Here is a 115,343-nt window from a genome sequence, read left to right on the forward strand (position 1 = left end):
CTGGTCGACGTAGGCCCGGATGTCGGCCGGGTCGTACCGAAGGTGCTTGCCGATGCGGAAGCCGCGCGGACCGGTGCGCTTCTTGCGCCACTGATAGACGGTCTCAAGGGGCACGTCGAACATCTCGGCGATGTCGTCAGGGGTGAGGTAACGGTCCGGTAGGCCGCCGCGGAGGGTGGCACGAGGGTCGACATCTGTCGGCATTGCCATAGGAACTCCAAGGGGGAGGGCAGGGCCGCGTGTGTCCGAGGTGCGAATTTCTGCGTCACCTGCGTCATCTGCGTCATTCGCTGCTCTGACCTGCGGATTCTCGGTGACGCATCACGGTGGGGGTGCGTCACCGGTGACGCGGGCCTTCGTCATCGGGTGACGCGGGTGACGCGGGGTGACGCAGGGATCGGCCGTCTGCGTCACCGCTGTTTCAGCAGGTCACACGCCGTTTACGGGGCGTGGGTGACGCAGGTGACGCAGCGTCTTCCTCCTTCGGACAAGAAGGGGGTGGTGTCTGTTGTGGTGCGCGGAGAAGGAGCCGCTTCGCGGCGCGACCATCGCAGGGCGGCGTTGCCGCCGAACAGCAAGAGGAGCACGCGTTGCCGGGTGCTCCTCTTGCTTGTCCGGGCCGCCGGGTCCCGGCGGTTAGAAGGCCGCTTCCTGCTCGGCCGGGGCCGGTGCGGTGGACGGCCGCGCGATCTCGATGTAGCGGGCCGTGTTGGTACGTCCCCAGTCAACGAGGACGCCCCGGGCCGCGAGGGTGGGCTGAAGCCGCTTGAGACGGTCTGAGAGCACCTTGCCCGTGGTCGGCCACCCCTTCGGCAGGGGACGGAAGTCCTCGCCCGTGTAGAGGCCGGTGAGGCAGTGCAGCCATTCGGCGGACGTCATCCGCTGCTCGGTGCCCGGCTCGATGCCGGCGGCATGCTTCAGCACGGTCTGCGCCAGCAAGTCGCCCTCGATGACGTCGTCGTTGAGGTCGTCCAGGCTGGCCCGGTAGGCCGCGAGAGCTCCCAGTCCGGTGGCCGCGTCGAGCTGCGCGCACAGGTGGGCGAAGTCGGCCATGCGCAGGTCGGTCGGGGTCTCTGCCTCGGCCGCGCGGACCTTCACCGTGAGGTCCAGGAGCGAGCCGAGGATGACGGGCAGTGCCTCCGCGTACTCCGCCCACAGCTCGTCTTCGGTGCGCCGGACCTTCGGCCGCTCCAGCCGCAGGGGCAGGAGCCGTTCGGCGAGGTCGGGGCGGATGACGCCGACGTCGATGCCGGTCAGGAGCAGGGGGCGGCGGTAGCCGACGCGGAAGACGTCCCCGTCGGTGAACAGGGCGCGTTTGACGTTCTCGGCGCCGGTGACGATGCAGCACATCGCATCGGACAGGTCCGGGGTCATGTGGGACAGGTTGTCCAGGGCGGTGACCCATCCGGCCGCCACCGCGGCGATCAGGTTTTCCTCGTCCTTTGGTGCGCGGCGCAGGTCGCCGGTCATGCCCTCGATGATCCTCACGAGCATCCGGCCGCCGGTGGACTTGCCGGCACCCTGCGGGCCGGTGAGGAACGGTGCCGGGACGGGAACCGACGGGCCGAGGCAGCCGATGAGCCAGGCGATGGCCAGGCACTCGGTCTCGGCGGTGGCGAAGTTGCACAGCCGCATCAGCAGGTCGATGCCCTTGCCGTTGGCGTCCTTGGCGGGCAGGGGCAGTTCCCCGGTGAGCTGGGTACGCCGCCAGCACACCTCACGGGGGTCGGGGGTGCGGATGTCCCAGCCGGTGGGGTGGATACGCACGGACTGCCCGTCGCTGCGCCCGAGGTCCAGCCACGTGGCCCCGTCGTATCCGGGGGCGACGCGGATGTGCACGGGCTGAACGTCCTCGGTCAGCGCCAACGCTTCGATCAAGTCGAGTGCCTCCTTCATGGCGGTGCCGTTGAACACGCCGATGCCGTCGCGGAACAGTCCGACCATGAGTTCCTGCCGGTGGCTTCCGGTCGTGCCCTGCGAGCGGATCGGGCGGGCCACGGGGTGGCCGTTGCGCTGCGCGTACACGGTCCCGTCAGCGGTGCGGAAGTACCGGAAATGGGCCTGTGCGTAGTCGGTGATGATCTGACGGGCGGGGTTCTTCTCGTCGTCGGACATGCTCACAGTCCCAACCGGGTGCGGGCATTGGCCCACGCGTCCGTGCAATGCCGCAGCGTCTCGCCCTTCGCCTGCGCAGCGGTGAACAACCGCGTGACGTGCGCGTCGGTGAGACAGCCGCACCGGCCATGCGTGGACAGCACCGCGAGGAACGTCCGGTACACCGTGGCGTGGACCGCACTACGAGCCTCGGTGATGCGCTGCTCGGCCATGGCGATACCGCGTTCCAGGTAGGCGGGCGTGCGGTGACAGCACTCCCCGCCCCCGGCACCCGCGGGCACGACGACGGCCGCCGACCGGACCGGGGGCGGCTCCTTCACGGCCAGCGCGCGCACGGCGTTGGGCAGGTCGGTCATGCAACCGGTGCCGGGACCGAGATAGCGGGCGTAGGCCATGGTCGACTTGATGTCGACCCCGGGACGCACCCCGTTGGACGACACCATGACGCCCCGGTAGATCCAGTGCTCACCGCGCGTCGTCGCCACGGTCCGCGTCGCGGGCAGTGCGGTACGGGCCCAGGCGATGGCTTGCGCGTCGTCCAGGTCGACCACGGTGAGCCCGGCGCCGCCGGGGTGGTAGGCGAGGGCGACGGCCCGTCGCCATGCGGCCGTCCAGGCCGGGGAGGTGAGGACGGCCGGGTCGGTGGTGGCGGCGGCCCATCCGTGGCACGGCGCCGGGCACCGGCAGGGACCGGCCGCCTTCATGTTGGGCCGGTCCCCACAGCCGCTGCCCTTGCAGGCGGGGCAGTTGCCGAACGGCACTTTGCCCCGCCGAAGGGGCAGTACCGGCACGCCGGAAGCTGCCAGGGACAGAGCGGTGCGCAGGAGCTCTGTTCGCGTGTCGGTCGGTTGCGTCATGCTGGGAGACCTCCACAGGTCAGTTGGATGGCAGGTGGACAAGGGCGGCCCCGGTTCTTTGGCGAGAGAGGGGCCGCCCTTGGCGTCGTTAGAAGGGCGGTTCGTCGCTGTAACCGGGGCCCCACGGGTCGGCGTCGCGACGCCGGCGGCGCAGCCAGCGGGGCAGGCTCGGCAGGGGCAGCAGCAGCCAGCGGCGGGCCTCGTGCCAGCAGGTGCAGGGGTCCCAGTTGCTCCCGGCGTACTCGCCGGTGTCGTAGTCGCCGTAGGGGTACTCGATGGCGCCCACCCCGTCGCAGTCGGGGCAGTCGGGGCGGGGCGTGTCGGTCAGGATCAGCGCGTTGCGCGGAAACGGGGTGCGCTGGGTACGCAGTCGCACGGGTCTGGTCTCCTTGTCAGTGTTTGCCGCGGGCGAGTTTGAGGGTGATGCCGCCGATGCCGATGGGTCCGGCAGCTCCGGCGATGACCGTGGCGGTGTGGGCGGCGGCGTCCAGCAGGAGGCACAGGGCGGCGACCAGTCCCCAGCCGCCCGCGACGGCGGCACCGGCGATCGCGAACGGAATCAGGGCGCGGCGCCAGGGGATGCCGGTCGGGTGGGTGTCGTTGAGGACGATGACGACGGGCTGTCCGGTGGCCTGTGCGCGTTGCCAGTCGGCGGCGGGTATGTGCGGGGCGATGTTCCCCGGCGGGGTGTGGTGGGTCATGTTCAGGCTCCCTCGGGTGAGCCGCGGGCCCGCACCAGTTGTCTGGGTGCGGGCCCGTTCGGCGATGGGTGTACTTGTCGCGTTGCTTGTCGTCTTCCTTGTCGTGTGGCTTGTCGCTTGTCTTGTCTTGTCGCTTGTCGCCTTGCAGGTCACAAGCCGTTCCCGGGCCTCTCAGCGGGTGCTGCGGGCCTGTTTCCCGGCGGGGTGACAAGCGACAGGCGATCAGCTCTCGGGGGCGTGCTGGCGGTGGACGTAGCGGGCCTTGGTGCCCTCCCCGATACGGACGGCGGTGCCGTCCTTCACCCACGCCTTGAGCCAGCCGACAACCGTCTGACGGGTCGTGCCGTGCTCCTTGGCGAGCGCGCGGGCGATCGCGGATGCTCCGGTGCCCTCACGGCCGGCGGCGAGCAGCAGCGCGAGCGCGGCCCGGTGGGCGGGGTTGTCCTGCTCGCCCCGCAGCGCCGACAGGTTCAGCCCGCCCGCCGCGGGCGAGGGGGTGTCGTCGGCGGGGATGCGCGGGTCCGGTGCGGTGGCGAACTGCGCGTCGATCTGCTCGCGGAACATCCGCAGCATCTCGTCCTCCGGCGAGACCTGCGTCGTGGGCTGGTCCTGCAGCGCGGACAGGTTCAGTCCCGTCCCGGCCCGCTCTGCGGCCGTCGTGCCGGTCTCGCCGGTCTCGGGGGCCTGGTCGTGCATCCATGCGATGCGGTCGGCGTCCCAGCGGCGGGCGTAGGCGGGGCCGGCGGCCTTGGCAGAGATGTCGTCCAGCACGGGGTGCCGGTCGGACGTGGCGGCGATGATCTCGCGGATCTGGTTCGGCAGGATCCGCCACGCCTTGAACAGCGCGGCCGGCGACTCCGGGGTGCCCATGAACCCGGCGCCCTTGTAGGGGGCTTGGTCGACGCGCAGCCCGCGGGAGCCGGGGAACATCTTGGACAGGTCCATGCCCTCGGTCTCACCGCCGGTCAGGGCGATACGGACCTTGGCTTCCCGACGGATCATCAGGTTGCTCAACACGCTGCCGGTGGCCCCGAGGGCGGTGAGGACGGTGCGGATGCCCATGGCGCGGGCGATCCGGATCACTTCCAGGATCTTCTCCCCGAGCTTGCGGACCTGCCGGTCGGGGCTGGCCAAGATCTCCGCGCCCTCGTCAATGACCAGCATGATCTGAGGAATCTTGGCGCTGATCGGGAGCAGGTCCGTGTTCGCGCGGGCGAGGACGTCCTGGTAGCCCATCTTGCGCTGCTTGGCCACGCGGACGGCGGTGTCGAGCATGGTCATGGCCTCATCGAACGTGCCCGCGAGCCAGTCGATGCCGGGCCGGACCGGCTTGCCGTCCTCGCCCTTGATCTCGCCGCCCAGGGCGGGCAGCACCCAGGGCAGGCCCGCGCTGCCGGCGTTGAGGTCGATCACCCAGGTCAGGATGTCACCGGCGCGGGCGAACCCGGCGAGGATCGAGTGGACCAGGTTGGTCTTGCCCGAACCGGTCGGGCCGACGATGAGCGCGCACTGCTCACGCAGGTAGGCCAGGATCTGCTCGGCGTTGGTCCGGTATCCCCAGGGGATGCCGGTGTGCAGGGACAGCGGCCCGTAGTCGGCCGGGTAAGTGCGCTCCTGCTCCAGCACGTTGACCGTGGTCACGTCGATGATGACCCGGCCCTGATGGATTCCGGGGGAGGCGGTGGCGGTGCAGCCGTGCGGCAGGCGGGCATCCGCCGACAGCCGCGCCGACTCCGCCGCAATCTTGGCGTAGGTGGCGCCGCCGGGCGGGAGTTCGGCGTCGATGGAGAACCCGGCCCCGGTCTCCCACATCTCCACCCCGACGACGCGAACGGTGATGGAGCACACGCGCTGGATGCGGTCGATCCACTCGGCGGCGATGGCCCGGCGCTCCGCGGACAGTTCGGCGGCGATCTGCCGCTGCTCGGCGGCGATGGTTTCTTCCTCGCGGGCCTCTTCGTAGAGGTTGGTGGAGCGGGTGGCGGCGCCGATGCCGACGCCGATGGTGGCCAGGGATCCCAGGGCGGCCCAGGTGAGCGGTCCGTGGGTCATGGCCCAGGTGGTCCAGCCCGCGCCGACCAGCCAGGACGCGGCGCGGGTGGCCAGGGTGCGGCCCGAGTTGCGGATACGCAGTCCGGCGATGGTGTGGCCGAGGGCGCCGGCGGCTCCGACGGCGAGCGCCCAGCCGGGGGGCGTGCTGGTGGCGGCGCCGGTGGTGGCGACGGCGAAGGCTCCGGTGGTGGCGGACAGGGCGCCGGTCACGGGTCCGTGACCGGCCGCCCAGTCCAGCACCGGGCCACTGCTCGCGTTCTGCTTGGCGGTGGCGGTGGTGGCCATGATCAGACGTTCCAGCCCTTCTCGGCCTGGTGGCCGTTGCGGGGGTCCTCGTGCCGGGCGATGTCCTGTGCGTGGACCTGCCGGAACAGCGGGCCCATGTCCTCGGCGACCGCGACGGCGCTCATCAGGGCGCCGAAGATGTCGTTGAAGCCGTCCGCGACTTCCTTCTCCAGCGGGAACTCGCTGTCGGACCGCTCGGCGAGGATCTTCATCACGTTCGCCACGCTGGTCAGCGCGGCCGGCAGGCCCTCGACCATGGTCAGGATCTCCATGGCGTTCTCGGGCTCGTAGGAGTTGGCGGCCTGCTCCATCTCGGCGGCGGCCTCTTCGAACCGGAAACCGGACACGTGCTCTCCCTCACTCGTTGAGTCGTTCGTGCTGGTGGGAACCTGCGTGGCGGGCCGCTCGACGCGGTCGCCGATGCCCTCGGATCCGTCCTGGGCGGCCTCGGCGTCCGCCGCGGCTTCCTGCTCGGCCAGCTCCTCGCGGATCGCCTGATCCCGGGCGGCGCGCTGCTCGGCGGCGATGCCGGCCAGGTGCCGGTACAGGCGGCGGCCGGGGTGCATCAGCCACGGGATGCCGAGCTTCCGCCCGAGTGGTGTGGTGATGAGCCCGAGCAGGCCGACGGGCAGGGCGAGCAGCGCGGCCAGCAGACGGCGGCCGTGGAAGCGGGCCGCGGACCGGCGCAGGGCCTGCCGGGCGGCCCGCCGGGCGGGCGCCTTGCGGACCGCGGCCCGCTGCGCTGCCACCGTCTCCCCGGTCTTCGCATCCCGCTTGGCCCGGTGCTTGGCGACCGCGGTGTCCCGGGCGGCGCGGGCCTTGCGGAGCGTGCCGCCCAGCAGACGCCCGGCCGCGCTGTTCCCGCCCCCGCCCAAGCGGCTGTTGCCAGCTGCGGCTTTGGCGTTGCGGCGGGCATCGGCGACCGCACGCCGCGCGGCAGTGGTCTGCGCGCGCCGGTCGGCCCGCGACCCGCCCGCCGCGGCCTGCTGGGACCGCAGGGCCTTGATCTGACCGGCCCGGCCCCCAGCCTTGCCCGCACCGCCGGCCAGGTGCTTGGCCGCTCCCTGACCGTCCTTGCCGCGGGTCTTGCCGTTGTTGGTGGCGGTGCTGCTGTGGTGGGAGCCCGGCCCGGCGGAGCGACGACGCTGGCCCGGGACAGGGCCCGACCGGCTCCCGGACCGCCCGCCGCGCGAGCCGAGCGAACGACCACCACCGGACCGGCTTCCGCCTGCTCCTGTGCTGCTACGGCGCATGCCGGTGGTGTGTCCGGCGGTACGGGCTGCGGCGCGTTGGGCGGCGCGGCGGGGGTTGGGGGTGCGGCAGCGGGCGGCGGCGACCGTGCCCAGGACGACCGCGCCGGTCGCGGCGACCATGGCGGCGACCGGCCCGCCGACCAGGGAGGCAGCGGCGACCATGCCCACGGTGGTGTTCGCCCCCGACAGGGCGAGCGGGACAACCGGCCAACCGCCAGGCGTGTGCTCCACCTCGGCCGCGACCGGAGCGGGCGCGAGTGCGGGTGTGGTCTCGGGCGGCGGTGCCGGTGCGGAGGCAGCCTCGACGGCTACCGGTTCGGTGCTGAGTTCCGTCATGCTGTGAGCACTCCTTCACGGAGTCAAAGAGGGCCTGGCCGCGTTCTGTCAGAGGTCCGGCGGCCAGGCCCTGCAAGCGGTTGGGTGGTCTGCGGGGGTTAGGCGGCGCGCTGTTCCTCGTCGGGGTAGGCACAGGTCGCGCACATGCCGAGCGAGGATGGGATGACGTATCCGGCGTCCCGCCCGCACTCCGGGCACGTGCGGCGGGCGGCGTTCGCCTTGGCCAGCGCCGCCCATTTCGCGGAAGTCATCGGCCGCACGGGCTTCGCCGCGTCGACGCGGTACAGGTAGGCGACCAGCGGGCCCCGCCGTCGGCGGGGCCGTTCGAGTTGCGCGGCCACGTCCTGACCGCCGGGCCGCAGCCCGGCGGCGCGGAGCTGGCGGCGGGTGGCCAGTCCGTCCGGGGCGAGCCGCCACCGGTAGACCGGGATGGCGGCCATCAGTTGCCCGCGACGGCCAGCTCAGCCCCGCGGGCACTGGCGTCGCGGTGTTCGGCGTAGCGGGCGGACACCCACCCCACCGACCAGCCGCACAGCTCCGCAGCCGACCGCACCGACAGGCCCGCAGTGAACGCGGCGGCCACGAGCTGCCGGGCCTCACCCTCGGGCAGCTTGTCCTCGGCCGGTCCACGAGCCAGCAGCGCCGCGCGTTCACGCTCGGCCCGCTCCTCGCGCTCCTGACGTTCACGGCGTTCACGCGCCGCCTGCTCGGCGCGCTCGCGTTCACGGCGCGCGGCGGCCTCCCGCTCGGCCCGTTCACGCTCCTGCTCACGCTGTTCACGCTCGCGTTCACGGCGTTCACGCTCGGCCCGCTCTTCGCGCTCCGCCCGCTCCTGGGCCTCCCGCTCCTCGCGCCGACGCCGCTCCTCCCGCTCCGCCTGCTCACGGGCGATGGCGGCTTCGTGTTCACGCTGTTCACGCGCCAGCGCCGCGGCGTGCTCACGCTCCTCACGGGCCCGCCGGCGCGCGGCTTCCTCCCGCTCCTGGGCAGCTTGCTCGGCCCGCTCGCGCTCCTCACGCCGCTTCTGCTCCAACGACGCCTGCGCGGCGGCGATCGCCCGCCGGTAGGCCAGCCCGGTCTCCGCGGTGACGATCAGCAGCAGCGGCGCGACCGCGTGCACAGCCACGCCCACCAGGTCTTTCTTCAACGCGGAGTCGGCCGTGTTGAGAGCGAGGGTCATGAGCCCGGTCATCCAGCGCAGCACGACGGGCCAGCGGCCCCCGTGCCCGCCCAGCCGGGCCAGCACGTCATCGAGCTTGACCACGATGACCACCGCAGCATCCACCACCAGCGGCAGAATCGGCGCGGTCCAGTCCCACTCATCGGCCGTGTGCTTGGCCATCAACGGCGTGACCGTGAGGATCGAGTACAGCATCGCCCCACACACGATCAGCCAGGTGCCGCCCGACAACGCGCGCTCCGCTGAACGGACCTGAACACTGTTCACGCCGCCCCCTCAGAGCCGGTCGGGGAGGGCACCGACACCGAGCGAAAGCCGTTGACCGCCGCATCCCGCGTGAACGGCACGATCCGCCACAGCACCTCAGAGGCAGGGCGTTCGTCGCTCGCCTCCCAGGCGTGAACGGGGATGCCGCGGGTGGCGACGTAGGCCTGCGCGTCAGCCTGACTGCGGTGGATGCTGTGCGGCTCGCCCCGGTGGAGCAGCAGCACCAGCCACCGCCCCGTTTCCTTGGACGCCGCCAGCTCCACCTCCAGCAGCCGCACCCGCTCCCGGAGCACCGCGGCGTCCGCGTCCGCCCGTTCCAGGGCCGCCTCCTGCCGTTCGGCGTCCTCCCAAAACCCTTCGGCCCGCGCCTCCGCCTTCTTCAGCGCCGCCTCGGCCTCCAAGACGTGATCCCACAGGATCGCGGCGTCACTCTCGGCAGTCTCAGCACGCGCTGTCAGGTCCCAGAGCTCCCGCACATGGCGGCTCCAGGCGGCATCCGCCTCCTCCTGTACCTCCCGGGCACGGGCCCGCGCCTGCCCGGCCTCCTGCTCCAGCCGACGCAGCCGGGCCGCGGTGATGAACCGGATCACGCGGCACCCCCGGGCACACTCGCGCCGGCGGTGCGGTTGAGCAGCGCGACGCGGGCGGCCAGCGCGCGGCGGCGGGCCCGGCGGATCCGGCGGGCGTCCAGCTCGGTCGGCGTGCGGTCCAGCGTGGCGATCTGCGCGTCGAGCAGGTCGACGTCCGCCAGGATGACGGGCATCTCCAGCTCGATCGCGTCCATCTCCGCGTCCGTCGGCTCCATGAAGTCGGCGAACGCGGTAACAGCGTCCTGAACAGTGACGATGTGTTCCATGGGTCGTGGTCTCCCTAGCAGGTGAAACGGCCCGAACAGTGCCCCCGGTGTTCCCGCACCGGGGGCACGCGCCGTTGGTGAGGCAGCCGGGGTTCCGGCTGCGGGTTGAACGTTGGGGCGGGTCAGCGCTGGACGACGTCCTTGTCCAGGTCGCGGTGATGCACGGTGACCTGGTGTCCGGCGTCGCGCAGCAGCTCGGCGAGCGCGAGGGCGAAGACCGGCGCGCGGTGGCGGCCCCCCGCGCAGCCGTCGGCGATCCGGATGAGCCCCCAGGAGGGCCCCGACGCGTACGCCTCGACCGCCGCGGCGGTCGCCAGCGCCAGCGCCGCGACCCCGGGCGTGCTCAGCACGGCCGTGCGGACGGGCTCGTCGTGGGCCGTCATGTACCGCAGCTCCGGACTGACGTGCGGGTCACGGAAGTGCTCACGCAGGTCGATGGTCAGGTGCGCGGCGGGCGGCTCATCGTGCAGGTAGCCGAACGAAACGATCTCAACGGCAGCAGCCATCAGGACTCCAAAGAAGCGATGGGGTGTTCCGGCTCCCCGCCCTCCCGCCCGTACACCCCTCGCACAGAGCGCGGAACGGACGGACGGGAGAGGCAGCCGGCCGCAGCGCAGGCGCCGCGATTCCAGGAAGAGAGCGGACCGGGAATGTCGTACGCGCGCTGCCGGCCGGTCCAGCACGGCGGCGCCCATCGATGTCGTCGCTACATCGGGATGCCTCTCAGTCGAGATCAATAGGGATGAAGCACTGCAAGGGGGATCGCGTCCCCACTCTCCGGCCGTTGCTCGCGGTCACCGGGCCACCTCGCCAGTACGGGCCGAAGCCCTGTTCAACCTGGCCTTTAGCGGGATTGCAGCGTCCCCGCCCCGTGCATGTGCGCAGCCCAAAGAAGGCCCCGCTGAGCGCCGCAGTCCTGGGACTGCGAGGTGCTTGAGAAGACCATGACTCACAGTCCCAGGACTGTCAACAGTCCTGGGACTGTGTTTCACTGGTCGAAGTCGACGGGAGGTTCTGATGGCGCCGAAGTGGCGGGAGCTCGCGGACCGGATCGCAGAGAAGATCCGGTCTGGCGAATACGCGCCTGGTGAGCAGTTGCCGCAGATCAGGGACTTGGTGGAGGCCGGTGAGGGCTCCAAGTCCACTGTTCACGCGGCCTACAAGGCGCTGGAAGCCGAGGGACTGGTGACGTCCTCCCGTGGCCATGGCACGGTCGTACGTGACCGCCCGCCGCTCAAGCGGCTCGGAATCGAGAGGTACGACAAGGCCAAGTGGAGGGACGGCGACGAAGTCGCCTTCATCGCGGACCGGGTGGCGTCCGGCCGCGCCTATCGGCGCAACGAACAGACGCAGACGGTCAGCAAGGTCCCTGCGCCACCGGTAGTCGCGGCAGCGCACGGCTTGCCCGAGGGAGCCGACGTCTACGCTCGCGCGCGCTTGGTCAAGGAAGGGGCGCAGCCCACGCACACTCTGACCAGCTACTACCGCCCGGAACACGTCGAGGGCACGCGCATCGTCGACCCGACTCCGGGCCCGGCCGGCAAGGGCGGTGGGTTTCGCGTGCTGTACGACGCGGGGTACGAGATCGACCACATGCGAGAGACGCTGTTCGCCCGAGTGCCTACCGCTGACGAAGCGCAGCTCCTGCAGCTCGCCCCCGGCGAGTGGGTCGTGGAGCTGCACCGGACGACGTTCACGGCCGACGGCACGGTGGTCGAATTCGCGCTCGGCGTGCACGCGGCCACGCGCTTCTCATGGACGTACGACTTCAAGGTGCCCGACTCGGCAGCGGAAGACGGAGACAAGAAGTGATCTCGCAGCAGTCATGGGCGGATGCGCGACGACTCTGGGGCTTCCAGCAGATGGGCCACGAGGTACGCCCGTGCTCGGTCGCCATCGGCCTGGGGAGCCATGACCTCGGGGTCGCCGACACTACGGCGGCCCTGTACCGGGACGGCATGGCTCCCCTGATCGTTTTCACGGGAGCGACCAGTCGGACCACCCGTGACCGGATGCCACGGGGCGAAGCAGAGCACTACCGAGAGCGAGCCCTGGCACTCGGAGTGCCGGCGGACGCCATACTTGTCGAACCGAACGCCCGGAACACCGGAGAGAACATCACGTTCTCGCGTGCGCTGCTTGCTGACCAGGGCATCGCCGTTTCCTCTGTCCTGCTCGTCTGCAAGCCGTACGAAGAGCGTCGCGCCTACGCAACGGCGCGGAAGCTGTGGCCCGAGGTGGAGTGGATCTGCGCTTCCGCGTCGATGAGCTTCGCGGAGTACATCACCACAATCGGCGACGAGCGCCTGGTCATCGACATGTTGGTCGGAGCGCAGCAGCGGCTCATGATCTACCCGGACGAGGGGTTCATGATCCGCCAGGAGATCCCTGCGGACGTTGAGACGGCGTACCGTCGTCTCGTTGCTGACGGCTTCACGAGCCGTCTCGTCCCGACGACCGCGGCACGCGACTGAAAAAGACCTCGCGGCCGCCCCGCAGCCAGGAACCGGCGTGCCGTCCCTAGGATGAGCGGGAGGGCTTAGGCCAGCGACAGTGAAGCCCCAACGTCGTGCTTCAACGGGCAGGTCAACAGACTGCCCGACTCGCCAGAAGCTTACGGGGCCATGATCGCTCGCCGGAAACAGCTGCTACCCAAAATCGTTCCCTTCCGGCCAATCTTGCTTGCGCACAGTTAGGTACAGGTGCCTATCAACACCGAGCCAACCCGGCTGCACACCTAACCAACGCGGACCTCACACCAAGCGCTTCGTTGCTGGAAGTCACCGCTGTCAGTACAGACCAGAACAGCACTCGGCCAGCACGCTGCTACGGTCGGCGACAGGCCAGCTGAGCAATCCGTCAAGCATCCGGAGCCCGGAGCTAGTTGCGGGCACATCCTGCTAGAGTTGGCCAACTAACAAACACCGAAGACCCGTTCGGCGTTGCGCTTGCCTTCCACAACCAGCGCGCCGACGGGTCACTCGATATAGGAGTAGTTCGTGCCGAAGTCCGACCACTCGTCCCCAGAACTCTATGGCGAACGCCATGGAGTATGGGATATCCAGAACAGTACACCAGAGGCAATCAGCGGGCCAACCACCCGCAGCCACCAGGTAGCTCTACTGATCACGGCACTCGCCAGCTTGATCACCGCCCTGACGGGGCTGGCAGCGCTCCTGCTGCAGACCTAGCCAGGGAACCGCCCGTGCCCCTCGCGTGCCCGCCCAGTCGGCGTCAGGCAGGGAGTAACGGGGGCACGGCGAAGAGCACAGGAACGCGCAGGTCAGTGCACTGCCAGATCAGGGCGCATCCGCGTACGCGATCTTCCAAACTGGTACTCCGCGCGAGGGTCGATCACACTCAATTCGGCCCACTGACACTGCCCGTCGCCCCGACAATGGGTGGCGGGGAGTGTCAGTGCCGTGCCGTAGCTTCCACCCCATGGATATGGGAGACGTGCCCGCGTGGGCCGCACTTGTCGTATCGGTTGGGGCCGTTGTAGTCAGCCTGAAGGCCCGCAGTGACGGAAGTCGTGCCGCTGACGCAGCAGAAAAGTCGGTCATAGAAGCAAAGCGCTCGGCTGACGCCTCAGAACAGGCGGTAGTGGAAGCGCGCCGCTCCAGCGACGCTTCGGAACGGTCAGCCGCCGTCGCGGAGGAAACCCTAGAGGACCAACGCCGTGAAGCAGCAGAACGCAGAGCCGCTGAAGCGGAGGCGAACCGCCCACGGGCAGCGCTTTGTATCGAACACGCCAACAAAGCGATGTGGCACCTGGCCAATTACGGCACAGGACCTGCGGAGAACATCGTTTGTGTCGATGAGGTCGAGGCCATGATTGATGACTGGCCCGCAGGACTATCACTTGCGCCGGGAGAGGTTCACGACTTCATGATGGTGGGATCGATGCAAGCATCGATCCCACCGGTACTGCGGGTGAAGTGGGACGGGCAGGATGAGCCGGTGCCGCTACGCGTGCCGCCTCGGATCGGCTGACTTGAGAAGCGATCAGATGGGTCTGACATCAGGCTGACATCAACAGCGGCGAACGGTGAGGTGCCGAGGCAGCCACAGCCGGATCGTCGAGGTGCCACCCAGCCCTTCTATGGCACGTCACTCCGCAGGGCGATCGAACTCTTAAGTCGGTGTTCAACGCTCTGCCCCGCGCCAAAGCCGGGCCGTCTGTGGGCCGTCGAAGGGCGGCCCAGGATGACCAACAACGACCATCAACAGCCCCTCGGCGGACAGCAAGTGCTGCACCGATCCCGATCGCCCGAGGTGGTCCCCGACCCTCATCACTTCCTGCGCAACAAGAAGCAGGAGTGGGAGGAGTACCGCTCCGAGGTCACCGCCTTCGAACTCCGCAAGAACCTCCCGGTGCTGTAACAACCACCGGGCCGGCGCAGCCGACGAAGCCCCCGGAGCGGACGAAGCAGCGCAGCCGACGAAGCGGCGCAGCCGACGAAGCGTCGGAGCAGGCTAAGTATCCGAGCGGACGAAGCAGCGCAGCCGACGAAGCCCCCGGAGCACGCGAAGCAGCGCAGCTGACGGAGTGCCGGAGCAGGCGAAGGATCGGAGCCGGACGACCGCCCGTGCCACGCGGCAGCGGCCGTCCGGCCCGGCCCAGCCCGGCCCTTCATTGGTCAACCACCCCACGCTGACCAGCAATTGGGCGGCGGAGTCGCCCTGTTACGGTGGTTCGATGTCATCGGTCAAGCAGGTTCAGGTCACCTTCGACTGTGCGGAACCCGAGCGCGTCGCTCGCTTCTGGTGCGAGGTGCTCGGGTATGTCGCACCGCCGCCGCCGGAGGGGTTTGCCACGTGGGACGACTTCCATGACTCGTTGCCGCCCGAGGACCGGGGTGCGTGGTTCGCGTGCAGTGATCCCACGGGTGTGGGTCCGCGGCTGTACTTCCAGCGGGTTCCGGAGGGGAAGGTCGCCAAGAACCGGGTGCACCTCGACGTGCGGGCGGGCACAGGGCTCGTGGGCGCGGAGCGCCTGGCCGTGCTGGAGGCCGAGTGCGCACGGCTGGTGGCGCTGGGCGCGGTGCACGTGCGGACGCTGTACGCCGACGAGGACAACGAGTCGTGCATCGTGATGCAGGACGTCGAGGGCAACGAGTTCTGTCTCGACTGAGCGTCCTCTTCCGGTCCGACTGGGAGTCTCCGCGACGGCGCGACCACGGTGAAGTCGTCCGACCCGCGAGGGGAACCGGAGGCTAGCGTTCCGTAACTGCGCGGAACCTTGCCAGCCCCTCGTGGGTCGCCTTACTGTCGCGTCAGCAGAAAGCGCTTTCTCGCCGATGGGTCCGGCTCACCCCGCCGTCCCTCATCGGTTCGACTGACATGCCCATGACACACCCAGCACGTCAGGGCGGAACGCCCCCACATGAGGACGAAAGGCGAGACGAGTCATGAGACGATCCGTCGCAGTGCGACTTTCCGCGTTACTGGCCACGGGGGCCCTCGCGGCAGCGACCGGCGCGGCCCTGTCCACGGCGTCCACGGCCGAGGCGGCCGTCGCCGCGTCCGGCGCCACCGGCTTCGCGACCCAGAACGGCGGCACGACCGGCGGTGCGGGCGGACAGACGGTCCGTGCCACCACGGGCACCGCGATCCACCAGGCCCTGTGCAGCCGGGCCAGCAGCTCCACCCCGATCGTCATCCAGGTCGAGGGCACCATCAACCACGGCAACACCAGCAAGGTGTCGGGTGACAGTTGCAGCACCGCCGACGGCGTGATCGAGCTGAAGCAGATCAGCAACGTCACCATCGTCGGTGTCGGCAACGGTGCCGTCTTCGACCAGCTGGGCATCCACATCCGGCAGTCCAGCAACATCATCATCCAGAACGTGACGATCCGGAACGTCAAGAAGTCGGGCTCGCCCACCTCCAACGGCGGCGACGCCATCGGCATGGAGAGCGACGTCCGCAACGTGTGGGTCGACCACACCACGCTGGAGGCGTCGGGCGGCGAGTCGGAGGGCTTCGACGGCCTCTTCGACATGAAGGACAACACGCAGTACGTCACGCTGTCCTACAGCACCCTGCGCAACTCCGGCCGTGGCGGGCTGATCGGCTCCAGCGAGAGCGACACGTCGAACGGCTACGTGACGTTCCACCACAACCTGTACGAGAACATCGACTCGCGCACACCGCTGCTGCGCGGCGGCATCGCGCACATCTACAACAACCACTACAAGAGCCTGAACGAGTCCGGCATCAACTCCCGTGCCGGCGCCCGCGCGAAGGTGGACAACAACTACTTCGAGGACTCCAAGGACGTCCTCGGCACGTTCTACACCGACGCGGCCGGCTACTGGCAGGTCAGCGGCAACATCTTCGACAACGTGACGTGGTCCGAGCGCAGCGGCGACCACAACCCGGCCGGTCCGAACCCGACGTCGAACACCTCGGTCAGCATTCCGTACGCGTTCACCCCGGACGCGGCCAGTTGCGTGCCGAGCGTCGTGAGCCAGACGGCGGGCGCCAACAAGGGCCTGAAGGTGTCGGACGGCAGTTGCACCCCGCAGACCCCGGACCCGACCGAGCCGGGCCCGACGGACCCCGACCCGGACCCGACGGACCCGGACCCGACCGACCCGCCGACCGGCACCAACCTCAGCCTCACGGCCGGCGCCGACGGCACCAGCAAGGCAAGCGGCACCAGCTACGGCAACGTCCGTGACGGCAACATGAGCACCTACTGGTCGCCGGCCGGATCGACCGGCTCGGTCTCGGTCAAGTGGGGTTCCGCCACCACCGTCTCCAAGGTCAACATCCGTGAGGCGGCGGGCGCCGAGGGCAACATCGGCTCCTGGCGGGTCGTCAACCACGACACCGGCGCCGTCCTGGCCTCCGGCAGCGGAGCGGGCGTCATCGGCTTCGCCCCGACGTCCCTCCAGAAGATCACCTTCCAGATCACCGGCTCGTCCGGGACACCGCGCATCGCGGAGTTCGAAACGTACGCGAGCTAGCACGACGCACGACGCACGACGCACGACGCACGACGCACGACGCACGACGCACGACGCACGACGTACGACGCACGACGTACGACGCACGACCGGGGGCCGTCCGCTGCGGACGGCCTCCGGCCTCAGCCGGCGGCACGCGCGACGAAGCGGGCCCACGCCGCCGCCGTGAGCGGGCGCCGGGGCCGCCGGAGGCCACGTCGGAGTCCTTGGAGGCCAGAGGCCCGTACGCGAACGGAACCGGTGGTTGTCCCGCCCCTGGCCCGGATCGGGGCCGGGGGCGGGGGCGGGTTTCTCTCCGGCGGTCCGGTCAGGGCGCCGCGCTCATGCCGGGCCCGATCCGCGGGCCTCGTCGGTGAGGCTCCGGCCGGAGTCGCGGGCCTGTTCTCCCACCTGGGTGCCCTGGTCGCGCGCCTCCTGCTGGGTGGTGCGGGCGGCCTGCGCCGCCGTCTCCTTCACCTCCGCCGCGCTGTCCTGCGTGACCTCCTTGGCGCCTTCCTTCAGGTGCTGCGCGGACTCGGCGGCGGCCTCCTTCACCGGCTCGAGCGCGTCGCTCTGCATCAGGTCCGAGGCCTTCTCCTGCTCGGTCTGCGTGGCGGGCATCAGCGAGGACGCCAGCAGGCCCACCCCGAAGGCGACCAGACCGGCGGCCAGCGGGTTGCCCTGCGTCTGGCGCCGGGCCATCTCGGGTGCCTGCTGCACGGTCTGTCCGGCCTGGCCGGCCGCCTCGCGTGCCGAGCCGACCGCACGGCCGGTGCCCTCCTGCAGCGAACCGGCCGCCGACTGCGCGCCGTGCGACACCCCGTGCGCGGTCTCCGAGGCGGTGCCCATGACCCGGTCGCGGATGCCCGACACCGTGCCGCGCACCCTCTCCTTGCGACGGGTCACCATGCGCCGGGGGCTGGTCCGGTCGGTGAGTTCGTCCACGTCCGCGGTCAGCTGGTGGCGCGTGGCCTCTATCTCGGCCCTCACTCGGTCGGGTGACGTGCCCATTCCGCGTTCTCCTTCATGGTTTCGACGGTCTGCTCGGGCTTCGGCGAGACGCTGCGCATGTGCGCGCGGCCCTTCTGGTACAGCACGGCCGCGGCCACGGCCCATATCGCCGTGACGATCAGGGCGGCCCAGGCCTCGTCCATGACGTTGGCCAGGCCGAACAGCGCGGCCAGGGACAGGAACAGCAGGACCATGTAGCCGGCGAAGCCGGCGCCGCCGTACATCCCGGCGGCCTTGCCCGCCTTGCCCGCCTCCTCCCTGATCTCGGCCTTGGCCAGCTCGACCTCCTTGCGGAACAGCGTCTGCAGGTCGGAGGTCACGACGGACAGCAGCTCGCCCAGTGACTTGTCCTGCCCCTCCGGCTCGGTCGAGCCGGGCGTGGGTGAGATCGAGGCCATCTCACACCTCCGGGTACGGACGGTCCGGCGTGCCGTACGGCGGGGTGCCGGTGATCGGCGGTTCCTGCGGAGGGGGCGGCGCCTGGGGCGGTGCTCCCGGTGCCGGTGCTCCCGGTGCGGGCGCTCCGGAAACCGGTGCTGCCGGTGCTTCCGGTGCCGACTCCGTCGGAGGGCCGGGAGGAAGTGCCTGCGACGCGGGGTACGCGGGCAGCGCGGCCTCGTCCGGCGGGCCGGTGCCGGTGACCTGCCCCTGTCCGGTTCCGTCGGACCGGGAGGCCGCTCCCGCGGCCTTGGCCACGCGCCCGACGACCAGTCCGGCCAGCAGCGCGCCGCCGAGGAACGCCCCGGGACGACGGCGGGCGAAACCCTGGAGGTCGGAGGCGAGCCCCTCGACGCCCTGATTGCCCAGGTAGTCCGCCGCCCGGTGGCCCCTGTCGGCGGCCTGGGCCACCAGACTGCGGGCCGGGGAGTCGTTCGGCGCGTTCTCGGCCAGTCCGGCGAGGTCGTCCGCCCACTGCCGCAGCGTGTCGGCCGCGCGCCGGGTCTGTCCCTCGGCCTCGTTCGTCGCCCGGACGCGCAGTTCGTCGATGATCGTGCCGGCCTGCTGCCGCGCCTCACCGACCACGGCCTTGGCCTGTTCCGCCGCTGTCCCCGCGACCTGGGCCGCGGCCTGTTTGGCCTGACCGGCCGTCGCGGAGGTCTCTGCCTTGACCTTCTCTCCGGTACTTCCAGTTCCGGTTCCGGTCTGTACGGACTCACTCATCGGCGACTTCTCCTCATCGGATGTCCTTCGTACGGTTCCGTGTCCGGGAAGGCCGGCGCGTGTCGGACCGTGTGTGCCCGGCCTTCCTTGGAACGTCCGTGCCCGAGTCGCCATTCATCCGCTTTTGACACGCTTTATGGAGAACGGTCGACAAGCCGACTTTCGAAGGACGACCGACGGCCGACTTTCGAAGGACGACCGACAGCCGACTTCCGCAGAACAAGCGACAAGTCGACAGCGAGCCGCCGAGCCCGCCCGCCCCGCAAGCGCGCCCGCGAGCCCGCGAGCCCGCGCACCTGCGAGCCCGCGCGCCCGCGAGCAGGCGAGCACGCGCGTACGCACGCAAGCTCGCAAGCGAGCACGCCCGCAAGCACGCACGCCCACAAGCACGCAAGCGAGCAAGTAAGCACGCGCGCACGCCCGCAGACCGATCGGGCCGACCGGTGAACCGGTCGGCCCGTCGGCCTCCGGGCGTACGGAATCCTCCGCCGCTACGCCTGCCGGGTCGCCAGCTCCGCCAGCAGCCTGTGCAGTGGCTCCGTCGCCCGGCGCCGGTACTCCTGGACGGACCAGCCGTTGCCGTCCGGGTCCTTGAAGTACAGGAACGTGGCGCCGTCGGACGGGGCGTAGCGGACCGGTTCGGAGACGTCCAGGCCGCGTGCGACGAGTTCCGCGCGCGCCTGCTCGATGTCGGCGACGCACAGCTGGAGCCCCTGGTAGGAGCCGGGGGCCGGGGTGGGGCCGGGGGTCATCTTCCAGATGCTGTCCCCGAGGGCGATCGAGCATCCGGAGCCGGGCGGGGTCAGCTGGACGATGCGCAGGCCCGGCATCACCTCCTGGTCGATGTCGACGTGGAACCCCACCTTGTCCCGGTAGAAGTCCCTGGCCCGGTCGATGTCGCTCACCGGCAGCGGGATCACTTCGAGGGTCATGTCCATGAACTGCGACTCCTTCGTGGACTCCGGCGTCACGCGAACCGCCACCGCGTCTGGCTGAACGGCTCTCCCTTACCGAAGCCGAAAACGGTGACCGGCGCCACCGCGAACACGACGGCGTGCCCGGGCCCGTGGTGGAAGTGCCCGTCACGCACCTCGAAGTGCCAGAAGGCGCCGTACTTCGCCTCCCACGCCGCCGCCAGGGCGTGCAGCCGGGCGTCGTCGGCGACCCGCACCGCCTCGCCCTCCACCACCAGGTCGTAGCCCCGGTCCCAGGTGTTGGTGCCGGTGGTCAGCACGACGTGCGGGTTTGCCGCGAGGTTGCGGGCCTTGCGCTCGTCGGGGCCGGTGCAGAAGTGCAGCGCGCCGTCCGACCAGACGGCCGGGAGCGGCGTCACGTGGGGGCGGCCGTCCGGGCGGACCGTGGAGATCCAGAACAGCTCCGCCTCCGCGAGCCGCCGCTCCGCCTCGGACCACGGGGGCGCGGTCGCCGCCGGATCGCTGTACCGCGGGTCGAGACGGGTCTCGGGGATGCCGTGCACGGGAAGGACCTCCTCGGTCGGTCTGCCGCAGGTGCGCTCCTCCTTGGGACCCCGCCCGCTCCCGGAACTCATCGCGGGCCGCATCCGGGGCCGCCGGCCCGTGGTCCGGCTAGGCTCATGGCCGTACGACCTGAACCGAGGCACGCACGAGGGAGACCGGGGATGACGTCGGCGCCGGGACGCAGGAGCAGTACCTTCACGCGGCTGCTGCGGCACGGTTTCACCGATCCCTCGGGCGCCGAGCAGTTGCTCGACACCGCGGGGCTGACCGCCGTGCGCAACGACCCCGTGCTGCTGGACGCCCTCGGCGCCACCGCCGACCCCGATCTCGCGCTGCTCGGACTGGTGCGGCTGCTGGAGGCGCAGGACGGCGCCACCGCACGCCAGGAACTGCTGGACACGCTGATAGCGGCCAAACCGCTGCGGGACCGGCTGCTCGGTGTGCTCGGCGCGTCCGCCGCGCTCGGCGAGCACCTGGCCCGGCATCCCGGCGACTGGCGGGCCCTGGTCACCTACGAGCCGCGCGATCTGCACCCCGGCGTCGAGGAGTTCGAACGCGGCCTGGCCGGCGCCACCGACCCGGTCGGGCTGCGCATCGCCTACCGGCGCTGCCTGCTGTCCATCGCCGCCCGCGACGTCTGCGGCACCGTCGACGTCGCCCAGACCGCCGCCGAGCTGGCCGACCTCGCCACCGCCACCCTGCGCGCCGCCCTGCGGATCGCCGGTGCCGCCGCGCCCGAGGACGCCGCGCTGTGCCGGCTGGCGGTGATCGCGATGGGCAAGTGCGGCGGACACGAGCTGAACTACGTCTCCGACGTCGACGTCATCTTCGTCGGCGAGGCGGCCGACGGCGCCGACGAGGACAAGGCGCTGCGTGCCGCGACCCGGCTGGCCTCGCACATGATGCGGATCTGCTCCGAGACCACCGTCGAGGGCTCCATCTGGCCCGTCGACGCCAATCTGCGCCCGGAGGGCCGCAACGGCCCGCTGGTGCGCACCCTCGCCTCCCACCTCGCCTACTACCAGCGCTGGGCCAAGACCTGGGAGTTCCAGGCGCTGCTGAAGGCCCGCCCGGTCGCCGGTGACCTGGCGCTCGGCGAGGAGTACCTGGCCGCGCTCCAGCCGCTGGTGTGGCAGGCCGCCGAGCGGGAGAACTTCGTCGCCGACGTGCAGAAGATGCGCCGCCGGGTGGTGGAGACCATCCCCGCCGCCGAGGTCGACCGGCAGCTCAAGCTGGGCCCGGGCGGGCTGCGGGACGTCGAGTTCGCGGTGCAGCTGCTGCAGCTGGTGCACGGCCGCGCCGACGCCTCGCTGCGCAGCGGCACCACCCTCGACGCCCTCAAGGCCCTCGCCGCCGGCGGCTACGTCGGCCGCTCGGACGCCGCCCAGCTCGACGACGCCTACCGGTTCCTGCGCTCCATGGAGCACCGCATCCAGCTGTACCGGCTGCGCCGCACCCACCTCGTCCCGGAGGACGAGGCCGACCTGCGCCGCCTGGGCCGCTCCCTGGGCCTGCGCACCGACCCGGTCGCCACGCTGCACCGGGAGTGGCGGCGGCACGCCTCCGTCGTACGGCGGCTGCACGAGAAGCTGTTCTACCGGCCGCTGCTCGACGCCGTCGCCGCGCTCGCGCCCGGCGAGGCGCGGCTCAGCGCGGAGGCGGCCCGGGAACGCATGGTCGCGCTCGGCTACGCGGACCCGGCCGCGGCGCTGCGCCACCTGGAGGCACTGGCGTCCGGCGTCAGCCGCAAGGCCGCCATCCAGCGCACGCTGCTGCCGGTGCTGCTGGGCTGGTTCGCGGACTCCGCCGACCCGGACGCCGGACTGCTGAACTTCCGCAAGGTCTCCGACGCGCTCGGCAAGACCCCCTGGTACCTGCGGCTGCTGCGCGACGAGGGCGCCGCCGCCGAGAACCTCGCCCGCGTGCTGTCCGCCGGCCGGCTCGCGCCGGACCTGCTGATGCGCGCCCCCGAGGCGGTCGCGCTGCTCGGCGACGGGGACGGCGGAGGGCTCGCCGTGCGCTCCCGCGCCCACCTCCAGCAGGAGATCCTGGCCGCCGTCGGCCGCGCCGACAACGCCGTGCAGGGCGTCACGGCCGCCCGCGGAGTGCGCCGCCGCGAGCTGTTCCGCACGTGCGCCGCCGACATCGTCGGCTCCTACGGCACCGAGTCCCAGCCGGTCGAGGCCGACCAGGGCGCGCTGGTGGACCTGGTGGGCGGCGCCGTGTCCGACCTGACGGCCGCCACCCTCGCCGGCACGCTGCGCGCCGTGGTCCGCGAGGGCTGGGGCGACACGCTCCCCACCCGGTTCGCGATCATCGGCATGGGCCGGTTCGGCGGTCACGAACTGGGCTACGGCTCCGACGCGGACGTCCTGTTCGTCCACGAACCGCGGGACGGCGTCGACGAGCGGGAGGCGTCCGAGGCGGCCCACAAGGTGGTCGCCGAGATGCGCCGGCTGCTGCAGATCCCGAGCGCCGACCCGCCGCTGCTCGTCGACGCCGACCTGCGCCCGGAAGGCAAGTCGGGCCCGCTGGTGCGCACCCTGAAGTCGTACGAGGCGTACTACCGGCGCTGGTCGCTGGTGTGGGAGCGGCACGCGCTGCTGCGCGCCGAGCACGTCGCCGGCGACGAGGACCTCGGCCGGCGCTTCACCGAGCTGATCGACCCGCTGCGCTACCCGGCCGACGGGCTGGGCGAGGACGCGGTGCGGGAGATCCGCCGGCTGAAGGCCCGCATGGAGTCCGAGCGGCTGCCGCGCGGCGCCGACCCGAAACTCCACGCCAAGCTCGGGCCGGGCGGGCTGTCCGACGTGGAGTGGACCGTGCAGCTGCTCCAGCTGCGGCACGGCGCCGGGGAGCCGGGGCTGCGCACCACCAGGACGCGGGAGGCGCTGGCCGCCGCCCGTGCCGCCGGCCTGATGTCCGAGGAGGACGCCGGCATCCTCGACGAGGCCTGGGTGCTGGCCACCCGGGTGCGCAACGCGGTGATGCTGGTGCGGGGCCGGGCCGGCGACACCTTCCCGACGGTGCCCCGGGAACTGGCCGCCGTCGGCCGCTACCTGGGCTACGGCCCGGGCCACGCGGGCGACATGCTCGACGCGTACCGGCGTACGGCACGCCGGGCGCGGGGCGTGGTGGAGGAACTGTTCTACGGCGGATCCTGACGGCGCCGCGCAGGCGGGACGGGACGCCCGGCGCCCCTGCGCGGCGCCCGGTCGACCCTGCTTGGGCTGCTCCGGGCCCGGTCAGTTCTGTTTCGGCTGCTCCGCGCCCGGTCAGCCCTGTTTCGGCTGCTCCGCGCCCGGTCAGCCCTGTTTCGGCTGCTCCGGGCCCGGTCAGCCCTGCTTCGGCACCGGGATCGACGCGGCCGCGGCCTGCTGCTCCGCGCCGGACACCGGACCGGCCGGTACCGGTTGCCCCGCGTCCGGCATCGGACCGGCCGGGACCGATTGCCCAGCGTCCGGCACCGGACCGGCCGCGGCCGGTTGCTCCGCGTCCGGCACCCGCCTCGGCAGGGCGGACGGGCGGCGGCCGTACCAGAGCAGCGCGACGCCGTAGCCGAAGGCCAGGCAGAGCACGCCGCCGACCGCGTCCAGCCAGAAGTGGTTGGCGGTGGCGACGATGACCACCAGCGTGGCCGCCGGGTACACCAGGGCCAGGACACGTACCCACGGGACCGTGGCCAGCGCGAACAGCGTCAGGCCGCACCACACCGACCAGCCCATGTGCATCGACGGCATCGCCGCGTACTGGTTGGACATGTTCTTCAGATCGCCGGAGGCCATCGACCCCCAGGTCTGGTGGACCACGACGGTGTCGATGAAGTCCTGGCCGTTCATCAGCCGCGGCGGCGCCAGCGGATACAGGTAGTAGCCGACCAGGGCGACACCCGTGGTGGCGAACAGCACCGTCCGCGTCGCCGCGTAACGGCCCGGATGACTGCGGTAGAGCCACACCAGCACACCCAGCGTCACCACGAAGTGGAGGGTGGCGTAGTAGTAGTTCATGCCGACGACCAGCCAAGTCACCGAGTTCACGGCATGGTTGACGGACTCCTCGAAGGCCGTGCCGAGTTGGTTCTCCAGGCGCCAGATCCAGTCGGCGTTGCGCAGCGCCTCGGCCCGCTGTTCCGGCACGGCGTTGCGGACCAGCGAGTACGTCCAGTAACTCACCGCGATCAGCAGGATCTCGAACCACAGGCGGGGCCGGCGGGGGGTGCGCGGGCGGCGCAGGAAGGTCCGCCCCGTCTCGTCCGCGACGGGATGGAGAACGGCCTCCTGCCGGCCATCCAGCGTTGTCACGGTCGTGTCACCCATGGGCACAGAGTCTGCCAGAAAAGACCTCGCCCTCAGATCATCCCCCGGTCCCGTACGACCCGCATGTTCTCCCCCGGGAAGAGGCGCGCGCCCTACTGCCGTGGCAGTGCGCGAAAAGTCGTTTCCTCCACCCTAGGAACGATTCCGGTCCCCAGGGGCCGAAGCGGTCGAACCACGCACCACCAGTTCCGGCATGAACACGAACTCGCTGTGCGGGGCGGGCGTTCCGCCGATCTCCTCCAGCAGGGTGCGCACCGCCGCCTGGCCCATCGCCGGGACCGGCTTGCGGACCGTGGTGAGCGGCGGGTCGGTGAAGGCGATCAGCGGGGAGTCGTCGAAGCCGACCACCGAGATGTCCTTCGGCACGTCCAGCCCCCGCTGCCGGGCCGCCCGTATCGCACCGAGCGCCATCATGTCGCTCGCGCACACCACCGCCGTGCAGTCGCGGTCCATGAGCGCGTTGGCGGCGGCCTGGCCGCCCTCCAGCGTGTACAGGGAGTGCTGGATCAGCTCCGTCTCGATGGTCCCGGCGCTCAGCCCGAACTGCTCCTGCACGGTGCGCACGAAACCCTCGATCTTGCGCTGCACCGGCACGAACCGCTTCGGCCCGAGTGCCAGGCCGATCCGGGTGTGGCCGAGGGAGGCGAGGTGGGTGACCGCGAGCGCCATCGCCGCCCGGTCGTCGGGGGAGATGAACGGCGCCTGCACCTTCGGGGAGAAGCCGTCCACGAGCACGAACGGCACGCCCTGGGCGCGCAGCCGCTCGTAGCGCTGCATGTCGGCGGTGGTGTCCGCGTGCAGGCCGGAGACGTAGATGATGCCGGCGACCCCGCGGTCCACGAGCATTTCCGTCAGCTCGTCCTCCGTCGACCCGCCCGGGGTCTGCGTGGCGAGCACCGGGGTGTAGCCCTGCCGGGTCAGCGCCTGCCCGATGACCTGGGCCAGCGCCGGGAAGATCGGGTTCTCCAGCTCGGGGGTGATCAGACCGACCAGGCCCTCGCTGCGCTGCCGCAGCCGCACCGGGCGTTCGTAGCCCAGCACGTCGAGGGCGGCGAGCACGGACTGACGGGTGGTGGCGGCGACGCCCGGCTTGCCGTTGAGGACCCGGCTGACGGTCGCCTCGCTCACCCCCGCCTGAGCAGCGATATCAGCAAGCCTTGTGGTCACAGCACCGGACTGTAGCGGCCGGGTCCCGCCTTGCACACCGACGGGACGCCTGGTGCGCGCCGTCGAACGGCCCGCTGTGGGCTGCTGGGTCATCGCGGTCCCTCACGTCGTGGTCGGCGTCCGGTCGCAAGGGATGATTCCCCCGGCGGCAACGGATGGCAAGTGCTTGCAGAGTCTTGCACAACTGTCCGAACCCGCGTCGTACGGGCGGAAACCCGGGTCGCGCGGTGGTCGAGAGCAGGTCACGGCGGCATAACTCTCGGGCCTGCTTGCAAAACTTTTCTGCAAGGTCTTTCGGATCGGTTCCATCGCTGTTACGTTCACGTCGCCCGGCGGCCGCAACGGCGCAGTCGGCAAGTCGGCAGGGCGGCAGACGGGGCCGCTCCCTGCACCACTCGGGCTTTCACCCTCAAGGAGAACTCATGCGGCGTGGCATAGCGGCCACCGCGCTGGTGGCGTCCCTCGCCCTCGCGGCGACGGCCTGCGGCGGAGACGGCGACAGCGGAGACGAGGCCGGCGGCCCGGTCACCATCACCTGGTGGGACACCTCCAACGCGACCAACGAGGCACCGACGTACCAGGCGCTGGTCAAGGAGTTCATGGCCGCCAACAAGGACGTCAAGGTCAACTACGTCAACGTCCCCTTCGACCAGGCGCAGAACAAGTTCGACACCGCCGCCGGCTCCAAGGGTGCCCCGGACGTGCTGCGCTCCGAGGTCGGCTGGACGCCCGCCTTCGCCAAGAAGGGCTTCTTCGTGCCGCTGGACGGCACCGAGGCCCTCGCCGAGCAGGACAAGTTCCAGCCCAACCTGATCGAGCAGGCCAAGTACGAGGGCAAGACCTACGGCGTCCCGTTCACCACGGACACCCTGGCCTTCGTCTACAACAAGGAACTGTTCGAGAAGGCCGGCGTCGAGGCCCCCAAGACGTGGGACGACCTGAAGAAGGCCGCCGCCACCATCAAGGACAAGACCGGCGTCGACGGCTACTGGGGCTCCACCGCGGGCTACTACGCCCAGCCGTTCCTCTACGGCGAGGGCACCGACATGGTCGACGCCGACGCCAAGAAGGTCACCGTCAAGTCGCCGGAGGCGAAGAAGGCGTACGGCACCTGGCTGGACCTCTTCGACGGCAAGGGCCTGCACAAGGCCGACGTCACCGCCGACGCCTACGCCCACATCCAGGACGCGTTCGTCAACGGCAAGGTCGCCTCGATCATCCAGGGCCCGTGGGAGATCACCAACTTCTACAAGGGCTCCGCGTTCAAGGACAAGAACAACCTCGGCATCGCCACCGTCCCGGCCGGCTCCGCCGGCAAGGCGGGCGCCCCGACCGGCGGCCACAACCTGTCCGTCTACGCCGGCTCCTCCGAGGAGAAGCAGCAGGCCGCGCTGAAGTTCGTGAAGTTCATGACCTCGGCGAAGGCGCAGGAGACCATCGCGCTGAAGAACTCCACGCTGCCCACGCGTGACGACGCCTACACCGACAAGGTCAAGGCCGACCCGGGCATCGCCGGCTACCAGACGGTCCTCCCGGCCGCCCAGCCGCGTCCCGCCCTGCCCGAGTACAGCTCGCTGTGGACGCCGATGGACGACGAGCTGCCCCAGATCGCCAGCGGCAAGGAGTCCCTGGACAAGGGCCTGAGCGACGCGGAGATCGCGATCGCCAAGCTGGTGCCGGACTTCAGCAAGTAACGCCCGTGCGGCCGCCGGATCCGTTTCCAGGAGGGGAGGATCCGGCGGTCGCCGGCCCGTGTGCCGTACCCCTTGATCATCCAGAAGGTGCCGAACATGACAGTCGCCATCGACCGCGCGACGGGCAAGCGCAGCGGTGACCGCGCGCCCCGGCCCGGCCGGGCCCGCCGCCTGAAGCGCAGCTTCGACAAGCACTGGTACGCCTATGCCATGATCGCGCCGGTGGCCGTCGTGCTCGGCGTCCTCGTGCTGTACCCGCTGGCGTACGGCTTCTACCTCACGCTCACCGACGCCAACAGCCTCAACTCGGCCCGCACCATCGGCGTGAACGAGATCGAGGCCACGTACAAGTTCATCGGCCTGGACAACTACGCCGACATCCTGTGGGGCGAGACCGCCTACGACCGCTTCTGGTCCCACTTCGTCTGGACGATCGTGTGGACGGCCGCCTGCGTCGCCCTGCACTACGGCATCGGCCTGGGCCTGGCCCTGCTGCTCAACCAGAAGCTGCGCGGCCGCACCCTGTACCGGCTGGTGCTGATCCTGCCGTGGGCCGTGCCGACCTTCGTCACCGTCTTCGGCTGGCGCTTCATGCTCGCCGACGCCGGCATCATCAACTCCGGCCTGGACGCGCTCGGCCTGCCGACGCCGCTGTGGCTGGAGGACACCTTCTGGCAGCGGTTCGCCGCGATCATGGTCAACACCTGGTGCGGTGTTCCGTTCATGATGGTCTCCCTGCTCGGCGGCCTGCAGTCCATCGACGCCAGCCTGTACGAGGCGGCCGAGATGGACGGCGCGAGCGCCTGGCAGCGGTTCCGCCACGTCACCCTGCCCGGCCTGCGCTCGGTCAGCTCCACCGTGGTCCTGCTCGGCATCATCTGGACCTTCAACCAGTTCGCCGTGATCTTCCTGCTGTTCGGCAACACCGCCCCGGACGCGCAGATCCTCGTGACCTGGGCCTACCAGCTCGGCTTCGGACAGCAGCCGCGCGACTTCGCGCAGTCCGCCGCCTACGGCATGCTGCTGCTGGCCATCCTGATCGTCTTCACCTCCTTCTACCGCCGCTGGCTGAACCGCAATGAGCAGCAGCTCGCGATCTGAGGCAGGAGTCCCCATGAGCACCACCACCGTCACCACCACTGCTCCGGCGGACCGGCCTGCCGACGACCCGCGCCCGCCCCGTACGGTGCGCCGGCGCGGCGAGAGCAGCCCGCTGGCGAAGCTCACCTCGCACGGCGTGCTGATCGTGGCCAGCCTGATCGCGCTGTTCCCGGTCGCCTGGCTGGTCTTCCTGTCCCTCGGCCCCGACAAGGACGACTATCTGCGTCCCGGCGGCATCTGGGGCAAGATGACGCTCGACAACTACTCGTTCGTGCTGCAGAACACGAACTTCTTCGACTGGCTGAAGAGCTCGCTGATCGTCTCGCTCGGCACCACCGTCATCGGTGTCCTGGTCGCCGCCACCACCGGCTACGCCGTGTCCCGCATGCGGTTCCCCGGGTACAAGAAGTTCATGTGGGTGCTCCTGGTCACCCAGATGTTCCCGGTGGCCGTCCTGATGGTGCCGATGTACCAGATCCTGTCGGAACTGCAGCTCATCGACAGTTACCTTGGACTGATCCTCGTCTACTGCTCGACGGCGGTGCCGTACTGCGCCTGGCTGATGAAGGGCTACTTCGACACCATTCCGTTCGAGATCGACGAGGCCGGACGGGTCGACGGGCTGACCCCCATCGGCACGTTCGCGCGGCTGATCCTGCCGCTCGCCAAGCCGGGTCTGGCGGTCGCCGCGTTCTACAGCTTCATCACCGCGTTCGGCGAGGTCGCCTTCGCCACGACGTTCATGCTCGACGACGAGAAGTACACCCTCGCCGTCGGTCTGCAGAGCTTCGTCAGCGAACACGACGCACAGCGCAACCTCATGGCCGCCACCGCGGTCCTGATCGCGATACCGGTCTCCGCGTTCTTCTACCTGGTGCAGAAGAACCTGGTCACCGGCCTCACCGCCGGCGGCACGAAGGGCTGAGGCCCTTCGTGGAACGACTCCCGCGTGCCTGACTCACGCGGGGAGGCGGCCGCGGTGTCCATCCGACCCCGCTGTCACCGCGGCCGCCTCGTCCCTCCGCCGCCCCCACTCGCCTCCCTGACCGAAACTCGTATCAAGGACGACATGAGCCAGCAGCACTCCGCCGCCCCGGCCCCGACCCCCACCTCCGACGCGGCCGTCGCCACCGTCGCCCGGCGCCGCGACTGGTGGCGGGACGCGGTGATCTACCAGGTGTACCCGCGCAGCTTCGCCGACAGCAACGGCGACGGCATGGGCGACCTGGAGGGCATCCGCTCCCGCCTGCCGTACCTGCGCGACCTCGGCGTGGACGCCGTGTGGCTCAGCCCCTTCTACGCCTCGCCGCAGGCCGACGCCGGTTACGACGTCGCCGACTACCGCGCCGTCGACCCCATGTTCGGCACCCTGCTCGACGCGGACGCGCTGATCCGGGACGCCCACGCACTGGGCCTGAGGATCATCGTCGACCTGGTGCCCAACCACTCCTCCGACCAGCACGAGTGGTTCAAGCGGGCCCTCGCCGAGGGCCCCGGCTCGCCGCTGCGGGAGCGCTACCACTTCCGGCCCGGCAAGGGCGCCGACGGTGAACTGCCGCCCAACGACTGGGAGTCGATCTTCGGCGGCCCGGCCTGGACCCGCGTCACCGAACCCGACGGCACGCCCGGCGAGTGGTACCTGCACCTCTTCGCGCCGGAGCAGCCCGACTTCAACTGGGAGCACCCGGCGGTCGGCGACGAGTTCCGCTCCATCCTGCGCTTCTGGCTGGACATGGGCGTGGACGGCTTCCGCATCGACGTCGCCCACGGCATGGTCAAGGCCGAGGGCCTGCCCGACCTCGGCTCGCACGAGCAGCTGAAACTGCTGGGCAACGATGTCATGCCGTTCTTCGACCAGGACGGCGTGCACGACATCTACCGGCAGTGGCGGCTCATCCTGGACGAGTACTCCGGCGAGCGTATTTTCGTCGCCGAGGCGTGGACGCCGACCGTGGAGCGCACCGCCAACTACGTGCGGCCGGACGAGCTGCACCAGGCGTTCAACTTCCAGTACCTGGGCACCCACTGGGACGCCGCCGAGCTGCGTGAGGTCATCGACCGCACCCTGGACGCCATGCGCCCGGTCGGCGCCCCGGCCACCTGGGTGCTGTCCAACCACGACGTCACCCGGCACGCCACCCGCTTCGCCAACCCGCCCGGCCTCGGCACCCAGATCCGCCTGGCCGGCGACCGCGAACTGGGCCTGCGCCGGGCCCGCGCGGCGACGCTGCTGATGCTGGCGCTGCCCGGTTCGGCGTACGTCTACCAGGGCGAGGAGCTGGGCCTGCCGGACGTCGTGGACCTGCCGGACGAGGTGCGCCAGGACCCGGCGTACTTCCGCGGCGCGGGCCAGGACGGTTTCCGTGACGGCTGCCGGGTGCCGATCCCGTGGACGCGCACCGGTTCCTCGTACGGCTTCGGCGACGGCGGCAGCTGGCTGCCGCAGCCGGCGGGCTGGGGCGAGCTGAGCGTGGAGGCGCAGACCGGCGTGCCCGGTTCGACGCTGGAGCTGTACCGGTCCGCGCTCGCCGTGCGCCGGGAGCAGGCGGACCTGGGTGCGGGCGACGCGGTGGAGTGGCTGCGCGCGCCCGAGGGCGTGCTCGCCTTCCGCCGCGGGGACTTCGTGTGCGTCGCGAACACCACGGGGGAGTCGGTGACGACTCCGTCGTACGGGCGGGTGCTGATCGCCAGTGACGAGGTGGCGGAGACGGGCGGCGAGGCGAAGGTGCCGGCCGACACCACCGTGTGGTGGACGACGGGCTGACCTTCCGACGGTCGTGACCTTCCGGTGGTCGTGACCTTCCGGTGGTCGTGGCCTTCCGGTGGTCGTGGCCTTCGGTCGTCCGGTCCGCAACTTTTTTCATTCAAGTTGGTACGGCCCGCTGCCCTTTCGGGTGGCGGGCCTCTAACATCTGCGTTGCCGCAAGGTTGCTGAAGGTTTCTGCAAGAACCTTCAAGCGACTCGGGCGGTATCCCCACACCCTTCGATGAAGAAGGAACCCCACATGGCACGCAGAACCCTCGCCGGGATCGTCGCGCTCGCGGCCGCCTCGGTTGTCATGGCCCCAACCGGAGCGCAGGCGTCCCCGCCCGGCACCAAGGACGTCACCGCGGTCCTCTTCGAGTGGAACTTCGCCTCGGTGGCCCGCGAGTGCACCACCACCCTCGGCCCCGCCGGCTACGGATACGTCCAGGTCTCCCCGCCCGCCGAGCACATACAGGGCTCCCAGTGGTGGACGTCCTACCAGCCGGTGAGCTACCGGATCGCGGGACGCCTCGGTGACCGCACCGCCTTCCAGAACATGGTGAATACCTGCCACGCGGCCGGTGTGAAGGTCGTCGTCGACGCCGTCGTCAACCACATGTCCGCGGGCAGCGGCACCGGCACCGGCGGCTCGTCGTACACCAAGTACAACTACCCCGGTCTGTACTCCTCGTACGACTTCGACAACTGCACCTCGCAGATCACCAACTACCAGGACCGCGGGAACGTCCAGAACTGCGAGCTGGTCGGACTGGCCGACCTGGACACCGGCGAGGAGTACGTCCGCAAGACCGTCGCCGGATACCTCAACGACCTGCTCTCCCTCGGCGTGGACGGCTTCCGCATCGACGCCGCCAAGCACATGCCGGCCGCCGACCTGGCGAACATCAAGTCCCGGCTGAGCAACCCGGGCGTGTACTGGAAGCAGGAGGTCATATACGGCGCCGGCGAGGCCGTCCAGCCCACCGAGTACACGGGCAACGGCGACGTCCAGGAGTTCCGCTACGCCTACGACCTCAAGCGGGTCTTCAACAACGAGAACCTCGCCTACCTGAAGAACTACGGCGAGGGCTGGGGCTACCTGAACAGCGGTGTCTCGGGCGTCTTCGTCGACAACCACGACACCGAGCGCAACGGCTCCACCCTGAGCTACAAGGACGGCGCGAACTACACCCTGGCCAACGTCTTCATGCTGGCCTGGCCCTACGGCGCGCCCGACATCAACTCCGGCTACGAGTTCACCGACCACGACGCCGGACCGCCGAACGGCGGCCGGGTGGACGCCTGCTGGCAGAGCGGCTGGAAGTGCCAGCACGCCTGGCCGGAGATCAAGTCCATGGTGGCCTTCCGCAACGCCACCCGCGGCCAGGCGGTCACCAACTGGTGGGACAACGGCGGCGACGCGATCGCCTTCGGCCGGGGCAGCAAGGGCTTCGTGGCCATCAACCACGAGTCCGGCTCGCTGACCCGCACCTACCAGACGTCCCTCCCGGCGGGCACGTACTGCAACGTCCAGAACAACACCCCGGTGACGGTGAACGGTTCGGGACAGCTGACCGCCACGCTGGCCCCGAACACGGCCCTCGCGGTGTACACGGGCAAGTCGGGCTGCTGAACCCGCGCGGGCCCCGCCGCCGTTCACGGGGCGGCGGCGCGGCCCGCGTCCGGATGCAATTCCTTACTGTTACTTTCACAACCCTTGCTGTAAAGCTTTCAACGGGGATACGGTCACGCCGGCGCCCCGGTGAAGTGGCCGAAACAGGCCGTACGGCCGTGGCGCGGGGTCGGACCCAATGAGCCGTAAGCGCAAGGAGTTCACGCCTTGATACCCAGATGGCCCGCGCCCCCGGGGCGCCGCACCGCGCGCGGCAGACGCGTCGCCGCCGTCACCGTGGCCGCGCTCGCCGCCGCCCTCGTCCAGCCGCTCGCCGCCCGCGCCGACACCCCGCCCGCGCCGCCCTCGGACGCGCGGCTGGCCGCGTCGCCCGCGCGGCACGACCTGACGCGCGAGCAGTTCTACTTCGTCCTGCCGGACCGTTTCGCCAACGGCGATCCGAAGAACGACCGCGGCCGGCTCACCGGTTCACGCCTCACCACCGGCTACGACCCCACCGACAAGGGCTTCTACCAGGGCGGCGACCTCAAGGGCCTCACCGACAAGCTCGACTACATCAAGGGCCTGGGCACCACCGCCATCTGGATGGCGCCCATCTTCAAGAACCAGCCCGTGCAGGGCACCGGCGACAACGCCTCGGCCGGCTACCACGGCTACTGGATCACCGACTTCACCCAGGTCGACCCGCACTTCGGCACCAACGAGGACCTCGAGAAGCTCATCGACAAGGCCCACGCCAAGGGCATGAAGGTCTTCTTCGACGTCATCACCAACCACACCGCCGACGTCGTCGACTACGAGGAGAAGTCCTACGACTACCTCTCCAAGGGCGCCTTCCCGTACCTGACGAAGGACGGTGAGCCCTTCGACGACGCCGACTACGCCGACGGCTCCCGGCGGTTCCCGCGCGTGGACGCCGGTTCCTTCCCGCGCACCCCGGTCGTGCCCGCCGCGAAGAAGGACCTCAAGGTCCCCTCCTGGCTCAACGACCCGCGGATGTACCACAACCGCGGCGACTCCACCTTCGCCGGCGAGTCCAGCACGCACGGCGACTTCTCCGGCCTCGACGACCTGTGGACCGAGCGTCCCGAGGTCGTCGACGGAATGGAGAGGATCTACCAGCGCTGGGTCAGGGACTTCGACATCGACGGCTTCCGGATCGACACCGTGAAGCACGTCAACATGGAGTTCTGGACCCAGTGGGCCACCGCGCTGGACGCCTACGCGGCCAAGAAGGGCCGCGACGACTTCTTCATGTTCGGCGAGGTCTACTCCGCCGACACCGACGTCACCGCCCCGTACGTCACCGAGGGCCGCCTCGACGCCACGCTCGACTTCCCGTTCCAGGAGGCGGCCCGCCAGTACGCCTCCCAGGGCGGCAGCGCGAAGAAGCTCGCGGCCGTCTTCGGCGACGACCACAAGTACACGACCGGCCGGTCCAACGCCTACGAGCAGGTCACCTTCCTCGGCAACCACGACATGGGCCGCATCGGGACGTTCCTGAAGCAGGACGACCCGAAGGCGTCCGACGCCGAACTGCTGAAGAAGGACATGCTCGCCAACGAGCTGATGTTCCTCAGCCGCGGCAACCCGGTCGTCTACTACGGCGACGAGCAGGGCTTCACCGGCGCCGGCGGCGACAAGGACGCCCGCCAGACGCTGTTCGCCTCGCGTACGGCCGACTACCTCGACGACGACCTGATCGGCAGCGACCGCACCCACGCCGAGGACACCTACGACACCCGCTCGCCGCTCTACCGGCAGATCAGCGCCCTCGCGAAGCTCCGCAAGGCCCACCCCGCCCTCACCGACGGGATCCAGCAGGAGCGTCACGCGGCCGACGGCGCCGGCGTGTACGCCTTCTCCCGCACCGGCACGGGCCGGGACACCACCGAGTACGTGGTCGCCTTCAACAACGCCGGCGAGAAGAAGACCGCGACCTTCGCCACGAACTCCGCCGGCATGACCTTCCGCGGCATCCACGGCACCGACGCCACCGTCACCAGCGACGCCGACCAGAAGATCACCGTCAGCGTCCCGGCCGGTTCGGCGATCGTGCTGAAGGCGTCCGGCCCGCTCGGGAAGCCCGCCACCGAACCCACGATCAGCCTGAACGCCCCGGACGCCGGCGCCACCGGCACCGTCGAGGTCACCGCCGACACCGACGGCGGACAGCTCAACCGCGTCGTCTTCGCCGCCCAGACCGGGAACGGCAAGTGGCAGACGCTCGGCTCCGCCGACCACGCCCCGTACAAGGTCACCCACACCATCGGTGAGGACGTCCCCGCCGGCACCGCCCTGCGCTACAAGGCCGTCGTGATCGACTCGGCCGGCCGCACCGCGAGCGCCCTGGCAGCCTCCACCACCGGCACCCCGCCCGTCGCGGAGCCGCCCACCGCCACCTCCCGCGACTACGCGGTCGTCCACTACAAGCGCGCGGACGGCGACTACGACGACTGGGGCCTGTACGCCTGGGGCGACCTGGCGGACGGCGAGGCCACCGAGTGGCCGGACAGCCACCCGTTCACCGGCCGCGACGCCTACGGCGCCTTCGCCTACGTCAAGCTGAAGCCGGGCGCGTCCGACCTCGGCTTCCTCGTCATCGACAAGGAGGGCAACAAGGACGTCTCCGCCGACCGCACGATCGACCTCACCGGGACCGGTGAGATCTGGATCGAGCAGGGCAAGGAGACCGTCACCACCGAACGGCCCGAGTACCCGGCCCAGGACACCACCAAGGCCGTGCTGCACTACCACCGCGCCGACGGCAGCTACGACGGCTGGGGCCTGCACACCTGGACCGGCGCCGCGAACCCCACCGACTGGTCGAACCCGCTGAAGCCCGTGAGGACGGATGCCTACGGCGCGGTCTTCGAGGTGCCGCTCGCCGAGGGTGCCACCAGCCTCAGCTACATCCTCCACAAGGGCGACGAGAAGGACCTCCCGTCCGACCAGTCCCTGGACCTCAGGGCCAACGGGCACGAGGTGTGGCTGTTGAGCGGCCAGGAGAAGTACCTGCTGCCGCAGCCCGCCGGCTCCGCGGCCGCCCTCGACCTGTCCACCTCCAAGGCGGTCTGGATCGACCGGGACACCGTCGTCTGGAACGGCTCCGACGCCGCCGCCTCCACCCAGCTCCTCGCCTCCCGCACCGGCTCCGTCACGGTGCAGGACGGCACGCTGAAGAGCGACGACGCGCGCTGGCTGCGGCTGGCGAGGACGACCCTCACCGACGCCCAGAAGGCGACGTTCCCGCACCTGAGGAACGGCACCGCCTGGTCCGTCGACCCGCGCGACCGCGACCGGGTGCGCGAGGCGCTGCGCGGCCAGGTCGTCGCCTCCCAACGCGCCGCCAACGGCGCCGTGCTCGCCGCGACCGGCGTGCAGATCGCCGGCGTCCTCGACGACCTGTACGCCGCGCACGCCACGCAGGCGGACCTCGGCCCGGTGTTCCGGCACGGCCGGCCCACGCTCTCCGTGTGGGCGCCGACCGCCCAGCAGGTGACCCTGGAGATCGGCGGCCGCAGTGTCGCGATGCGCCGCGACGGCGACTCCGGCGTCTGGTCCGTCACCGGGCCGCGCTCCTGGAAGGGCGAGGAGTACCGGTACAAGGTCACGGTGTGGGCGCCCAGCACCCAGGAGATCACCACCAACACGGTCACCGATCCCTACTCGGTGGCCCTGACCACCGACTCCGAGCGCAGCCTCGTCGTCGACCTCGCCGACCGGCGCCTCGCCCCCGCGGGCTGGACGTCCCTGGACAAGCCGAAGGCCGTGCCGCTGAAGGACGCCCAGATCCAGGAGCTGCACATCCGCGACTTCTCCGTCGAGGACCGCACGGCCGAACACCGCGGCACCTACCTCGCCTTCACCGACAAGGACAGCGACGGCTCCAAGCACCTGCGGAGGCTCGCGCAGGCCGGCACCTCCTACGTGCACCTGCTGCCCGCCTTCGACATCGCCACCGTCCCGGAGCGGACGTCCGACCAGGCGGGCCCCGACTGCGACCTCGCCTCCTACCCGGCCGACTCCGACAAGCAGCAGGAGTGCGTGGCGAAGGCGGCCGCCAAGGACGCCTACAACTGGGGCTACGACCCGTACCACTACACGGTCCCGGAGGGCTCCTACGCCACCGACCCGGACGGCACCGCCCGCACGGTCGAGTTCCGCGAGATGGTCAAGGCGCTCAACGAGGACGGCCTGCGCGTCGTCATGGACGTCGTCTACAACCACACCGCGGCCAGCGGCCAGGCGAAGACGTCCGTGCTGGACCGGATCGTGCCGGGCTACTACCAGCGGCTGCTGGCCGACGGCTCCGTCGCCAACAGCACCTGCTGCGCCAACACGGCCACCGAGAACGCCATGATGGGCAAGCTGGTCGTCGACTCCGTCGTCACCTGGGCCAAGGAGTACAAGGTCGACGGCTTCCGCTTCGACCTCATGGGCCACCACCCGAAGGCCAACATCCTCGCCGTCCGCGAGGCCCTCGACGCGCTGACCGTCGAGAAGGACGGCGTCGACGGCAAGAGCATCATCCTGTACGGGGAGGGCTGGAACTTCGGCGAGATCGCCGACGACGCCCGCTTCGAACAGGCCACGCAGAAGAACATGGCCGGCACCGGCATCGCCACCTTCTCCGACCGGGCCCGCGACGCCGTGCGCGGCGGCGGCCCCTTCGACGAGGACCCCGGCGTGCAGGGCTTCGCCTCCGGCCTGTACACCGACCCCAACTCCTCGAAGGGCAACGGCACCGAGGCCGAGCAGAGGGCGCGCCTGCTGCACTACCAGGACCTGATCAAGGTCGGTCTGAGCGGCAACCTCGCCGACTACACCTTCACCGACACCAGCGGCAAACAGGTCAAGGGCTCCCAGGTCGACTACAACGGCGCCCCCGCCGGATACGCCGAGGCGCCCGGCGACGCCCTCGCCTACGCCGACGCGCACGACAACGAGACACTGTTCGACGCGCTCGCCTTCAAACTGCCGAAGGACACCTCCGCGGCCGACCGGGCCCGCATGCAGGTCCTCGCCATGGCGACGGCCACCCTCTCGCAGGGCCCGGCGCTCTCCCAGGCGGGCACCGACCTGCTGCGCTCCAAGTCCCTGGACCGCAACTCCTACGACAGCGGCGACTGGTTCAACGCCATCCACTGGAACTGCGCGGACGGCAACGGCTTCGGCCGCGGCCTGCCGCCGGCCGCCGACAACGAGGACAAGTGGCCCTACGCCGCACCGCTGCTCGGCGCGGTGAAGGTCGGCTGCCCGCAGATCGAGGGCGCCTCGGCCGCCTACCGGGACCTGCTGACGATCCGGTCGACGCAGCCCGACTTCTCCCTCGACACGGCCGCGCAGGTGCAGTCCCGGCTCGCCTTCCCGCTGTCCGGGAAGGACGAGACGCCCGGCGTGATCACCATGACCCTCGGTGACCTGGTGATCGTCTTCAACGCCACGCCGCAGCGGCAGGAGCAGCGCGTCACCGCGCTGTCCGGCACCGGCCACCGGCTGCACCCGGTGCAGTCGGCGGGCGGGGACGCGGTGGTGAAGACCGCGTCGTACGAGCGGGCCACCGGCACGTTCGGCGTTCCGGCGCGCACGGTCGCCGTGTTCACCACGGACGGCTGAGCGGGCCCCGCGCGGCTGCGGCTAGGGTGAGCCCTCCTGACCGGAACAGGAGGGCTCATGCCGCAGATCACCGTCGACTACTCCGAGCGACTGGCGGACGGCTTCGACCGGCCCGCCTTCGCGCGGGACCTGCACACCGCCGTCGTGGAGATCGCGGCCGCCAAGCCGCCCGCCTGCAAGACGCGGTTCCGGCGCACCGAGGACGTCGTGGTCGGCCCCGACACCGAGGGCCACGCGCTGGTGCACGTGCACATCGGCCTGCTGGCCGGCCGCACCGAGGAGACCAAGGCCCGGCTCACCGAGGCCGTGCTGGACCTGCTGCGGCAGTACGTCGAGCCGGAGCAGGGCCTGACCCTGCACGCCTCCGCCGAGATCCGCGACCTCGACGCGTCCTACCGGAAGTTCGAGGAGTAACCGTCACGGGGACGCCAGGGCGATCAGCCGGGCGGCGAGGTCGGTGAACGGCCCGTCGCCCGGCTCCTTCTCCAGCAGTCCGCGCAGCAGAGCGGCCAGTTCCTCGTCGCGGGCGGCGGCCACCGCGGCGAGTGCCGCGAAGTCCTGCACCAGCTGCGTCTCCAGGTCCTCGCGCGGGATGCGCCGCCCGTCCAGCCAGATCAGCGCCGTCGACTCGACGAGCGAGATCCAGGACCGCACGACCAGTTCCAGTCGCGGCGGCACCGGCTCCGTCGCGCCCATGTGCGCCAGCATCTGCTCGTAGGCGGCCTGCCGTACGGAGTCGATGAGCGCGTTGGTGGTGGAGGAGCCCACCGCGGGCCCGCCGCGCATCAGGGCGGAGAAACCGGGGCCGTGCTCGTCCACGAAGTCGAAGAACCGGCCCATCACCCGCCGCAGCCGCGACCCCAGCGGACCCTCGTGCGGCTCCACGAAACGGGACGCCAGATCCTCCGAGGCGCGCCGCAACGCCGCCTCGTACAGGCTGAGTTTGCCGGGGAAGTAGTGGTACACCAGCGGGCGGGAGATGCCCGCGCGCGACGCTATCTCGTCGATGGAGACCTCGTCGGGCGAACGCCGGCTGAACAGTTCGAGGGCCACGCCGATCAACTGCTGCCGCCGCTCCTCGACTCCCATCCTGCGACGCACCCCGATAGTCATGCGAACACCTTACCGATCGATTCCGGCCTCGAACGGTCCGGACCGGCCAGTGGTGTTCCGTCGACTAGCGCAGCCCGCTGATCGGCCGTCCGTTCTCCACCGTGCCCTCGAGGTACGCCCGGGCGCCCTTCTCGGCGCGGACGGTCAGCAGCCGGCCCCGGCCCGAGCCCTCGACGCCGCCCGTCGCCCTGACCGACGCGACGTCGTCGCTGCCGGCGGCCAGCAGGTACCAGGAGCCCGCCTCGGACTTCCACAACACCCCGGCCAGCACCCGCGGCTCGCGCGGCCCGCACGCCGGCACGTCCTGCGCCGTCGCCGCCACCGCCCCGAACCGCCCGCCCGGCGTGTGGAACTGCGCCAGCACCCGGGCGCCGGCGCCCCGCCAGGTCTCGGCCCGCGTGCACACCCACGCACCCGACCCGGCCCGGCCGTCCGGGGCGCCGGGCAGCGGCTGCTCGGCGAACGCCCAGGCGTTCACGCTCCGTACGCCCGCCGAGCGGACCGAGCCCAGCGAGCACGCGAACGGCGCCCAGGTGCGCAGCGCCTCCGCGCCGGAGGCCGGACGCGCCGCCCCGGGCCGTCCCGCGGTCAGCCGCGCCGGCACCAGCTCGCCCAGGTCGGTCAGCAGCGCCGTGCCGGTGCCGTCGGTCAGTTGCAGCACGTTCCACGAGGTGCACGGTTCCGGCCGGAGCACGGGACTGGCCAGGGGCGAGGTGACACCGCCGGTGAGGGTGAGGTCCATCGCGCCGGAACCCGGCTCGCGCAGGTCCCGCTCGGCCGCCCCGCGCACCCACGGCGCCGTCAGATAGCGCACGTTGCCGTCCGCGCGGCTCAGCACCACCGCGCCCGCCGCGTCCCGGCCGGCGCCGTCGACCCGGGCGAAGTCGAGGGCCGCGCCGCGCGTGCCGTCCTTCGGCTCGGCGTACCGGGCGATGCGCAGACCGTCGTACAGGATCACCACCCGGGCGGTGTCGACCGTTCCGGCGTACAGCAGGTGGGGCGGTCCCGGTGGGCCGCCGGTGGGGGTGCCGGGGGTCGCCGACACCTGGACGTCGCCGCCGGGCCGCGCCCAGACGGCGAGGGCGCGGCGCAGCAGCTCCCGGTCGCCGGTGCCGTCGCCGCGTGCCGGCCACACGGAGAAGTCGGTGCGTGCGGCGGTCTTCCAGGCGGTGGGGGAGACCCGGGTCAGCCGGCCCGGGTCCAGCGCGGCCTGCGCGGCCGGGTTGCGCGCGTACGGCGGCGCGGCGGGACCGTCGCCGCCCCAGCCGTCGCCCGGCAGTCCGAGCAGCGTCCCGCAGACCGCCAGCGCCGCCCCGGCGACCAGCGCGGCCCGCACCCGCCGGCGGCGGCCCAGCAGGTCGGTCGGCCGGGCCCGCAGCGAGCAGGCGTCGAACTCGGGCGAGTCGAGCAGCCGGTGGGCGACGGGGATCCGGTCGGCCTCGGCGAGCGCCGCGTCCGGGTCGGTAACACCGGCGGCCGTGAGCACCGCGCGCACGTCCCCGTCGGGCAGCCGTTCCAGGCCGCGCAGCGCGTATGCGGCGCGGGCCGGGCCGGACAGCGTGGACAGCCGCTGGTCCAGCGCGAGTTCGTCGGCGCCGCCGGGGCGGGGGAACAGCGTCAGGCCCCACACCTGGGGCAGCAGCGGCGGCAGCTGGGACCGCTTCGGCCAGGCCGCGCGCCACAGCGGGCGGCCCGCCTCCAGCGCCGTACGCACCACCCGGAGGCGGACCAGCGCGTACCCGGCCTCGACGTCCCGGCCGGCCTGCTGGGCGGGGATCACCGGTGCCGGGACGCGGCCCCGCGGCAGGGCACGCTGGACCAGGGAGTGCGCGGTCAGCACCCGCCGGCCGCGGCCGGGGCCGGACGGCAGCACCAGATAGGCGAGCCGGACGAGCCGCGGATAGTGCTCGACGAGCGCGGCCTCGGCCTGCTCGACGTCCACGACCGGGCCGGCCGGGGAGGAGGGTGCGGAGGGCTGGGCGACATCCTGTGGGTGCACGTTGGACTGAACGAGTGGATCAGGCGATGGTCACCCGACCCCGGGGCGTCACCGTCCGGCGGGCTCGACGAGCGCACGGGCGTAGGCGGCCATCGACCGCCGGTAGCGCGGCAGATGGGGAGCGAGCGCGCCGAGGACCAGCGACAGTCCCTCCCGGTCCCGCCCGAGGCTGGACAGGCACAGTGCGAGACAGGCCCGTACCGCGTCGTCCAACTCGTCCGACGGCGCGTCGAGTTCCGGCGTCAGCAGCCGTACGCCCTCCTCCGCCCGGCCGGTGTTCCTGAGGGAACTCGCCAGCTGGATCCGCGCCCGCCGCGCCCGGTAGCCGCTGACCTCGGCCAGGCCGCCGTCCAGGGCCTGCCGGTACAGCGGCACCGCCTGGTCCGAGTGCCCGGTGGAGTCCCAGGCGCAGGCCCGCTCGAAGGGGCCGAGCGGGCTGTCCGGCGGCAGTTCGGCGACGAGCGCGTCGATCACCGCGCGGAAGGCCGGCGCGTCCTGCTCGGGGTTGCTGTCGAAGGAGGCCCAGGCGGCGGTCACGCGGTCTTCCCAGTCGCTGTTCATCGGGCCACTGTCACACGGCCGGGCCCGTCGCCGCACCGGGAATTGAGCGCTGCGGGCGCCGCGGCCGTATCGGAGGCCGAGGGCCCCGCGCCGGGGCTCCGAACGGCATGGCGCCGTCGAGGACCGGAGGAAGACATGAGGGTGACCCGACCGATGCTCGCGCTGACCGGCGTGGCGGCGGCCCTGGCGCTGACGGGCTGCGGATCCGGCGGCGGCGACGCGGACCGGGTGCCGCCGACCGCGACCGGCAGCCTGGAGCGCCTGGCGGCCGAGGCGGAGTGCGAACCGGACCTGCAGACCGACGCCGACACGATCCGCCAGGCCCTGTGCGGGACGGGCGACGGCAAGTACGTCCTCGCCACCTTCGCCACCGACCGGGGCCAGCGCGAGTGGATCGACACGGCCAAGGACTACGGCGGTCACTACCTCGTCGGCCGCAAGTGGGTCGCCGTCGGCCACGAGGACGTGGTCGCCGCGCTGCGCGGCCGTCTCGGCGGCACCCTGGAGGAGGGCGTCGACCACGGCGGCGGGCGGCACGGCGGCGCCTCGCACCCGGCCGGTCACGCGGCCGGTCACACAGCCGGTCACGCGGCCGGTCGCACAGCCGGTCACGCGGCCGGTCGCACCGGTCACTCCGGCTAAGTCCGCGCGGACACGGAGGAGGGCCGGTGGCGGGTTGGTCCCGCCACCGGCCCTCCTCCGTGCCGGCCGGACCGCCTACTGGCAGTCCTCACCGCTGTTGATGCACTCCACCACCTGGTTCATCAGGTCCTCGTCCATGACGTTGATGAAGTCGTTGTGGTCGGTGATCGGCTTGTGCAACTGCTCCGGGAAGCTGTCCACCGCGTACGGGTTGCGCACCTGACCGTTCTCGACGACGGGGGTGGGGATGTCGTACACCAGGCGGATCTGCAGCTGCGGGACGGCCTGGAAGCCGTTCGGGCAGCTGCCGTCCTGCTGGACGAACGCCATGTGGTCGCGGTGGTTGGCGCTGTCGGTGTTCCGGCCGTCCCAGCAGCTCTGGAAGTTGGCCGTCCGCACCACCTGGCTGCCCTGCGGGCACAGCGGGTACTTGTCCGTCACCTGCCGGTCCTCGAAGCCGGTGCAGCTCCAGGAGCTGTTGGCGTTCGCGTTGCCGTTGACGAACGACTTGGCGTCGCCGGTGATGACGCGCAGGAACTTCGGCATGGCGACGACGTCGCCCTGCTGGTTGCCGACGAACCTGATCTCCGCCTGGGCCGGCTTGAGGATCCTGCCGACGTTGCCCTCGGCGCCGCCGCCCTGGTCGTTCGCGTCGAACTCCTGCGAGCCGTCCTGGAGCCGCAGCACCGGCCAGTAGTAGGTGGACTTGTCGCCCTGGTTCCGGCACGAGGTGTCCGCGTCGGCGAGGTCCTCGTCGCTGGAGAAGGCGTCGTTGTCCTGGTTGCCGACGTAGTCGTGCGTGTGGTGCGCGCCGTTGTCGACACCCGGGGCGGCGATCAGGTTGTCGCTGTTGAACAGGTTGTTCTCGTTGACGCCGCAGTCCGTGGTGAAGGAGCCGGTGGAACCGGAATCACCGTTGGCCGCCAGCCCGTTCTGCAGGCCGCGGGAGTTCGGCTGGACGTCGTTGATGTCGATGAAGTCCTCGGCCACCGGGCCGGCGGCCCCGTTGCCGTTGTCGTCCTGGTTCTGGCCGCCGCCGTCCTGACCGTCACCGTTCTGGCCGTCACCGTTCTGGCCGTCGCCGTCCTGGCCGTCACCTTCTTGACCGTCGCCGCTCTGGCCGTCGCCGGGCTGCTGCTGGTCGGCGGGGCGGCCCGTGCAGGCCGCCAGCCGGTCCAGGCCGTCGTCGGCCCGCCCGCCGGCCCGGTCGATCTCCAGCTTGATGCGGTCGATGAGCGCCTTCCGCCGGTCCTCGAGCGGACCCAGGATGGAGTTCTGCACGAACTGCGGGTCCCCGGCCTGCGCCCGGCGCGTGGTGACGAGGCGCTCGTAGGCGTCGGTGATCTGCTGGTCCATCGAGGCCAGTTCACCGTCGACCTCACCACGGGCCCGTTCCGGCACGTCCGAGAGCTGCTGGCCGACGTCCGGACAGTCGATCGTGGCGACCTGCGCCGCCTGCGACGTGGTCCGGTTGTGGCCCCTGTTCTCCTCGTGCGCCGAGGCGTAGAAGTTCGCCCAGATCAGCCCGCCCCCACCGAGCGCCAGGGCCGCCGCCCCGGCTACGGCCTTGGTGGCCAGCGGCGTACGGCGTTTTCTTGTGTTGCGTCCCATGGAACTCCTCTGACTTCCTTGCGGGGCATCCCATTGCGGGGCATCGAGGCGCCCGACAGGAGTGAAGCGGCTCCCTTGAGTACGCGAGCCGCCCCGCGGGTGTTCACCCGTCCCGGAAATCGACGCGAGGTCCGTACGCCCACGCGGGTTTCAACAGCCCCTGGAACACCGGGAGTTGTGGATCACGCACCGGTGGTGAGGAGGAGCGGGGGCGGGTGTCACCGGCCGTGGTCGAGGTAGGCGAGCACCGCCAGCACCCGCCGGTTGTCGTCGTCCGAGACCTCGAGCCCCAGCTTGGCGAAGATGTTCGCGGTGTGCTTCGCGATCGCCCGCTCCGTCACCACCAGCCGGGCCGCGATCGCCGCGTTGGTCCGGCCCTGCGCCATCAGCTCCAGCACCTCCAGCTCGCGGGGCGTCAGCCGCGTGAGCGGCCGGTCCGGGCCCGACTGCCGCGCCAGCAGCTGCTGGATCACCTGCGGATCCATCACCGTGCCTCCGGCCGCGACCCGGCGCACCGCGTCCACGAACTGCTCCGCGTCGAACACCCGGTCCTTCAGCAGATAGCCCACTCCGCCGGCCCCGCTGCCCGCTCCGCCCGGCCGTGAGGTGCCCCCGCCGGTCAGCAACTCCCGCGCGTACAGCTGCTCCACGTGCTGGGAGAGCACCAGCACCGGCAGTCCCGGCCGCCGGCGCCGCGCCTGAAGCGCGCACTGCAGCCCCTCGTCGGTGTGCGTCGGCGGCAGCCGTACGTCGACGACGGCCACGTCCGGCTCCTGCTCGGCCAGCGCCCGCGTCAGCTCCGGCCCGGACTCCACGGCCGCCGCGATCTCGAAGCCGTGCGCCTCGAGGAGCCGGACCAGCCCGTCGCGCAGCAGGAACAGGTCTTCGGCTAGGACAACGCGCAAGGGATCTCCACGGTGACCATGGTGGGGCCGCCCGCGGGACTGCTGACGGCCAGGACGCCGTCGAATGTACCCAGCCGCCGCTCGACCCCGGCCAGCCCCGAGCCGGCCCCGATCACCGCACCGCCCCGGCCGTTGTCGGTGACGGCCGCCCGCAGATGACCGTCGGCGTGGTGCAGGTCGACCCAGATCCGGTCCGCGCCGGAGTGCTTCACCGCGTTGGTGAGCACCTCGCTCACCGCGAAGTACGCGGCCGACTCCACCGGCGCCTGCGCCCGCCCGGGCAGGTCCACGGTCACCTCGGTGGCCACCGGCAGCCGCAGCGCCAGCGCCCGCACCGCGTCGCCGAGACCGCGTTCGGCCAGCACCGGCGGATGGATGCCGCGCACCAGCTCGCGCAGTTCGGACAGCGCCTCCACGGAGGTCCGGCGGGCCTGCGCGATCAGCTCCTTCGCCTTCGCCGGGTCCTTGTCGAGCAGCGCCTCGATGGTGCCCAGGTCCATGCCGACGGCGACCAGCCGCGCCTGCGCACCGTCGTGCAGGTCCCGCTCGATGCGGCGCAGTTCGGCGGCGGAGGTGTCGACGGCGTCGCGCCGCGTCTCGGTCAGCACCCGCACCCGCTCGGCCAGTTCACGGTCGGGCGCGCCGAGGACGGCCCGGGTGAGCAGGAAGTGACCGTGCAGCACGCGCGCGGCGAAGAAGTGCGCGAAGAGCAGCACGACCAGCGCGAGCGCCCCGGCACCGAGCGCGGACGCCTGGTCCGTGACCCGTACGAAGCCGTACCAGTAGCCGTCGGGCAGCACCCGCCACAGCCCGACCGCGATGGCGAGGCCCTCCAGCGGATACAGCAGCAGCGCGGCCGGCAGCAGCGCGGTGACGAAGCCCGCGGTCATGTCGACCGGCAGCCACCGCAGATCCCGCCAGGTCGCCGGGTCGCCCAGCATCCCGAACGTCCGCGCCCACGGGTTGGCGTCCGCCGGCAGCGGCCGGTAGGACGGCGCGATCCGCACCCCGCCCCACTCGGCCGCCAGCACCCGCCGCCCGTTCGCGAACATCCGCACGCCCGTCAGCACGTACGGGGTGGTGACGATGCCGATCCCGATCGGGATCAGCGCGATGGACACGGCGGACAGCACGAAGCACAGCACCGCCCCCGGCAGGGACACCAGCGCCAGCGCCAGCCCCCGTACCGCGGCGAGCCCGACGCCCCGCCCCCTGCCCCGCCCCGTGCGGCTGCCGCCGTCGCTGTCGCTGTCGTTGGTCATGGCGCAAGTCTGGCCGAGCGCGGTCCGCGGGACACTGGGCCCAGCCCCCCGCTTCGGGGGTGGTGCTGCCTACACCCCTGCGGCGCCCGCCAGCACCCTCGCCTCCACTTCCGGGTCGAGTCCCTTGTCCGTCCGGTCCGGGCGCTGGGGCGCGGTGCCGCCGATGTCCCGGAGCCACCGCCAGGTGTCGGTGACGGTCTCGGCGACCGGTCGGCAGCTCAGCCCCGTCGCCACCGCGCGGGAGACGTCCGCCGCGTGCAGCGCGTCGTGCAGGTCGCTGCCCGGCGGCACCCACACCGGCAGCTGCGTCCACGGTTCGATGCCCGCGTCGAGGATCACCTGCGGTGCGGTCCAGCGCAGTTCGGCCGCGCCGCCGGTCACCTCGGCGCACGCCTCCAGCAGCCCGCCCATGGTGGTGTGCCCCTGCGGCGAGATCAGGTTGTACGGCCCGCTCAGCCCCTGTTCGGCCGCGCCGAGGATCCACTCGGCGAGGTCACGGACGTCGATGTACTGCAGCGGCAGGTCACGCGGCCCCGGGGCGAGGACCGGGCCGCCGCGCGCCATCCGGTTCAGCCACCACGGCAGCCGGCCCACGTTCTCGTACGGTCCGAGGATCAGCCCGGCCCGCACCAGCGCCGACCGGTCCGCGCCGAAGGTGTCCACGGCGGCCAGTTCACCGCCCCGCTTGTCCCGCGCGTAGTCCGTCGTCCCCGAGTCCGCCGACGCGCCCGTCACCACGGCGGCCTGCTCGGTGTACCCGGCGGGCGGCGCCCACTCGTACACCGAGCAGCTCGACACGTACACGTACCGTCCGGCGCGGCCGCGCAGCAGCCGTGCCGTGTCCCGCACCGCGCGCGGCGCGGCCGACCAGGTGTCGACGACGACGTCCCACGCGCCGGGGTCCTCGTCGAGCGCGGCCAGCCCGTCGACCGCCGTCCGGTCGCCCAGCAGCGTCCGCACGCCCCGCGGCGCCTCGTGCCGCCCCCGGTGGAAGACGGTCACCTCCCAGCCCCGTCCGAGGGCCGCCTCCACGACGGCCCGGCCCACGAACTCCGTCCCGCCCAGCATCAGAAGTCTCATACCGGCGACTCTGCCCGCCCGGGTCGCCCGGCGGAACGCGAATCTGCTGACGGCAGACCGGCACCCGCGCGGCAACGCCGCGGCGGCCCGGCGTTCTTGCGCCGCCCGGACGGCGTGAGGGGCGCCCACCTCGGCGGTGGGCGCCCCTCACGTCCGGCGGTGGGACGGATCAGACCTGGCCGGCCTTCTCCAGCGCGGTGCAGCAGGTGTCGACCAGCAGACGGGTCACCACGTACGGGTCGACGTTGGCGTTCGGGCGGCGGTCCTCGATGTAGCCCTTGCCGTCCTTCTCGACCTGCCACGGGATACGGACCGAGGCGCCGCGGTCGGAGACGCCGTAGGAGTACTCGTTCCACGGGGCGGTCTCGTGCAGACCGGTCAGGCGGTCGTCGATGCCGGCGCCGTAGTTCTTGACGTGGTCCATCGGCTTGGAGCCCTCACCGAGCGACTCGCAGGCGGTGATGATCGCCTCGTAGCCCTCGCGCATCGCCTTGGTGGAGAAGTTGGTGTGCGCGCCCGCGCCGTTCCAGTCGCCCTTGACCGGCTTGGGGTCGAGGGTGGCGGAGACCTCGAAGTCCTCGGCCGTGCGGTAGAGCAGCCAGCGGGCCACCCACAGCTGGTCGGAGACCTCCAGCGGGGCCAGCGGGCCGACCTGGAACTCCCACTGGCCGGGCATGACCTCGGCGTTGATGCCGGAGATGCCGAGGCCCGCCTTCAGGCAGTTCTCCAGGTGCGCCTCGACGACGTCGCGGCCGAAGATCTCGTCCGAGCCGACACCGCAGTAGTAGCCGCCCTGGGCGGCCGGGAAGCCGCCCTCGGGGAAGCCGAGCGGGCGGGCGCCCTTGAAGAAGGTGTACTCCTGCTCGATGCCGAAGATCGGCTCCTGGGCGGCGAACTTCTCGGCGACCTCGGCCAGCGCGGCACGGGTGTTGGTCTCGTGCGGCGTCATGTCCGTGTTCAGGACCTCGCACAGCACCAGCACGTCGTCGCCGCCGCGGATCGGGTCCGGGCAGACGAAGACCGGCTTGAGCACGCAGTCCGAGGCGTGCCCCTTGGCCTGGTTGGTGGACGACCCGTCGAAGCCCCAGATCGGCAGGTCCGCGCCCTCGGCCGGCTTCTCGGAGTCGGCCAGGATCTTCGTCTTGGACCGCAGCTTGGCGGTCGGCTCGGTGCCGTCGATCCAGATGTACTCGGCCTTGAAGCTCACGGTCCACATCCTTCGGGGGTGGGTCTGGGCGCTGGTGCGGGTGCTGCGGCGCTGCGGCACTGGGGCGCCGCCGTCGATGCCACGCAGCCTGTCAACAGGCGATTTCCCGGCCATTGCCCGTATGTGAACCCCGTGTTACCTCACACTGCCGTGGCCCGCTTCACCCGGTGAGCACACCGGGTACGGGGCGGCTTGTATGCGAAGGGACGGAGGCGCCCGCCGCTCCCGTCCGCTTGCGACGGGCGCCTCCGTCCGGTGACGGTGGGCGCTTCCGTCAGGTTGCGGCGGGCGCTCCCGTCCGGTGACGGCGGGCGCTTCCGTCAGGTGACGACGGACGCCTTCGTCCGGTTACGGCGGACGTTCCCGTCCGGTGACCGCGGGCGCCTCGTCGGCGCGCCCGGGGTGCGTCACCCGACCTTCTCGATCACCGCCCGCCGGATCAGGAACTTCCCGGGTTCCCGCACCTGCTCGAACGCCGCGTCGTTCAGCAGCACACAGCTGCCGGACACCGAGGTCACCTCCACCGTCGTGGACCTGCCGTTGTCCAGGTTGGTGACCTTCAGCCGGGTGCCTGCCGGGAACTGGTTGCTGGACGCGGCCGGCGCGCCGTCCTCACCGGAGAGGGTGACGGTGGACCCGGTGCACACCTGCTCCCCGGCGGCCGCACCGCCGGCCTGCCCGTCCTGGCCCGCCTGCCCGTCCTGTTCGGCCGTCCCGCCCTCGCCCGCCTGCCCGTCCTGCTCGCTCCCGGCGGGCTGCGAGGGGGCGGCGGGCTGTTCCGGCTGCGCGGCCCCGGAGTCCTGAGCCGACTCCCCGGCGACGCACCCGGACGCCTCCTGCTTGCGCTTGATCTCCTCGATGACCGCCTCGCGGTTGGCGATCCGCGCCGCCGACTGCGCGTCGGGCTCGGCCCGCTGGCCGTCGATGAACCGCTGGTTGTTGCCGAGCGCGGTGGCGAGGCCCTGGCAGACGGTGGAGTCCGCCGCCGACCGGGTGGTGGGCGGCGCCGCGGCGTTCGACGTGTTCGCCATGACGAAGGCGCCGCCCCCCGCCACCGTCGCCGCACCGAGCAGCAACGCGAGCTTCTTCTTCGGACCGAGACTTCGCCTGCGCGACATGCGCGCCTCCTGAGGAGAGAGGGGAGTGCGTACGCCGCTAGGTACGAGATACCGAACGCAGGTGCTCAGCGGTCGAGGGAAGTCGCCCAAGTGGCCTGAGTCACAAGAGTGTTGTCCGCGCAGGTCAACGGGACAGGGCGTCCCGTACCGCGTCCTCCGAGCGGGCCACCACCGCCGTGCCGTCGTCCGCGGTGATGATCGGCCGCTGGATCAGCTTGGGGTGCGCGGCCAGCGCCGCGATCCAGCGGTCGCGCGCTCCGGCGTCCCGCGGCCAGTCCTTGAGCCCGAGCTCCTTCGCCGCGGCCTCCTGGGTGCGGGTGATGTCCCACGGCTCCAGGCCGAGCCGCTCCAGCACCGCGCGGATCTCGTCCTCGCTCGGCACGTCCTCCAGGTAGCGGCGGACGGTGTACTCGGCTCCCTCGGCGTCGAGCAGGCTGAGGGCGCTACGGCACTTGGAACAGGCCGGGTTGATCCAGATCTCCATGCCCCCACGCTACGCCCGACGTCCGCACGGCTGCGGCGGTCCCCTTGCGGCAAGGCGCGCCCGCTTCCCGGTGTTCGATTTCCCGAAGCCTCACCCGCCCCCTCCGCACCTGCCGTGACGCACCGTCAACATCCATGCTGGCCTGCGCATTTACCGGCTTCCCGGCTCCTCCGATTGTCAGTGCCGAACGGTAGACTGTAACCAGTGTTCGAGGGAATCGCCGGGGTCGTCGTGGACCTCGGTGAGCGCCCTGACCGCGACAGGAGGATGCCTGTGCCCGCTGCCGCACTCCAGCAGAAGCCCCTGCCCACCCAGTCCACCGCCAAGCGCCTCGTGCCCCTGGAGACGCCCTGCGCCCCGGTGGCCAAGCGCCCGCTGCCGGCGGGCCGCCCGCGCGACTGGTACGTCACCCACAACCGCCGGCTCAAGGCGATGCGGCTCGCCATCGCCCTGCTCGACTCCGGCGTTTACCTGCCCGACCAGGCCCGCAACGAGACCATCCGCGGCACGGCGGCCCGGATCGGCGTCCACCCGCCGTCCGACACCACCTGCCACATGGTCCGCGCCTTCATGCGCTACAACCGCTGACCCGCACCGCGACCCCGGGCGCCCCCGCTCACGAGGGCGCCCGGCCGGCACGGCGACGCCGGCACCGGTACGGGCGGAAGCCTGGAATCAGTACGGTCTCGGCCTCGGTCTCGGCCTCGGGTCCGAGTCGCCGTGTCCCGATCAGTACGGCCGGAAGTTCACGTACCCCAGCAACAGGATCACCGCGACGACGCAGCCGAGGACCACGACCGTCGACACCCAGGAGGAGCGGCCCGCGGAGGCCCTGTGGTCCGGGTCGGCGCGGAAGGGCGCCGGGGCGGGCGGGTTGTCCTTCCAGCGCGCCGCGAGCATCCGGGCCCGGGCCGACGGCTCCTTGTGCTCGGCGTCGTCCGCCCACCTGAGGTCGAACTCCCGCTCCTCGTCGTCCCTGTCGGACATCCCCGTGACCTTCCTCGAACAACAGTGTCACTCCCTATGGTGCCCCCGCCCCGGACACCGGGGGAAGCGTTCCGGACAGCGGGAACGGGCCCCGACCACGGGAAGACGACGGCGCCCCCGCCCCGGGAAGGACCGGGAGCGGGGGCGCCGTACGGGCTCACGCGTCACACGCGCGAGCGCCGATCACACGTCGAAGTACAGCTCGAACTCGTGCGGGTGCGGACGCAGCTGGAGCGGGGCGATCTCGTTCGCGCGCTTGAAGTCGATCCACGTCTCGATCAGGTCCGGCGTGAAGACGTCGCCCTGGAGGAGGAACTCGTGGTCCGACTCGAGGCGGTCGAGGACGGCGCCGAGCGACGTCGGGACCTGCGCCACGTTCGCGTGCTCCTCCGGAGCCAGCTCGTAGAGGTCCTTGTCGATCGGCTCGGCCGGCTCGATCTTGTTCTTGATGCCGTCCAGACCCGCGAGCAGCAGGGCCGAGAAGGCCAGGTACGGGTTGCCGGAGGCGTCCGGGGCGCGGAACTCGACGCGCTTGGCCTTCGGGTTCGAGCCGGTGATCGGGATGCGCATCGCGGCGGAGCGGTTGCGCTGCGAGTACACCAGGTTCACCGGCGCCTCGAAGCCCGGCACCAGGCGGTGGTACGAGTTCACCGTCGGGTTGGTGAAGGCCAGCAGCGACGGGGCGTGCTTGAGGATGCCGCCGATGTAGTAGCGGGCCATGTCCGACAGGCCGGCGTAGCCCTGCTCGTCGTAGAACAGCGGCTCGCCGCCCGCCCACAGCGACTGGTGGACGTGCATGCCGGAGCCGTTGTCACCGAAGATCGGCTTCGGCATGAAGGTCGCGGTCTTGCCGTTGCGCCAGGCGACGTTCTTCACGATGTACTTGAAGAGCTGCAGGTCGTCGGCGGCCGCGAGCAGGGTGTTGAACTTGTAGTTGATCTCGGCCTGGCCGGCGGTGCCCACCTCGTGGTGCTGGCGCTCGACCTTCAGGCCGGCCCGGTCCAGCTCCAGGGAGATCTCGGCGCGCAGGTCGGCGAAGTGGTCGACCGGCGGGACCGGGAAGTAGCCGCCCTTGTAGCGGACCTTGTAACCGCGGTTGTCCTCCAGCGCACCGGTGTTCCAGGCGCCCGCCTCGGAGTCGATGTGGTAGAAGGACTCGTTCTCGGACGTCTTGAAGCGCACGCTGTCGAAGACGTAGAACTCGGCCTCGGGACCGAAGAACGCGGTGTCCGCGATCCCGGTGGAGGCCAGGTACGCCTCGGCCTTCTTGGCCACGTTGCGCGGGTCACGGGAGTACTGCTCGCCCGTGATCGGGTCGTGGATGAAGAAGTTGATGTTCAGCGTCTTGTCGCGGCGGAACGGGTCGACACGGGCGGTGCTCAGGTCCGCGCGCAGCGCCATGTCGGACTCGTGAATGGCCTGGAATCCACGGATCGAGGATCCGTCGAAGGCCAGCTCCTCGTCCGGGTCGAACGCGTCGACAGGCACCGTGAAGTGCTGCATCACACCCGGGAGGTCGCAGAACCGGACGTCGATGAACTTGACGTCCTCGTCCGCGATGAACTTCTTGGCCTCGTCGGCGTTCTGGAACATCCAGCTCCTCCTACTCCCGACCGTCCCGCCGGGGTGGTAGATCGTTCGTGCGGCCAGTGCGGGTGGCACACGCTGCGCTCGACCCTAGGGACGGGTCATTTCTCGGGCGTGACCCATTTGTTTCGCACAAGTTAACCGGGTCCTCTTCCACCGTAGCCCCGACGCACCCCGCCGTCCCCCGGTCATTTACGGGCGCAGTACCGTGGACGGGTGGACAACAGGCAAGCAATCGGATCATGGCTGTCCGGGCCGCGCGCGGCCATGGAGGACGCCGGTGCCGACTTCGGCTACCGCGGCGAGCAGCTGGGACTGCCGGAGGACGGACCGGGCTCCATCGCACGCCCCGGCCGCAGGCTGGGCGCGCTGGCCGTGGACTGGGGCCTCGGCGTCCTGATCGCATACGGCCTGATCACCGACGGCTACGACGGGCAGACGACCGGCAACTGGGCGCTGCTGGTGTTTCTTGTGATGAGCGTCCTCACCGTCGGCACCGTCGGCTTCACCCCCGGCAAGCGCCTGTTCGGGCTGCGCGTGGTGGCCCTCGACACCGGCCGGGTCCAGCCGCTGCGCGGCCTGCTCCGCTCGGTGCTGCTGTGCCTCGCCGTCCCCGCCCTGATCTGGGACCGCGACGGCCGCGGCCTGCACGACCGGCTCGCCCGCACGGTCGAGGTGCGCATCTGACCCGCACCCACCGGGACCGACGGGCCGCGGTACTCCATCGGGACCGACGGGCCGCGGCACGACGCAGTACGACGACGGGGGCGCCGGATGTGGATCCGGCGCCCCCGTCGTCGTAGGAGAACGGGTCTCAGCGGCCCCTGGGGTTGCCGCCCTTCGGCAGCTTCATGCCCTTGGGCATCGGGCCCTTCGGCAGCGGCATGTTGCTCATCAGGTCGCCCAGGGCGCGCAGCCGGTCGTTGGTCGCGGTGACCTGCGGGCCGCTGAGCACGCGGGGCAGCTTCAGCATGGTGGTGCGCAGCTTCTTCAGCTCCGTCTGGCCCTCGCCGGTGCCCACGATCAGGTCGTGCACCGGGACGTCCGCGACGATGCGGTTCATCCGCTTCTTCTCGGCGGCGAGCAGGCTCTTCACCCGGTTCGGGTTGCCCTCGGCGATCAGCACGATGCCGGCCTTGCCGACCGCGCGGTGCACCACGTCCTGGTTGCGGTTCATCGCCACCGCGGGAGTCGTCGTCCAGCCCCGGCCGATGTTGTCCAGCACGGCCGCCGCGGCGCCGGGCTGTCCCTCCATCTGGCCGAAGGCCGCCCGCTCGGCCCGGCGCCCGAACACGATCGCCGTCGCGAGGAAGGCGAGCAGGAAGCCCAGGATGCCGAGATAGATGGGGTGACCGATCAAGAAACCGATCGCGAGGAAGACACCGAAGGTGACGATTCCGACAGCCGCGAGTACAAGACCGATCTTCTTGTCGACCTTGCGGGTCATCTTGTAGGTCAGAGCGATCTGCTTCAGTCGCCCGGGGTTCGCAGCGTCCGCTGCGGGTTCCTTCCTCGCCATGGCATGAAGTCTACGTGTCCCCGCGAGCGCCTTCGACGGCAGTGCCGGTGGGGGAGCGGCACGCGCGCGAAGCGGTCGCCCGGGAGAGGGTTCGGCGTCAGGGGCGGGCGCTCAGCGTCTCGTCGAGGACGCGCTGCGCCTCGACGCGGTCCTTGGCGCGGCGGCGGTCCTCCAGCACGGACGTCCAGGCGTTGCGGCGGGCGGTGCGCTGGCCGCCGCTCATCAGCAGCGACTCGACGGCGCGCAGGGCGGTGGTGAAGGACGGGATGGCGGTGGCGCGGACGGGCGCGGCCTGCATGTGGAGGTCCCCCTCGGTGCTCCGGGTGCGGAATGTACGTGGCGTGATGCCAGGCTCACTGACTGGTGTTACCAGGGCGTGACCGACCGGTCAAACAGGCATGAAGCCTCGGTGGGCGGGCCCCGGAACGTCGACGCGGCCCCGACCTGTGCCCTTATCTGCGAGGACGGTCGGAGCCGCGTTCTCCCGGCCGTTACTGGCGGGTAGTGCCTTGTGCGTGAATTCACACGCGCTGGGTGATGCGGTGTCAGACGGCCTGCGAGGCGACGAACGCGCCGCGCTTCTCGACCGCCATCCGGTAGAGCCGGCCGGCCCGGTAGGAGGAGCGGACCAGCGGACCGGACATCACACCGGAGAAGCCGATCTGCTCGGCCTCCTCCTTCAGCTCCACGAACTCGTGCGGCTTCACCCAGCGCTCGACGGGGTGGTGGCGCACCGACGGGCGCAGGTACTGGGTGATGGTGACCAGCTCGCAGCCGGCGTCGTGCAGCTGCCGCAGCGCCTCGCTGACCTCCTCGCGGGTCTCACCCATGCCGAGGATCAGGTTGGACTTGGTGACCAGGCCGTAGTCGCGGGCCTCGGTGATGACCTTCAGGGAGCGCTCGTAGCGGAAGCCGGGGCGGATGCGCTTGAAGATCCGCGGGACCGTCTCGACGTTGTGCGCGAAGACCTCGGGACGGGAACCGAAGACCTCCGCCAGCTGCTCCGGGACGGCGTTGAAGTCCGGGGCCAGCAGCTCGACCTTGGTGCTGCCGCCCTCGCGGTTCGCGGTCTGCTGGTGGATCTGGCGCACGGTCTCCGCGTACAGCCAGGCGCCGCCGTCCTCCAGGTCGTCGCGGGCGACGCCGGTGATGGTGGCGTAGTTCAGGTCCATGGTGACCACGGACTCGCCCACGCGCCGCGGCTCGTCGCGGTCGAGCGCCTCGGGCTTGCCGGTGTCGATCTGGCAGAAGTCGCAGCGCCGGGTGCACTGGTCGCCGCCGATGAGGAAGGTGGCCTCGCGGTCCTCCCAGCACTCGTAGATGTTCGGACAGCCGGCTTCCTGGCACACCGTGTGCAGGCCCTCGCTCTTCACGAGGTTCTGCATCTTCGAGTACTCGGGGCCCATTTTCGCCCGGGTCTTGATCCACTCGGGCTTGCGCTCGATGGGGGTCTGGCTGTTGCGGACCTCCAGGCGCAGCATCTTGCGTCCGTCGGGTGCGACTGCGGACACGACCGGCTCCCTAGCGATTGATTCTTCGGCGTCCTCAAGGGTACGCCCGTTGATTTGAAACCCGGCGGGGGTGCTCGCGCCGCGGCGGACGCCCGTCCCGGGGCCCTTGGCTCCGGCCTCGACGGCCTTCTCCCCGAACGCCGGACGGGCCGCGCTCATGCCGGTGGCTTCACGGCCTCAGGCCGGCGTCCGCTCGACGACCCGGGGCTTCAGGTCGGCGTTCTCCAGGATGTCCTTCAGGTGCCGCTCCACGACCGGGAGCACCTCGGCGATCGTGATGTCGCGGCCCAGCTCGTTCGCCAGCGAGGCGACGCCCGCGTCCCGGATGCCGCACGGGATGATCCGGTCGAACCACTTGTTGTCGGGGTTCACGTTGAGCGCGAAGCCGTGCATCGTGACGCCCTTGGCCACACGGATGCCGATCGCGGCGATCTTGCGGTCCTCGCGGCGCTGACCGGCGTTGGAGGGCGCGTACTCCGGGCCGTTGAGGCGCGGGTCGAACTCCTCGTCCCGCAGCCGCGGGTCGAAGTCCAGGGACAGCCCGCCGAGCGCGGGACGCCGCTCGACCGGATCGCCCAGCACCCACACGCCGCTGCGGCCCTCGACCCGGGTCGTCTCCAGGCCGAAGTCGGCGCAGGTGCGGATCAGGGCCTCCTCCAGGCGGCGCACGTGCGCCACGACGTCCACCGGGCGCGGCAGCTTCTGGATCGGGTAGCCGACGAGCTGGCCGGGACCGTGCCAGGTGATCTTGCCGCCGCGGTCCACGTCGATGACCGGGGTGCCGTCGAGGGGGCGCTCGCTGTCCTCGGTGCGCCGGCCGGCCGTGTACACCGGGGGGTGCTCCAGGAGGATCACGGTGTCGGGCACCTCGTCGGCGAACCGCGCCGCGTGCACCCGGCGCTGCTCGTCCCAGGCCACTCGGTAGTCGACGGCCTCGGCACCGAAGCCCATCCGGACGAACCGCAACTCACTCACCGCAAGCGCCTCCCTGGAAGGTCGTAAGGCACGTAGCGCGCCCAAGCCACTGTACGACCGCGCCGTCGGCCCCCGACGGGCAGCCGCCCGTCCGGCCGCCCGTCAGCATCCCGGCAATCCTCACACGATCGGATGAATGCGGCCGGAAGCCTGCGATCACGCGCTTACTCTCCGCTACATTCGCGCCGTCCACGAGGCCATAATGGCTGCTCACAGGCAATCCGGGCGCATCGTTAGCCGGAAGGCAGGAGACCGCACCGCAGATGACGGAACGACCCGCGCAGCGCACCCCCAACCGACAGCTCGCCGCGCTCATCGCAGAAGCGGGGTTCTCCAACGCGGGACTCGCCCGGCGCGTGGACCAGCTCGGTCTGGAACACGGGCTCGACCTCAGATACGACAAGACGTCCGTCACCCGATGGCTGCGCGGCCAGCAGCCCCGGGGCACCACACCGGCCCTGATCGCCGAGGTCTTCACCCGCCGCCTCGGCCGCCGCCTCACCGCCCAGGACCTGGGCCTGGACGCCTGCGCCCCGGTCTACGCCGGACTGGAGTTCGCCGCCACCCCCGAGGAGGCCGTCGACATCGTCAGCGGCCTGTGGCGCAAGGACTCCGGCAGCCACGCCGAACTGCGCAAGATCGCCTTCACCTCGGCGGGACTGGTCGTACCGAGCCGGGACTGGCTCATCGGGCGCGCCGACGAGAAGGTCGCCCGCGCGGAGCCGCCGCCGCGGGTCCCGCCCCAGGGCCGCCCCGCGTCCCGCCCGGTCGGCCCGCAGGAACTCGCCGCGCGCCGGCGCCCCACCTCCGAGCGCGTCCCCGGCCACCGCGTCACCGGCGGCGACATCGCCGCGCTCCGCTCGGTCGGCGAGCTCTTCCGCACCCTCGACGACGCCTACGGCGGCGGCCACGCCCGCCAGGCCCTCGTGCGCTACCTGGAGCACGAGTGCGAGCCCATGCTGCGCGGCGCGTACGGCGAACAGACCGGCCGCCGGCTGTTCGCGGCCGCCGCCGAGCTGACCCGGCTGGCCGGCTGGACGTCGTACGACATCGCCGCGCACGGACTCGCCCAGCGCTACTTCGTGCAGGCGCTGCGCCTCTCCCAGGCGGCCGGAGACCGGGCGTACGGCGCGTACGTGCTGGTCACCATGAGCCGGCAGGCCGTCTACCTCGGCCACGGTCGGGAGGCCGTGCAGCTCGCCCGGGTCGCGCAGCAGGGCGCGGGCGGCTCCGCACCGCCGGTCGTCCAGGCGCTGCTGCACGCCGCGGAGGCGCGCGGGCACGGGGTGCTCGGCGAGGTGCGGGCCTGCACGGCCGCGCTGGTGCGCGCCGAACGCGCCCTGGACGCCGCCCGTCCCGGCGACGAGGTGCCGCCCTGGGCGCGCTTCTTCGACGAGGCGCAGCTCGCCGACGAGTTCGGGCACTGCCACCGCGACCTCCAGCAGTTCCGCGCCGCCGCCCAGCACGCCGAGCGCTCCCTGCAACTGCGCGCCCCGGGCTACGCCCGCAGCCGGCTGTTCTGCCGGGTCGTGCTCGCCACCGCCCGCCTCGGCCTCGGCGAACTCGACCAGGCCTGCCAGCTGGCCGCCGAGGCCGCCGCCCAGGCCGCCGAGATGCGCTCGGTACGGGCGGTGGAGTATGTCCGCGATTTCGAACGCCGTCTGGAGCCGTACCGGGACGCGGGCCCCGTCCGCACCTACCGCGACCGGGTCGCCGCCTACGGCTGACCCGAGCGGCCGGTCCGCGGCCCGGGTGCCTGGGCCTGAGCGCCTCCGGCACCGCCGGCGAGCGTCACGTCGGCCTCCAGACCCGTCGCGGTCGTGGGGGCCGACGTCGTGTCCGGGGAGGGCGTCGCCGCACGCCGGGAAGACCGGCGGGAGCGGCCCCACGGCTCTTCGGCCCGGTGCCGCCGTACGAGGGCCTGCCGTTCGGATCGTCCCGGTGCCGTGGGGCCCGAAGGCACGGCACCTCACAGCCGGGCCGGTCCGAACGGCACGACCTAGGTCCCCGGCCCTCGGCCCGGGTCGGACCGGATCATCCGGAAGCCCGATGCCGCCTCGTGGAGGCGGGGGCCACGATGCTCGGGAGACCTGCCAGGAGGAGCGCATCATGTCGTACCCGGAACACCTCGAGTACCCGGAAGACCGCTACCACGGCGACAGGGGCGAAGTGAACGCGGCCTTCCGCCCGGCCGACAGCCCACCGGACATCTCCTCACCCGGCGGCTCCACCCACTACCTCGCCACCAACGCGTCGACCGGCGGCGAATTCGGCCTGTACAAGGTGGAGTTGGGCGCACGGTCCGCTGGGGCCAAGACCCACTTCCACAAGGCGATGTCGGAGTCCTTCTACATCCTCTCCGGCGAACTGGAGCTGTACAACGGCGAGAAGTGGGTCACGGGCCGCGCAGGCGACTTCCTGTACGTACCGGTCGGCGGCCTGCACGCCTTCAAGAACGTGACCGACGAGCCCATGACCATGCTCATGATCTTCTCCCCGGGCGCCCCACGCGAGGAGTACTTCGAGCGGGTGGCGGAGATGACGCAGCGCGGTGGTGAAGAGCTCAAGCAGTTCCGCATCCGCCATGACAGCTACTTCGTGGAGGACTTCGCGCCGGGGGAGGAATAGCCGGCGGCTCGCGCCCGGTGCCCGCGGACCGCGTCGCGGTCCCGGACGCCGGCGGGCCTCTGCGCGGACACGGCCCGGCGACGCCCGTGCCCAAAACAGCCCGCCCGGCCCGTCGCGGAGCCGGATGGCCGGGCTGCCCCGCGGGGAACGCGGCCCGGCGTCGCGCTCGCCACGAGATCCGCCGACGAATGTCCCTTCCGGGGGCGGCAGCGGGTGCCGTGCCCGGCCGTCCTCACCCGGCCGCGGGCATGCGTGCCGCGGGTGGGCGAGGACGGCGGCACCGCGTGGACGCCGGGCGGCGGACCCGCCCCACCGGCCCCTTACCGGTTCCGGTCCGGCCCGCCGACCGCCAGGTCACGCCGCCCGTGCCGTCGGCAGCGGGTCGGCGGAGTGGAGGGGGTGGTCGGCGCCCAGGTCGGTCAAGATCGCGGTGGCGGCGCGGTGGGCCGAGTGGAGGGCACCCTGCACCGTCCCGGTGTCCCGGTGGTCACCGCACACGTACAGGCCCGCGAGCAGCCGCACCGGCCGCCGCAGGTCGTGCGGCGGCCGCATCGCCGGCACCGCGTCGGCGGTGTGGTGCACGGCCAGCGTCTCCCAGCGGGCCGTGGACACCCCGTAGAGCCGGGCCAGGTGCATGCGTACGGCGGTGTCGAGCCCCGGCCCGGGCGGGCCCAGCACCGTCGACGTCACCAGCGTGCGACCGGCCGGTGCGCGCGACGGGTCGACCCCGCTGACGACCGCCGTGTGCGCGACCGGCCCGCCCCGGTCCGCGTCGAGCAGCAGCGAGGCACCGGTCGCCGGGGCCTCGTCGGTCGTGTGGTGCAGCACCGTCACCGGGTGGAAGTCCGGCACGCGCAGCCCCGGCAGCAGCTCACCGGCGGCCCGCCCCCCGGTCGCCACCAGCACCGCGCCGCACCGGAACTCGCCGTGCTCGGCGGTGGTCACCGAGGTCGTCGACACGGAGGTGACCCGCACCCCCGTGCGCACCGTGCCCGGCGGCAGAGCCCGCGCCAGCCGCTGCGGCAGCGCCTCCGCGCCGCCCTGCGGCAGACACAGCCGTCCGCTCGCGAAGGCGCGCAGCGCGAGGTCCGCGCACCGGCTGGAGGTCGTCAGGTCCGGGTCGCACAGCAGGGCGGCGAGCAGCGGACGCAGGAAGCCGTCGATGGTGCGGGCCGGCAGCCCGCGGGCCGTCAGCGCCTCGGCTGCGGGCAGCTCGGGCCGGGCCAGCAGCCGTTCCACGGGCGTGGCCGCGAGCCTGCCGAACGCGGCGCCCAGCCGGGCCTGGTCGACCGCCGTGCCCAGCGGCGCGCCGGTACGGCTGCGGGGCACGGACACCTGCCGGCCCGGCACGGCCACCGGCCTGCGGGGCCCGGAGCCGGGCCGTGGCGCCGTCGCCAGGGCGCGCACCGCGTGGAGGGCACCCCGAGCGCTGCGCGCCCCCCTTGCGCCCCCGGCACCCGCGCGCACGCCCGCACGATGGTGCCGTCCGTCGCTGTGCAGCAGGACGCCGGGCGCGAAGGGACTCAGTTCGAGCCCGTCGAGCCCCGGTGTCAGCCGCAGCTCGGGACAGGCCGTGGACAGCAGCCGCCCGATCCGGTCGAGCCGGAAGCCGTCGACTTTCTCGGTCGCCATCCGGCCGCCCACCTCATGGGCGGCCTCCAGGACCAGGGTGGTGACTCCTGCGCCGGTCAGCCGTCGCGCCGCGGAGAGCCCGGCCACCCCGGCTCCCACGATGACGACGTCCGCCTGGTACGTGGGCTCAAGCACGTGCCCCTCCTCGAGGTTGCGCGGGCGCTGGAGACGTCATGCCCTCAACAGGCCCCAGGGATACCCGAGTTCTGGTCGAGGTTAGGGCCGTGATCGGTCACGTGGTCAGTCGCGCATGGACAGAGCACGGGCGCACGACGGTCGCATACATGCATCGGATGGGCCCCAAGTGGTCGCAGAGGGCTCAGTTCCGTGCGCATCGCGGTCGTACGTGGTCACAGCGCTGCTCTGACCGCCTCCTCGATCCGCGGGAAGGCGAACCGGAACCCCGACTCGAGCAGCCGCGCCGGCACCACCCGGGCACTGCCCAGCACGTCCCCGGCCATCTCCCCGAGCACGGTCCGCAGCACGGGCGCCGGCACCGCGAAGAGGGCCGGCCGGTGCAGCACACGCGCCATCGTCTCGGTGATCTCACGGTTGGTCGCCGGGTACGGGGCGGTCAGATTGAACGGCCCCGACAGCCCTTCGGTGTCCAGGAGATGGCGCAGCGCGGCCACCTCGTCGTGCAGCGCGATGAACGACCAGTACTGGCGCCCGTCCCCGAGCCGGCCGCCCAGCCCGGCCCGGAACAGCGGGAACAGCCGCCCCCACGCACCGCCGCCGCGGGCCACCACCAGCCCGGTCCGCGCGAACACGGTCCGCACCCCCGCCTCCCGCGCCGGCGCCGCCGCGGCCTCCCACTCCACGCACAGCCCGGGCAGGAAGCCCTCGCCCGGCGGGGCGCTCTCGTCCACCGTCCGCCCGCCGGTCTCGCCGTAGTAGCCGATCGCGCTGCCGTTGAGGAGCACCCGGGGCCGCACCTCCTCGGGCAGAGCGGCCACGGCCTCGGCGAGCGCGGCCGTGCCGCGCACCCGGCTCGCCCGGAGCCGCGCCTTGTACGCCGGCGTCCACCGCCGGTCGCCGACCCCGGCCCCCGCCAGATTGACCACGGCCCCGCACCCGGCCAGCCCGTCCGCGTCCACCGACCCCCGTTCCGGGTCCCACCGCACCTCGTCGGCCGCCCGGGCCGCGCCCCGCACCAGCCGGACCACCTCGTGCCCGTCCGCCGTCAGGGCCCGCACCAGGGCGCCGCCGATCAGCCCGGACGCACCGGCCACCGCGATTCGTGAACGTTCCATGACGCCATCCTGCCGCTGCCGGGAGGAAATTCACGGAGGCACCGGGCACCGCGGCCGTACAGTGGCCCACATGCCCGAGCCCCTGATACGCACCGCCCGGCACGGCGACGAGGGGGAACTGGCCCGCCTCGACGCCGCCACCTGGTCGCCCCTGCACGCCGTGACCCCGCCGCCGCAACCGCCGTACGACTCCTTCTTCAGCGAGCGTTCCGGACCCGCGGACCACCGTGTCGCCGAGTACGGGGGCCGGGTCGTCGGCTACGTCCGGCTCGGCTTCCCCACCGAACTCGCCTCCAACGCGCACGTCCGGCAGATCCGCGGCCTCGCCGTCGCCGAGGAGGCACGCGGCCTGGGCGTGGGCCGGGCGCTGGTGCGCGCCGCCGTCGCAGAGGCGCGCGAGCGCGGCGCGCGCCGGATCACCCTGCGCGTGCTCGGCCACAACACCGCCGCCCGGAAGCTGTACGAGTCCGAGGGCTTCGTCGTGGAGGGCGTCCAGCCGGAGGAGTTCTTCCTCGACGGCGCCTACGTCGACGACATCATGATGGGCCGGTCCCTGCTCGGACCGGCCGACTGAGGACGCCGGCCCCGCCCGGAGGCCGTCCGTCCTCCTACGAGGTGGTCGGCTCTCCCGTGTCCACCGGCGCCGTCGCCCGTGCCGCGCGCTCGGCGTCCGGCGTCACCTCGGCCGCCGTCAGCACGTAGCCGGTCCCGGCGTCCGAGGTGGACCGCGCGAACACCACGCCGTACACCCGGCCGTCGGTGGTCAGCAGCGGGCCGCCGGAGTTGCCCGGGCGCACGGTGGAGCGGATCGAGTAGATCTCGCGGACGACCGTCTCGGTGTGGTGGATGTCCTGGCCCCTGGCCTGCACCCGGCTCGCGACCGTCGCCGCCCGCAGGTCCAGGTCGCCGTTCTGCGGATAGCCCGCCACGACCGCCGGGTCCCCGCGGCCGGCGTCGTCGTCGAAGCGCAGCACCGGCGCCCGCAGCTCCGGCACGTACAGCACGGCCACGTCCTTGCGCGGGTCGAACAGCACCACCCGCGCCGCATACGCCCGCCCCACCCCGCCCACGCGCACGGTCGGCTCGTCGATGCCGGCCACCACATGGGCGTTGGTCATCACGCGCTCGGGCGCGAACACGAAGCCGCTGCCCTCACGGCCCTGGGTGCCCGCCACGCCCTCGACCTTCACCGTGCTGCGCTGTGCGGCCCGGGTGGCGGCCGGCGTGACGCTGTCCCCGGTCGGCTCGGCGACCTCGGCCGTCGACTCGTTCTCGAACGGGTTGAACACCTGCGGGAAACCCGCCTCCGTCAGCGCCGACGTGGCCCGCGAGAACCAGCCCGGAGTGGTGTCCGGCATCGTCTCCTGCACCGCGCCCAGCAGCCGTGAGTCCCGGATCGCCGACGTCACCAGCGGCGACGAGGACGCGCCCAGCACGCTCGCCGCCACCCACGCCACGATCAGCACCGCCGCCCCGTTCGCCAGCGCCCCGCCGATGCCGTCCGCGACCCGCAGCGGCCCCCGGTCCAGTTCCCGCCGCAGCCTCAGCGCAAGCCGCCCCGCCAGCTCGTGGCCCGCCACGGCCGGCAGCAGCACCGTGACCACCGCCGTCACCGTCGCCCGCGTCGTCCCCGGCGGCACCAGGTCCATCACCCACGGCAGGAGCCACACGCCGACGGCCGCACCGCCCACGAAACCGGCCAGCGACACACAGCCGGCCAGCAGCCCGCGCCGGTAGCCGGACGCCGCGTAGGCCAGGACGACCAGCAACAGCAGGATGTCGAGCAGGTCCACGCACGCCGCCTTTCTCCCGGACCCCTGCATACGTGGGGGAGGGGCCCGCCGATCAGCCGCGCGCGCGACGGCCGCCCGAATGCGGCCACGCGCGCGTGTACCGGGGGAAACGACGCGGACCGGGACGATGGTTCCACCGGGTGGCACCACGGATCGGTTCCACCGGGTGGCACACCACGGATCGCGGACCGGGCGGATCCGTCCCACAGTGAGACCATGCGTGTCCTCAGGAGACCGCGCGGAGCGCGGAAGCGCCGCTCCCCCCGGATACCCGGCGGGCCCGGCACCCCGGGCCTGCCCAGGGCCGCCGCGGCCCCGCTCGGCTGTCTGCCGGGCCTGGCCGCCGCCGTGGCCCTGGTGCTCTGCGCCCACGGCGTGGAACACGCCGCCGAGTCCGGTGCCGCCGGCAGCGCCCGGAACACCCCCGCCCACCAGGCGCCCCGCCCGGACGTCGTGCCGCGCTCGGCCTGGCTCGGCGACGCCATCCGCGACCAGCCGCCGCCGCGCTACGACGACCGGGTCGTCGCCGTCTTCATCCACCACACCGACTCGCCCAACGACTACGACTGCGCCGAGTCGCCCGGCATCATCCGGGGCCTGTACGAGGGCCAGACCCTCGGCCGCGACTGGGACGACCTCGGCTACAACTTCGTCGTCGACCGCTGCGGCACCATCTACGAGGGCCGTGCGGGCGGCACCGACCGCGCCGTCACCGGCGCCCACACCCAGGGCTTCAACCACCGCACCACCGGCATCGCCGCCCTGGGCACCTTCACCGCGGGCACGTACGTGCCGCCCGAGATGCTGCGCTCCATCGCCGCGCTGGCCGCCTGGAAGCTCGGCACGTCCGGCACCGACCCGCGCGCCCGCGTCCGGCTGGTCTCCAGCAACGGCGGCAGCCGGTACGCGGCCGGCACCACGGCCACGCTGCCCGCGCTCGCCGGGCACAGCGACGGCTACATGACCGACTGCCCCGGCGCCGCCCTGGAGGCCCGCCTCCCGGACGTCAGGAACCTCGCGGCCCGCCTCCAGGGCCGTGACACCGGGGACACCCGGACCGGCACCCGCAAGGACACCGGCAACCTCACCGAGAACGCCGCACGGAGTCCCGTACGGCACAGCGACACACCGAACGAAGAGCAGAACCGATGAACGACACCCCTGACCGAAGTACCACCTGGGCCGAGGCCCTGCGCCGCCCCTGGACCGCCCTGTGCGCCGCCGCGGCCGTCGTCCTGGGCCCGGCGGCCCACACCGCCTCCGCCCTCATGCAGGCCAACGCCGCGCCCCTGCGCCACGCACCCGGCCCGCACCGGCGCACGTGAGCGACCGCCGCGCACCGGGGGAGCGGCCGGGGCTCAGCCCCCGAACCGCTCCCACAGCCGCGGGTAGCGCTCGGCGAGCAGCGCCTCGTTCTCGAGGTCGAACGGCGTGCCCTCCGGCTCCGCCGGGGCCGCGGGCAGCCCGAGGTCGGGCGCCACCGTGCCGGTGAGCTGCTCGTACGCCTCGTCCGCCGCGTAACCGAGGTCCTCGCCGTCGCCGTCGAGCTCCTCGTCGAAGTCCTCCAGCAGGTCGGCGAGCGCGTCCGGGTCGTGCAGCGCCCCCTCGAACACCTCCCGGCCCTGGCCGATCAGCCAGCACCGGAAGTAGTCGAAGGCGTCGTCGCTCGCCCCGCCCAGCAGCAGCCAGGCGGCGCCCCACAGGTCCCAGCGGTAGGCGCGGTGGTAGCGGGCCTCGAAGTGACGGGCGAAGTCCAGGACCGCCTCCGGGTCCAGCCGCACGAGCCGCTCCACGAGCAGGTCCGCCTGCTCCTCCGGGTCGCCCTCGGCGTCCTCCCGGGCGGCGTCCATCAGCTCCCAGAACTCCGTCTCGTCCATCACGCGTCCAGCATCGGCCCTGGGACCGGGCGACGCACCCGGAGTGCGCGCACTATCGCGGCCGGTACAGCTCCGCCAGCCGTGCCGCCTCGGCCGCGAACCGCTCCCGCAGGCTCCGCGGGGCCAGCACCTCCACGTCCGCGCCCAGGGCCGTCAGCTGCGTGTGGGCGACCTCCTCGGACTCCACCGGCAGGGTCACCGTCACCCACCCGTCGCCGTCGGGCCCGCCCGCCTCCGCCAGCGCCTCCCGGGCGGACGCCGGATCCACCGTGTGCGGCAGCCGGCGCACGCCCTGCGCGGTCAGCCGCACCACCACCTCCGCCCGCAGCAGGGACCGCGCGAACTGCTCCGCCCGCTCCTCCCAGAACGCCGGCAGGTCGAACTCCGCCGCCCGTTCGAAGCGTTCCTCGCCCGCCTCCACCGCCGTGAACCGGTCGATCCGGTACACCCGGAAGGCCTCCGTCCCGGCGACCCGCGCGCACAGGTACCAGACGCCCGCCTTCAGCACCAGCCCGTACGGCTCCAACTCCCGCTCCACCTCGGTGTCGTCGCGCCGGTAGCGGGCGGTGATCCGCCGGTCGTCCCACACCGCGTCCGCGACCGCCGGCAGCAACTCGGGCGTCACCGGCTCGCGGAACCAGTTCGGGGCGTCCAGGTGGAAGCGCTGCGCCGCCGTCCGCGAGGCGTCCCGCAGCGACGGCAGCAGCGCCGCCGACACCTTCAGCCGGGCCGCCGACGCCGCGTCCTCCAGCCCCATCTCGCGCAGCGCCCCCGGAACCCCGGACAGGAACAGCGCCTCCGCCTCGCTGCGCGCCAGCCCCGTCAACCGCGTCCGGTAACCGCCGACCAGCCGGTACCCGCCGATCCGTCCCCGGTCGGCGTACACCGGCACCCCGGCCTCCGACAGGGCCTGCGCGTCGCGGGTGACGGTCCGCTCCGACACTTCCAGCTCCCGCGCCAGCTCGGCGGCGGTCATGGCGGGCCGGGACTGCAGCAGCAGCACCATCTTGATCAGCCGGGCAGCACGCATGGGCCCATCATGCAGGAAGGCCCCCGCCGGAGCGGGGGCCTTCCTGCATGATCGGACCGTCACAGGCCGTACTTCTCGCGCGCTTCCTTCACGGCCGTCGCCTGCACCTCGCCGCGCCGGGCGAGCTGGGCGAGGGACGCGACGACGATGGACTCGGCGTCCACACCGAAGTGGCGGCGGGCCGCCTCACGGGTGTCCGACAGACCGAAGCCGTCGGCGCCCAGCGAGGTGTAGTCCTGCTCGACCCACTGCGCGATCTGGTCCGGGACCTGGCGCATGTAGTCGGAGACCGCCAGCACCGGGCCCTCCGCGCCCTGCAGCGCCTGCCGGACGAACGGCACCCGGTCCTCGCCGCGCAGCAGCGCCTCGTCCGCCTCCATGGCGTCCCGGCGCAGCTCCGTCCAGGAGGTGGCGGACCACACGTCGGCGGCCACGCCCCACTCCTCGGCGAGCATCCGCTGCGCCTTCAGCGCCCAGTGGATCGCCGTACCGGAGCCCAGCAGCTGGATGCGCGGCGCGTTCGCCGCCGGGGACAGGCCCGCGGACTCCGCCGTGTTGAAGCGGTACAGGCCCTTGACGATGCCCTCGTCGACGCCGGCGGCCGACGGCTTGGCGGGCTGCGGCAGCGGCTCGTTGTAGACCGTCAGGTAGTAGAAGACGTTCTGGTCCTCGCCGGGCCGGGCCTCGCCGAACATCCGGCGCAGACCCTCCTTGACGATGACGCCGATCTCGTACGCGAACGCCGGGTCGTACGTCAGTGCCGCCGGGTTGGTCGCGGCGATGACCGGCGAGTGGCCGTCGGCGTGCTGCAGGCCCTCGCCCGTCAGCGTGGTCCGGCCGGCCGTGGCGCCGACCAGGAAGCCGCGGCCGAGCTGGTCGCCGAGCTGCCACATCTGGTCGCCGGTGCGCTGCCAGCCGAACATCGAGTAGTAGATGTAGAACGGGATCATCGTCTCGCCGTGCGTCGCGTACGACGTCGAGGCGGCGATGAACTCGGCCATGGCGCCGGCCTCGGTGATCCCCTCGTTGAAGATCTGGCCGTTCTTGGCTTCCTTGTAGTACATCAGCTGGTCGCGGTCGACCGGCTCGTACGTCTGGCCCATCGGCGAGTAGATGCCGAGGGACGGGAAGAGGCTCTCCATGCCGAAGGTGCGCGCCTCGTCGGGGACGATCGGCACCCAGCGCTTGCCGGTCTCCTTGTCGCGGACCAGGTCCTTGACCAGGCGGACGAACGCCATGGTGGTGGCCACGTTCTGCGAGCCGGAGCCCTTGTCGAACGCGGCGAACGCCTTGTCGGCGGGCTGCGGCAGCGGCGCGACCGGGTGGACGCGGCGGGCCGGGGCCGGACCGCCGAGGGCGGCGCGGCGCTCCTGGAGGTAGCGGACCTCGGGGGAGTCGGCGCCCGGGTGCGCGTAGGGCACCACGTCGTCGACGAACTGCGCGTCGGAGATCGGCAGGCCGAGGCGGTCGCGCATCGCCTTGAACTCGTCCACCGTCAGCTTCTTCATCTGGTGGTTGGCGTTCTTCGAGGCGAAGCCCTCACCGAGGGTGTGGCCCTTGACCGTCTGCGCGAGGATCACGGTCGGCGCGCCCTTGTGGGCGAGGGCGGCCTTGTATGCGGCGTAGACCTTGCGGGCCTCGTGGCCGCCGCGCGAGACGTGGAAGCACTCGAGGATCTTGTCGTCGCTCAGCAGCTTCGCCATCTCGACGAGCGCCGGGTCCTTGCCGAAGAAGTCCTCGCGGATGTAGGCGGCGTCGCGCGTCTGGTACGTCTGCACCTGCGCGTCGGGTACCTCGCGCAGCCGGCGTACCAGCGCGCCGGTGGTGTCGAGCTGGAACAGCTCGTCCCAGGCCGTGCCCCACAGGGTCTTGACGACGTTCCAGCCGGCGCCGCGGAACTGGGCCTCCAGCTCCTGCACGATCTTGAAGTTGGCGCGGACCGGGCCGTCGAGGCGCTGCAGGTTGCAGTTGATGACGAAGGTCAGGTTGTCCAGCTGCTCGCGGGCGGCGAGGGTGAGCGCGGTCGTCGACTCGGGCTCGTCCATCTCGCCGTCGCCGAGGAACGCCCACACGTGCGAGTCGGAGACGTCCTTGATGCCGCGGCTGGTCAGGTAGCGGTTGAAGCGCGCCTGGTAGATCGCGGAGATCGGGCCGAGGCCCATGGAGACGGTCGGGAACTCCCACAGCCAGGGCAGGCGCCGCGGGTGCGGGTACGACGGCAGGCCGTTGCCGCCCGCCTCACGGCGGAAGTTGTCCAGGTGCTGCTCGTTGATCCGGCCGTCGAGGAAGGCGCGGGCGTAGATGCCGGGGGAGGCGTGGCCCTGGATGTAGAGCTGGTCGCCGGAGCCGTCGCCCTCCTTCCCGCGGAAGAAGTGGTTGAAGCCGGTCTCGTACAGCCAGGCCGCGGAGGCGAAGGTGGCGATGTGGCCGCCGACGCCGTATTTGCTGCCGCGGGTCACCATGGCCGCCGCGTTCCAGCGGTTCCAGGCGGTGATCCGCTGCTCCATCTCCTCGTCGCCGTCCACGGCCGGCTCGGCGGAGGTGGGGATGGTGTTGACGTAGTCGGTCTCGAGGAGCTTCGGCAGCGCGATGCCGGCTCCCTCGGCGCGCTCCAGCGTGCGGCGCATCAGGTACGCGGCACGGTGCGGCCCGGCCGCCTTGGCGACGGCGTCCAGGGAGGCCTGCCACTCGGCGGTCTCCTCGGGGTCGCGGTCCGGGAGCTGGTCGAGCTCGCTCGGCTGGATGGCGTTGGGGTCGGTCATGTCGCCGCCTTCCTCAGTCGAAGGGGGTTCCCTCATCGGTAAGGGTTCGGGGGTGCCCTTGGTCTTTGGCAGGACAGGGCGGGGGCTCGGGTGCGAGCCCGCTGGCGACTGTAACCCCCTGATCGATGATCGATCAAAGGGTTGAGGGTCAAAATCTCTTGATCACGAGAAAGTCGGCACGCGGTGCCTCCGAAAATGGCACGCGGTGACGCCTGCTCCGGGGGTTTGCGCAGGTGGGAAGGGGTGTCCTCGCCGGCCTCCGAGTCCCGCCGGAAGGTGACGGAAAGCGGCGGCGGAGGCGGCGGAAACGGTTACGCCCGCGGCGCGCAGCCCAGTACATGCGCCTTGACCAGCTCCGCGATCCGCGGATCCCGCCGCCGGAACGCCGCCACCAGCTCCTCGTGCTCCTCGGCGTACGACTGCTGCACGGTGCCCAGCCACCGTATCGACAGCGCCGTGAACACCTCGATCCCGAGCCCCTCCCAGGTGTGCAGCAGCACCGAGTTCCCGGCCGCCCGCACCAGCTCCCGGTGGAACGCCACCGTGTGCCGCACCTGACCCGTCCCGTCGGACAGCCGGTCCGCCTCGTACAACGCCGCCACGTGCGGCTCCAGCGCCGAGCAGTCCTCCGCCAGCCGCGCCGCCGCCAGCTCCGCCGCGATCGCCTCCAGGCCCGCCCGGACCGGGTAGCTCTCCTCCAGGTCGGCGGCGGTCAGGTTCCGCACACGTACGCCCTTGTTCGGCGCCGACTCGATCAGCCGCAGGGACTCCAGCTCGCGCAGCGCCTCCCGCACCGGCGTCTGGCTGACCTCCAGCTCCGTCGCGATGCGCCGCTCCACGATCCGCTCGCCCGGCTGCCAGCGTCCGCTGATGATCCCTTCCAGGATGTGCTCGCGGATCTGTTCGCGCAGCGAGTGGACGACGGGCGCGGTCATGAAAGCTCCTTCGGGAGGGGCCCCACTGGCCCCCGGGGGCGGTGACGCTTAGACAATACGGCCGCGAGCCCGCCCGGGAAGGGCGCACGGGGGCGCTTTCGCCCAGGTGAGACGAGACTTACACGGTCCATACGCGCGCGCCGGGGCCCGACGGACGCCGATGCCCCCGCCCGGGAAGCCTCAGCGGCTTCCGGACGGGGGCACCGTACGACCGTGTCAGTGACCGCGGGTCACAGGCCGAGCTCGACCTCGAACTCGCCCGCTTCCAGGATCGCCTTGACCGCCGTCAGGTAACGGGCCGCGTCGGCGCCGTCCACCAGGCGGTGGTCGTAGGAGAGGGTCAGGTAGGTCATGTCGCGGACGCCGATGACCGTGCCCTCCTCGGTCTCGATGACGGCCGGACGCTTGACCGTGGCACCGATGCCGAGGATCGCGACCTGGCCCGGCGGCACGATGATCGTGTCGAAGAGCGCGCCGCGCGAACCGGTGTTGGAGATGGTGAAGGTCGCACCGGACAGCTCGTCCGGCGTGATCTTGTTGGCGCGGACCTTGCCGGCCAGCTCCGCCGTGGCCTTGGCGATACCGGCGATGTTGAGGTCACCGGCGTTCTTGATGACCGGGGTCATCAGGCCCTTCTCGGAGTCCACCGCGATACCGATGTTCTCGGTGTCGAAGTAGGTGATGGTCCCCTCGGCCTCGTTGATCCTGGCGTTGATCGGCGCGTGGGCCTTCAGCGCCTGGGCCGCGGCCTTGACGAAGAACGGCATCGGCGAGAGCTTCACGCCCTCGCGCGCCGCGAACGCGTCCTTGGCGCGGGCGCGCAGCTTCATCAGGCGGGTGACGTCGACCTCGACGACCGAGGACAGCTGCGCCTGCTCGTGCAGCGCCTTGACCATGTTGTCGCCGATGACCTTGCGGATGCGCGGCATCTTCACGGTCTGGCCGCGCAGCGGGGAGGCCTCCAGGGCGGGGGCCTTCTTCGCGGCGGGCGCGGCCGGGGCGGCCGGAGCCGGGGCAGCGGCGGCGGCCTTCGCGGCCTCGGCGGCGGCGAGGACGTCCTGCTTGCGGATGCGGCCGCCGACGCCGGTGCCCTGGACGGTGGACAGGTCGACGCCGTTCTCGGCGGCGAGCTTGCGCACCAGCGGGGTCACGTAGGCGCCCTCGTCCGTCGGCTGGGCGGCGGCGGGAGCGGCCGGAGCGGCAGCCGGGGCCGGAGCGGCCGGGGCCGGGGCCGGAGCGGCCGGCTGCGGAGCCGGAGCCGGAGCCGCGGGGGCCTGCGGCGCCGGGGCGGCCGGAGCGGGCGCCGGGGCGGCCGGGGCCGGAGCGGCCTGCTGCGGGGCCGGGGCCGCGGGGGCCTGCGGCGCCGGGGTGGGCTCGGGCTGTGCCGGGGCCTCGGGGGCGGCCGGGGCCGGGGCGGCCGCCGGAGCGGCACCGGCCTCGCCGATGACGGCGAGCTTGGCGCCGACCTCGGCGGTCTCGTCCTCGCCGACCACGATCTCCAGCAGGGTGCCGGAGGCGGGGGCGGGGATCTCGGTGTCGACCTTGTCCGTCGACACCTCCAGCAGCGGCTCGTCGGCCTCGACGGTGTCACCGACCGACTTCAGCCAGCGGGTGACGGTGCCCTCGGTGACGGACTCGCCCAGCGCGGGCAGGACCACGTCCGTGCCCTGGGCGGAGCCGCCGCCGGTCGCGGCCTCGGCGGTGGGCGCCGGGGCCGGGGCGGGCTGCTCGGTGGACGGCTGGGCCTGCGGCTGCGGCTCGGGAGCCGGCGGGGCGGCCTGCTCGGCGGGCGCCTGCTCGGCGGCCGGGGCGGCGGCGGGGGCGCCGCTGCCGTCGTCGATCAGCGCCAGCTCGGCGCCGACCTCGACCGTCTCGTCCTCGGCGACCTTGATGGAGGACAGCACGCCGGAGGCGGGAGCGGGGATCTCGGTGTCGACCTTGTCGGTGGAGACCTCGAGCAGCGGCTCGTCGGCCTCGACGCGCTCGCCCTCGGCCTTCAGCCAGCGGGTGACAGTGCCCTCGGTGACGCTCTCGCCGAGCGCCGGAAGGGTTACGGAAACCGCCATGGTTTCGGTTGCTCCTTTAAAAGTGCGGAAGTCTGTGTCGTCGCGCCCGGTGACTGAGGGCGTCAGTCGTGGGAGTGGAGGGGCTTGCCGGCCAGGGCCAGGTGGGCCTCGCCGAGGGCCTCGTTCTGCGTCGGGTGGGCGTGCACGAGCTGGGCCACCTCGGCCGGCAGCGCCTCCCAGTTGTAGATCAGCTGGGCCTCGCCGACCTGCTCGCCCATGCGGTCGCCGACCATGTGGACGCCGACCACGGCACCGTCCTTGACCTGGACGAGCTTGATCTCGCCCGCGGTCTTGAGGATCTTGCTCTTGCCGTTGCCCGCCAGGTTGTACTTCAGAGCGACGACCTTGTCCGCACCGTAGATCTCCTTGGCCTTGGCCTCGGTGATGCCGACGGAGGCGACCTCCGGGTGGCAGTACGTCACCCGCGGGACGCCGTCGTAGTCGATCGGGACGGTCTTGAGACCGGCCAGACGCTCCGCCACCAGGATGCCCTCGGCGAAGCCGACGTGCGCGAGCTGGAGGGTCGGGACGAGGTCACCGACGGCGGAGATGGTCGGAACGTTGGTGCGCATGTACTCGTCGACCAGGACGTAGCCGCGGTCCATGGCGACCCCGGCCTCCTCGTAGCCCAGGCCCTGGGAGACCGGGCCGCGGCCGACGGCCACGAGCAGGACCTCGGCCTCGAACTCCTTGCCGTCCGCCAGGGTGACCTTGACGCCGTCCTGGGTGTACTCGGCCTTCTGGAAGAACGTGCCCAGGTTGAACTTGATGCCGCGCTTGCGGAAGGCGCGCTCCAGCAGCTTGGAGGAGTTCTCGTCCTCGACCGGCACGAGGTGCTTCAGGCCCTCGATGATCGTGACGTCGGAGCCGAACGACTTCCAGGCGGAGGCGAACTCGACGCCGATCACGCCGCCGCCGAGGACGATCGCGGACTTCGGCACGCGGTCCAGGACCAGGGCGTGGTCGGAGGAGATGATCCGGTTGCCGTCGATCTCCAGGCCCGGCAGCGACTTCGGCACGGAGCCGGTCGCCAGCAGGACGTGGCGGCCCTGGATCCGCTGCCCGTTCACGTCGACGGAGGTCGGGGAGGACAGTCGGCCCTCACCCTCGATGTAGGTCACCTTGCGGGAGGCGATGAGCCCCTGCAGGCCCTTGTACAGGCCCGAGATGACCTCGTCCTTGTACTTGTGGACCGCCGGTACGTCGATGCCCTCGAAGGTGGCCTTCACGCCGAACTGCTCGCTCTCGCGGGCCTGGTCGGCGATCTCGCCCGCGTGCAGCAGGGCCTTGGTGGGGATGCAACCCCGGTGCAGGCAGGTACCGCCGACCTTGTCCTTCTCGATCAGGGCGACGTCCAGGCCCAGCTGCGCCCCGCGCAGGGCCGCGGCGTAACCACCGCTGCCACCGCCGAGGATCACTAGGTCGAAAACGGTGCTGGCGTCGTTCGCCACGTCACGTCCTCCATGCATGTGCGCCACGCCGGTCTCCAGTGACCGGTCGGCGGCTGGTGTGCGGCCGCTTCTTGCCTTCGGCCCTTCGGTGGGGGCCCTGTCCTGCCGAGCCCCATCTTCGCACTTGTCGGCACCGGACGAGACGCCGGGCAGGCATGTGAGACACCCCACGTTCTCCCGCCGGGTGCGGTGACGGGGCCCCGCCCTGCCCGCGCGCGAGGCCCCGTCACCCGGAACGGGTCAGGCCAGATCGCCGGCGGCGGCCCGCTCCGCGAGCCGGACCAGCGTCCGCACGGCCGTTCCCGTACCGCCCTTGGGCGTGTAGCCGAAGGGGCCGCCCTCGTTGAAGGCGGGGCCGGCGATGTCCAGGTGGGCCCAGGTGATGCCCTCGCCGACGAACTCCCGCAGGAACAGGCCGGCGACCAGGCCGCCGCCCATCCGCTCGCCCATGTTGGCGATGTCGGCCGTCGCCGAGTCCATGCCCTTGCGCAGGTGCTCCGGCAGCGGCATCGGCCAGGCCGGCTCACCGACCTCCTCGGCGGCCTCGTGCACGGCCGTGCGGAAGGCGTCGTCGTTCGCCATGATGCCGAACGTGCGGCTGCCCAGGGCCAGCATCATCGCGCCGGTCAGGGTGGCCACGTCCACGATCGCGTCCGGCTTCTCCTGGGAGGCGGCCCACAGCGCGTCGGCGAGGACGAGACGGCCCTCGGCGTCGGTGTTGAGCACCTCCACGGTCTTGCCGCTGTACATGCGCAGCACGTCACCCGGACGGGTGGCGGAGCCGGACGGCATGTTCTCGGCCAGGGCCAGCCAGCCGGTGACGTTGACGTCGAGGCCCAGGCGCGCGGCGGCGACGACCGCGGCGAACACGGCGGCGGCACCGCTCATGTCGCACTTCATCGTCTCGTTGTGGCCGGCCGGCTTCAGCGAGATGCCGCCCGAGTCGTAGGTGATGCCCTTGCCGACCAGGGCGAGGTGCTTCTTCGCCTTGGAGGAGGTGTACGACAGCTTCACCAGGCGCGGGCCGGACGCGGAGCCGGCGCCGACGCCGAGGATGCCGCCGTAGCCGCCCTTGGTCAGGGCCTTCTCGTCGAGCACCTGCACCTTGATGCCGTGCTCCTTGGCCGCCGCCTGCGCGATGGCCGCGAACGCCTCGGGGTTGAGGTCGTTCGGCGGGGTGTTGATCAGGTCGCGGGCGCGGTTGAGTTCCTCGGCGACGGCGGTGGCCCGCTCGACGGCGGCCTTGAACGCCTTGTCGCGGGGCTTGCCGCCGAGCAGCGCGGCCTCGCCGAGCGGGGCCTTGCCGTTCTTGGCGTCCTTGCCGCGGTCCTTGTAGGCGTCGAAGGTGTACGCGCCGAGCAGCACGCCCTCGGCGACCGCGCCGGCGTCGGCGGCGTCCGCCACCGGCAGGGCGAACGCGGCCTTCTTGGTGCCGGCGAGGGCACGGGCGGCGACACCGGCTGCCCGGCGCAGGGCGTCGGTGTCGTAACCGGCGTCCTTCTCGGGCTGGGCGCCGAGGCCCACCGCCACCACGAGGGGCGCCTTGAAGCCGGCCGGCGCGGGGAGCTTCGTCACCTCGCCCTCGCCACCCGACGCGCCGAGCGTCTCCAGAACGCCGGCGAGCCTGCCGTCGTACGCCTCGTCCACGGCCTCGGCGCCCGGTGCGACGACCGGGGCCCCGGGCTTCGACGCCGAACCCTTGGCGACACCGATCACGATCGCGTCGGCCCGCAGGCCGGGGACCGCGGCGGTGCTGAGAGTGAGAGCAGTCACGGTGGTGAATTCTCGCTTCCGATGTGAAGTTGCTGTGGCCGAAAGGTGTGGGTCGACCGGGCCCGGCAGCCGACCCTAGTCGCGAGGTGCTGGGGCGGTCCCGTCGGGGCCTTCCCCGGTGCGGCGAACACTCGGGACGAGGGTACGCGCGTCCCCGCGTCCGATCATTCGGGCGGGTGTTCACCTCGCGGTGACGCGGTGGTCATCCCGGGGACCCCGCCGCCGGACCCTCAGGCGGGGACGATCATGCTTGAGGTTCCTGTGTGCCCCGCGCGGTGCCGACCACACCGCCGCCCTTTCTGGAGACCGCCCGGTGAGACGCCCGTTCCCGACCGTCCTGCTCCTCGCCGCGCTGGCGGCCGCCTGCACCACCGCACCCGGCCCCGACGCGCCCGCTGCCGGCGACCGCTGGCAGCCCCGGCCGGGCACCGCCTGGCAGTGGCAGCTCAGCGGACGCCTCGACACCTCCGTCGACGTTCCGGTATACGACATCGACGGCTTCGACCACTCCCGGGAGACCGTCGAGGCGCTGCACCGCGACGGCCGCAAGGTCATCTGCTACCTGTCCACCGGCGCCTGGGAGGACTTCCGCCCCGACGCGGACGACTTCCCGAAGTCGGTGATCGGCCGGGGCAACGGCTGGGAGGGCGAGCGCTGGCTCGACATCCGCCGCACCGACGTACTGGAACCGATCATGGCGGAGCGCATCGAGATGTGCCGCGACAAGGGCTTCGACGCGGTGGAGCCGGACAACATGGACGGCTACCGCAACCGCACCGGGTTCCCGCTCACCGCCGACGACCAGCTCCGCTACAACCGGCTGATCGCAAAGCTCGCCCACGACCGCGGCCTGGCCGTCGGCCTGAAGAACGACCTGGACCAGATCCCGGAGCTGGTCGACGACTTCGACTTCGCGGTCAACGAACAGTGCGCCCAGTACGGCGAGTGCGACGAGCTGACGCCGTTCGTCGAGGCGGACAAGGCCGTCTTCCACGCCGAGTACGAGCTGCCCACCGACCGCTTCTGCGCCGACTCCCGCCGCCTGAAGCTGAGTTCGCTGCTCAAGAAGTACGAACTCGGTGCATGGCGCCGGGCATGCTGAGGCGCACGCCGGTCACCGCCGTGCCCGCCACCCGGTCGGCGAGGGAGCGGCGGGCGGGGCCGAGCACGGGCAGCGCGTTGAACAGGAACAGCACCACCGCGCACGCCCACACCAGCAGCGACAGCACGAACCGTCCCTCGACCAGCAGCACGCAGGCCACCGCGAACACGGCGACGTCCGCCACCGTGGTCACCGCCGCCCGGACCGCCGCCCGGCCGGACGCCCGCGGCGTGACCTTCAGTCCGGTCAGTCCCTTGCCGACGGTGCGCCCGGCCAGGGCCAGGCACGCCCACTGGTAGAGGAAGGCCGCCAGGACCAGCAGCGCGAAGGCCTGCTCGACGTAGAGCACCGACTTGTCCCACAGTGACAGGCCGAACTCCTCCGAGGCGCCGAGCACGTCACCGCGTGAGGTCAGCAGGTCGAATCCGCCCCGGGCGGCGAGCGCGGGCACGTCCGTGACGAGCGCGGAGATCCGCTGGAAGGTGAGCACCGCGAGCCCCGACGCCAGCGCCACCACCAGCGCGAAGTCGACGCACCAGGCCGCGGCACGACGGAATGCCGACATCAACGTCCCCCGTTGTCCGATGAGTTGGGCCGACCACGCTAGCGGCGGAGCCCACCAGGACGCAGGGGTACGAGGAGATCGTTTCAGCCCAGTGACATGACGACGAGCGCGGTCGTCGCCGCGGTCTCCGCGAGCCCGCCGAACACGTCGCCCGTGACCCCGCCGAACCGGCGGACGCAGTGCCGCAGCAGCAGCTCGGCCACCGCGAGGGCCGCCAGGACCGCGAGCCCGGCCCGCACGGCACCGAACGCCCCGAAGAACGCGCCTCCGGCCGCCGCGGCCGCCGTCACCGCGAGCGCGGCGCCCACCGCGCCCGCGACCGGCACCACCCCGGCCACCGCCGCGCCCAGCCCTTCCGGACGCGCGGGCGGCACTCCGGTGCGGGCGGCCAGGGTGAGGGCCAGCCGCGCCACCAGCGCCGAGACGACGGCGGCGAGCGCGCCCCGGGCCCAGGAGTCGCCGTACGCCTGCGCCAGCGCGGCCACCTGGGCCAGCAGCGCGAGGACGAGGGTGAGCACCCCGAACGGCCCGATGTCCGACTGCTTCATGATCCGCAGCGCGTCCTCGGCGGGCTTGGCGCTGCCGAGCCCGTCCGCGGTGTCGGCCAGTCCGTCCAGATGCAGCCCCCGGGTCAGAGCGGCCGGTACGGCGACGGTGGCGACGGCGGCGAGCGGCGCGCCCGCGCCGAGGAGGAGCAGCAGCAGGCCCACGGCGGCCGCCGCGACACCGACCGCCAGCCCGGCCGCCGGGGCGCACAGCATGCCGGCGCGGGCGGCCGGGCGGTCCCAGCGGGTGACCCGGACCGGAAGCGCGGTGAGGGTGCCGAAGGCGAAACGGAGACCATCGGCCGGGGAAGCCGGAGAGGCCGGAGAAGCCGGAGAGGGGGGAGTGGTCGCGGGCACCGGCGCAGACTACCGGGCGGTCGACCGGGCGCCCACGGCCACCGTGGATAAAGTGCTCATATGGGACATTGGTTGGAGCGGAACATCATCGAGCCGGGCAAGCTCCCGCTGCTCCTCGCGCTCGCCGCCTTCGTTCTGACCTTCCTGATCACCCGGGTCATCACCCGTCTGATCCGGGCCGGCAAGGGGCCCTTCGGCAACGTCACGGCCGGCGCCGTGCACATCCACCATGTCGTCCCAGGGGTCGTCCTCACCGTGGCCGGCGGTTTCGGCGCGGTGGCGGGCGGTCGGCACGGCTTCGGATCGGCGCTGAGCGCGGTCCTCTTCGGCATCGGCGCGGGACTCGTCCTGGACGAGTTCGCCCTGATCCTGCACCTGGACGACGTCTACTGGACCGAGGCGGGCCGCAAGAGCGTGGAGATGGTCGTCCTCACCGCCGCCCTGGTCGGCCTCCTGCTGGTCGGGTTCGCGCCGTTCGGCGTCAACGACCTCTCCGAGGACGAACTCCAGAACCGTGCGAGCGTCGCCGCGAACGTCGCCGTGAACTTCCTCTTCTCGCTCATCGCCCTGAGCAAGGGCAAGGCGCGGACCGCCGTCTTCGGCGTGATCGTTCCCGTCGTGGCCCTGATCGGCTCCCTGCGGCTGGCCCGCCCGGACTCCCCGTGGGCCAGACGCTTCTACCGGCGCCGTCCCCGCGCCCGGGCCAGGGCCACCCTGCGCGCCTACCGCCACGACCGCCGCTGGTCCGGCCCCCGGCGTGCCGTCCAGGACTGGCTCGGCGGCAAACCCAACCCTTGACGACACCCCCCGAGCACCACCAGGAGCACGGGGAACTGCGCGAACAAGGGGCGCGGGGAACTGCGCGAACGAGGGGTGCGGGGAACTGTGCGAACGAGGGGTGCGGGGAACTGCGACGCAAGGGGCGCGGGGAACTGCGCGAACGGGGGTCCGGGGGCGGAGCCCCCGGGGACGGGACGGGAAGGGGCGGCGGGGGCGAAAAAAGGACGGGCCCCCACCCCCAGGCCGCTCACTCACTCCGGCTTGGCCGGCTCCTCCGCCTTCGCGAGGCCGCCGGACGTCTCCGGCTCCTCCGCCTTCGCGAGGCCGTCGGACGCGTCCGGCTCCTCCGACTCCTCCGCCCGTTCCGGCAACTCCGCCGCCAACGCCGCGGCCGCCTGCACCAGAGGCAGCGCCAGCAGACCCCCCGTGCCCTCACCGACGGTGACACCGTGGGTGAGCAGGGGCTCCAGCGCCATCCGGTCCAGCGCCTTGGCCTGGGCCGGCTCACCGCTGTCGTGCGCGGCCAGCCACCAGTCCGGCGCCCGGAACGCGACCCGCTGGCCCACCAGCGCACACGCCGCCGTCACCACTCCGTCCAGCACGACGGGCAGCTTCCGCACCGCGGCCTGGAGCAGGAAGCCCGTCATCGCGGTGAGATCGGCCCCGCCGACCGTCGCGAGGAGCTGCAACTGGTCGCCCAGCACAGGCCGGGCCCGGCGCAGCGCGTCACGGATCGCCGCGCACTTGCGCATCCACGCCAGGTCGTCGATCGCGAGCCCGCCGCGTCCCGTCACCACCGACGCGTCCGTCCCGCACAGCGCGGCCACCAGCACGCCCGCCGCGGTCGTCCCGCCGACGCTCACATCACCGAGCACCACCAGGTCCGTACCGGAGTCGGCCTCCTCGTCGGCCACGGCCATCCCGGCCCGGAACGCCGCCTCGGCCTCCTCGGACGTCAGCGCGTCCTCGACGTCGATGCGCCCGCTGCCGCGCCGCACCCGGTGCCGTACGACGTCCTCGGGCAGCGACCCGGGGTCGCAGTCCAGAGCCATGTCGACCACCCGCACCGGCACCCCGAGGCGGCGGGCCAGCACGGCCACCGGACGGCCGCCCTCCAGCACCTCCCGCACCAGGCCGGCGGCGCTGCCCGCGGCCCGCGAGGAGACGCCCAGCTCCGCGATCCCGTGATCACCGGCGAACAGCACGACCCGCGGCCGTTCCACCGGCCGTACCGGCACCGCGGACTGCGCCGCCGCCAGCCATTCACCCAGGTCGTCGAGGCGGCCCAGCGCCCCGGGCGGCACGATCTGCCGCTCCCGGCGCGCCTCCGCGTCGCGGCGTACCCCGCCGTCCGGACGCTCGATCAGATCGGTGAAGTCGTCGAGATTAAGCGAGCTCATTCGCCGAACAGTACCGGCCCCGCTCGAACACGAGGGAGCGCCGGTCAGCACCGCGTGCACCGCCTCACCCGCACCACGCCACCCGGGCGCCGATGCGCCCCGGAACGCCTTCCCCTACGTAACGTTTTACAGGGAAATGCCGGACATCCAGCCGTCCGCCTCACCCCGCCCACCCGCACCACCGAATCCATCCGCCCCACCGCCACTGCACCCGCCCGTCCCCACCCCTCTGCACCACCCGCCTCACCGCACTGCACCCACCCGCCCGACTCCTCTGCACCCACCCGCCCGACTCCTCTGCACCCACCCGCCCGACCCTGTCCCGCCCGTAGCGGCACCCGCGTGCCGTACGCCCTCACGCCGGGAGCCGCCCATGTCCGCGCCCACCCCCGACACCGCGTCCCCCGTTCCCCACGGCTCCGCCCGGGTGCACGAGCCGCGCCGCCAGGACTGCCCCTGGTGCGGTTCCGCGCGGCTGCGCAACCGGCTGCGCACCGGGGACCTGCGCCGCCACCGGCCGGGCCTGTTCACCGTCGACACCTGCCGGGACTGCGGCCACACCTTCCAGAACCCCCGCCTCACCGCCGAGGGCCTCGCCTTCTACCGGCGGGCCGTGCGCGGCGCCCCCCGGGACCCCGCCACCGAACGCGTCCTGGCCCTGCACGCCGCCCGGCACCGCCGCCGCTCCGCCGCCCGCGCGATGCTGCCCTTCGGCGAACCGGAGAGCTGGCTGGACGTCGGCACCGGCCTCGCCCGTTTCCCGCACACCGCGCGGGAGTTCTTCCCGTACACCGCCTTCGACGGCACCGACCTCACCGCGCGCGTCGAACGGGCCCGGGCGCTCGGCCGCGTGGAGGAGGCGCACATCGGGCCGCTGACCGACCCGGCCGTCCTGGCCCGGGTGGCCGGCCGCTACGACGTGGTCAGCCTGCTGCACCACCTGGAACACACCACCGACCCCCGCGCGGAACTCCACGCCGCCCTCGACGCCCTCCGCCCCGGCGGCCACCTCCTCGTCGAGACCCTCGACCCGCGCTGCGCCTACGCCGTCCTGTTCGGCCGCTGGTGGCTGCCCTACGACCAGCCCCGCCGACTGCACCTGCTGCCCCCGCGCAACGTCCGCGCGGAACTGGAGGGGCGGGGCTGCACCGTCGTCACCGCCGGGCACCGCGCCGCGCACGTGCCGCACGACCTGGCCGGCCTGGCCGCCCTCGCCCTCTCCCACACGCTGCCCGCGCCGGACACCCCCTGGCGGGCCATCCCGCCGAGCCCGCTCCAGCGGCACCTGCGCACCGTGCTGCTGCGCGCGGGCACCCCGCTGGTGGTCGCGGCGGCGGTCACCGACCTCGCCCTGGCACCCCTGGTGCGCCACACGCCGTTCGCCAACGCCTACCGGATCATCGCGCGCAAGCCCGCGGACTGACCGGCCGGCACCTCACCCGCGCAGGACCAGCGCCTGGCCCGCCACCACCAGCAGCACCTGCTCGCACTCCCGGGCGAACGCCGCGTTCAGCCGCCCGAGTTCGTCCCGGTACCGGCGGCCGGACGCCGTCGCGGGCACGATGCCCGACCCCACCTCGTTGGAGACGGCGACCACCGTCCGCCGGGTCGCGCGCACCGACTCCGTCAGCTCCCGCACCCGTTCCCGCAGCGCCCGCTCCCCGCCGTCCGCCCACTCCGCGTCGTCCCACGCCCCGACCGCGTCCATCGCGTCCGTCAGCCACAGCGACAGGCAGTCCACCAGCAGCGGCGGCCCGTCGTCCTTCAGCAGCGGCACCAGGTCGCAGGTCTCCAGGGTCCGCCACGATCCCGGCCGCCGCTCCTGGTGCGCCGAGACCCTGGCCGCCCACTCGGTGTCCCCGTTGCGCGCCCCGCCGGTCGCCACGTACACCACCTCGGGGAACGACTCCAGCCGCCGCTCGGCCTCCACCGACTTGCCCGAGCGCGCCCCGCCCAGCACCAGCGTCCGCCGCGGCACGTCGGGCACGTCCTCGTACGCGCCGACCTCCAGGGTGGACCCGTCCGGCACGGCACGCGCCCCGGCCGCCGCGAGCCGCCGCGCGAGCTCCGTGCCCGGCGGCACGTCGTGGTCCAGATGGACGGCGACGACATCGGTGGTCGGGCCCACCGCCCCGGTCTCCCGCAGCCTCGCCAGCGCGTCCGGCCGGCCCACGACGTCCAGCAGCACCATGGCGTACGGCTCGGACGTGGCCTCCAGTCCGGCCGGCGCACCGCCCGGCGGCAGGTACAGCAGCCGCTGCCCGTCCGTGCCGGTCACCGCGTACCCGGTGCCGGGCGCGTCCAGTGCCACCGCGCGCACCCTGTGTCCGGTCAGCAGCGCCAGCTCCCGCCCGTCCGGCACCCTCCCGGGCTGCGGCAGCCCGGCCGGCACCTCGACCGCGGGCCCGTCGTGCGGATGCGACAGCAGCGCCTGGCGCACACCGCCCAGCGATCGCCCCGCGCGGGCCGCCGCGAACGCCGCGCCCGGCGTGAGATCGAGCAGCAGCGCACCGTCCACGAGCAGTGAGGTGGCCGCCCGCGCGTCCGGTCCGAGCGCGGACGCGCACACGGCGCAGGGACAGTCGGGGCGGGGCAGGCCCGCGGGGGCACCGGTGCCGAGCAGAGTGAGTTCCACGCCCCCGATTTTCGCCTCTCCCCACGACCGCTGCCCGTCCGACTACGCTCTGGGCAGGAGCCGGACCGAGATCCGGCTCCTGCTGTGCAGTGTGCTCACACCCATGGGAGGCGTACATGGCGGCATGGACGTGGCGGTTCGAGAAGGCCGACGGGACGCAGGTCGAGCCCGCGGTGCCGCCGGAGGAGTTCCCCACACAGGGGGACGCCGAGTCCTGGATCGGGGAGAACTGGAAGGCCCTTCTGGAGGGCGGTGCCGACCAGGTGCGCCTGCTGGAGGACAGCACGGAGATCTACGGCCCGATGAGCCTGCACGCCGAGCAGGAGTGACCCCGGACCCGTGAACTCCCGGGCGGGGGCCGCACCGGCCCTCGCCCGCCCCGCGGTGTCGCGGTGTCCCGAGAGGGCTCAGCCGCGGACGCCGCACAGGTGCAGCAGGGCCGCCACTCCCCGGTAGGGGTCCGTCCGTCCGGCCCGCTCCTCGGCCGCGAGCAGGGCCTCCAGATCGCCCGGGAGGTCCGCGTCGTCCGCCGCCGTGTCCGTGAACACCCGGACGCCGTACCAGGTGTGCAGCGGTGCCCCGATCCCCGCGAGCGTCGACGTCAGCCGCTTCAGCCCGTACGACACCGTCGAGAAGGCCTCCAGCGCCCCGGCCCAGTCACCGGACAGGCCGGCCCGCATCGCGGGCGCGTCGCCGTTGCGCACCAGCAGGGACAGCAGCCCGCCGGGCGCCAGCATCCGGCCCAGTCCGGCCAGCAGCGCGTCCGGCTCCTCGACCTGCAGCAGGACGCCGTGACAGAGCACCACGTCGAAACTGCCCGGCCGGAAGTGCACGCCCGTGTCCCGGCCGTCGCCCTCGACGATCCGCATCCGCTCCCGGATGCCCTCCGGTTCCCCGGCGAGCTCCTCCCGGACGGCGGCGATCATCACCGGGTCCTGCTCGACGCCGGTGACCTGGTGGCCGGCCCGTGCCAGCCGCAGCGCCTGCGCTCCCCGGCCCATGCCCACGTCGAGCACGCGCAGCCGCCGCCCGACCGGGAAGCGCCCCACTATCTGCTCCTCCAGCTGGCGGGCCACCAGCTCCCGCCGGACGGCGTCCCGCAGACCGCCGGGCCCGCTCGCCCGGTCCCGCGCAGCGCCGTCGGCGACCGACGTGGCGCTCAGGGCCGCTCCCCGCGCTTGACCTGGGGCTTGGGCAGCCGCAGCCGGCGCATCTGGAGGGAACGCATCAGCGCGTAGGCCACCGCGCCGCGCCGGTTGTCGTCGGGGAAGCGCTCCGCCAGCCGCTTCTTCAGCCGGAAGCCGGTCACGACCGAGTCGAGCACGATCATCACGATCACCACCAGCCACAGCAGCAGCGCGGCGTTCTGCAGCTGGGGCACCTGGATCATGCTCAGCACCAGGATGATCACGGCCATCGGCAGGAAGTACTCCGCGATGTTGAACCGCGCGTCGACGAAGTCGCGCGCGAACCTGCGCACCGGCCCCTTGTCACGGGCGGGCAGGTAGCGCTCGTCGCCGCTGGCCAGCGCCTGGCGCTGACGCTCCAGCGCGGCGCGCCGCTCCTCGCGCTGGCGCTTGGCGGCCTCCTTGCGCGTCATCGTCGTGTTGGCGACGCTGCGGCGCTGGGACTGGGCCACGCTGCGCTTGGGCGTGGGGCGGCCCTTGGGGGCCTCCGGATGACGGGTCTGCTTGGAGTCGGTCACCGTCGCCTTGTCGGCGGCGGATGCCTTCTCTTCCTTGGCACGGCTACGGAACACAAAACCCAAGGGTACGGGGTGCCCGGGGTTGGACCCCAGCCGCATGGGGAACGATCCGGCAACACCGGACGTCTCCAATAGGACAGAGAGGACGATGAGGGAACTCCGCGGGGACGATGCGGGGGCTTCGGGGGAACGTCGTTCGGGTTCCCGGGCTCCCGGGCGGCCGTCTGCGGGGGTCACCTACTCCCTGCGCCGGATCCGAAGGGTGCTCAGTCGTCCTTGGGGATGAGCGCATACGTCGCCGAACAGTGCGGTAATGGAGGCAGGGCCCGTACTGTGGGTTCTGTCGCAGGAGCTGGAGCTGGAGTCCGTCAGAAGGGGGCGCGCGAAGCCCATGAGCGGTGTCATGAAGCGTATGGGGATGATCTTCCGCGCGAAGGCGAACAAGGCCCTTGACCGGGCCGAGGACCCGCGCGAGACCCTCGATTACTCGTACCAGAAGCAGCTGGAGCTGCTCCAGAAGGTCCGCCGCGGCGTCGCCGACGTGGCGACCAGTCGCAAGCGGCTGGAGCTCCAGCTCAACCAGCTCCAGTCCCAGTCGTCGAAGCTGGAGGACCAGGGCCGCAAGGCGCTCGCGCTGGGTCGTGAGGACCTCGCCCGCGAGGCGCTCTCGCGCCGCGCCGCCCTCCAGCAGCAGGTGACGGACCTGGAGACGCAGCACGCCACGCTCCAGGGCGAGGAGGAGAAGCTCACCCTCGCGGCCCAGCGCCTCCAGGCCAAGGTGGACGCCTTCCGCACCAAGAAGGAGACCATCAAGGCCACGTACACGGCGGCCCAGGCGCAGACCCGGATCGGCGAGGCCTTCTCCGGCATCTCCGAGGAGATGGGCGACGTCGGCCTGGCGATCCAGCGCGCCGAGGACAAGACCGCCCAGCTCCAGGCGCGGGCCGGCGCGATCGACGAACTGCTCGCCTCCGGCGCCCTCGACGACCAGTCCGGCATGCACAAGGACGACATCCAGGCCGAGCTGGACCGGCTCTCCGGTGGTACGGATGTAGAGCTGGAACTGCAGCGCATGAAGGCCGAGCTGGCCGGCGGTTCGTCGGCCGGACAGCAGGCCATCGAAGGCGGCAGCGGTCAGCAGCAGTCCCAGCAGCAGCCACAGGACACCCCCCGCTTCGACAAGCAGTAGGCGCCGAGGGCGGAAGGGGCCCACGCCGAGGAGGGCACATGATCGTACGGATCATGGGGGAGGGGCAGGTGAGGCTGGCGGAGAGCCGCCTCGCCGACCTGAACACGCTGGACGAGGAACTGCTCGCCGAGGTGGAGAAGGGCGACGGACCGGGCTTCCGCGCGACGCTCCAGGCGCTGCTGGCCAAGGTCCGCGAACTCGGCGAGCCCCTGCCCGACGACGCCCTGGAGCCCTCCGACCTGATCCTGCCGTCCTCCGACGCGACGCTGGACGAGGTCAAGGAACTCCTGAGCGACGACGGTCTGATCCCGGGCACCTGAGCGACACCGGACGGTCCCGGGCGCGGCCCGTGCGGGCGGGCGCGGGATCCGAGGACGGGCCCCGGGACGGTCGTACGCACGCCGGAAACGTGGGAGGCGGCGCCCGCCCCGGCTACCGTAATCAGCCGTGAGCACCCTGACGCGCGCCCGGTGCCGGCTCCAGGCACACCCCTTCGCGGCGGACGCGGCCCTCGCCGCGGCCGTCCTCGCGTGCATGGTGGCCGGCTCCTTCGTCGACCCGCACGGCCCCGACGGGGTCGACTGGGGCCTGCGCAGCCCCGACCCGCTGAGCCTGGTGCTCATGACCCTCGGCGCCCTCGCGCTCGTCTTCCGCCGCCGGGCGCCCCGTACGGTGCTCGCGCTGGCCGGCGGCGTCTCCGTGGCCGAGTCCGTCACCGGCGACCCCCGCGCCCCCGTCGCCATGTGCGCGGTCGTCGCCCTGTACACCGTCGCCTCCACCACCGACCGTCCCACCACTTGGCGGATCGGCCTGCTCACCACGACGGTCCTCACCGGCACCGCCATGGCCGCCGGGCCGCTGCCCTGGTACGCGCAGGAGAACCTGGCGATCTTCGCCTGGACCGGCATCGGCGCCACCGCCGGGGACGCGGTCCGCAGCCGCCGCGCCTTCGTCCAGGCCATCCGTGAACGCGCCGAACGGGCCGAACGCACCCGCGAGGAGGAGGCCCGCCGCAGGGTCGCCGAGGAACGCCTGCGCATCGCCCGCGACCTGCACGACGTGGTGGCCCACCACATCGCCCTGGTCAACGTCCAGGCCGGCGTCGCCGCCCACGTCATGGACAAACGGCCCGACCAGGCCAAGGAGGCCCTCGCCCATGTGCGGGAGGCCAGCCGCTCCGCGCTGGGCGAACTGCGGGCCACCGTCGGCCTGCTGCGCCAGTCCGGCGAACCCGAGGCGCCCACCGAACCCGCGCCCGGCCTCGACCGCCTCGACGAACTCGCGGGCACGTTCCGCAGCGCCGGACTGCGCGTCGAGGTCGCCCGCGCCGACCAGGGCACCGACCTGCCGGCCGCCGTCGACCTGGCCGCCTACCGGGTCATCCAGGAGGCCCTGACCAACGTGCAGAAACACGCCGGCACGGACGCGCGGGCCGAGGTCAGCGTCGTCCGCGTGGGACCCCACATCGAGGTCACCGTCCTCGACGACGGCAGTGGCGAGAACCCACAGGACGACCCCGACGCCCCGGAGGACGCCCCCGGCGGCGGGCACGGACTGCTCGGCATGCGCGAGCGCGTCACCGCCCTGCGCGGCACCCTCACCACCGGCCCCCGCTACGGCGGCGGTTTCCGCGTCCATGCGATCCTGCCCGTCGAGCCCCGCACGTCCGCCGCCCGGGACAGCGGCCGGTGACCGCCGCCCGTGAACACCGCCCGGGGCAGCCGCCCGTGACCACCGTCCGGGGCAGCCGCCCGTGACCACCGCCCCGCTGGAGCCCGTATGACGATCCGTGTCCTGCTCGCCGACGACCAGGCGCTGCTGCGCAGCGCCTTCCGCGTGCTCGTCGACTCCGAGCCGGACATGGAGGTGGTGGGCGAGGCGTCCGACGGCGCGGAAGCGGTCCGGCTGGCCCGCGAACAGCGCGCCGACGTCGTCCTGATGGACATCCGTATGCCCGGCACCGACGGGCTCGCCGCCACCCGCATGATCAGCGCCGACCCCGGACTCGCCGGGGTGCGGGTGGTGATCCTGACGACCTTCGAGGTCGACGACTACGTGGTGCAGTCGCTGCGGGCCGGCGCCTCCGGCTTCCTCGGCAAGGGCTCCGAACCCGAGGAGATGCTCAACGCCATCCGCATCGCCGCCGACGGCGAGGCCCTGCTGTCCCCGGTCGCCACCAAGGGCCTGATCGCCCGCTTCCTCGCCCAGGAAGGCACGGCCGGCGACGCCGAACGCGACCCGGCCCGCGCCGAACGGCTCGACTCCCTGACGGTGCGCGAGCGCGAGGTCCTCGTCCAGGTGGCCGGAGGGCACTCCAACGACGAGATCGCCGAACGCCTCCAGGTCAGCCCGCTGACCGTGAAGACCCACGTCAACCGGGCCATGGCCAAGCTGGGCGCCCGCGACCGGGCCCAACTGGTGGTCATCGCCTACGAGTCGGGCCTGGTCCGTCCAAGGGTGGAGTGAGCCCGCGGGGCGTACTGCGGCGGGAGTACGCGCCGTACGGGAGATTTGGACCTCGGGTCTACGGATCGGCCCCTGTCGATGGCTCAGGGTGTAGAGCAGGCGCTCACCTGTGGGCCCGCCTGCCGGACTTCCGCCGCTTTCCACGGAAAAGAGACCCTGACCATGTCCTGGCTGTCCAGATTCAGCCTCGCGCAACGGGCGCTGATCGGACTGATGTCGATCATCGCGCTCGGCTTCGGGGCCATCGCGATACCCCAGCTCAAGCAGCAGCTGCTGCCCACCATCGAACTGCCCATGGTCTCCGTGATCGCGCCGTACCAGGGCGCGTCGCCGGACGTGGTGGAGAAGCAGGTCGTCGAACCCATCGAGGACAGCCTGGAGGCCGTCGACGGCCTCACCGGCGTCACCTCGACGGCGAGCGAGGGCAACGCCGTGATCATGGCGTCCTTCGACTACGGCAACAACAGCCGGCAGCTCGTCGCCGACGTCCAGCAGGCCGTCAACCGGGCCGGCGCCCGCCTCCCGGACGACGTGGACCCGCAGGTCGTCGCCGGCTCCACGGACGACATCCCGACCGTGGTGCTCGCCGTCACCTCCGACAAGGACCAGCAGGCCCTCGCCGACCAGCTCGACCGCACCGTGGTGCCCGCGCTGGAGGACATCGACGGTGTCGGCCAGGTCACCGTGGACGGCGTGCGCGACCTCCAGATCGCCGTCACCCCCGACGACAGGAAGCTGGCCGCGGCCGGCCTGACCACCCAGTCCCTCGTCCAGGCACTCCAGGCGGGCGGCGCGACCGTGCCGGCCGGCTCGTTCGACGAGGACGGCGCCAACCGCACCGTCCAGGTGGGCAGCGGCTTCACCTCGCTGCAGCAGATCGAGGACCTGATGGTCACCGGTGAGCCCGGCAAGGGCGAGCCGGTCCGCCTCGGTGACGTCGCCACCGTCACCGAGGAGGAGGCCCGGGCCACCTCCCTCACCCGTACCAACGGCGAGCCCAGCCTCGCCGTGGCGGCCACCATGGACCACGACGGCAGCGCCGTCGCCATCTCGGAGGCCGTCGAGGACAAGCTGCCGGAGCTGCGCGAGGACCTCGGTGCCGGCGCCACCCTCACCGTCGTCAGCGACCAGGGCCCGGCGGTCTCCAAGGCCATCGACGGCCTGACCACCGAGGGCGCGCTCGGCCTGCTCTTCGCCGTCCTGGTGATCCTGGTCTTCCTGGCCTCGGTCCGCTCCACCCTGGTCACCGCGGTGTCCATCCCGCTGTCCGTGGTCCTCGCCCTGATCGTGCTGTGGACCCGCGACCTGTCGCTGAACATGCTGACGCTGGGCGCGCTCACCATCGCGATCGGCCGCGTCGTGGACGACTCCATCGTGGTCCTGGAGAACATCAAGCGGCACCTCGGCTACGGCGAGGAGCGCCAGACGGCGATCATGAACGCGGTGCGCGAGGTGGCGGGCGCGGTGACGTCCTCGACCCTCACCACGGTCGCCGTGTTCCTGCCGATCGGCCTGGTCGGCGGCATGGTGGGCGAGCTGTTCGGCTCCTTCAGCCTCACCGTCTCGGCGGCGCTGCTGGCGTCCCTGCTGGTGTCGCTGACGGTCGTCCCGGTGCTGTCGTACTGGTTCCTGCGCGCGCCCAAGGGCACTCCCGAGGACGCCGAGGAGGCGCGCCGGCTCGCCGAGGAGAAGGAGGCGAAGAGCCGCCTGCAGCGCGTCTACGTGCCCGTGCTGCGCTTCGCCACCCGCCGCAGGCTGACCAGCGTGGCCATCGCGGTCGTCGTGCTGATCGGCACCTTCGCCATGGCGCCGCTGCTGAAGACCAACTTCTTCGACCAGGGCGAGCAGCAGGTCCTCACCGTCCGGCAGGAGCTGGAGCCCGGCACCAGCCTGAGCGCCACCGACGCCCAGGCCCGGAAGGTCGAGAAGCTGCTCGGCGACACCGAGGGCGTCAAGGACTACCAGGTGACGATCGGCTCGTCCGGCTTCATGGCCGCCTTCGGCGGCGGCACGGACACCAACCAGGCGACGTACCAGGTGATGCTGGAGGACGACGCGTCCTCCGCGGACGTGCAGGACGGCATCGAGAAGGGCCTGGAGAAGCTCGACGGCATCGGCACCACCACCATCGCGGCCGGTGACGGCTTCGGCAGCCAGGACCTGAGCGTGGTCGTCAAGGCGTCCGACGCGCAGGCGCTGCGCAAGGCCGCGGACCAGGTCCGCGGTGCGGTGGCCTCCCTGGACGACGTCACCGACGTCACCAGCGACCTGGCGCAGAGCGTGCCCCGCATCTCGGTGAAGGCGAACGAGAAGGCCGCGCAGGCCGGCTTCACCGACCAGACCCTCGGCGCGGCCGTCGCCCAGGCGGTGCGCGGCACGCCCGCCGCCACCGCGGTCCTCGACGACACCGAGCGCGACGTCGTCATCCGTTCCGCGAAGCCGGCCACCACCGTGGACCAGCTGAAGAACCTGCGCCTCGGCCCGGTGAAGCTCGGTGACGTCGCCACCGTCGAGGTGGTGGACGGCCCGGTCTCCATGACCCGGATCGACGGCCAGCGCGCCGCCACCGTCACCGCCAAGCCGACCGGCGACAACACGGGCGCGGTCAGCGCCGACCTCCAGTCGAAGATCGACGCGCTGACGCTCCCGGCGGGCGCGACGGCGGAGATCGGCGGCGTCTCCGAGGACCAGGACGAGGCGTTCGCCAACCTGGGCCTGGCGATGCTGGCGGCGATCGCGATCGTGTTCATGCTGCTGGTCGGCACGTTCCGCTCGCTCGCCCAGCCGCTGATCCTGCTGGTCTCCATCCCGTTCGCGGCGACCGGCGCGATCGGCCTGCTGCTGGTCACCGGCACCCCGATGGGTGTCCCGGCGATGATCGGCATGCTGATGCTGATCGGCATCGTGGTCACCAACGCGATCGTGCTGATCGACCTGATCAACCAGTACCGCAAGCAGGGCTACGGCGTGGTCGAGGCCGTGCTGGAGGGCGGTCGCCACCGGCTGCGGCCGATCCTGATGACGGCTCTGGCGACCGTGTTCGCCCTGCTCCCGATGGCGCTGGGCGTCACCGGCGAGGGCGGCTTCATCGCCCAGCCGCTGGCCGTGGTGGTGATCGGCGGTCTGATCACGTCGACCCTGCTCACCCTCCTGCTGGTCCCGACGCTCTACGCGATGCTGGAGCTCCGCAAGGAGCGCCGCGCGAAGAAGCGCGCGGCGAAGAAGGGCAAGGCGGCGCAGGCGGAGGCTCCGCAGGAGCCGGCGCCGGCGCAGGTCTGACGCCACGGACGACCGAGGCCCCGCCCGACACCACCGAAGGTGATCGGGCGGGGCCTCCGCCATGACACGCGCCGCCCGCGGGCGGGAAGGGGCCGGTTACGGCAGCGCCAGCATCCGCTCCAGGGCCAGCTTGGCGAACGCCTCGGTCTCCTTGTCGACCTCGATGCGGTTGACGAGTGCGCCCTCTGCCAGGGACTCCAGGGCCCACACCAGGTGGGGGAGGTCGATGCGGTTCATCGTCGAGCAGAAGCAGACCGTCTTGTCCAGGAAGACGATCTCCTTGCCCTCGGACGCGAAACGGTTCGCCAGGCGCCGTACCAGGTTCAGCTCGGTGCCGATGGCCCACTTGGAGCCGGCCGGGGCCGCCTCCAGCGTCTTGATGATGTACTCGGTGGAGCCGACGTAGTCCGCCGCGGCGACGACCTCGTGCCGGCACTCGGGGTGCACCAGGACGTTGACGCCCGGGATGCGCTCGCGCACGTCGTTGACCGAGTCCAGGCTGAAGCGGCCGTGCACGGAGCAGTGGCCGCGCCACAGGATCATCTTCGCGGCGCGCAGCTCGTCCGCCGTCAGCCCGCCGTTCGGCTTGTGCGGGTTGTAGACGACGCAGTCCTCCAGGGACATGCCCATGTCCCGCACCGCCGTGTTGCGGCCCAGGTGCTGGTCGGGCAGGAAGAGGACCTTCTCGCCCTGCTCGAAGGCCCAGTCGAGGGCCCGCCGGGCGTTGGAGGAGGTGCAGATCGTGCCGCCGTGCTTGCCCGTGAACGCCTTGATGTCGGCGGAGGAGTTCATGTACGAGACGGGGACGACCTGCTCGGCTATCCCGGCCTCCGTCAGCACGTCCCAGCACTCGGCGACCTGCTCGGCCGTCGCCATGTCGGCCATCGAGCAGCCGGCCGCCAGGTCGGGCAGGACCACCTTCTGGTCGTCGCCGGTCAGGATGTCCGCGGACTCCGCCATGAAGTGCACACCGCAGAAGACGATGTACTCGGCCTGCGGGCGCGCGGCGGCGTCCCGGGCCAGCTTGAAGGAGTCGCCCGTGACGTCGGCGAACTGGATGACCTCGTCGCGCTGGTAGTGGTGGCCGAGCACGAAGACCTTGTCCCCGAGCTTCTCCTTGGCCGCGCGGGCGCGCTCCACCAGGTCCGGGTCGGACGGCGAGGGCAGGTCGCCGGGACACTCCACACCGCGCTCGCTCCTCGGGTCGGCCTCACGGCCGAGGAGCAGCAGGGCGAGGGGCGTCGGCTGTACGTCGAGCTCCTGGGTCTGGGCGGTGGTCACGACACGCACCCTTTCTGTTCTGGCGACTTCTCGTCGGAATGACGCTATCTATCATAAACGCTTCACGTCACTTTGACGATGGCCATAGCGTCCATGTGACGTGAATCCCGGTCGGCGGCGATTCATTCCCCGGAGGCCGTTCAAGCGACGGTTTTCGCGTCGCACGGCGTGTGCGAGCATGAGGAGAGGGAGCCGAAGAACAAGCGCCCGGCCCGGAATGAATCCGCGGTCCCGCCGGTTGCAACCGTCGGCAAGCAGTCTCCGTACAACCCGGGAGAGATGTAGATGTCCGTATCGGACGAGACCACCACCGTCACCGACGGCATCATCCTGACCGACGCCGCCGCGGCCAAGGTCAAGGCCCTGCTCGACCAGGAAGGCCGTGACGACCTCGCGCTGCGGGTCGCCGTCCAGCCCGGCGGCTGCTCCGGCCTGCGCTACCAGCTCTTCTTCGACGAGCGTTCGCTCGACGGTGACGTGGAGAAGGACTTCGGCGGCGTCAAGGTCGTCACCGACCGGATGAGCGCCCCGTACCTGGGCGGTGCCACCATCGACTTCGTCGACACCATCGAGAAGCAGGGCTTCACGATCGACAACCCGAACGCCACCGGCTCCTGCGCCTGCGGCGACTCCTTCAGCTGAGCCGGATTGCTTCCCGAGCCTTCTGAGCGCGCGCACGACGAAGGCGGCGGCCCCCTCCGCGGGGCCGCCGCCTTCGTCGTGCCGTCGCCCGGGACTACCGCGTGGGCGGCGCCGGCAGCCGCGCTCCGTCCTTGTGCAGCGGCACCGGCTCGCCCTGCCGGTCCACGACCTCGCGGTCACCGAGCGGCGCGTCCAGCCGCACCGTCTGCTGGTACTGCTTGGCGATCAGGATGCACACCTTGTCCGGCCAGGGCGTCTCGGTCACCCGCACCGTCACCCGGTCGCCGCTCTCGCTCGCCGTCGCCTCGTAGTCGGCGCACACACCGCCGGTGAAGGTCACGGTCAGCTCGTCGCCCTCGGCGGTGTAGCCCTCGACCTCCACCTCCCGGGCGGACGGCGCCGAGGTCGGCTGGTCACCGGGCCCGGACGGCGCCGGACTGGCCTCGCCGGACGGCTTGCCGGAGGCGACGAACTCCGGGTCCACGGCCGGATGCGTCACGGTGAGCGTGCCGCGCGCGTTCGCCGGGATCACCTCGAACAGCCAGGACGGCACCAGCGCCGGCCGGCCGTCCACGGAGTGCGAGGCCAGCCCGAACACCGCCTTCTCGACGGTGATCGTGTCCTGGGCCGGCCGGGTCTTCGCGGGCTCCTCGCAGGAGGCCGCCGGCTGCCCCTCGTCCAGCGGTACGGCGGTGGCGCAGCCGCCGATGCCGCCGCGCGGGTCGGCGTCCGGCGCCGCGTTCATCAGGTCCACCGCCTCGCGCGCGCTCACCACGGGATACGTGTCGCCCTTCACCGGCTCGGCGAGGCGTCCACTGCCGCCGACCACCTCGCCGCCGGCGCCGACGACCACTCCGGTCGTCCAGCCGTACGTCGGCAGCCCGCCGACCTGCGGATCGGCGTTCACCACCCGCTTGCCGCCCGTGACCTGGCCCGCGTCGAGCTTCGCGGTGTCCTGGCCCACCGCCTTCAGCACCGGCGCGGCGGCCTTCTTCGCGACGGACTCGCTCACCACCGCGGGACCGTTCGGCCGCACCGGGCACTTCTCGCCCTTGCAGTTGTCGCCGCCCGGCGCGTACCGGCTGAACGTCCAGGCGCCGGGCGCCTCCCGGTCCACCCGCAGCGTGGGCCCGGAACCGTCCTGGCCGCCGATCCGCCAGGACCCGCCCTCCAGCACCGGCTTCCCGTCCACGCCGAGCGCCTCCGCCAGCGCGGCCACCCGCTCCTGCGGGACCTGGCCCGACGCGCGGTACACCGGGGCCGAGCCGGGGCCGTCCGGGAGCGTGCCGTCGGCGCGGTAGGAGGCGCCGTACGGGTTGGGCTCACCGGGCGCGATGCCGTTCGGGGCGTCCTCGGAGTGGCCGTCGAGCGCGAGCGGCGGGGGAGTGGCGTCGCCGTTGGCGGCCGGGGCCGTACCGCCGTCGCCGCCGCCGGAGGCACTGGCGGCGAGATAGGCGCCGCCGCCCCCGACGAGCAGCACGGCCGCGGCGACGGAGGCGATCAGCGCGGGCGAACGCCGCCGGCCCTGCGCCGGGCCGTCCTCGTGGTCCTCACCCGGATGCCGTGCGTCGGCCCGGTGGGCCCCGACGACGGTCTCCGGCGCACCGGACTCCGGCCCGCCGCCGACTCCGGAGACGCCGGGCACGCCCTGGTCCTCGGAGGAACCGCGCCCACCCTCGGCTCCGGACGCGTCGGGCCCACCCTTGGCGTCGGAGGCGTCGGAGGTGGCGGCGTCCGCGCGCCGGGCGTCCGGCGCTTCCGCACCGGGCCCGGCGTCGGCGTCCGGTCCGGTCCCGGCCTCCGGCCGCTCCGTCTCAGCCTCGGCGCCGGCGGGCCGCCGGTCCCGGGGCTCCGGGGCACCCGTCCCGCCGTCGTCGCCCGCAGCGCCCCCGGTGCCGCGCGTGCCGCCGGCGGCGTCGCGCGCCTCGGCGTCGTCGTTGTCGGGTCGCTCGGTGTTCACCGCATCGCTCCTTCGGCTGCACAGCTGTCCCGGAAGACCCTTCCCGGCCGGGCCGGGACCGCTGGTGGGTCGTATCCCGCATCCCCTTTACGGGGGACAGCGATGGGACGCAGCGGGGGAGCGCGCGGTTCCCCTGGGCTCCTCAGTCGCCGTAGTCGGCCATGGCGTCCAGCAGCCGGGCCGACGCCACCGGCACGCGCACGCCGTGGATCAGCGAGGGGGAGACGGGCCGGGCGGCGGCACGGTCCGGGACGGTCCAGTGGGGAGCCATCCGGGCGCAGTCGCCCCGCAGCGACGCAAGGCCGCCCTCGAGGTCGGCCGGAACATGCAACTGCGACTCGCGGTTCGTCATGTCTGCACCGTATGCACGTCGAAGGTCACGAAGAAAGACCTACTATCGGGTAGTTCAGGTCGCTTCTGCGGGTCACCGGCACCCGGTAGCGTGAAGTGTCAACCCGCCTCCCTCAGGAGAATCCACGCCGTGCGCATCGCAGTCACCGGCTCCATCGCCACCGACCACCTCATGACCTTCCCCGGGCGCTTCGCCGACCAGTTCGTCGCGGACCAGCTGCACACGGTCTCGCTGTCCTTCCTGGTCGACAACCTCGACGTGCGCCGCGGCGGCGTGGGCGCGAACATCGCCTTCGGGATGGGCCAGCTCGGCACCCGCCCCGTCCTCGTCGGAGCCGCCGGCTTCGACTTCGACGAGTACCGGGCCTGGCTGGACCGGCACGGCGTCGACACCGAGTCCGTCCGCATCTCCGACACCCTGCACACCGCCCGCTTCGTGTGCACCACGGACTCCGACCACAACCAGATCGGCTCCTTCTACACGGGCGCGATGAGCGAGGCCCGGCTGATCGAGCTGAAGACCGTCGCCGACCGCGTGGGCGGCCTCGACCTGGTCTCCATCGGCGCCGACGACCCGGAGGCGATGCTGCGCCACACCGAGGAGTGCCGCTCCCGGGGCATCCCGTTCGCCGCCGACTTCTCCCAGCAGATCGCCCGCATGGACGGCGAGGAGATCCGCATACTGCTGGACGGGGCGACCTACCTCTTCTCCAACGAGTACGAGAAGGGGCTCATCGAGACCAAGACCGGCTGGACCGACGCGGAGATCCTCGGCCGGGTCGGCCACCGCGTCACCACCCTCGGCGCGCGCGGCGTGCGCATCGAGCGGGCCGGCGAGGACACCATCGAGGTCGGCTGCCCCGACGAGGAGCGCAAGGCCGACCCGACCGGCGTCGGCGACGCCTTCCGCGCCGGCTTCCTGTCCGGCCTCGCCTGGGGCGTCTGTCTGGAGCGCGCGGCGCAGGTCGGCTGCATGCTGGCGACCCTCGTCATCGAGACGGTCGGCACGCAGGAGTACCAGCTGCGCCGCGCCCACTTCATGGAGCGCTTCACCAAGGCGTACGGCGACGAGGCCGCGGCCGAGGTGCAGGAACACCTCGTCTGAGCCGGAGCGTCAGGAGACCCGGCGGACCAGGTAGGCCGTCCCCCGCTCCGCCGGCTCCTCGCCCACGTACTCCTGACCGCGCATCTCGCACCACGCCGGGATGTCGAGCCGGGCCGCCTCGTCGTCCGACAGGACCCGGACCGTGCCGCCCACCGGCACCTGGCCGAACACCTTGGCCAGCTCGATCACCGGGATCGGACAGCGCCGGCCCAGCGCGTCGACCACCAGGGCCTCCTGCTCGTCCGGCACCGGCACGTCCCCGGCCCGCACCGGCGCGCCCAGCTTCTCCCGCACGCCCGCCACCACCTCCGGCAGCACGGCCAGGAACCGCTCGACGTCCTCCTCCCGCGTCCCCGGCGGCAGCGAGAGACGGACGTTGCCCTCGCTGAGCACGCCCATCGCCTTCAGTACGTGGCTCGGCGTCAGCGTGCTGCTGGTGCAGGACGAACCGGAGGAGACGGAGAAGTCCGCGCGGTCCAGCTCGTGCAGCAGAGTCTCCCCGTCGACATAGAGACACGAGAAGGTGACGATCCCCGGCAGCCGCCGCTGCGGATCGCCGACCACCTCCACGTCCGGCACCAGCCGCGGCACCCGCGCCCGGATCCGCTCCGTCAACTCCCGCAGCCGGACGTCCTCCTCGGCCGCCTCGGCCCGCACCGCCCGCAACGACGCCGCCGCGGCCACGATCGCCGGCAGGTTCTCGAACCCGGCCGCCCGGCCCGACTCCCGCTCGTCCCGGGGCCCCTGCGGCGCGAACCGCACCCCCTTGCGCACGACCAGCAGCCCCACCCCCGACGGCCCGCCCCACTTGTGCGCGCTCGCCGCGAGCAGCGACCAGTCGCCGTCGACCGGACCCCAGCCCAGCGACTGGGCCGCGTCCACCAGCAGCGGCACCCCCGCCGCCCGGCACACCTCGGCCACCTCCGCCACCGGCTGCACGGTCCCCACCTCGTGGTTGGCCGACTGCAGACAGGCCAGCGCCGTGTCCGGCCGCAGCGCCTCGGCGTACGCCCGCGCGCTCACCGCACCCGCGCGGTCCACCGCGACCTGCGTGACCGTCCCGCCGTCCGCCTCGTGCGCGTCAGCCGCATGGAGTACGGAGGAGTGTTCGACCGCGGACACGATCAGGTGACGTCCCGTCCGCCGCCGCCCCGCCAGCGCCCCGGCGATCCCGGAGTGCACCGCCCGGGTCCCGGACGAGGTGAACACCAGCTCGTCCGGCCGGCATCCCACGGCCTCCGCGGCCGCCTCGCGCGCCGCGTCCAGCAGCAGCCGCGCCCGCCGTCCCTCCCGGTACAGCCGCGCCGGATCCGCCCACCCCTCGTCGAGCGCGGCCGTCAGGGCCTGGCGGGCAACGGGATGGAGGGGAGCGGCCGAAGCGGCGTCGAAGTAGGACACACCTCAACGCTAAGCGCCCCGACGGGACGCGGAAAACCGCGCGGCCGACCACGCCGGAACGGCGGCCGCGGGACGCCCCGCACCCCCGGTGATGAGGCGCCCGGTGTAACCCGCGGCGCGTACGGCACCCCTCCCCGCGACCCCCCGGAAGGCGTCGGCTAGGGTTTGGTCCGCATAAACATCCAAACCCCTGCCCGACGCAGGGCGGCGACCGACCAGCGAGAAGGCCAGGCCGCAGCCGTACAGCGCGGGCGAGACTCTCGGGAAGGCGCTACGTGAGTCCCAACGGCTCCGACCGCTCGCCGCGGCGCCCGATGCGGCGGAAGCTGCTGCAGGCACTGACCGCGGGCCTGGTCCTGGCGACCGCCACCGGTTGCACATGGGAGGACTTCCCCCGCCTTGGTATGCCCACCCCCACCACGGAAGAGGCTCCGCGGATCCTCTCCCTGTGGCAGGGATCCTGGGCTGCCGCGCTCGCCGTCGGCGTGCTGGTGTGGGGCCTGATCCTGTGGAGTGCTTTCTTCCACCGGCGCAGCCGCACCAAGGTCGAGGTACCTCCGCAGACCCGGTACAACATGCCCATCGAGGCGCTGTACACGGTGGTTCCGCTCATCATCGTCTCGGTGTTCTTCTACTTCACCGCACGCGACGAGTCCGAGCTGCTGAAGCTCGAGAAGAAGCCCGACGTCACGGTCAACGTGGTCGGCTTCCAGTGGAGCTGGTGCTTCAACTACGTCGAGAACGTGGACGGTTCCACGGGTGACGCCAAGCAGGCCAAGGAACTGGAGGCGATCCCGGACCGGTACAAGGAGGCCTTCCCGGCCGACGCCGGCGGTGTCTACGACTGCGGTGTCCCCGGTACCCGGAACCCGCAGACCAACAACCCGGGTCCCACCCTGTGGCTGCCCGAGGGCAAGCGGGTCCGCTTCGTGCTGACCTCGCGCGACGTCATCCACTCCTTCTGGGTGGTGCCGTTCCTGATGAAGCAGGACGTCATCCCGGGCCACACCAACGCCTTCGAGGTGACCCCCAACCGTGAGGGCACCTTCCTGGGCAAGTGCGCCGAGCTCTGCGGCGTCGACCACTCCCGGATGCTGTTCAACGTGAAGGTCGTCTCCCCCGAGCGCTACGAGCAGCACCTCAAGGACCTCGCGAAGAAGGGGCAGACCGGTTACGTTCCCGCCGGCATCGCGCAGACGAGCCACGAGAAGAACCGGGAGACGAACAACCTGTGAGCATCCTCAACGAACCCCAGGGTGCCGCGGCAGCTGAGGACTCGTACGAGAACGAGCTGCCGGTACGGCGCAAGCAACCCGGCAACGTCGTGGTCAAGTGGCTGACGACCACGGACCACAAGACGATCGGCACGCTCTACTTGGTGACGTCGTTCGCGTTCTTCTGCATCGGCGGTGTCATGGCTCTGGTCATGCGCGCCGAGCTGGCCCGGCCGGGCCTGCAGATCATGTCGAACGAGCAGTTCAACCAGGCGTTCACGATGCACGGCACGATCATGCTGCTGATGTTCGCGACGCCGCTGTTCGCCGGTTTCGCCAACTGGATCATGCCGCTGCAGATCGGCGCGCCCGACGTGGCGTTCCCGCGGCTGAACATGTTCGCCTACTGGCTGTACCTGTTCGGCTCGCTGATCGCGGTCGGTGGCTTCCTCACCCCGGACGGCGCGGCCGACTTCGGCTGGTTCGCCTACTCCCCGCTGTCGGACGCGGTCCGCTCGCCGGGCATCGGCGCCGACATGTGGATCATGGGTCTGGCCTTCTCCGGCTTCGGCACGATCCTCGGCTCGGTCAACTTCATCACCACGATCATCTGCATGCGCGCTCCCGGCATGACGATGTTCCGCATGCCGATCTTCACCTGGAACGTGCTGCTGACCGGTGTGCTGGTCCTGCTCGCCTTCCCGGTCCTCGCCGCGGCACTGTTCGCCCTGGAGGCGGACCGCAAGTTCGGCAGCCACATCTTCGACTCGGCCAACGGAGGGGCGCTGCTGTGGCAGCACCTGTTCTGGTTCTTCGGCCACCCCGAGGTGTACATCATCGCGCTGCCGTTCTTCGGCATCATCAGTGAGATCATCCCGGTCTTCTCCCGCAAGCCGATGTTCGGCTACATGGGCCTGATCGGCGCGACGATCGCGATCGCGGGTCTGTCCGTGACGGTGTGGGCGCACCACATGTACGTCACCGGCGGCGTGCTGCTGCCGTTCTTCTCCTTCATGACCTTCCTGATCGCGGTCCCGACCGGTGTGAAGTTCTTCAACTGGATCGGCACCATGTGGAAGGGCAGCCTGTCCTTCGAGACGCCGATGCTGTGGTCGCTGGGCTTCCTGATCACCTTCACCTTCGGTGGTCTGACCGGCGTCATCCTGGCCTCGCCGCCGCTGGACTTCCACGTCTCCGACAGCTACTTCGTGGTGGCGCACTTCCACTACGTGGTGTTCGGCACCGTGGTCTTCGCGATGTTCGCCGGCTTCCACTTCTGGTGGCCGAAGTTCACCGGCAAGCTGCTCGACGAGCGCCTCGGCAAGATCACGTTCTGGACGCTGTTCATCGGCTTCCACGGCACCTTCCTGGTCCAGCACTGGCTGGGCGCCGAGGGCATGCCGCGCCGGTACGCGGACTACCTCGCGGCCGACGGCTTCACCGCGCTGAACACCGTCTCCACGATCGCCTCGTTCCTGCTCGGCCTGTCGGTCCTGCCGTTCTTCTACAACATCTGGAAGACGGCCAAGTACGGCAAGCCGGTCACCGTCGACGACCCGTGGGGCTACGGCCGCTCCCTGGAGTGGGCGACCTCCTGCCCGCCGCCGCGGCACAACTTCCTCACCCTGCCGCGGATCCGCAGTGAATCCCCGGCGTTCGACCTGCACCACCCGGAGATCGCCGCGCTCGACGAGCTCGAGAACGCCGGTCACGGCGAGAAGGCCCTCGCTGGGGGCAAGGAGGCCGGCAAGTGAAGATCCAGGGCAAGATGTTCATGTGGCTGAGCGTCTTCCTCCTCGCCATGGCGGTCGTCTATGGCGTGTGGTCGAAGGAGCCGGCCGGCACCACCGCCCTCTTCCTGGCCTTCGGCCTGAGCATCATGATCGGCTTCTACCTCGGCTTCACGGCCAAGCGGGTCGACGTGGGCGCTCAGGACAACAAGGAGGCGGACGTCGCCGACGACGCCGGCGAGGTCGGGTTCTTCAGCCCGCACAGCTGGCAGCCGCTCTCCCTGGCCGTGGGTGGCGCCCTGGCCTTCATGGCCGTGGCGATCGGCTGGTGGCTGATGTACTTCTCGGCGCCGCTGCTCCTGGTCGGCATCTGGGGCTGGGTCTTCGAGTACTACCGCGGTGAGAACCGCACCCAGTAACACGCCGCACGGCACTTCGGGGCCCGGACACTCCGTCAGGAGCGTCCGGGCCCCGCTTTTGCCGTACGTCCCTCACCCGTTCGGGCCGTCCGGCAAGCCGGAGGCCGCGCGGCTTCCTAGCGTGAGGCCATGAGACACACCAGGTCCCCTCGTGGCGCGGGCGCCGGCCGGAGCCGCGCCGCCGGCTGCACACTGCTGGTGCTCGCCCTCGGGGCGGGCGTCACGGGCTGCTCCTCCGAGGGCAACCCGCTCTCCGCCGAGCCGTACGACGCGGCGGACCGGATCTCCTTCACCGGAGCCGTCGGCGACGGCCGGAAGGCCGACCCCGACAAGCCCCTGGAGGTCGTCGCCGAGGACGCCGACGGGCGCATCACGGACGTCACCGCCAGGGACGCCGCGGGCCGCTACGTGGCGGGCGAACTGGCCGCCGACGGCAGCCGCTGGCACAGCACCTCCCCGCTGGCCGCCGACGCCCAGTACACGGTCCGGGTGAGCACCGAGGACGAGGACGGCGCACCCGGCCGCAAGGTCCTCACCTTCACCACCGGCAGGCCCTCCAGCACCAAGCACCTGGCCGTCACCTTCGGGCCCGAGGCGGGCACCTACGGGGTCGGCCAGCCCGTCACGGCCGAGCTGAACGCCCCCGTGCGGGACCCCGCCCAGCGGGCCGTCGTGGAGCGCGCCCTGAAGGTCGAGTCCACGCCCGCCGTGACCGGCGCCTGGCACTGGGTGGACGACAAGAAGCTGCACTACCGCCCGAAGGACTACTGGCCGGCCCACGCCACCGTCAACGTGCGCAGCACCCTGGAGGGCCTCAAGATCGGCGACCGGCTCCGCGGCGGCGCGGCCGAGCCCCTGACCCTGCGCATCGGTGACCGGGTGATAGCCGTCACCGACGCCGCCACGCACCAGCTGACGGTGTACAAGAACGGCGAGGCGGTCAAGCAGATCCCCGTCACCACCGGCAAGCCCGGCTTCGAGACCCGCAACGGCGTCAAGGTCGTCCTCGCCAAGGAACGCTTCGTACGCATGCGCAGCACCACCGTCGGCATCGCCGAGGGCTCGGCCGAGTCGTACGACCTGGACGTGCACTTCGCCACCCGGGTCACCTGGAGCGGCGAGTACGTGCACGCCGCCCCCTGGTCCGTCGGCTCCCAGGGCTACGCCAACGTCAGCCACGGCTGCGTCGGCATGAACACCGCCAACGCCGAGTGGTTCTTCGACACCGTCCGCGAGGGCGACCTGGTCGAGGTCGTGAACTCGGCCGGCGACACGATGGAGCCCTTCGGCAACGGCTACGGCGACTGGAACCTGGACTGGACCAGGTGGCAGGCGGGCAGCGCCCTGACCACCGGCACGGCCCCGGGCCGCCAGGAAACGGCCCGCCTCAGGCCGACGACGGTGTGACCCCGGGGACGCGAGGCCGCGGCGCCGCGCGGGCGCGACGAGCCCGACGGACCCGCGCCACCCCGCGCGGCGGGCCCTCAGGCGCTCTGCAGGGCCTTCTGCCGCAGCAGGGCCGCCAGCGCCGAGGCGAACTCCACCGGCTCCACCGGCAGGGTCACCGCGGACTCCGCGCGGCTCCACGTCGCCAGCCACGCGTCCTGCGGACGCGCGATCAGCAGCAGCACCGGAGGGCAGTGGAAGATCTCGTCCTTGATCTGCCGGCACATCCCCATGCCGCCCATCGGCACGGCCTCGCCGTCCAGCACACAGACGTCGATGCCGCCCCGGTCCAGCTCCGCGAGCACGGCCGCGGGCGTCGCGCATTCCACGAACTCGACGACGGGCACGTCCGGCGCCGGCCGCCGCCCCGTCGCGAGCCGCACCTGCTCCCGGGTGTTGGCGTCGTCGCTGTAGACCAGCACCGTGGCGGTCGCCTGCATTGTTCCTCCACGCGTAAGAGAGAGGGCATGGCTCGGTCGGGAACTTCGGGTACCGATGGCGCGGATGCTACCCCTTCGGACCGCTTGTCAACACTGGTTCGGACACGGCTTCGAAGGACCGCCCGGTGGGCCATCCGGGCAGTACAGGACGGGCGAACACACCGAACGGCACCCCCGGGAGTGAGGGCGGGATAAGCGACCGACATAATGTCGGCGTGGCGACAGCAACGACAGTAGATACCGGGCACGCGCACCCGTCGGTCAACCGGCCGAACCTCACCAGCGTCGGAACCATCATCTGGCTGAGTTCCGAGCTGATGTTCTTCGCGGCCCTCTTCGCGATGTACTTCACCCTGCGATCGGTGACCGGTCCGGAGTTCTGGGCCGAGAAGGCCGACACCCTGAACTTCCCGTTCTCGGCGACGAACACCACGATCCTGGTGCTCTCCTCGCTCACCTGCCAGCTCGGCGTCTTCGCCGCCGAGCGCGGTGACGTGAAGAAGCTCCGGATGTGGTTCATCGTCACCTTCATCATGGGTGCGATCTTCATCGGCGGTCAGGTCTTCGAGTACACCGAGCTGGTCAAGCACGAGGGCCTGTCCCTCTCCTCCGACCCGTACGGCTCGGTCTTCTACCTGACCACCGGCTTCCACGGCCTGCACGTGACGGGCGGTCTCATCGCCTTCCTGCTGGTCCTGGGCCGGACCTACGCCGCCCGGAGGTTCACCCACGAGCAGGCGACCGCGGCCATCGTCGTGTCCTACTACTGGCACTTCGTCGATGTCGTCTGGATCGGCCTCTTCGCCACGATCTACATGATCAAGTAGCCGGGCCCACATCCGCGCGCGCTCGAAGGAGCGCACCCAACAGAAGCATCGACGCAGAAGATCCTGACACCGGGGTAATCCGTGAAAAAGCTCTCCGCACGACGACGCCACCCGCTGGCGGCGCTCGTCGTCCTACTCCTCGCGCTGGCATGCACCGGGGGGCTGTACGCCGTGTTCTCACCCGCGGACAAGGCGCAGGCCGACGAAACCGCCCAGTCCCTCACCATCGAGGAGGGCAAGAAGCTCTACTCGGTCGGCTGCGCCAGCTGCCACGGCACCGGAGGTCAGGGCACGTCCGACGGCCCGAGCCTGGTGGGCGTGGGCGCCGCGGCCGTCGACTTCCAGGTGAGCACCGGCCGCATGCCGGCCGCCACCTCGCAGGGCGCGCAGGTCCCGCGCAAGAAGGCCGTCTACAGCCAGGCCGAGATCGACCAGCTGGCGGCGTACATCGCCTCCCTGGGCGCCGGCCCGGCCGTCCCCACCAAGGAGCAGTACGGCCCCGAGGGTGCCGACATCGCCAAGGGCGGTGAGCTGTTCCGCAACAACTGCGCCCAGTGCCACAACTTCACGGGCAAGGGCGGTGCGCTCACGCACGGCAAGTACGCCCCGACCCTTGAGGACGTCGCTCCCAAGCACATCTACGAGGCCATGCTCACCGGCCCGCAGAACATGCCCTCCTTCCCCGACAGCACGCTGTCGGAGCAGAACAAGAAGGACATCATCGCGTACCTGGGCGAGGTCAACGGCGAGGAGACCGAGAGCCCCGGCGGCCTGGAGCTGGGCGGTCTCGGCCCGGTCTCCGAGGGTCTGTTCGCGTGGGTCTTCGGACTCGGCGCGCTGATCGCGCTCGCCGTCTGGGTCGCCGCTCGGACCGCAAAGGCCAAGAAGTCATGAGTAGCCAAGACATTCCCGAAGAGAACCTGCCCGCTGAGCAGGACACCCCGCACGGCGCGGTGAAGGTCGCGGACGAGGCGCACCCGTTCGCCGACCCGGGCCTGCCGCCCCACGAGCACCGGATCCAGGACATCGACGAGCGGGCCGCCAAGCGGTCCGAGCGCACGGTCGCCCTGCTGTTCACGGTGTCGATGCTGGCCACCATCGGCTTCATCGCCTCGTACGTGACCATCCCGGTCGACCGGTCGGTCTACATCTTCCCGATCGGTCACATCAGCGCGCTGAACTTCGCGCTCGGCATGACCCTCGGGCTCGCCCTGTTCTGCATCGGCGCCGGCGCGGTCCACTGGGCCCGCACGCTGATGTCGGACCACGAGATCGCCGACGAGCGTCACCCGATCGAGGCCCCCCCGGAGGTCAAGGCCAAGGTCCTGGACGACTTCCGGCAGGGTGCCAAGGAGTCGGCGCTCGGCCGTCGCAAGCTGATCCGCAACACGATGTTCGGCGCGCTCGCCCTGTTCCCGCTCTCCGGCGTGGTGCTGCTGCGTGACCTCGGGCCGCTGCCCGGCACCAAGCTGCGCCACACCATGTGGTCCAAGGGCAAGCTGCTCGTCAACATGAACACGAACGAGCCGCTGCGGCCGTCCGACATCATCGTGGGCTCGCTGACCTTCGCCAAGCCCGAGGGCCTGGAGGAGCACGACCACGGCTTCCAGACCGAGATCGCCAAGGCCGCCCTGATGCTGGTCCGCATCCAGCCGGACGACATCAAGGACAAGCGGTCGCTCGAGTGGTCGCACGAGGGTATCCTCGCCTACTCGAAGATCTGCACCCACGTCGGTTGCCCGATCTCCCTGTACGAGCAGCAGACGCACCACGCGCTGTGCCCCTGCCACCAGTCCACCTTCGACCTCGCCGACGGTGCCCGGGTGATCTTCGGCCCCGCCGGTCACGCCCTGCCGCAGCTGCGCATCGACGTGAACGAAGACGGCTACCTCGAAGCGCTCGGCGACTTCGACGAGCCCGTCGGTCCTGCCTTCTGGGAGCGCGGATGAGTACCAACACCAGCACCGAGTCCCGCTCGCGCGGGAAGGCGCCGGCCGGCGAGCGCGTGGCCGACTGGGCCGACGGCCGGCTGGGGATCTACTCCCTGGCCAAGGCCAACATGCGCAAGATCTTCCCCGACCACTGGTCGTTCATGCTGGGTGAGGTCTGCCTCTACAGCTTCCTCATCATCATCCTCACGGGTGTGTACCTGACGCTGTTCTTCCACCCGTCGATGAACGAGGTGGAGTACCACGGCTCCTACGTCCCGCTGCAGGGACAGCTGATGAGCGAGGCCTACAAGTCGACGCTGGACATCAGCTTCGACGTCCGTGGCGGTCTGCTGATCCGGCAGATCCACCACTGGGCCGCGCTGGTCTTCCTGGCCGGCATGTTCGTGCACATGATGCGCGTGTTCTTCACCGGCGCGTTCCGCAAGCCGCGTGAGATCAACTGGCTGTTCGGCTTCCTGCTGTTCGTCCTGGGCATGTTCACCGGTTTCACCGGCTACTCGCTCCCGGACGACCTGCTCTCCGGCACCGGTATCCGCTTCATGGAGGGCGCGATCCTGTCCGTGCCGATCGTCGGCACGTACATCTCGTTCTTCCTCTTCGGCGGCGAGTTCCCCGGCGACGACTTCGTGGCCCGGTTCTTCTCGATCCACGTCCTGCTGCTGCCGGGCATCATGCTCGGCCTCGTGGTGGCCCACCTGATCCTGGTCTTCTACCACAAGCACACGCAGTTCGCGGGCCCCGGCAAGACCAACAACAACGTCGTGGGCATGCCGCTGCTGCCGGTGTACATGGCCAAGGCCGGAGGCTTCTTCTTCCTGGTCTTCGGTGTGCTCGCCGCCGTCTCGGCGATCGCCACGATCAACCCGATCTGGGCGCTCGGCCCGTACCGGCCGGACATGGTCTCCACCGGCGCCCAGCCCGACTGGTACATGGGCTTCTCCGAGGGCCTGATCCGTGTCATGCCGGGCTGGGAGATCAACTTCTGGGGTCACACGCTCGTCCTGGGCGTGTTCATCCCGCTGCTGATCTTCCCGCTGGTCCTGGTCGCCATCGCGGTGTACCCGTTCATCGAGTCCTGGGTCACCGGCGACAAGCGCGAGCACCACATCCTGGACCGCCCGCGCAACGCCCCGACCCGCACCGCCTTCGGCGTCGCCTGGATCACGCTGTACTTCGTGCTCCTGGTCGGTGGTGGCAACGACATCTGGGCCACGCACTTCCACCTGTCGATCAACGCCATCACCTGGTTCGTGCGCATCGCGTTCTTCGCCGCGCCGGTCCTGGCGTTCATCGTCACCAAGCGGATCTGCCTCGGCCTGCAGCGCCGGGACAAGGAGAAGGTGCTGCACGGCCGCGAGTCGGGCATCATCAAGCGCCTGCCGCACGGTGAGTTCATCGAGGTCCACGAGCCGCTCAGCCAGGAGCAGCTGCACACCCTCACCGCGCACGAGCAGTACAAGCCGTTCGAGATCGGCCCGACGGTCGACGAGAACGGTGTCGAGCGCAAGGTGAAGATGAGCGAGAAGCTGCGCGCCAAGCTCAGCAAGGGCTACTACGGCGAGGACGCGCAGGTCGCCAAGCCCACCGTCGAGGAGTACAAGGAGATCACGAGCGGCCACGGCCACCACTGATCCCGACCGCTTCACCGAAGTCGCCACACGACGGCGAAGGGCCCCCGTCCGATCTGCGGACGGGGGCCCTTCGCCGTCCCCGGACCTGGATAGGGTGGGTGCGGAGTACCCCTACGACCATCAGGAGCGGCCATGAGCGCTGTGACCCCCGCTGGAGGCGACAACGCGGCGGGCCGCTCCTGGCCCGCCCTGCTGAACGGTCTGCTGGACGGCCGGAACCTGTCCGCCGACGACACCGCCTGGGCGATGGACCTGATCATGCGCGGCGAGGCGACCGACGCGCAGATCGCCGGGTTCGCGGTGTCCCTGCGGGCCAAGGGCGAGACCGTCGAGGAGATCTCCGGCTGCGTACGGGCGCTGTACGACCACGCCAACGTGATCGAGGTGCCCGGGGCCACCGTCGACATCGTCGGCACCGGCGGGGACGGCGCGAAGACGGTGAACATCTCCACCATGTCGTCGATCGTCGTGGCCGGCACCGGCGCGAAGGTCGTCAAGCACGGCAACCGGGCCGCGTCCTCGGCGTCCGGTGCCTCCGACGTCCTGGAGAAGCTCGGCGTCAACCTGGAGCTGACCCCGCGGCGGGTCGCCGAGGTCGCCGAGGAGGCCGGGATCACCTTCTGCTTCGCGGTGAAGTTCCACCCGGCGTTGCGGCACGTGGCCGCGGCGCGGGGCCAGCTGGGCATCCGCACCGTGTTCAACTTCCTCGGCCCGCTCGCCAATCCGGCCCGGGTGCGGGCCCAGGCGGTCGGTGTCGCCGACCCGCGGATGGCGCCGATCATGGCGGGCGTCTTCGCCGAGCGCGGCCACTCCTCGCTGGTGTTCCGCGGCGACGACGGCCTGGACGAGCTGACCACCACCGCCACCTCCCGCGTGTGGGTGGTCCGGGACGGCACGGTCGAGGAGCAGACCTTCGACCCGCGCGACGTCGGGATCGAGCTGGTGCCCGTGGAGGCCCTGCGCGGCGCCGACGCCTCCTACAACGCCGAGGTCGCCCGGCGGCTGCTGGACGGCGAGCCGGGTCCGGTGCGGGACGCCGTGCTCCTGAACTCGGCGGCGGCGCTGGTGGCGCTGGAGCCGGGAAGCGGCACGCTCACGGAGCAGATCCGCGCCGGCATGGCGAAGGCCGCCGAGTCGATCGACTCGGGGGCCGCCAAGCGGGTCCTGGAGCGCTGGGTGACCGTCAGCAACGCCTGACCGGGCACCGGTGGATGTCCCGCGATCCGGACACGGGTTGCGGGGCATCGATCATTTCGCGTACGTTCCTGCACAGGTCATGAGCGACAGTCATCAGGCCCCGGCCGACTGTCCGGCAACCCTCCGTCCGTGGCGGGGTGCCCCGGGTGAAGACCAGGCCGTGGGCAGCAGGGCTCACGGCAAGCGCGGACCCCTCGCACGCTGTCACAGTGTGGGGCCAGGGGTCCTGGTCGTTCGAGGGAGCCTTCCGTGAGCAAGCGAATGCGTTAGGGCCGCCGAGCCCCGCCTCCGCACACCCCTTTCCCTTCACCGTCCGCGCTCGAGCGATCCGTGCTCGCGCGGGGGTTCCGCCTGCTCTCCGGGAGTTCCGCCATGTCCGTGCCCACCGCTGCCGCCGACCAGTCCGTTTGTGCCCCGCTGCCCGTTCTGGGGCGGGATGTCACCGTTCCGCTCGTCACCGGTGGCGAGGTCACCTACGCCGCCCTCGACTACGCGGCCAGCGCGCCCGCGCTCCAGCGCGTCTGGGACGACGTGGCCGCCTACGCGCCGTACTACGGCAGCGTCCACCGGGGCGCCGGATACCTCTCGCAGCTCTCCACCGACCTGTTCGAGAACGCCCGCCGGACCGTCGCCGAGTTCCTCGACTGCCGTACCGGCGACCAGGTGGTCTTCACCCGGTCCACCACCGACTCGCTGAACCTGCTCGCCGCCGCGCTGCCCGACGGCTGCGAGGTCTTCGTCTTCGAGACCGAGCACCACGCCTCGCTGCTGCCGTGGCGCGACGCCCGGGTCACCTACCTCGACGCCCCGGACAGCCCGCGGCGGGCCGTGGAGACCCTGGAGCACGCCCTCGCCGGCCGCGACCCCCACGGACCCGCCCTGGTCTGCGTCACCGGCGCATCCAACGTCACCGGCGAGCTGTGGCCGGTACGCGAACTGGCCGCCGCCGCCCACGCGCACGGCGCCCGGATCGTCCTCGACGCCGCCCAGCTCGCCCCGCACCACCCGGTGAGCGTCCGCGACCTCGACGTCGACTGGGTGGCGTTCAGCGGGCACAAGCTGTACGCGCCGTTCGGCTCCGGTGTGCTGGCCGGCCGCTCCGACTGGCTGCGGGAGGCCGAGCCCTACCTCGCGGGCGGCGGCGCCAGCCGCAGGGTCGGCCGGCGCGCGGACGGGGGAGTGGACGTGGAGTGGCACGACAGCGCCGCCCGCCACGAGGCCGGCTCGCCCAACGTCATCGGCGCCTACGCCGTCGCCTCCGCCTGCAAGGCGCTCACCGAGGCCGGGTTCGACACCCTGATCGCCCGCGAGGAGCAGCTGATCCGCACGGTGCGCGAAGGGCTCGCGGACGTTCCCGAGGTGCGGTTCCTGTCGCTGTTCGGGGACGACGCCCCGCGCGTGGGCGTGCTCTCCTTCGTCGTCGAGGGCTGGAACAGCTCCCACTTCGCCGCCGCGCTCTCCGCCGAGTACGGCATCGGCGTACGGGACGGGCTGTTCTGCGCGCACCCGCTGGTGCGCACGCTGCTCGGCAGCGACCCGCAGTCCCAGGGCGAGTGCGGGGCCCCCGAGGCGGCGCCCGGCGAGAAGTCCCTCAACGCCATCCGGGTCAGCTTCGGCGCGGGCACGCCGGACGAGCACGTGGAGCGGTTCGTGCGGGCGGTGCGGGAGCTGGTGCGGGACGGGGCGCGGTGGAGCTACCGCACCGAGGACGGCCGCTGCGTGCCGGACACGTCCGACCGGGCCTGAGTCCCGGCCGACCTTCCCGTCCCCGGGGGCTGCCGGCCCCGGACCCCCGCTGCGGCCCTGAACGGGCCTCGTCCTCAAACGCCGGACGGGCTGAATTCGGCTCCTCCGGCGTTCGAGGAGCGAGGTCCGAGCCCTGCGTCCGGCGCGCCGGCCGGTACCGGCAGCCGGGTGCCCAGGACGATCATGCGCAGGGCGCGTTCCGTGGCGTCGGTGAGGAGTTCGGCGCCACGGACGAGCGCCTCCGTGAGGGCCATCGGGGCGGGCAGGATGCCGTGGCAGGCGTCCACGCCCGGCACCTCGTGCGCACCCTCGCCGAGCGTCCCCGCCAGCGCCAGCACCGGCCGCCCGGACAGCTTGGCGCGGCGGGCCACCTCCGCCGGGACCTTGCCGCGGGGCGTCTGGTGGTCCAGGGCGCCCTCCGCGGTGACGACCAGATCGGCGCGGGCCAGCCGGGCGTCCAGGTCCAGGTGGTCCAGCAGCACCTGGAAGCGGGGGAGGAGGGATCCGCCGAGGGCGGCGAGTCCGGCACCGAGCCCGCCGGAGGCGCCCGTGCCGGGGCCGTGGCGCAGATCGGTGCCGGTGCCGGCGAGGTCCCGGGTCAGCACCCGCGCCCAGTTCTCCAGCCCCGCCGACAACTCCTCGACCTGCGCCGGTGTCGCCCCCTTCTGGGGCCCGAACACCCGGGCCACGCCCCGCTCGCCGCACAGCACATTGAACGGGTTGCAGGCGACGAGGAGTTCCACGTCCGCCAGGCGCGGGTCGAGCCCGGCCGGGTCGATGCGTACGAGCCGGTGCAACTCCCGTCCTCCGTACGGGAGTTCGAAGCCGTCGGCGTCCAGCAGCCGGGCGCCGAGGGCCTGGAGCGCGCCCGCGCCGCCGTCGGAGGTGCCCGAGTCGCCGCAGCCCACCAGCACCCGCCGTACGCCCCGGTCGAGCGCGGCGCGGATCAGCTCGCCCACGCCGTACGTGGTGGTGGCGCCCGGGTCGCGGCGGATGCGCGGGACCAGGGAGAGGCCCGCGACCGCCGCCATCTCCACCACCGCCGTGTCCCCGGAGCCGAGCAGCGCGAAGTGGGTGCCGACGGGATCGCCGACCGGTCCGGTCGCGGCCAGCTCGACCAGCCGGCCGCCGGTCGCCGCGGCCAGCGCCGAGGCGGTGCCCTCACCGCCGTCCACCAGCGGGATCCGGTCGATCTCGGCGTCCGGCAGGACCCGGCGCACGCCCGCCGCGATGGCGTCGGCGGCGGCCGGGGCGGACAGCGACTCCTTGAAGCCGCTGGGGGCTACGACGACACGGCTGAGCATGGTGGACTCCTTGCGGTCGGGACCCCGGCGGTCCGGGGCCTCGGTGGTTCGGGGTGTCAGCGGGTGACGGGCACGCCGAGCAGCGGCCACACCGCGACGGCGAACAGCAGGACCAGCGCGGCGGTCAGCGGCGCCAGCACGGCGGACAGCCGCAGCAGGTCGCGCGGGGTGTAGGTGGGGGTGCCGGGGATGTCGGCGAACAGCGTCACCGGCTTCGCGGAGGCCGGCAGCGTGTGGCAGAAGCCCGCCGCCGCGGTGGAGGCGAGCGCCGCCGCGACCGGGTTCACCCCGGCGCCCACCGCCGCCGCGACCACCAGCGGCACCAGCACGGAGGAGCGGGCGGAGCGGGACTGCAGGACCAGATGGGCGGCCGTGCTGACGGCGATCACGACCGCCAGGAACATCACCGGTGTGACCGCCGACGGCAACCCGCCGACCAGCCACTGCGCCGCGCCCGACTCGGCGAGCGCCACACCCATCGCCATGGTGGCCGCCATGAACAGCAGCAGCGACCAGGGCACCGTCTTCAACGCGTCCTTCAGCCGTACGGTGCCGAGCGCCGGCGAGGCCGCGACGACCGCGCCGATCAGCGCGACCATCGCCGGCGACACCCGGTGCAGCGGCTCGCTGCACCACAGGGCGACGACGGTGGCCAGCAGCAGCGCGCAGCGCTTCTCGGCCTGCGTCCAGGGGCCGGTGACGGGACGGTCGCTGTGCCGCTGGATCTCCTCGGCGGTGATGTGCACCGGGCCCGCGCGGTCCGCGCGCCGGGTGGTGGTCAACAGGACCACCTCTGCGGCGAGATGGGAGGAGACCACGGCCAGCGGCAGCCCGAGCAGCAGCCACTCGGTGAAGCCGACCCGTTCACCGGCCGCCTCCCACAGCACCGACACGGTGATCAGGTGCGCGCCCGCGCCGATCAGGGTCGCCACCGCCGACAGCAGGATCACCGTCGGGAAGAGCAGCGCCAGCATCACGACCAGCCGCCTGCGGTCGGCGAGGGCCTTGGCGAGGGCGAGGAACACCGGCAGCGCGAGCGCGGCCCGGCCCGAGGTGGCGGGCACGGCGAACGCGGTGACGACCAGCGCGGCGGTCGTCAGGTGCGTCAACTGCCGCACCGTGCGCGCCCCGCCGACCAGGAACGCGGCCGCACGGCCCGCGAGGCCGGTCCTGGCCACCGCGGCGGCGAGGACGAACGCGCAGATCAGCAGCCACACCGTGGAGTCGCCCAGGGTGCCGAACAGGGTGTCGCTGCTGATCACGCCGGTCACCGTCAGCGCCAGTCCGGCGCCGAGCGCGATGTACGTGTCGTCGATCGGCGTACCGATCCAGGCGCACGTCGCCAGCGCGAACACGACGAGGGTGAGGCGGGCCTCCCCGCTCAGGCCGGGGAAGTTGCCGGGCACCGCGAGCAGCGCGCACAGCGACAGGGCCACGCACAGGGCGGCGGTCAGTCGGGGATTCAGGCTCACGTCATCGAGGATTCATGCCGGCCGTGAGCCGCCGATGAGCCGTAGATGAAGGAAACTTCACCCGGGGAGCGGCCGGTGCCTCATCCCGGGAGGCGGTAGCCCATTCCGCGGACCGTCTCCACCTTGTCGGCGCCGAGCTTCTTGCGCAGCGCCCGCACGTACACGTCCACGATGTTGGAGCCCGGGTCGAAGTCGTAGCCCCACACGTGGGAAAGGATCTGCTCGCGGGAGAGTACCTGGCCCGGGTGCCTCAGGAACAGTTCCAGGAGCACGAATTCACGGGCCGTCAGATCGACCGTGCGGTCGCCCGCCCGTGCCCTGCGGGTCCGCAAATCCAGCGACAGCTCGCCCGACTTGAGCACCGTCACCTCGGGCGCGCGGGCCGCGGTGCGCAGCCGCAGCCGCACCCGGGCCAGCAGCTCCTCGAAGCGGAACGGCTTGGTCATCCAGTCGTCGGCGCCGCCCTCCAGACCGGCCACCGTGTCCCGCACCGAGTCCCGCGCGGTCAGCACGATCACCGGGGTCGTCACCCGGGACTCGCGCAGCTCCCGCAGCACGGTGAAGCCGTCCCGGCCGGGCAGCCCGATGTCCAGCACGACCAGGTCGAAACCGCCGGTCAGCGCGTACTCGTAGCCCGCCTCGCCGTCGGGGACGACGGTGGTG

The 115,343-nt window shown here is 71.9% G+C and carries 101 protein-coding genes, 2 pseudogenes and 1 riboswitch (1 of these 104 running past the window's edge); of the genes and pseudogenes, 43 read left to right on the plus strand and 60 right to left on the minus strand.

Going from position 1 to position 115,343, the window contains the following annotated elements; translation table 11 throughout:
- From FGW31_RS24990 to FGW31_RS25045, 12 genes are all read right to left on the minus strand, one after another.
- The coding region (locus tag FGW31_RS24990; RefSeq protein ID WP_142195758.1) for a helix-turn-helix domain-containing protein at positions 1-210 on the minus strand (210 nt) is incomplete at its 3' end.
- A gap of 426 nt (positions 211-636) precedes the next feature.
- Positions 637-2,115 (minus strand): ATP-binding protein, encoded by a 1,479-nt coding sequence (locus tag FGW31_RS24995; protein ID WP_142195759.1) that lies wholly within the window; start codon positions 2,113-2,115, stop codon positions 637-639.
- Positions 2,116-2,117: 2 nt separating this feature from the next.
- Positions 2,118-2,972, minus strand: coding sequence for a bifunctional DNA primase/polymerase (locus FGW31_RS25000; RefSeq protein ID WP_142195760.1), 855 nt, complete (start codon positions 2,970-2,972; stop codon positions 2,118-2,120).
- Between the two features lie 88 nt (positions 2,973-3,060).
- Positions 3,061-3,348 (minus strand): hypothetical protein, encoded by a 288-nt coding sequence (locus FGW31_RS25005; RefSeq protein ID WP_142195761.1) that lies wholly within the window; start codon positions 3,346-3,348, stop codon positions 3,061-3,063.
- Positions 3,349-3,364: 16 nt separating this feature from the next.
- Positions 3,365-3,673, minus strand: a complete 309-nt coding sequence (locus tag FGW31_RS25010; protein ID WP_142195762.1) for a hypothetical protein — start codon at positions 3,671-3,673, stop codon at positions 3,365-3,367.
- A 222-nt stretch (positions 3,674-3,895) separates the two neighbouring features.
- The gene (locus FGW31_RS25015) at positions 3,896-6,010 is read right to left on the minus strand and encodes a hypothetical protein (protein WP_142195763.1); all 2,115 of its coding nucleotides are present in this window, start codon (positions 6,008-6,010) and stop codon (positions 3,896-3,898) included.
- Positions 6,011-6,012: 2 nt separating this feature from the next.
- The gene (locus FGW31_RS25020) at positions 6,013-7,599 is read right to left on the minus strand and encodes a hypothetical protein (RefSeq protein ID WP_142195764.1); all 1,587 of its coding nucleotides are present in this window, start codon (positions 7,597-7,599) and stop codon (positions 6,013-6,015) included.
- Positions 7,600-7,697: 98 nt separating this feature from the next.
- Positions 7,698-8,039, minus strand: coding sequence for an RRQRL motif-containing zinc-binding protein (locus tag FGW31_RS25025; RefSeq protein ID WP_142195765.1), 342 nt, complete (start codon positions 8,037-8,039; stop codon positions 7,698-7,700).
- Complete coding sequence (locus tag FGW31_RS25030) at positions 8,039-9,046, minus strand: DUF2637 domain-containing protein (protein WP_142195766.1); 1,008 nt, start codon at positions 9,044-9,046, stop codon at positions 8,039-8,041. The genes FGW31_RS25025 and FGW31_RS25030 overlap by 1 nt, the downstream gene beginning before the upstream one ends.
- On the minus strand, positions 9,043-9,636 hold the full coding sequence (locus FGW31_RS25035; protein ID WP_142195767.1) for a hypothetical protein: 594 nt from the start codon (positions 9,634-9,636) through the stop codon (positions 9,043-9,045). Before FGW31_RS25035 ends, FGW31_RS25030 begins: the two co-directional genes overlap by 4 nt.
- Positions 9,633-9,902 carry a DUF6284 family protein gene (locus FGW31_RS25040; RefSeq protein WP_142195768.1) on the minus strand — a complete coding sequence of 90 codons (270 nt, stop codon included), beginning with the start codon at positions 9,900-9,902 and terminating at the stop codon, positions 9,633-9,635. Before FGW31_RS25040 ends, FGW31_RS25035 begins: the two co-directional genes overlap by 4 nt.
- A gap of 122 nt (positions 9,903-10,024) precedes the next feature.
- Entirely contained in the window at positions 10,025-10,408 is a 384-nt protein-coding gene (locus FGW31_RS25045) for a RapZ C-terminal domain-containing protein (protein WP_142195769.1), read from the minus strand.
- Positions 10,409-10,919: 511 nt separating this feature from the next.
- Here FGW31_RS25045 and FGW31_RS25050 point away from each other — a divergent pair.
- The 6 genes and pseudogenes from FGW31_RS25050 to FGW31_RS25075 all read left to right on the plus strand — a co-directional run bounded on the left by FGW31_RS25050 (position 10,920) and on the right by FGW31_RS25075 (position 16,876).
- On the plus strand, positions 10,920-11,714 hold the full coding sequence (locus tag FGW31_RS25050) for a GntR family transcriptional regulator (RefSeq protein ID WP_142195770.1): 795 nt from the start codon (positions 10,920-10,922) through the stop codon (positions 11,712-11,714).
- Positions 11,711-12,376: a YdcF family protein gene (locus FGW31_RS25055; protein ID WP_142195771.1), complete on the plus strand. Its 666-nt coding sequence runs from the start codon at positions 11,711-11,713 to the stop codon at positions 12,374-12,376. The genes FGW31_RS25050 and FGW31_RS25055 overlap by 4 nt, the downstream gene beginning before the upstream one ends.
- A gap of 967 nt (positions 12,377-13,343) precedes the next feature.
- Positions 13,344-13,895, plus strand: coding sequence for a hypothetical protein (locus FGW31_RS25060; protein ID WP_233452576.1), 552 nt, complete (start codon positions 13,344-13,346; stop codon positions 13,893-13,895).
- A gap of 303 nt (positions 13,896-14,198) precedes the next feature.
- Positions 14,199-14,285: pseudogene (locus FGW31_RS25065) on the plus strand (glutamine synthetase); the annotation flags it as partial.
- Positions 14,286-14,601: 316 nt separating this feature from the next.
- The gene (locus FGW31_RS25070) at positions 14,602-15,036 is read left to right on the plus strand and encodes a VOC family protein (protein WP_142195772.1); all 435 of its coding nucleotides are present in this window, start codon (positions 14,602-14,604) and stop codon (positions 15,034-15,036) included.
- 277 nt (positions 15,037-15,313) lie between these two features.
- On the plus strand, positions 15,314-16,876 hold the full coding sequence (locus tag FGW31_RS25075) for a pectate lyase family protein (protein ID WP_142195773.1): 1,563 nt from the start codon (positions 15,314-15,316) through the stop codon (positions 16,874-16,876).
- A 321-nt stretch (positions 16,877-17,197) separates the two neighbouring features.
- On the opposite strand, the gene FGW31_RS25080 is transcribed toward FGW31_RS25075, so the two are convergent.
- From FGW31_RS25080 to FGW31_RS25100, 5 genes are all read right to left on the minus strand, one after another.
- Positions 17,198-17,866, minus strand: a complete 669-nt coding sequence (locus FGW31_RS25080; protein ID WP_142195774.1) for a DUF3618 domain-containing protein — start codon at positions 17,864-17,866, stop codon at positions 17,198-17,200.
- Positions 17,842-18,264 (minus strand): phage holin family protein, encoded by a 423-nt coding sequence (locus FGW31_RS25085; protein ID WP_142195775.1) that lies wholly within the window; start codon positions 18,262-18,264, stop codon positions 17,842-17,844. The genes FGW31_RS25080 and FGW31_RS25085 overlap by 25 nt, the downstream gene beginning before the upstream one ends.
- Position 18,265: 1 nt before the next feature.
- Complete coding sequence (locus tag FGW31_RS25090; RefSeq protein ID WP_142195776.1) at positions 18,266-19,027, minus strand: hypothetical protein; 762 nt, start codon at positions 19,025-19,027, stop codon at positions 18,266-18,268.
- 491 nt (positions 19,028-19,518) lie between these two features.
- Entirely contained in the window at positions 19,519-19,965 is a 447-nt protein-coding gene (locus FGW31_RS25095; RefSeq protein ID WP_142195777.1) for a VOC family protein, read from the minus strand.
- Positions 19,966-19,994: 29 nt separating this feature from the next.
- On the minus strand, positions 19,995-20,504 hold the full coding sequence (locus FGW31_RS25100) for a pyridoxamine 5'-phosphate oxidase family protein (RefSeq protein ID WP_233288705.1): 510 nt from the start codon (positions 20,502-20,504) through the stop codon (positions 19,995-19,997).
- 162 nt (positions 20,505-20,666) lie between these two features.
- Here FGW31_RS25100 and FGW31_RS25105 point away from each other — a divergent pair, with 162 nt between their 5' ends.
- On the plus strand, positions 20,667-23,669 hold the full coding sequence (locus FGW31_RS25105; protein WP_142195779.1) for a bifunctional [glutamine synthetase] adenylyltransferase/[glutamine synthetase]-adenylyl-L-tyrosine phosphorylase: 3,003 nt from the start codon (positions 20,667-20,669) through the stop codon (positions 23,667-23,669).
- 171 nt (positions 23,670-23,840) lie between these two features.
- Here FGW31_RS25105 and FGW31_RS25110 read toward each other — a convergent pair whose 3' ends face one another.
- The gene (locus FGW31_RS25110; protein ID WP_142195780.1) at positions 23,841-24,821 is read right to left on the minus strand and encodes a phosphatase PAP2 family protein; all 981 of its coding nucleotides are present in this window, start codon (positions 24,819-24,821) and stop codon (positions 23,841-23,843) included.
- Positions 24,822-24,953: 132 nt separating this feature from the next.
- Complete coding sequence (locus tag FGW31_RS25115) at positions 24,954-25,988, minus strand: LacI family DNA-binding transcriptional regulator (protein ID WP_142195781.1); 1,035 nt, start codon at positions 25,986-25,988, stop codon at positions 24,954-24,956.
- 422 nt (positions 25,989-26,410) lie between these two features.
- Between FGW31_RS25115 and FGW31_RS25120 the strand changes: the two genes are divergently transcribed.
- The 7 genes from FGW31_RS25120 to FGW31_RS25150 all read left to right on the plus strand — a co-directional run bounded on the left by FGW31_RS25120 (position 26,411) and on the right by FGW31_RS25150 (position 39,195).
- Positions 26,411-27,682: an extracellular solute-binding protein gene (locus tag FGW31_RS25120; RefSeq protein WP_142195782.1), complete on the plus strand. Its 1,272-nt coding sequence runs from the start codon at positions 26,411-26,413 to the stop codon at positions 27,680-27,682.
- A 96-nt stretch (positions 27,683-27,778) separates the two neighbouring features.
- Positions 27,779-28,783 (plus strand): carbohydrate ABC transporter permease, encoded by a 1,005-nt coding sequence (locus tag FGW31_RS25125; RefSeq protein WP_142195783.1) that lies wholly within the window; start codon positions 27,779-27,781, stop codon positions 28,781-28,783.
- Between the two features lie 13 nt (positions 28,784-28,796).
- Positions 28,797-29,708 carry a sugar ABC transporter permease gene (locus FGW31_RS25130; RefSeq protein ID WP_142195784.1) on the plus strand — a complete coding sequence of 304 codons (912 nt, stop codon included), beginning with the start codon at positions 28,797-28,799 and terminating at the stop codon, positions 29,706-29,708.
- Positions 29,709-29,852: 144 nt separating this feature from the next.
- Positions 29,853-31,547: a glycoside hydrolase family 13 protein gene (locus FGW31_RS25135; RefSeq protein WP_142195785.1), complete on the plus strand. Its 1,695-nt coding sequence runs from the start codon at positions 29,853-29,855 to the stop codon at positions 31,545-31,547.
- 241 nt (positions 31,548-31,788) lie between these two features.
- On the plus strand, positions 31,789-33,162 hold the full coding sequence (locus FGW31_RS25140) for an alpha-amylase (protein WP_142195786.1): 1,374 nt from the start codon (positions 31,789-31,791) through the stop codon (positions 33,160-33,162).
- Between the two features lie 207 nt (positions 33,163-33,369).
- A complete protein-coding gene (gene pulA / locus FGW31_RS25145) occupies positions 33,370-38,781 on the plus strand; it encodes a pullulanase-type alpha-1,6-glucosidase (RefSeq protein WP_142195787.1) in 5,412 nt (1,803 codons plus the stop codon).
- 57 nt (positions 38,782-38,838) lie between these two features.
- Complete coding sequence (locus FGW31_RS25150; RefSeq protein ID WP_142195788.1) at positions 38,839-39,195, plus strand: 5-carboxymethyl-2-hydroxymuconate Delta-isomerase; 357 nt, start codon at positions 38,839-38,841, stop codon at positions 39,193-39,195.
- 3 nt (positions 39,196-39,198) lie between these two features.
- Here the strand turns inward: FGW31_RS25150 and FGW31_RS25155 are convergent, their stop codons facing one another.
- From FGW31_RS25155 to FGW31_RS25165, 3 genes are all read right to left on the minus strand, one after another.
- On the minus strand, positions 39,199-39,894 hold the full coding sequence (locus tag FGW31_RS25155; protein WP_142195789.1) for a TetR/AcrR family transcriptional regulator: 696 nt from the start codon (positions 39,892-39,894) through the stop codon (positions 39,199-39,201).
- 64 nt (positions 39,895-39,958) lie between these two features.
- Positions 39,959-41,893: a hypothetical protein gene (locus tag FGW31_RS25160; protein WP_142195790.1), complete on the minus strand. Its 1,935-nt coding sequence runs from the start codon at positions 41,891-41,893 to the stop codon at positions 39,959-39,961.
- Between the two features lie 48 nt (positions 41,894-41,941).
- Positions 41,942-42,454, minus strand: coding sequence for a tetratricopeptide repeat protein (locus FGW31_RS25165; protein WP_142195791.1), 513 nt, complete (start codon positions 42,452-42,454; stop codon positions 41,942-41,944).
- A gap of 135 nt (positions 42,455-42,589) precedes the next feature.
- Between FGW31_RS25165 and FGW31_RS25170 the strand changes: the two genes are divergently transcribed.
- Positions 42,590-43,096: a hypothetical protein gene (locus FGW31_RS25170; protein ID WP_142195792.1), complete on the plus strand. Its 507-nt coding sequence runs from the start codon at positions 42,590-42,592 to the stop codon at positions 43,094-43,096.
- A gap of 75 nt (positions 43,097-43,171) precedes the next feature.
- Here the strand turns inward: FGW31_RS25170 and FGW31_RS25175 are convergent, their stop codons facing one another.
- The 7 genes from FGW31_RS25175 to FGW31_RS25205 form a co-directional block, all read right to left on the minus strand.
- On the minus strand, positions 43,172-44,707 hold the full coding sequence (locus FGW31_RS25175; RefSeq protein WP_142195793.1) for a DUF1996 domain-containing protein: 1,536 nt from the start codon (positions 44,705-44,707) through the stop codon (positions 43,172-43,174).
- 218 nt (positions 44,708-44,925) lie between these two features.
- Positions 44,926-45,612, minus strand: coding sequence for a LuxR C-terminal-related transcriptional regulator (locus tag FGW31_RS25180; protein WP_142195794.1), 687 nt, complete (start codon positions 45,610-45,612; stop codon positions 44,926-44,928).
- Positions 45,597-46,874, minus strand: coding sequence for a sensor histidine kinase (locus FGW31_RS25185; protein WP_142195795.1), 1,278 nt, complete (start codon positions 46,872-46,874; stop codon positions 45,597-45,599). Before FGW31_RS25185 ends, FGW31_RS25180 begins: the two co-directional genes overlap by 16 nt.
- A gap of 69 nt (positions 46,875-46,943) precedes the next feature.
- Positions 46,944-47,954, minus strand: a complete 1,011-nt coding sequence (locus FGW31_RS25190) for an SDR family oxidoreductase (protein ID WP_142195796.1) — start codon at positions 47,952-47,954, stop codon at positions 46,944-46,946.
- Between the two features lie 169 nt (positions 47,955-48,123).
- A complete protein-coding gene (glnII, locus tag FGW31_RS25195) occupies positions 48,124-49,161 on the minus strand; it encodes a glutamine synthetase (protein WP_142195797.1) in 1,038 nt (345 codons plus the stop codon).
- A 407-nt stretch (positions 49,162-49,568) separates the two neighbouring features.
- Positions 49,569-50,279: an RlpA-like double-psi beta-barrel domain-containing protein gene (locus FGW31_RS25200; RefSeq protein ID WP_142195798.1), complete on the minus strand. Its 711-nt coding sequence runs from the start codon at positions 50,277-50,279 to the stop codon at positions 49,569-49,571.
- Positions 50,280-50,403: 124 nt separating this feature from the next.
- Positions 50,404-50,763, minus strand: coding sequence for an arsenate reductase family protein (locus FGW31_RS25205; protein ID WP_142195799.1), 360 nt, complete (start codon positions 50,761-50,763; stop codon positions 50,404-50,406).
- 273 nt (positions 50,764-51,036) lie between these two features.
- Here FGW31_RS25205 and FGW31_RS25210 point away from each other — a divergent pair, with 273 nt between their 5' ends.
- Positions 51,037-51,351 (plus strand): hypothetical protein, encoded by a 315-nt coding sequence (locus FGW31_RS25210; protein WP_142195800.1) that lies wholly within the window; start codon positions 51,037-51,039, stop codon positions 51,349-51,351.
- Positions 51,352-51,492: 141 nt separating this feature from the next.
- Here the strand turns inward: FGW31_RS25210 and FGW31_RS25215 are convergent, their stop codons facing one another.
- Together FGW31_RS25215 and glnA are read right to left on the minus strand one after the other, a co-directional pair.
- The gene (locus tag FGW31_RS25215) at positions 51,493-51,750 is read right to left on the minus strand and encodes an SCO2583/SCO2584 N-terminal domain-containing protein (RefSeq protein ID WP_142195801.1); all 258 of its coding nucleotides are present in this window, start codon (positions 51,748-51,750) and stop codon (positions 51,493-51,495) included.
- 183 nt (positions 51,751-51,933) lie between these two features.
- Entirely contained in the window at positions 51,934-53,343 is a 1,410-nt protein-coding gene (gene glnA, locus FGW31_RS25220) for a type I glutamate--ammonia ligase (protein ID WP_142195802.1), read from the minus strand.
- A 210-nt stretch (positions 53,344-53,553) separates the two neighbouring features.
- Here glnA and FGW31_RS25225 point away from each other — a divergent pair, with 210 nt between their 5' ends.
- Positions 53,554-54,024: an RDD family protein gene (locus tag FGW31_RS25225; RefSeq protein ID WP_142195803.1), complete on the plus strand. Its 471-nt coding sequence runs from the start codon at positions 53,554-53,556 to the stop codon at positions 54,022-54,024.
- Positions 54,025-54,151: 127 nt separating this feature from the next.
- On the opposite strand, the gene FGW31_RS25230 is transcribed toward FGW31_RS25225, so the two are convergent.
- The 4 genes from FGW31_RS25230 to lipB form a co-directional block, all read right to left on the minus strand.
- Positions 54,152-54,856 (minus strand): DUF4191 domain-containing protein, encoded by a 705-nt coding sequence (locus tag FGW31_RS25230; RefSeq protein ID WP_142195804.1) that lies wholly within the window; start codon positions 54,854-54,856, stop codon positions 54,152-54,154.
- Positions 54,857-54,953: 97 nt separating this feature from the next.
- The gene (locus FGW31_RS25235) at positions 54,954-55,154 is read right to left on the minus strand and encodes an SCO2195 family GlnR-regulated protein (protein WP_142195805.1); all 201 of its coding nucleotides are present in this window, start codon (positions 55,152-55,154) and stop codon (positions 54,954-54,956) included.
- Positions 55,155-55,401: 247 nt separating this feature from the next.
- Positions 55,402-56,367, minus strand: coding sequence for a lipoyl synthase (lipA, locus tag FGW31_RS25240; RefSeq protein WP_142195806.1), 966 nt, complete (start codon positions 56,365-56,367; stop codon positions 55,402-55,404).
- Between the two features lie 177 nt (positions 56,368-56,544).
- Positions 56,545-57,342 carry a lipoyl(octanoyl) transferase LipB gene (gene lipB, locus FGW31_RS25245; protein ID WP_142195807.1) on the minus strand — a complete coding sequence of 266 codons (798 nt, stop codon included), beginning with the start codon at positions 57,340-57,342 and terminating at the stop codon, positions 56,545-56,547.
- A gap of 263 nt (positions 57,343-57,605) precedes the next feature.
- On the opposite strand from lipB, the gene FGW31_RS25250 reads away from it, so the two are divergent.
- Both FGW31_RS25250 and FGW31_RS25255 read left to right on the plus strand, forming a co-directional pair.
- Positions 57,606-59,069 carry a regulator gene (locus FGW31_RS25250; protein ID WP_142195808.1) on the plus strand — a complete coding sequence of 488 codons (1,464 nt, stop codon included), beginning with the start codon at positions 57,606-57,608 and terminating at the stop codon, positions 59,067-59,069.
- A 382-nt stretch (positions 59,070-59,451) separates the two neighbouring features.
- On the plus strand, positions 59,452-59,970 hold the full coding sequence (locus tag FGW31_RS25255) for a cupin domain-containing protein (RefSeq protein ID WP_142195809.1): 519 nt from the start codon (positions 59,452-59,454) through the stop codon (positions 59,968-59,970).
- Between the two features lie 354 nt (positions 59,971-60,324).
- Here FGW31_RS25255 and FGW31_RS25260 read toward each other — a convergent pair whose 3' ends face one another.
- On the minus strand, positions 60,325-61,737 hold the full coding sequence (locus tag FGW31_RS25260; RefSeq protein ID WP_142195810.1) for an NAD(P)/FAD-dependent oxidoreductase: 1,413 nt from the start codon (positions 61,735-61,737) through the stop codon (positions 60,325-60,327).
- A gap of 215 nt (positions 61,738-61,952) precedes the next feature.
- Positions 61,953-62,855: a TIGR01777 family oxidoreductase gene (locus FGW31_RS25265; RefSeq protein WP_142195811.1), complete on the minus strand. Its 903-nt coding sequence runs from the start codon at positions 62,853-62,855 to the stop codon at positions 61,953-61,955.
- A gap of 70 nt (positions 62,856-62,925) precedes the next feature.
- Between FGW31_RS25265 and FGW31_RS25270 the strand changes: the two genes are divergently transcribed.
- Complete coding sequence (locus tag FGW31_RS25270) at positions 62,926-63,429, plus strand: GNAT family N-acetyltransferase (RefSeq protein ID WP_142195812.1); 504 nt, start codon at positions 62,926-62,928, stop codon at positions 63,427-63,429.
- A 34-nt stretch (positions 63,430-63,463) separates the two neighbouring features.
- Here the strand turns inward: FGW31_RS25270 and FGW31_RS25275 are convergent, their stop codons facing one another.
- A complete protein-coding gene (locus tag FGW31_RS25275) occupies positions 63,464-64,648 on the minus strand; it encodes a MarP family serine protease (RefSeq protein ID WP_142195813.1) in 1,185 nt (394 codons plus the stop codon).
- Between the two features lie 216 nt (positions 64,649-64,864).
- On the opposite strand from FGW31_RS25275, the gene FGW31_RS25280 reads away from it, so the two are divergent.
- Together FGW31_RS25280 and FGW31_RS35105 are read left to right on the plus strand one after the other, a co-directional pair.
- Positions 64,865-65,800 (plus strand): peptidoglycan recognition protein family protein, encoded by a 936-nt coding sequence (locus FGW31_RS25280; protein ID WP_142195814.1) that lies wholly within the window; start codon positions 64,865-64,867, stop codon positions 65,798-65,800.
- Positions 65,797-65,973, plus strand: coding sequence for a hypothetical protein (locus FGW31_RS35105; RefSeq protein WP_167530116.1), 177 nt, complete (start codon positions 65,797-65,799; stop codon positions 65,971-65,973). Before FGW31_RS25280 ends, FGW31_RS35105 begins: the two co-directional genes overlap by 4 nt.
- Before the next feature lie 33 nt (positions 65,974-66,006).
- Here the strand turns inward: FGW31_RS35105 and FGW31_RS25285 are convergent, their stop codons facing one another.
- The 7 genes from FGW31_RS25285 to FGW31_RS25315 all read right to left on the minus strand — a co-directional run bounded on the left by FGW31_RS25285 (position 66,007) and on the right by FGW31_RS25315 (position 76,542).
- Positions 66,007-66,525, minus strand: a complete 519-nt coding sequence (locus FGW31_RS25285) for a DUF4240 domain-containing protein (protein ID WP_142195868.1) — start codon at positions 66,523-66,525, stop codon at positions 66,007-66,009.
- A gap of 52 nt (positions 66,526-66,577) precedes the next feature.
- Complete coding sequence (locus FGW31_RS25290; protein WP_142195815.1) at positions 66,578-67,555, minus strand: helix-turn-helix transcriptional regulator; 978 nt, start codon at positions 67,553-67,555, stop codon at positions 66,578-66,580.
- A 59-nt stretch (positions 67,556-67,614) separates the two neighbouring features.
- Positions 67,615-70,317 carry a pyruvate dehydrogenase (acetyl-transferring), homodimeric type gene (aceE, locus tag FGW31_RS25295; RefSeq protein ID WP_142195816.1) on the minus strand — a complete coding sequence of 901 codons (2,703 nt, stop codon included), beginning with the start codon at positions 70,315-70,317 and terminating at the stop codon, positions 67,615-67,617.
- A gap of 311 nt (positions 70,318-70,628) precedes the next feature.
- Positions 70,629-71,252 (minus strand): GntR family transcriptional regulator, encoded by a 624-nt coding sequence (locus FGW31_RS25300; RefSeq protein WP_142195817.1) that lies wholly within the window; start codon positions 71,250-71,252, stop codon positions 70,629-70,631.
- A gap of 230 nt (positions 71,253-71,482) precedes the next feature.
- On the minus strand, positions 71,483-73,318 hold the full coding sequence (gene sucB / locus FGW31_RS25305) for a 2-oxoglutarate dehydrogenase, E2 component, dihydrolipoamide succinyltransferase (RefSeq protein ID WP_142195818.1): 1,836 nt from the start codon (positions 73,316-73,318) through the stop codon (positions 71,483-71,485).
- A 62-nt stretch (positions 73,319-73,380) separates the two neighbouring features.
- Entirely contained in the window at positions 73,381-74,769 is a 1,389-nt protein-coding gene (gene lpdA / locus FGW31_RS25310; RefSeq protein WP_142195819.1) for a dihydrolipoyl dehydrogenase, read from the minus strand.
- A gap of 240 nt (positions 74,770-75,009) precedes the next feature.
- Complete coding sequence (locus tag FGW31_RS25315) at positions 75,010-76,542, minus strand: leucyl aminopeptidase (RefSeq protein WP_142195820.1); 1,533 nt, start codon at positions 76,540-76,542, stop codon at positions 75,010-75,012.
- 313 nt (positions 76,543-76,855) lie between these two features.
- On the opposite strand from FGW31_RS25315, the gene FGW31_RS25320 reads away from it, so the two are divergent.
- The gene (locus FGW31_RS25320; RefSeq protein ID WP_142195821.1) at positions 76,856-77,644 is read left to right on the plus strand and encodes an endo alpha-1,4 polygalactosaminidase; all 789 of its coding nucleotides are present in this window, start codon (positions 76,856-76,858) and stop codon (positions 77,642-77,644) included.
- Here FGW31_RS25320 and FGW31_RS25325 read toward each other — a convergent pair.
- Together FGW31_RS25325 and FGW31_RS25330 are read right to left on the minus strand one after the other, a co-directional pair.
- Entirely contained in the window at positions 77,604-78,209 is a 606-nt protein-coding gene (locus FGW31_RS25325; protein WP_142195822.1) for an RDD family protein, read from the minus strand. The two genes, FGW31_RS25320 and FGW31_RS25325, sit on opposite strands and share 41 nt — an antisense overlap.
- An 83-nt stretch (positions 78,210-78,292) precedes the next feature.
- Positions 78,293-79,111 (minus strand): adenosylcobinamide-GDP ribazoletransferase, encoded by an 819-nt coding sequence (locus FGW31_RS25330; RefSeq protein ID WP_142195823.1) that lies wholly within the window; start codon positions 79,109-79,111, stop codon positions 78,293-78,295.
- A gap of 60 nt (positions 79,112-79,171) precedes the next feature.
- Here FGW31_RS25330 and FGW31_RS25335 point away from each other — a divergent pair, with 60 nt between their 5' ends.
- Positions 79,172-79,909: a hypothetical protein gene (locus tag FGW31_RS25335; protein ID WP_142195824.1), complete on the plus strand. Its 738-nt coding sequence runs from the start codon at positions 79,172-79,174 to the stop codon at positions 79,907-79,909.
- An 82-nt stretch (positions 79,910-79,991) separates the two neighbouring features.
- Here the strand turns inward: FGW31_RS25335 and FGW31_RS36250 are convergent.
- Both FGW31_RS36250 and cobT read right to left on the minus strand, forming a co-directional pair.
- Positions 79,992-80,138 (minus strand): annotated as a pseudogene (locus FGW31_RS36250) (cobyrinate a,c-diamide synthase); the annotation flags it as partial.
- Between the two features lie 4 nt (positions 80,139-80,142).
- Positions 80,143-81,291, minus strand: coding sequence for a nicotinate-nucleotide--dimethylbenzimidazole phosphoribosyltransferase (gene cobT / locus FGW31_RS25340; protein WP_233452577.1), 1,149 nt, complete (start codon positions 81,289-81,291; stop codon positions 80,143-80,145).
- Positions 81,292-81,664: 373 nt separating this feature from the next.
- Between cobT and FGW31_RS25345 the strand changes: the two genes are divergently transcribed.
- The gene (locus FGW31_RS25345) at positions 81,665-82,714 is read left to right on the plus strand and encodes a class I SAM-dependent methyltransferase (protein ID WP_142195825.1); all 1,050 of its coding nucleotides are present in this window, start codon (positions 81,665-81,667) and stop codon (positions 82,712-82,714) included.
- A gap of 12 nt (positions 82,715-82,726) precedes the next feature.
- Here the strand turns inward: FGW31_RS25345 and FGW31_RS25350 are convergent, their stop codons facing one another.
- Positions 82,727-83,926 (minus strand): bifunctional adenosylcobinamide kinase/adenosylcobinamide-phosphate guanylyltransferase, encoded by a 1,200-nt coding sequence (locus FGW31_RS25350; protein WP_142195826.1) that lies wholly within the window; start codon positions 83,924-83,926, stop codon positions 82,727-82,729.
- A gap of 116 nt (positions 83,927-84,042) precedes the next feature.
- Here FGW31_RS25350 and FGW31_RS25355 point away from each other — a divergent pair, with 116 nt between their 5' ends.
- Positions 84,043-84,255 (plus strand): hypothetical protein, encoded by a 213-nt coding sequence (locus FGW31_RS25355; RefSeq protein WP_142195827.1) that lies wholly within the window; start codon positions 84,043-84,045, stop codon positions 84,253-84,255.
- A 78-nt stretch (positions 84,256-84,333) separates the two neighbouring features.
- Here the strand turns inward: FGW31_RS25355 and FGW31_RS25360 are convergent, their stop codons facing one another.
- Positions 84,334-85,002 (minus strand): class I SAM-dependent methyltransferase, encoded by a 669-nt coding sequence (locus FGW31_RS25360; protein ID WP_142195828.1) that lies wholly within the window; start codon positions 85,000-85,002, stop codon positions 84,334-84,336.
- 83 nt (positions 85,003-85,085) lie between these two features.
- Positions 85,086-85,730: a DUF3043 domain-containing protein gene (locus FGW31_RS25365; protein ID WP_142195829.1), complete on the minus strand. Its 645-nt coding sequence runs from the start codon at positions 85,728-85,730 to the stop codon at positions 85,086-85,088.
- A 304-nt stretch (positions 85,731-86,034) separates the two neighbouring features.
- Here FGW31_RS25365 and FGW31_RS25370 point away from each other — a divergent pair, with 304 nt between their 5' ends.
- The 5 genes from FGW31_RS25370 (at position 86,035) to FGW31_RS25390 (ending at position 92,565) form a co-directional block, all read left to right on the plus strand.
- Entirely contained in the window at positions 86,035-86,820 is a 786-nt protein-coding gene (locus FGW31_RS25370; protein ID WP_142195830.1) for a PspA/IM30 family protein, read from the plus strand.
- A gap of 38 nt (positions 86,821-86,858) precedes the next feature.
- The gene (gene pspAA, locus FGW31_RS25375; protein WP_142195831.1) at positions 86,859-87,140 is read left to right on the plus strand and encodes a PspA-associated protein PspAA; all 282 of its coding nucleotides are present in this window, start codon (positions 86,859-86,861) and stop codon (positions 87,138-87,140) included.
- A gap of 127 nt (positions 87,141-87,267) precedes the next feature.
- Positions 87,268-88,512 carry a sensor histidine kinase gene (locus FGW31_RS25380; protein WP_142195832.1) on the plus strand — a complete coding sequence of 415 codons (1,245 nt, stop codon included), beginning with the start codon at positions 87,268-87,270 and terminating at the stop codon, positions 88,510-88,512.
- Positions 88,513-88,599: 87 nt separating this feature from the next.
- A complete protein-coding gene (locus tag FGW31_RS25385) occupies positions 88,600-89,286 on the plus strand; it encodes a response regulator (protein ID WP_142195833.1) in 687 nt (228 codons plus the stop codon).
- A 162-nt stretch (positions 89,287-89,448) separates the two neighbouring features.
- Positions 89,449-92,565, plus strand: coding sequence for an efflux RND transporter permease subunit (locus FGW31_RS25390; protein ID WP_142195834.1), 3,117 nt, complete (start codon positions 89,449-89,451; stop codon positions 92,563-92,565).
- A 96-nt stretch (positions 92,566-92,661) separates the two neighbouring features.
- Here the strand turns inward: FGW31_RS25390 and nadA are convergent, their stop codons facing one another.
- Complete coding sequence (gene nadA / locus FGW31_RS25395) at positions 92,662-93,846, minus strand: quinolinate synthase NadA (RefSeq protein ID WP_142195835.1); 1,185 nt, start codon at positions 93,844-93,846, stop codon at positions 92,662-92,664.
- Positions 93,847-94,131: 285 nt separating this feature from the next.
- Here nadA and FGW31_RS25405 point away from each other — a divergent pair, with 285 nt between their 5' ends.
- On the plus strand, positions 94,132-94,488 hold the full coding sequence (locus FGW31_RS25405; protein WP_028422454.1) for an iron-sulfur cluster assembly accessory protein: 357 nt from the start codon (positions 94,132-94,134) through the stop codon (positions 94,486-94,488).
- Between the two features lie 94 nt (positions 94,489-94,582).
- Here the strand turns inward: FGW31_RS25405 and FGW31_RS25410 are convergent, their stop codons facing one another.
- On the minus strand, positions 94,583-96,448 hold the full coding sequence (locus tag FGW31_RS25410; RefSeq protein ID WP_182674601.1) for a hypothetical protein: 1,866 nt from the start codon (positions 96,446-96,448) through the stop codon (positions 94,583-94,585).
- Positions 96,449-96,590: 142 nt separating this feature from the next.
- Positions 96,591-96,800, minus strand: coding sequence for a hypothetical protein (locus FGW31_RS25415; RefSeq protein ID WP_142195837.1), 210 nt, complete (start codon positions 96,798-96,800; stop codon positions 96,591-96,593).
- Positions 96,801-96,929: 129 nt separating this feature from the next.
- On the opposite strand from FGW31_RS25415, the gene FGW31_RS25420 reads away from it, so the two are divergent.
- A complete protein-coding gene (locus FGW31_RS25420; protein WP_142195838.1) occupies positions 96,930-97,904 on the plus strand; it encodes a carbohydrate kinase family protein in 975 nt (324 codons plus the stop codon).
- Between the two features lie 9 nt (positions 97,905-97,913).
- Here FGW31_RS25420 and FGW31_RS25425 read toward each other — a convergent pair whose 3' ends face one another.
- Entirely contained in the window at positions 97,914-99,302 is a 1,389-nt protein-coding gene (locus tag FGW31_RS25425; RefSeq protein ID WP_142195839.1) for a cysteine desulfurase/sulfurtransferase TusA family protein, read from the minus strand.
- Between the two features lie 275 nt (positions 99,303-99,577).
- Here FGW31_RS25425 and ctaC point away from each other — a divergent pair, with 275 nt between their 5' ends.
- From ctaC to FGW31_RS25445, 4 genes are all read left to right on the plus strand, one after another.
- A complete protein-coding gene (ctaC, locus tag FGW31_RS25430) occupies positions 99,578-100,537 on the plus strand; it encodes an aa3-type cytochrome oxidase subunit II (RefSeq protein ID WP_142195840.1) in 960 nt (319 codons plus the stop codon).
- Entirely contained in the window at positions 100,534-102,270 is a 1,737-nt protein-coding gene (ctaD, locus tag FGW31_RS25435) for an aa3-type cytochrome oxidase subunit I (protein ID WP_142195841.1), read from the plus strand. The genes ctaC and ctaD overlap by 4 nt, the downstream gene beginning before the upstream one ends.
- A complete protein-coding gene (locus tag FGW31_RS25440; RefSeq protein ID WP_142195842.1) occupies positions 102,267-102,665 on the plus strand; it encodes a cytochrome c oxidase subunit 4 in 399 nt (132 codons plus the stop codon). The genes ctaD and FGW31_RS25440 overlap by 4 nt, the downstream gene beginning before the upstream one ends.
- Before the next feature lie 129 nt (positions 102,666-102,794).
- Positions 102,795-104,072: a L,D-transpeptidase gene (locus tag FGW31_RS25445; protein ID WP_142195843.1), complete on the plus strand. Its 1,278-nt coding sequence runs from the start codon at positions 102,795-102,797 to the stop codon at positions 104,070-104,072.
- Positions 104,073-104,149: 77 nt separating this feature from the next.
- On the opposite strand, the gene FGW31_RS25450 is transcribed toward FGW31_RS25445, so the two are convergent.
- Positions 104,150-104,551 (minus strand): response regulator, encoded by a 402-nt coding sequence (locus tag FGW31_RS25450; RefSeq protein ID WP_142195844.1) that lies wholly within the window; start codon positions 104,549-104,551, stop codon positions 104,150-104,152.
- Between the two features lie 215 nt (positions 104,552-104,766).
- On the opposite strand from FGW31_RS25450, the gene ctaE reads away from it, so the two are divergent.
- The 6 genes from ctaE to FGW31_RS25480 all read left to right on the plus strand — a co-directional run bounded on the left by ctaE (position 104,767) and on the right by FGW31_RS25480 (position 111,904).
- Entirely contained in the window at positions 104,767-105,378 is a 612-nt protein-coding gene (gene ctaE, locus FGW31_RS25455; RefSeq protein WP_142195845.1) for an aa3-type cytochrome oxidase subunit III, read from the plus strand.
- 81 nt (positions 105,379-105,459) lie between these two features.
- On the plus strand, positions 105,460-106,272 hold the full coding sequence (qcrC, locus tag FGW31_RS25460; protein ID WP_142195846.1) for a cytochrome bc1 complex diheme cytochrome c subunit: 813 nt from the start codon (positions 105,460-105,462) through the stop codon (positions 106,270-106,272).
- A complete protein-coding gene (gene qcrA, locus FGW31_RS25465) occupies positions 106,269-107,327 on the plus strand; it encodes a cytochrome bc1 complex Rieske iron-sulfur subunit (RefSeq protein ID WP_142195847.1) in 1,059 nt (352 codons plus the stop codon). The genes qcrC and qcrA overlap by 4 nt, the downstream gene beginning before the upstream one ends.
- A complete protein-coding gene (qcrB, locus tag FGW31_RS25470) occupies positions 107,324-108,961 on the plus strand; it encodes a cytochrome bc1 complex cytochrome b subunit (RefSeq protein ID WP_142195848.1) in 1,638 nt (545 codons plus the stop codon). The genes qcrA and qcrB overlap by 4 nt, the downstream gene beginning before the upstream one ends.
- A gap of 132 nt (positions 108,962-109,093) precedes the next feature.
- Positions 109,094-110,158 carry an anthranilate phosphoribosyltransferase gene (gene trpD, locus FGW31_RS25475; protein ID WP_142195849.1) on the plus strand — a complete coding sequence of 355 codons (1,065 nt, stop codon included), beginning with the start codon at positions 109,094-109,096 and terminating at the stop codon, positions 110,156-110,158.
- A 75-nt stretch (positions 110,159-110,233) separates the two neighbouring features.
- A riboswitch (SAM riboswitch) is annotated at positions 110,234-110,350 on the plus strand.
- 180 nt (positions 110,351-110,530) lie between these two features.
- Positions 110,531-111,904: an aminotransferase class V-fold PLP-dependent enzyme gene (locus FGW31_RS25480; protein WP_142195850.1), complete on the plus strand. Its 1,374-nt coding sequence runs from the start codon at positions 110,531-110,533 to the stop codon at positions 111,902-111,904.
- A 74-nt stretch (positions 111,905-111,978) separates the two neighbouring features.
- Here FGW31_RS25480 and FGW31_RS25485 read toward each other — a convergent pair whose 3' ends face one another.
- The 3 genes from FGW31_RS25485 to FGW31_RS25495 all read right to left on the minus strand — a co-directional run.
- A complete protein-coding gene (locus tag FGW31_RS25485) occupies positions 111,979-113,208 on the minus strand; it encodes a glycerate kinase (RefSeq protein WP_142195851.1) in 1,230 nt (409 codons plus the stop codon).
- Positions 113,209-113,264: 56 nt separating this feature from the next.
- The gene (locus FGW31_RS25490) at positions 113,265-114,680 is read right to left on the minus strand and encodes an SLC13 family permease (RefSeq protein ID WP_167530119.1); all 1,416 of its coding nucleotides are present in this window, start codon (positions 114,678-114,680) and stop codon (positions 113,265-113,267) included.
- An 80-nt stretch (positions 114,681-114,760) separates the two neighbouring features.
- Positions 114,761-115,343 carry the 3' portion of a response regulator transcription factor gene (locus FGW31_RS25495; protein ID WP_142195852.1) on the minus strand. Its footprint extends 80 nt past the window's final position, so only the last 583 of its 663 coding nucleotides appear in the window; the start codon falls outside the window, past its right edge; its stop codon occupies positions 114,761-114,763.

The sequence above is a fragment of the Streptomyces calvus genome (genome assembly GCF_006782915.1).
In the GTDB taxonomy this organism is placed as follows: Bacteria; Actinomycetota; Actinomycetes; order Streptomycetales; family Streptomycetaceae; genus Streptomyces; species Streptomyces calvus.

Coding starts and splice junctions, on each gene's coding strand:
- FGW31_RS24995 (WP_142195759.1), bottom strand. CDS start 2,115: ATGTCCGACGACGAGAAGAACCCCGCCCGTCAGATCATCACCGACTAC.
- FGW31_RS25205 (WP_142195799.1), bottom strand. CDS start 50,763: ATGGAGATCTGGATCAACCCGGCCTGTTCCAAGTGCCGTAGCGCCCTC.
- FGW31_RS25175 (WP_142195793.1), bottom strand. CDS start 44,707: ATGGGACGCAACACAAGAAAACGCCGTACGCCGCTGGCCACCAAGGCC.
- trpD (WP_142195849.1), top strand. CDS start 109,094: ATGAGCGCTGTGACCCCCGCTGGAGGCGACAACGCGGCGGGCCGCTCC.
- FGW31_RS25485 (WP_142195851.1), bottom strand. CDS start 113,208: ATGCTCAGCCGTGTCGTCGTAGCCCCCAGCGGCTTCAAGGAGTCGCTG.
- FGW31_RS25290 (WP_142195815.1), bottom strand. CDS start 67,555: ATGCGTGCTGCCCGGCTGATCAAGATGGTGCTGCTGCTGCAGTCCCGG.
- FGW31_RS25025 (WP_142195765.1), bottom strand. CDS start 8,039: ATGGCCGCCATCCCGGTCTACCGGTGGCGGCTCGCCCCGGACGGACTG.
- FGW31_RS25000 (WP_142195760.1), bottom strand. CDS start 2,972: ATGACGCAACCGACCGACACGCGAACAGAGCTCCTGCGCACCGCTCTG.
- FGW31_RS25110 (WP_142195780.1), bottom strand. CDS start 24,821: ATGGGTGACACGACCGTGACAACGCTGGATGGCCGGCAGGAGGCCGTT.
- FGW31_RS25300 (WP_142195817.1), bottom strand. CDS start 71,252: ATGACCGCGCCCGTCGTCCACTCGCTGCGCGAACAGATCCGCGAGCAC.
- FGW31_RS25075 (WP_142195773.1), top strand. CDS start 15,314: ATGAGACGATCCGTCGCAGTGCGACTTTCCGCGTTACTGGCCACGGGG.
- FGW31_RS25280 (WP_142195814.1), top strand. CDS start 64,865: ATGCGTGTCCTCAGGAGACCGCGCGGAGCGCGGAAGCGCCGCTCCCCC.
- FGW31_RS25250 (WP_142195808.1), top strand. CDS start 57,606: ATGACGGAACGACCCGCGCAGCGCACCCCCAACCGACAGCTCGCCGCG.
- FGW31_RS25265 (WP_142195811.1), bottom strand. CDS start 62,855: ATGGAACGTTCACGAATCGCGGTGGCCGGTGCGTCCGGGCTGATCGGC.
- FGW31_RS25155 (WP_142195789.1), bottom strand. CDS start 39,894: ATGACTATCGGGGTGCGTCGCAGGATGGGAGTCGAGGAGCGGCGGCAG.
- FGW31_RS25080 (WP_142195774.1), bottom strand. CDS start 17,866: ATGGGCACGTCACCCGACCGAGTGAGGGCCGAGATAGAGGCCACGCGC.
- FGW31_RS25405 (WP_028422454.1), top strand. CDS start 94,132: ATGTCCGTATCGGACGAGACCACCACCGTCACCGACGGCATCATCCTG.
- qcrB (WP_142195848.1), top strand. CDS start 107,324: ATGAGTACCAACACCAGCACCGAGTCCCGCTCGCGCGGGAAGGCGCCG.
- FGW31_RS25165 (WP_142195791.1), bottom strand. CDS start 42,454: ATGAACAGCGACTGGGAAGACCGCGTGACCGCCGCCTGGGCCTCCTTC.
- FGW31_RS25015 (WP_142195763.1), bottom strand. CDS start 6,010: ATGGCCACCACCGCCACCGCCAAGCAGAACGCGAGCAGTGGCCCGGTG.
- FGW31_RS25445 (WP_142195843.1), top strand. CDS start 102,795: ATGAGACACACCAGGTCCCCTCGTGGCGCGGGCGCCGGCCGGAGCCGC.
- FGW31_RS25450 (WP_142195844.1), bottom strand. CDS start 104,551: ATGCAGGCGACCGCCACGGTGCTGGTCTACAGCGACGACGCCAACACC.
- FGW31_RS25480 (WP_142195850.1), top strand. CDS start 110,531: ATGTCCGTGCCCACCGCTGCCGCCGACCAGTCCGTTTGTGCCCCGCTG.
- FGW31_RS25085 (WP_142195775.1), bottom strand. CDS start 18,264: ATGGCCTCGATCTCACCCACGCCCGGCTCGACCGAGCCGGAGGGGCAG.
- FGW31_RS25235 (WP_142195805.1), bottom strand. CDS start 55,154: ATGCAGGCCGCGCCCGTCCGCGCCACCGCCATCCCGTCCTTCACCACC.
- FGW31_RS25345 (WP_142195825.1), top strand. CDS start 81,665: ATGTCCGCGCCCACCCCCGACACCGCGTCCCCCGTTCCCCACGGCTCC.
- cobT (WP_233452577.1), bottom strand. CDS start 81,291: ATGAGCTCGCTTAATCTCGACGACTTCACCGATCTGATCGAGCGTCCG.
- FGW31_RS25070 (WP_142195772.1), top strand. CDS start 14,602: ATGTCATCGGTCAAGCAGGTTCAGGTCACCTTCGACTGTGCGGAACCC.
- FGW31_RS25270 (WP_142195812.1), top strand. CDS start 62,926: ATGCCCGAGCCCCTGATACGCACCGCCCGGCACGGCGACGAGGGGGAA.
- FGW31_RS25185 (WP_142195795.1), bottom strand. CDS start 46,874: ATGACCAACGACAGCGACAGCGACGGCGGCAGCCGCACGGGGCGGGGC.
- FGW31_RS25060 (WP_233452576.1), top strand. CDS start 13,344: ATGGATATGGGAGACGTGCCCGCGTGGGCCGCACTTGTCGTATCGGTT.
- FGW31_RS25125 (WP_142195783.1), top strand. CDS start 27,779: ATGACAGTCGCCATCGACCGCGCGACGGGCAAGCGCAGCGGTGACCGC.
- FGW31_RS25390 (WP_142195834.1), top strand. CDS start 89,449: ATGTCCTGGCTGTCCAGATTCAGCCTCGCGCAACGGGCGCTGATCGGA.
- FGW31_RS25200 (WP_142195798.1), bottom strand. CDS start 50,279: ATGTCGCGCAGGCGAAGTCTCGGTCCGAAGAAGAAGCTCGCGTTGCTG.
- FGW31_RS25170 (WP_142195792.1), top strand. CDS start 42,590: ATGAGGGTGACCCGACCGATGCTCGCGCTGACCGGCGTGGCGGCGGCC.
- FGW31_RS25140 (WP_142195786.1), top strand. CDS start 31,789: ATGGCACGCAGAACCCTCGCCGGGATCGTCGCGCTCGCGGCCGCCTCG.
- FGW31_RS25215 (WP_142195801.1), bottom strand. CDS start 51,750: ATGTCCGACAGGGACGACGAGGAGCGGGAGTTCGACCTCAGGTGGGCG.
- FGW31_RS25385 (WP_142195833.1), top strand. CDS start 88,600: ATGACGATCCGTGTCCTGCTCGCCGACGACCAGGCGCTGCTGCGCAGC.
- FGW31_RS25040 (WP_142195768.1), bottom strand. CDS start 9,902: ATGGAACACATCGTCACTGTTCAGGACGCTGTTACCGCGTTCGCCGAC.
- FGW31_RS25255 (WP_142195809.1), top strand. CDS start 59,452: ATGTCGTACCCGGAACACCTCGAGTACCCGGAAGACCGCTACCACGGC.
- qcrA (WP_142195847.1), top strand. CDS start 106,269: ATGAGTAGCCAAGACATTCCCGAAGAGAACCTGCCCGCTGAGCAGGAC.
- FGW31_RS25325 (WP_142195822.1), bottom strand. CDS start 78,209: ATGTCGGCATTCCGTCGTGCCGCGGCCTGGTGCGTCGACTTCGCGCTG.
- FGW31_RS25135 (WP_142195785.1), top strand. CDS start 29,853: ATGAGCCAGCAGCACTCCGCCGCCCCGGCCCCGACCCCCACCTCCGAC.
- FGW31_RS25335 (WP_142195824.1), top strand. CDS start 79,172: ATGGGACATTGGTTGGAGCGGAACATCATCGAGCCGGGCAAGCTCCCG.
- FGW31_RS25010 (WP_142195762.1), bottom strand. CDS start 3,673: ATGACCCACCACACCCCGCCGGGGAACATCGCCCCGCACATACCCGCC.
- FGW31_RS25130 (WP_142195784.1), top strand. CDS start 28,797: ATGAGCACCACCACCGTCACCACCACTGCTCCGGCGGACCGGCCTGCC.
- FGW31_RS35105 (WP_167530116.1), top strand. CDS start 65,797: ATGAACGACACCCCTGACCGAAGTACCACCTGGGCCGAGGCCCTGCGC.
- pspAA (WP_142195831.1), top strand. CDS start 86,859: ATGATCGTACGGATCATGGGGGAGGGGCAGGTGAGGCTGGCGGAGAGC.
- FGW31_RS25090 (WP_142195776.1), bottom strand. CDS start 19,027: ATGAGTGAGTCCGTACAGACCGGAACCGGAACTGGAAGTACCGGAGAG.
- FGW31_RS25105 (WP_142195779.1), top strand. CDS start 20,667: ATGACGTCGGCGCCGGGACGCAGGAGCAGTACCTTCACGCGGCTGCTG.
- FGW31_RS25355 (WP_142195827.1), top strand. CDS start 84,043: ATGGCGGCATGGACGTGGCGGTTCGAGAAGGCCGACGGGACGCAGGTC.
- FGW31_RS25150 (WP_142195788.1), top strand. CDS start 38,839: ATGCCGCAGATCACCGTCGACTACTCCGAGCGACTGGCGGACGGCTTC.
- FGW31_RS25095 (WP_142195777.1), bottom strand. CDS start 19,965: ATGGACATGACCCTCGAAGTGATCCCGCTGCCGGTGAGCGACATCGAC.
- aceE (WP_142195816.1), bottom strand. CDS start 70,317: ATGACCGACCCCAACGCCATCCAGCCGAGCGAGCTCGACCAGCTCCCG.
- FGW31_RS25365 (WP_142195829.1), bottom strand. CDS start 85,730: ATGCGGCTGGGGTCCAACCCCGGGCACCCCGTACCCTTGGGTTTTGTG.
- FGW31_RS25020 (WP_142195764.1), bottom strand. CDS start 7,599: ATGACGGAACTCAGCACCGAACCGGTAGCCGTCGAGGCTGCCTCCGCA.
- FGW31_RS25285 (WP_142195868.1), bottom strand. CDS start 66,525: ATGGACGAGACGGAGTTCTGGGAGCTGATGGACGCCGCCCGGGAGGAC.
- FGW31_RS25050 (WP_142195770.1), top strand. CDS start 10,920: ATGGCGCCGAAGTGGCGGGAGCTCGCGGACCGGATCGCAGAGAAGATC.
- FGW31_RS25415 (WP_142195837.1), bottom strand. CDS start 96,800: ATGACGAACCGCGAGTCGCAGTTGCATGTTCCGGCCGACCTCGAGGGC.
- glnA (WP_142195802.1), bottom strand. CDS start 53,343: ATGTTCCAGAACGCCGACGAGGCCAAGAAGTTCATCGCGGACGAGGAC.
- FGW31_RS25190 (WP_142195796.1), bottom strand. CDS start 47,954: ATGAGACTTCTGATGCTGGGCGGGACGGAGTTCGTGGGCCGGGCCGTC.
- FGW31_RS25045 (WP_142195769.1), bottom strand. CDS start 10,408: ATGGCTGCTGCCGTTGAGATCGTTTCGTTCGGCTACCTGCACGATGAG.
- FGW31_RS25120 (WP_142195782.1), top strand. CDS start 26,411: ATGCGGCGTGGCATAGCGGCCACCGCGCTGGTGGCGTCCCTCGCCCTC.
- sucB (WP_142195818.1), bottom strand. CDS start 73,318: ATGGCGGTTTCCGTAACCCTTCCGGCGCTCGGCGAGAGCGTCACCGAG.
- FGW31_RS25370 (WP_142195830.1), top strand. CDS start 86,035: ATGAAGCGTATGGGGATGATCTTCCGCGCGAAGGCGAACAAGGCCCTT.
- FGW31_RS25230 (WP_142195804.1), bottom strand. CDS start 54,856: ATGGCGAGGAAGGAACCCGCAGCGGACGCTGCGAACCCCGGGCGACTG.